The organism is Corallococcus carmarthensis (assembly GCF_003611695.1).
Lineage (GTDB): Bacteria > Myxococcota > Myxococcia > Myxococcales > Myxococcaceae > Corallococcus > Corallococcus carmarthensis.
The window spans coordinates 1-106,804 of sequence record NZ_RAWE01000011.1; the positions used below are offsets into that span (position 1 = coordinate 1).

Here is a 106,804-nt window from a genome sequence, read left to right on the forward strand (position 1 = left end):
ACCTCGGGGGACTCCGGCACCGCCTTCCCGAAGAGCGCCACGCCTCCAATGAGGGTGAGCAACACCTCCACGACGCTGAGGAAGAGGGCGAGTCCCAGCGACGTCACCCCCTGGCCCTCGGGGAAGCTGCGGCGCGGGTCGCTCTGGCCGTAGAGCACCTGGATGCGGTCCCCGGGACGCAGCCGCTTCCACAGGTTCGCGGAGACGTTGCGCTGGTGCTCGCGCCGGATGCCGTCTTGCGGCGTGAAGGCGTAGTGCAGCACGTAGTCGGTGTCGTCATCGGCGGCGAGGAGCTCCTTCTTCACCACCGTGCCTTCCGCGTGCAGCCCCTCCCGCAGGATGACCTTGTCGCGCTGGTACGACCCCCAGGTCATCACCAGCATGAACACGCCCACCCCCACGAACGCCGCTCCCAGGACTCGCGCCGCGATGAGGGCCACGCCATGCCTCCTGCCTCCCCCTTAAGCGGGCACCCGGCGACGCGAAACGGCAATGCCCTCCACGCCCCGCCGTAGGGCCAGGGCGTGGGGCCCTCCCTGGCATCGCGTCCGCCGAAACGCCATGCTCCCGCGCGTCCTGCCGGAGGTACGCACCGTGTCCCTGTTCGATGCCGTCGCCGCGGGTGACCGCGCAGCCCTGAGCGCCCAGCTCGACGCGGGCGCGGACCCCAACCCCTTCGACGACGAAGGCCGCACGCCGCTGATGGCGGCCGCCCGTACGGGCCAGGCCGAGCTGGTGCGCGTGCTGCTGGAGGCCGGCGCGGACCCCACGCTGCCGGACAACGTCGGGGAGACGCCCTTCGTCGCCGCCGCCGCCTACGGCCACGTCTCCGTCTGCGCGCTCCTGTCCTCCCACGCCACCGCCGACGAGAAGGACATGGCGCGCACGCTGCTCAAGAACCAGGGCATCGATGAGATTCCCGCGCGCCCCTCGCGCGCGTCCGAGGTCGCGCCCGACGACTTCCGCCGCAAGCTCGCCTCCGCGGGCGCCTACGTCGCGGGCAAGCTGGGCGACGAAGGCGCCACGAAGCGCCTGGAGCGCGTGCTGCGCTCGGAGGGCAACGCCCCCAAGGGCCCCTTCAAGGGCCGCAAGTAGCCCCCACCCCCGGAAAGGCGAAGGGCCCGGCCGCTCCCACCGTGGGGAGCCACCGGGCCCTCATCACATCCGGAAGCCGGACTCGCGTTACTCCGGCTTGGCGCTCACCACGGGGCTCGGAGACACGGTGCCGCCCTTGTTGGTGGTCTCCATCGAGTCCGCGACCAGCTCGGTGATGTCCTTCACCTGGATCTGCTCACGGCCGGTGTCGTTCTTCGCGTCATTGAGCATGGTGGAGCAGAACGGGCAGGCCACCGCGACGATGCCCTTGCCACCCTGCTCCTTGTAGTCGCCCACCATGCCCGGCTTCTTCTTGTCCGCGGCGTCGGGGAACGGCGTGGTCGGGTCCTCCGCGTGCTTCAGCGTGAGGGCCACCTCGTTCATGCGGTTGTGGTTGATGCGCGTGCCGATGTGCTCTTCCATCCACATCCGGCCGCCACCGGCGCCGCAGCAGAAGCCCTCACGCTGGCTGCGCTGCATCTCCACCACCTCCAGGCCCGGGATGCTCTTGAGCACTTCACGGGGCGCGTCGTACACGCCGTTGTGCCGGCCCAGGTAGCAGGGGTCGTGGTAGGTCAGCTTCGTTCCGGCGTTCATCACCGAGGACAGCCGGATGCGCTTGTCCTTGAGCAACTCGTTGATGAGCTGCGTGTGGTTGATGACGCGGTACTCGCCTCCGAACTCCGGGTACTCGTTCTTGATGGTGTTGAAGCAGTGCGGGCACTGCGTGATGACCGCCTTCACGCCCATCGCGTTCCAGGACTCGACGTTCGTCTTGGCCAGCGTCTGGTACAGGTACTCGTTGCCCATGCGGCGCGCGGAGTCGCCGTTGCACATCTCCTGCTTGGACAGCGTCGCGAAGGACACGCCCGCCTCGCGCATGATCTTCACCAGCGCGCGGCTCACCTTCTTCTGCTTGTCGTCGTAGCTGCCCGCGCAGCCCACGAAGAACAGATACTCGTACTCGCCGCCGTCACCCCAGGTGGGCAGCGCCAGGTCCTCCGCCCACTCGTCGCGCCGGTCCTGGCCGATGCCCCAGGGGTTGCCCTGGCGCTCCATGCCTTCGAACACGCGCTGGATTTCCGGCGGGAACTCCGCCTTCACCTGCACCTGGTAGCGGCGCATGTCGATGAGGCGCGGGACGTTCTCGATGAACACCGGGCAGGCCTGCTCGCACCAGCCGCAGCTCGTGCACGCCCACACCGTCTCCGCCTTCAGCGCGCTGCCGACAATCTCAGGCAGGGGCTCCTTCGCGCCGTGGGGGCCGTAGCCCTCTTCAATCCAGCGCTCGTTGTCCCACATCCAGTGCTTCAGGTCCTGGTTCACGGCCTTGTGCGTGAGCGGCTTGCCCGTGATGTACGTGGGACAGTGCGTCTGGCACCGGCCGCACTCCGTACAGGAGTACAGGTCCAGGCCGTTCTTCCAGGTGAGGTCCTTCACCGTGGCGGCGCCGAACTCCTCCTTCTCCAGGTTGGGCGTGGGCAGCTTGCCGGTGGAGTGCGTGCGCTGGAAGAAGACGTTGGGCAGGCCCGTGATGATGTGGAAGTGCTTGCCCAGCGGCAGGAAGTTCAGGAACGCCAGGATGATGGTCAGGTGGATGAAGAAGCCCGCCACGCCCAGCACGTGCGCCGCCGTGGCGCCCAGGGGCATCATCGCCAGGCCGGTCAGGCTGGTGACGGGCTCCCACCACACCATCGCGGACGGCGCCGCCGGCACCTGCGTGGCGCCCATGGGCACCTGCTGCGCGGCGGCGTGCGCGGCCACCATGTGGCTGCCACCGAACATGAACTCGGTGATCATCAGGCCCGCGATGAAGCCCAGGATGAGGTACGCCTCCCAGGACTGGGACATGCGGTCCGGCTTCACCTTCCAGCGCGTCCAGACGAAGTAGGCCACGCCCGCCAGCGCCAGCGCCGCCACGGTGTCCTTCACCAGCAGGTACACCTTGTAGAGCAGCAGCAGCGGCGGCGCGGCGTCCCAGGCCGGGTGGCTCAGGTCGGTGAGCACGTCCAGCGCGGTGGACGAAAAGCCCATCACGAACATCATGATGGTGCGCAGCGCCAGCACCATGAACGCCGCGTAGATGAAGATGTGGAACAGGCCCGGCGTGAACTCCTCCGGGTCCACCATGCGCTTCTGGCCCAACCCGAAGCGCACCAGCTGCGCCACGCGGTAGGGGATGTGGTCCAGCCGGTTCTCCTTCTTCATCGCGAGCAGCACGCCCACGCGGCCGGACATCGTGATGACGAAGAGGGAGACAGCGCCTGCGAGCAGCAGGCCGGTGATGATGGGGTTCATGGAACCTCGGGACCTCGAGGGCCGCACGGCGGGGCAACGCCGGTTGCTGCGCTGCGGCAATTCTGGAGTGGTTGTCAACCCTAGCAGGGGTGATTCGCGAATCAAGCGCCGTGCGGAAGGCGTGTCCGGCAGCGGTCCCTGCACTGCTTCCAGACCGCCGTCCAGGCCGGTGCCCTTCTAGCCTCCATCCCCGGCCTTCCGTGCGGGAATCAGCCGCGCCTGGTGTGCCGGAAAGCAGGCGGCCGGGCGTGTGCCGCCGGAGCGTTCTGGAACTTTGGTGTCCCGAGGGCTTTACAAAATCCGAGCGGGTTCCCAGAATATCGGTAAATCGGTCAAGATGAACTTGTAAAGGGACCCGCATGGGGCGGGCCCGGGTGACCGACGCAGGGCGTCCAAGGGGACGCGAGCCGTCAAAGGCCGTACACCCCGTGAATGGAGCGCCGAGGAGCCGGACATGAGCCACGACGAGAGCACGTACCTGGACGAGGGCCGCGAGGACCTGGAACTGTCTGCCGAGGGCGAGTCCGGCCGGACGGTGCCGCTGGAGCCCACTGACGACCGGCGCTGGGGCCACCTGGACGAAGAGGCCTGGGGCGGCTGGCACGTGGCGGAGTGAACCGGAGCCCCCGCGGCCGGTGGACTGCGCGGGGGCCCACGTTGGAACGCCGAAGACGTCCGGGGGCGCGCTTGCACTCCTGGAAGCTGATGCAGTGCGCTGAAGGACGGTGCTCCCAGGCCTCCGGGCCGGGTCGAGCCCACGAAGCGCGGTCCCCGGAAATGACCGGTGCCGGACCGTCAAAAAGTAAATCCGTAAAGCGCTGAACGAATCTGCCGAAATCCGCGTGGTTGTGGGTGACGCAAGGCGTCCCGAGGCGCGCCGGGTGGGGTCCGCGCGGGTGATCGCTGGCGTCGGGAGCCGGCTCGGGAGGGCGGGGCCCGGTCGGGCCGGACACGTTGCTTTCGCGACCGGAAACCCGACATCCTCCGGGAGAACAGCGACAGGACCTCCGGGCGGACGCGGGCCAGCGCAGGGGCGTCCGGGGCCAGGGGGGCGTCGCGACGAAATCGCGGCAGAGAGCGGGATGGGGCCCACCCACCATGCGGGAGTGCGGATGAAGCAGACGGCCTGGGCAGTGGAGCGCGACGCGGAAGGCGGCCGCGAAGTGCTGCTGCTGGTGACCCTGGAGGCCGAAGCGGAGACGCCTCGGGCCCCGGTGGCGGTGAACCTGGTCATCGATCGCAGCGCGTCCATGCGGGGTGCGCCGCTGGCGGCGGCGGTGGAGGCGGCGCGCGCGCTGGTGGAGCGGGCGGGGCCCAAGGACTACGTCGGCCTGCTCACCTTCGACGCGGACGCGGAGCAGGTGCTGCCCGTGCGCGCCATGGAGGCGAGCGCGAAGGCCTCCTTCCTGAAGACGCTGTCCCGCCTGGAGTCCGGCGAGGGCACCGCGCTGCACGAGGCCGTGGAGCAGGGCGCGGAGGCCGTGCGGCGCGTGCTGGTGCCGGGCGCCCGGCCGCAGCTGCTCATGCTCACCGACGGCGAGCCCTCCGTGGGCCCCACCGCGCTGGGTGAGTTCAAGGTGCTGGGCCAGCGGGTGCACGACTCCGGCGTGGCGCTGCACGCGCTGGGGCTGGGGCGGCACTACCTGCCGGAGATTCTGGAGGCCCTCACCGGTCCGTCCGGCACGGGCTTCACGCACGTGGACGACGCGGAAGGGCTGCCCCTGGCGGTGGGCGCGCTGGGCGCGGAGCTGTTCGGCGAGGTGGTGGCGGACGCGCGCGTGTACGTGCTGCCCACGGGCTTCGCGGACCTGCGCTGCCGGCACCGCTACCCGTCGCGCGTGGAGGGTGACGCGATGAGCGCCGCGCTGGGGGCGGTGTCGCATGCGTTCCCGCGCCGCGTGCTGTTCGCGGGCGTGCTGGAGAAGGGCGACTGGAACCTCACCGTCACCGCCTCGTACACGGAGAACAACGACACCCGGCGGCTGTCCGTGCCGGTGACGCGCCTGTTGCCGGACAGCGACGAGGGCCGCTTCGTGCGCGCGGTGTCCGCGGAGCTGGAGCTCGTCTCCCACGAGGCCGCCGCCTGGAAGGCCCTGTCCCGCCGTCAGCAGGATGCGGCCGAGCGGGCGCTCGAGGGCGCGGACAAGGGGCTCTACAAGCTGGCCCGCCTGGGCTCCGCGGACATCCCCGCGCAGCGGCACGTGGACCGCATCGCGGACCTGCGCAGGGCGGTGGAGCGCCGCGCGGCCCAGCCGTCCGCCCTGGGGGTGCGCCGCGCCCAGTCGGAGGTGTCGCGCATCACCATGAGCCGCATCGGGCCGGCGCTTCCGGCCGCGGCGCAGGGTGGCCCGCCCCCGGCCCGTGCGGCCCTGCCCGCCGTGGCGAACGGTGGCGCGCCCCCGGCGGGGACGCTGGACGGCGCGGCGCTGCTGCCCTGGAAGACGGGCAACAGCGAGTCGTAACCGCCTGGACTCATTGAGCGTAAGGGAATGGCGCGGGGCCGGGGACGGCCCCTGACGCCGGGCGTGCGGGCGTGCGGAATGCCCGGCTGTCCGGAAGGTTGAGTGCACCCTGTGGGGACGCATCCCAGGTAGCACGGCGTTTCCAGGTGGATTAACGGGAGTCGCATGACGCATCCGTGGAGCAAGAGGTCTGGAAGCCGGCTCGGTGGGCTGGTCACGGTGGGCGCGTTGCTCTTGGCGACGTGGGCCCAGGCCGCGCTGCCGTCCACCGCCGTGGGCAGCACCGCGCCGGACGAGGGTGACCCTCGCCTGGAGGGCGCGCTGCTCCTGGACGCCACGCAGGTGAAGGCGGGCGGCGACTTCCGCGTGGGCGTGCGCCTCAAGCTGGACCCGGAGTGGCACGTCTACTGGAAGAACCCGGGCGACTCCGGCCTGGCCACGGAGGTGTCGTGGGATGTGCCGGGCGTCACGGTGGGGGACCTGCGCTGGCCCTTCCCCAGCACGTTCCGCACGCCGGATGGCTTCATCACCACGCACGGCTACCACGACGAGGTGCTGCTCTTCGCGCCCGCGCACGTGTCGGAGAAGGCCAACGGCACGCTGACGGTGTCGGCGGCGGTGGACGCGCTCGCGTGCAAGGTGCACTGCATCCCCGCGCAGCTGGTGCTGTCGCGCACGCTGCCGGTGGGGCCGGAGACGGTGACGGATCCGGAGTTCGCGCCGCGGTTCGACGCGGCTCAAGCCCAGGTGCCGGCGCCCGTGGGCGCGGAAGGTGCGCCGCGCGTGGCCCTGGCGCTGGACGGCACGTCGCTGACCGCGGGCAAGCCGTTCACCGGCACGCTCAGCGTGACGGCGGCGGACGGCAAGCCGTTCGCGGGCAACGTGGAGGATGACTTCTTCGTGCCCGGCCGCATCGCGGGCGTGGACAGCGTGACGCTGAAGCGGAAGGGACCGGGGACGTTCGCGCTGGAGGGCCATGCGTCGTCGGTGGCGCCCAAGGCGGAGCCCCGGCTCACGGGCGCGCTGCGCCTGGGCACGAAGGCCACGGGCTTCACGGCGGTGGACGTGGACACGGCGCTCGCGCCGGTGGTGGCGGCTGCGCCGGTGGCGGGCGCGGCGCCGCTGAAGGTGCCGTCGGTGAAGGACGCGATGGGCAAGGTGAAGCCCGTGGTGGCGGCGGCGCCGGTGGCGGCCGAGTCGTCCATGGGGCTGGGGCTCGCGCTCCTGTTCGCGTTCCTGGGCGGCGCGCTGCTCAACCTGATGCCGTGCGTGTTCCCGGTGCTGGCCATCAAGGCGTACGGCTTCACGCGGATGGTGCAGGAGGAGAAGGGCAGGGTGGCGCCGCACGCGGCGGCGTACGCGGGCGGCATCCTGGCGACGATGCTGCTGCTGGCGGGCGCGGTGCTGGTGGTGCGCGCGGGCGGCAACAGCGTGGGCTGGGGCTTCCAGTTCCAGGAGCCGCTGTTCGTCGCGGGTGTGAGCGCGGTGGTGGTGGCGTTCGCGCTCAACCTCTTCGGCGTCTACACGCTGGGCACGGACGGCACGGCGCTGGCGGGCAAGGTGGACCAGAGCCACGGCCTGCTGCGCAGCGCGGGCGAAGGTGTGCTCGCGGTGGTGCTGGCGACGCCGTGTTCGGCGCCGCTGTTGGGCACGGCGGTGGGCTTCGCGTTCGCGGCGGGCGCGGCCACGGTGGTGGCGGTGTTCGTGGCGCTGGGGTTGGGCCTGGCGCTGCCCTTCTGCGTGCTGGTGCTGGTGCCGGGGCTGGCGAAGCGGCTGCCCAAGCCGGGCATGTGGATGGAGCGCGGCAAGCAGTTCCTGGGCTTCGCGCTCTTGGGCACCACGGTGTGGCTGGTGTGGGTGATGGGCGGGCTGGCCGGCGTGGACGGCATGGCGCGGCTGCTCGCGTTCCTCATCGCGGTGGGCCTGGGCACGTGGCTGTACGGCCAGTCGCAGGGGCTGGAGGGCGGGCGCCGGGGCGTGACGGTGGCGCTGGCGGTGCTCGTGCTGGTGGGCTCGGGCGCGGTGGCGCTGCGCTTCGAGGAGGCGCAGGCGTCCCTGGAGACGCGCGGCGCGGTGGCGTCGTCGCACGGGGGTTCTCAGCCGTGGGACGAGGCGGCGGTGACGGCGGCGCTGGCGGCGGGGCAGCCGGTGTTCGTGGACTTCACGGCGGACTGGTGCCTCACGTGCAAGTTCAACGAGCGCACCGTGCTGTCGCGCGACGACGTGCGGCAGGCGTTCCTGAAGCACAACGTGGCCTTCTTCGTGGCGGACTGGACGCGGCGGGACGCGCGCATCACCACGAAGCTGGCGGAGCATGGCCGCGCGGGCGTGCCCATGTACCTGGTGTTGAGCCCGGGCGCGCCGGACAAGCCGGAGGTGCTCAACGAGCTGCTCACCGCGGACAGCGTCATCCAGGCGGTGCAGCGCGCGGCGGAATGCGGGTCGCCGTTGAAGGGTGGCTCGGTGGTGTGTGCCCGGCCTTGAGCTGGGATTGAAGTCTGGATTGTGTTGTTCGTTCGTGCGCAGCGTTCAATTCACTGGAGGTTCCGTCATGAAGCAGGTCTTCAAGGCACTCGCTCTCACCGCGGCGTTCGTGTCCGCGCCCGTCTTCGCCGCTGACACCGCGGAGGTGGGCAAGCCCGCTCCGGCGTTCACGCTGAAGGACGAGGCGGGCAAGGCCCATTCGCTGTCCGAGTACAAGGGCAAGGTGGTGGTGCTCGAGTGGACGAACCCGGAGTGCCCGTTCGTGAAGCGGCACTACGAGGCCAAGACGATGCAGACCACGCAGAAGGGCTTCGACGCGAAGAAGGTGGTGTGGCTGACGGTGGACTCGTCCGCCACGCACAACGCGAAGAGCGCGGCGGACTGGAAGAAGAAGGAGGGCTTCAGCCAGCCGGTGTTGCTCGACACGGACGGCGCGGTGGGCAAGAGCTACGCGGCGAAGACGACGCCGCACATGTACGTCATCGACGGTGAGGGCGTGGTCCGCTACGCGGGCGCCATCGACAACGACCCGCGCGGCAAGGAGGCCACCAAGGTGAACTACGTGCAGACGGCGGTGGACGCGCTCCTCAACGGCAAGCAGGTCCCCACGGCGACCTCCGAGCCGTACGGCTGCTCCGTGAAGTACAAGAGCTGAGCCGCGGCTCGCTCCGTGTGTTGAAGGCCCGTGTCCCTGCGAAGGGACGCGGGCCTTTTCATCTACAGCACCTGACGAAAGCAAATGCCAATCTCTGATCTCCAAGACGTTGCGAGGACTGATGCAGAGGCCAGGTTTCTCGAGGCGCTGCTCCAGCTCCAGCCCGAGCTTGATGTGTGGCAGCACGAGACCGCCGAGGGACATCCGTGGCTCATCGTGTCGATGGACTTCGTCGAGGGCGGATCAGTTCGCGACACACTGCGACTCGACTTCGATGGCCGAGCGATTCGGGGTGGCTGGAGTCCAGGTCTTCTAAACTGGGACGATGGGGTCCCGGCGCAAGAAGCAGGCGTTGACGTCGGACCCCCTGATGGAATCGAGATTGAACAGGGGGCCCCTGCGGAGCTGGCAGCAGCTGTAGCTTCCTGGTTCGCACGGCACGCCTCCCAGTGGAAGCGCAGTCCCAGTTGACGCGTGCGCTGAAGCGAGGCGCGTTCGATGCCCGGCGGCCAGGAGAGATGCCTGACCGGTTTGGCAGGCAGCGCACGCGTGAGTGGATCCACGACGCGCTCCGCTCTGCCTCTGCATGACGTTCATTCCGCGTCGCGGTGGGCGTAGTCCGGGCCCAGGCCTTCGATGCGGTAGGTGTTGCCGGGGTAGGTGCGGTTGAGCGACGTCTCCAGGGTCGACGGGTAGCGCTCCAGCGAGACGTGGCGTTTGACGTGCTTGCGCAGCTTGAGGGCGCCCCGGACCAGACCGCCCACCCAGGTGGGTGGGGATTCGAACTGGATGGCGGGCAGCAGGCGCGGCGGCACCAGGCTGAGGCTGATGGGGGACACCAGCGGGCGCAGCGGGCGCGGCACCCAGCCCGCGAGGATGTCCACGGTGGACTGGGCCACACGGTGGCTGGCGGCGTCGGGGACGAACTCGCGCGCTTCGTAGTCGCGGATGAAGGCGTCGTATGCGGGCTTGTCCTCGGGGATGTCCTTCAGGCCCATGCGGCGGCCGATTTCACACCAGTAATGGAACCAGGCCTCGCGCTCGTGCGCGGTGAAGGGACGCCAGCCGAAGTCCTCCATCCATTGGATGGGGAAGTCGATGAACGTCCACAGTACGAAGAGGAAGTCCTCGTTGGGAATGCGGAAGAAGGAGTGGATGTGATTCATCTGCTCCAGCGAGCGGCGCCCGGCTTCTCCGTCCCAGCCGCACTCCATGAACCGCGCGATGAGCAGCCGTGTGTCGTCGTAGCGCTTCTGGCCGCGCTTGTTGAATTCACCCGTGCGGTCCAGCAGGCGTGAGACGGAACGGCTGCCGTAGGTGTGGAAGAGCGCGATCTCCGTGGACCGCACGATGTCGAAGGGGAACTCGTAGTTGGTCAGCAGGTGCACGATGCGCTGGCAGTCACGCCGTGCATCCAGGGAGGCGATCTCCCGGCGCACCTCGGGCAGACGCGCTCGCCAGAAGGGCTTGCGGTAGGTGGGGCCGGGCACGTGGGTATCGGCGTGCTTCCCGCCAGCCGGGAAGGGACAGCCCGCGGGGACGGCGTCCTGCGGGAGACGGGCGTGGGAGGCCGGGTCGGTCATGGCTGGGAGGCTCCGTGAGGCGAGGCGACCGGTGATGCTACCCCGCTCCGTGACGGCACGCCGTGCCCCTGCTGGGCCGTGTGTCGCATGCCGTGGCCTTGTCGGGGGAAGGCACGCGCCGGACCTTGTCCTGGAAGGGCAGGACATCCAGACAGGAGACGCGACCATGGCCAGCAACAAGGGGCCGCCGGTGAAAGGGCCCGAGCGCACGGACACCCACAGCGCTGAGGAACTGGAGCGGGAGGCCAGACACCAGCGTCCGGGCACCGAACGGGGCGACGTGACGGACGAGGACGTGGGCGAGGACCGCATCCTCCAGAAGGGCATTGGCGGCTACGGCGCGCAGAAGGGCACGGAGCCCGCGAGGGAAGCGCCGCCGCTCAGTGACGACGGCGACCGGTAGCGCCGCGCCGCGGAAACCTGTCCGACTGTATGACAGGTTTTGACCGCGCCGCGCGGGAGGTGCACCGCGGGGAGGCCTGGGGCCTAGAGTGCCGCCATGGCCTCTGTCCGCCTCGTGCGTTCCTGCTGTGTCCTGGTGCTGTTGTTCTTCGCGATGCCAGGGGTGGCGCAGGAGGCGCCTGCACCGGATGCGAAGGCGTGGCTCGCGGAGCACAACGCGGAAGCCGTGCGCGTGAACCAGACCGCGATGGGCATCCTGTTCGGCTGGGCGGTGCTGAACATCGGCACGGGCGTGGCGGGACACTTCGCGAGCGAGGGCGAGACGCGGGCCTTCTTCCAGGCGAACGCGGCCTGGAACGTGGTGAACCTCGTCATCGCGGGGCTCGGCTATCACGGACAGGCGACCGCGGATCCAGGTGCTTGGGACCTGGCGCGCAGCCTGTCCGAAGGGCAGCGGATGGAGAAGGTGCTGCTCCTCAACGCAGGCCTGGACGTGGGCTACGTCGCCTTCGGCGGACTCCTGTGGGAGCGCGGGCTGCGCAAGGACTCGGAGCGCTTGAGAGGGTGGGGCAAGAGCGTGCTCATACAGGGCGCGTTCCTGCTCGTGTTCGACGGCGTGCTGACGTTCCTCAACGCGCGGCTCAACGGGGAACTCACGGCCCGGCTGGTGCCCGCTCAGGACGGGGTGGGCCTGATGCTGACGTGGCCGTGAGCCTCAAACGCGTGCGTGCCATTCGAGTCCGCCGGGCAGGGCCTGCGCCGCGAACTCCAGATGGATGACCCGGCGGTGCCCGGGGACGCGTGCCGGTGACGAGGCATGCAGCAGCAGGGGCCGCATCACCAGCAGGCCGCAGCGGGGCACAAGGCAATCCTGTGGCGCGGTTCGTTCGAGCCAGCCCGGGATGCTCGAGGAGGACAGGCGCCCTTCACGGTGCGAGCCCGAGAGGACGCGCACGGGACCGTTGTCCTCTCCGCAGTCGTCCAGGTGCACGCGCACCGCGACCATGCCCTCCAGGATGGACATGGGAGGCTGCACGCAGGGCACGCCGGCCTTCTCCGACCAGGGACCGAAGCCGGGCACGTCGCGGCGCTCGCGCACGGCGATGGTAAGGTCCTGATGCCAGATGACCTTCCAGTTCGCGTCCGGGGTCTTGTCGAACAGCAGGCCTCGCACCGCGAAACAGTGCGGACCCAGGACGGACTCAGCGGCTTCGCGCACCGGACCCGAGCGGGCCAGGTCGCGCACGGCGGGCACGTTCTCCAGCAGGTTGCGCACGCCTCCGCGCCGCTGGGGCGTCGCGGCTTCTTCGCTCATGGGGGCCAGTGCCTGGAGCAGGGCGTCCGCGGTTCCTGGCGTGATTCCCTGCGAGAGGACCGCGAAGCCCTCGCGCTCGATGTGCGCGGTCCTGTCGTGGGTGCTCGATGCGGACGTCACGGAGCGCATCATGACGCATGCAATGCCAGACCGCTGCGACGGGTGCACGGTTCCACGCGGGCATGCACCCGGTGGAACCGGCACCCGGAAGGCTCACGCCGCCACCGGCTCACGGCGATGGCGGGCCCGGGCGGAGACGTCCTTGCGGCGGCCCTTGCGCAGCACGTCCAGGTGCACCTCCTCCTCGGTGGCGAGCGCCATCAGCCGCTGCAGGTCGTCCACGCTGTTGACCGGCCGGCTGTTGATGCCGAGCAGCAGGTCGTCCGGTTGGAGACCGGCGTCGTCGGCGGGCGTGCCCTCCTGCACCTTCAGCACGCGCACGGCGCGGAGCTGGCCGGTGTCCTTCGCGAGCGCGGGCTCCAGGTTCACCGCCGTCGCGGCGATGCCCAGGAACTTCCGGTCCACCCGGCCGCGCTGGATGAGCAGGCTCGCGACCCAGGCCGCGGTGGTGGCGCTCACCGCGAAGCCGATGCCCTGCGCGAACGGCAGCACCAGCGTGTTGAGCCCCACCACGCGCCCGCGCGTGTCCAGCAACGGTCCGCCGGAGTTGCCCGGGTTGATGGCCGCGTCCGTCTGGAGCATTCCCTCCAGGATGACGCCGTCCGGCAGCGTGATGGAGCGGTTGATGGCGCTCACCACGCCCAGCGACACCGACTGCTCCAGGCGGAAGGGATTGCCAATGGCCATCACCAGCTGTCCCACGCGCACCGTCTCCGGATCCGCGAGCGGCAGCGTGGGGAAGTCGTCTCCTTCCGCGCGCACCACGGCGAGGTCGGTGGGCGCATCCCCGCCCACCAGCGTGGCCCGGCGCTCCTCGCCGTTGTGGAGCTGCACGGTGAGGCGCTTCGGCGTGCGCATCACCACGTGCCGGTTGGTGAGCACGTAGCCATCCGGCGTGAGGAACAGGCCGGTGCCGTGGCCGCGCGCGTGCTCCACGCCGACCACCGCCGGGGCCGCGCCGGCCACGAGTCCTTCCAGGTCATCCGAGAGCTGCTGCAACAGTTTCATGGCCGGCTCCTTTCAAGAACGCTTGCCCACGGTGATGGGCACCTCGCGCAGTTCGCCCGCGCGCAACACCTTCGCCGGGATGGACGCGCCCACCTTCTCGCCGCCCAGGTAGCCCAGCAGGTCCTCCACGCCGTGCAGCGACTGGCCGCCCAGACTCACCAGCACGTCGCCCAGCAGCAGCCCTGCCTTCTGCGCGGGCCCGTCCGGATCCACGGAGAGCAGGATGAGCCCCGCCTTCGTGCCGTCGATTTCACGCGGCAGGCGCACCGGATACGCGCCCACGCCCAGGTAGCCACGGCGGATGCCGCCGTGCTCGCGCAACGAATCCGCCACACGCGTCAGCGTGCCGCCGGGGAGCACGACCGCGGCCGTGCGCGAGAAGGCCGCCGTGGGGATGCCGAGGAAGCGGCCCTGTGCATCCACCAGCGCGCCGCCGGAGAAGCCCGGGGGCAGGTCCGCGTCGGTTTCCAGGTAGCGGTCCACCTGGCCGCCCGCGTGCGTGCGCCAGTCGCCGCCGAACGCGCTGACGATGCCCAGCGTGGCCCGCGCGGTGCGCCCCGGCCGGCCGATGGCCAACACGATGTTGCCCACCTTCACGTCATCGAGCGGCGCGGGCGCGAGCGCGGTCAGTCCGGTGGCATCGGCCTTGAGGAGCGCGAGGTCGGTGCTCGGGTCGCGGCCGACGAGCTCGGCGGACACCGAGCGGCCGTCCGCGAGGCCCACCTGGATGGAGCCCTCGTGTTCGACGGCGTGGCTGGTGGTGAGGATGTGGCCGTCAGCATCCCAGACGATGCCGCTGGCGCCCCGGCGACGGCGGGCCTCGACGCGGACGAGGGAGGGAGCGATGCGCTCGACGACGGTGGAGATGGACTGCGAGAGGGACTGGAGGGTGTCGGTGGACATGGCGTGTACCTTTCGAGCCTGAAACTAAAGGGCTCGAAATCGCGCCACATCGGCGGACCGGGCAGGACGGCGACCTACCCGTTCGGGCAGGACGCCTCTCCATCCGGCCAGGACCCTGCTGCTTCGGGCAGGTGGATTCAGCCCACCTTGCGGAAGCGCTCGTAGCGCTCTTCGAGATAGTCCACGTTGGGCCGCAGCTCCCGAGCGCGAGGCGTTTGAAGCGTCTTCCCGACGAAGCCCTTCAGCGCGTGCTCCAGTGTCGGGCCATCCCGGGTCGCGAGCAGGCTCGGCGCCAGTTCGATGATGCCGTCGGGACGGAAGCCCATCAGGTTCGTGTCGAAGGCACCGTGATGGAGACGGCACAGGGCCAGTCCATTGGAGACCTCCGCGTGCCCCCGCTCATCCCGGTCGGGAAGGATGTGGGCCCCGTCCAGCAGCTCCGTGCGAGGGAACGCGCATACGGCACAGCGGTGGTCGTAGGCGCGCAGGACGTGCTGACGGAAGGCGGCCTGATGCAGCCGCTTCTTGGCCTGCACCGTGGTGTAGCGCCGCTCCAGCGGTAGCAGCTTCGCGTCCGCAACGAAGAGCTGCCTCGCCGTTTCGGGCTCGGACACCATGACGTGGAAGGAATGCGAGGCGAGGTCCACGTCGGAGATGTAGACGGGCCACAGCGGCCGGTAGAAGCCGGGCTCGATGCCGTAGAAGTAGATGAGCGGTGCGTCCAATTGCTGCGCGCGCACGAGCCGGCGGTTGTCGCGGCCCTCAACGTCCGTCCCCTGGAACTTGTAGAGGAAGGCCCCGTCCGAGGCCACGTTGTCATCGTCGTACCGCGCCTCCCGTGAGCCGCGTGGCACGGTGGTCTTGATGGACAGCGCGGTCTCCTGCATCTGCCGGGGCCAGAAGATGCCGCGTGTCCGGTTGGCGAAGAGGTGTTGCTCGCCGTGGAGTTGGAAGCCCTCCGCGATGCGGTCCCAGGAAAGGACTTCGCCATGCCGGTCCACCAACGCCTGCAAGGCATTGAAGGCCGCCAGCCGGATGGCCTGGTCGTTGTCGGAGGGCGCGGGCACGGGTCCACGACCAGGTTACCAGGCTCCCCCGCCCGACTGTCACCTCAGGCTCTGTCGAGCAGGGCGCCGCCCGGGCCGAAGCCCAGGGACAGGCACAGCACGCGGCGTCCCTTCACCTGCGGAGCCCGCCGCGCGGATTCGGCCGCCAGCTCCGCGTCGTTGAGCACGAGCACCGGCCCCCCCGTGTCCGGCAGGCCCGCTTGGGCGAGGATGTCCGGGACCAGGGACGCCGTGCCCTCGAAGCCGTACGTGCAGCCTCCGGGCATCAGGTCCTCATCCAGCGGACACGGCAATGCCAGACACAGCGCGTCCGGAGGCACACGGGCGTCCTCCGCGAGGACGGTCCTCAGTGCCCCCTCGATGAACGCCACCGTGTCCCGGATGTGATGGCCGTCCGCGGGACGTGGCTGTCCGATGAACAGCGGAGGCAGCGTGGAGAGGTTCCGTTCGAAGACGCGCGTGGCACCGGAGCGTGCGATCTTGATGCTCGTCTGGCCCACGTCCACGCAGAGCGGACTTCGCGCGCCACGGGCTTCCAGCATGCGCAGCCCCGCGCGCACGGGGGCGAAGCGCGGTGACAGCGCGATGTGCACCGGGCAGCGCAGCGACGCCGTGGCCTCCCTCAACGCGGCGGGAAAGCCGTCCAGCTCCGCCAGGCCTCCACTCAGATACGCCGCATCCGGCGCGTGACGCTTCACCAGCAGGAAGAGCGCCTCCGCCAGCGGAAGCATCACGCGCGCGGAGAGCGTGGCTCCGGGCACTCCCGCGCGCCGGTCATCCTCCACCCACGGCGAGCCCAACACCTCCCACAACTCACGCCCGAACACGGGCAGGTTCCAGACCTCCAGCGGGGTGACCCCTTCGGGGTGATGCCGGCGGGGGACCCACCTGGGCGGGCTCACGTCACGAGCCCGGCGATGCGTTCGGCGGCGGTCTTCGCGCCGTCGTGCGCGCGGTAGGAGCGGGAGATCTCCGCCACGCGGTCACGCATCTTCGACTCCGGCGCGAGCAGCTGAGCGATGGCCTCGCGGCATGACTCCACTGTGAGCGTCCTCGGATCCCTCGCGAGCCCCGCTCCGGCCTTCTCCAGGAAGTGTGCCTGCACGGGCTGGTCGTTGCACACCGGCAGCAGCAGCATCGGCACGCCCGCCGTCATCGCCTCCATCACGGAGTTGGCGCCGCCGTGGGAGATGAACGCCGCCGAGCGCTCCAACAGCTGCCGCTGCGGCGTGTAGCGCACCGCCACCACGTCACCGGGCAGCGTGCTCGGGAAGTCCGTGTCCGCCAGCTCTCCCGCGCACAACACCAGCGTCACGCCGAACGGCTTCGCGGCCTCCGCGATGAGGCGGAACAGCTCCGGCTGATACGAAATCTGACTGCCGAAGGACACGTACAGCACCGGCTTGCCGCCCAGGCGCTCCCAGGGGAAGGGCACTTCATCGCCCCGGGGCTCGGGCGGAATGGACGGGCCCACGAGCAACGTGTTCGGAGGCACTCCCGCGTCCGGGCCCAGGAACGCCTCCGTGGCGAAGATGACGTTGAGCCGGGGCGACAGGCACTCGCAGGTGCGGAAGCTCGCGTCGAAGCCGTGACGGCGGAACAGGGCCTGCCGGTCGTCCTTCAACGCTCGCACGTTGCGCAGCAGGGGGATGTCCGGCCGTGGCTCCAGCAGCGTGAGCGCGGAGGACACGCCCGCCCAGGGGATGCCCTCTGTGTGCGCCGCGAGCACCGCCGCGTACTGCATCCCGTCCAGGGCCATCACGTCAGGACGGAAGGCGCGCACCCCTTCGCGCACGGGCTCCAGGAGCGCGGGGGCCGCGTCCAGCAGCAGGCCCCGGATCCACTTCCCCAACGCCACGTCATCGAGCACCAGCTTCGCCAGCGCTTCGCCTCCCGTCTCGATGCCCGGCGGCGCGGCTTCGACGTGCGGCAGGCGCAGCAACTCCACGCCCAGGGCTTCGAGCTGCGGCGCGGGTTCGGGGATGCACAGCCAGCCGACGGTGTGCCCCAGGCGGCGCAGCCACTGGGCCACGCCGGCCATCGGGTTGAGGTGGCCCTTTTCGGGCGAGGTGGCGATGAGGACACGGGACATTCAGGGGGGCGCCTTGCTGTGAGCCTGGAGCATGGCCAGGGACATGAGGCGCATCAACAACCGATCCATCGGTCCGGCCTGTTCGTCGTCGGGCGACAGGCGGAAGTAGCGCGTCAGCAGTCCCAGCATCGCCTGCGTGTCGATGACCTGGAGGGAGTCCAGGCGCGCGGGAGAGAGCCAGGCGCGATACAGCTCCAGCCAGCGTTCCCGCACCGGGCTGGACAGGGCGGTGTGCCCGTACCGGGGCGTCTTGCGTGCGAGGCGGACCTCATCCGGCACCAGGGACCGCACCGCGTGCCGGAACAGCCACTTGCCGAACCCCTCTCGCATCAGCACGGACTCCGGCAGGGCCAGCGCCACCCGCGCGAAGCCTTCATCCAGATACGGCGTGCGGACCGTGAGCCCATGGGCCCGGGCGCCCCGCAGCTCGGGCGGGAGGATGAGCTCGGTCAGCACCCACTTCGCGTACCGCAGCTCCTCGGAGGGGAGCGCCTCCTCCGAGGGCAGATCCCAAGGCGCGGGCAGCGAGGCCAGCACGGTCCCCAGGTTGTCCACAGGGGGGGCGCGCGAGGCGTGATCGCTGTTCAAGCCCCCGGAAACAGTCCTCAAGTTGTCCACAGGGGTGGAGTCCTCGCGGCGCCCCACGGCTTGATCGCGCCCGCCATCTCCAGAGGGGAAATGCCCCGTGGATGGCTTTGGTTCCTGATCGCCACGCGGCGCCCCATGCAGGGGCCTCCCCGAGTTGTCCACAGCCCCCCGTGCCACTCCAGGGGGCGTTTCATGATCGCGCGAGCCGGCTGGGAACGGCGCCCGCAAGTTGTCCACAAGCCGCATGCCTTCGAATCCCAGGGCCCGCATGGCCAGCGTCCGGTCTTCATCCACGCGAGCCTTCGCGGAGGCGATCGCGCCTGGGGTGCCCTGGAGCACTTCGTCCGCCCCCGCGCCGCTAAGGAGGACAGGGCCCGCGCCCTGCCGCCGGGCCTCCAGATAGAACGCGTAGCTGGCCACGGCCCGGGCGTTGAGGATGACCGTCTGGTTGGCGAGGACCGCGCGCTCGAACAGGTCCGGGAGCACGGCGTCCGGGATGAGCACGTCCACCAGCTCCGCGCCCGTCACCTTCGCCATCCGCCGCGCGTTGCTCCGCTCCACCGCGTCCGCGAAGTGCACGTCCATCGTCCAGGCGCGCACCCTCCCCGGAGCATGCCGGGCGGCCATCGCGCACATGGCCGCGCTGTCCACCCCACCGCTCAGGCTCACCTCATGCGTGCCTGCTTCGACATGCGCCCGCACGGTGTCGGACCAGGCGGACAACAGCCGCGCTGAGAGCCCTTCCTCATCCCGAGCCGCTGGCTCACGGATGACTCTGGGCAGCGGCACGTCGAAGGGAACCGCCTCTGGCCGCAGGCCCGCGTTGGATGCGCGGGCATGGAACAGCAGGTCGCTCACCGCCCGAGGAGACAGGCCGCGCGTGGGAGTCCTTCCCTGGGGTGACGCTTTGGGAGGCCGGGTCGGCATGCGGGCCTCATCATAGGGACTGTGTCCCGCCGTATCAGCGAGAGATATCCTCCAGGCAGACGCTTCGTTTCACGCGAGCAGGGAAGGGCGGGACATGCGGGAGGATGCGGTGGACGTCGTGTTGCGGGAGCGCTTCGGGCTGGAGTCCTTCCGTCCCGGACAGCGCGAGGTGCTCACGACGCTGTTGAAGCCTCACGGGTCCGCGCTCGCGGTGTTCCCCACGGGCGGTGGCAAGTCGCTGTGCTACCAGCTCCCCGCGCTGCTCCTCGACGGGCTCACGGTGGTGGTGTCACCGCTCATCGCGTTGATGAAGGATCAGATCGACGCGCTGGAGCGGCGGGGCATCCGCGCCGCGCGGCTGGATTCGTCGCTGTCGCTGGAGGAGTCCCGCGAGGTGACGGAGTCCCTGCGCGACGGAACGCTGAAGCTCCTCTACGTGGCCCCCGAGCGCTTCAACAACGAGCGCTTCATGGGGCTCTTGAGCGAGCTTCAAATCTCCCTCTTCGCGGTGGATGAAGCGCACTGCGTCTCCGAATGGGGACACAACTTCCGGCCGGACTACCTCAAGCTCGCGCAGGCGGCCCGCACGCTTCAGGCCGAGCGCATCCTGGCGCTCACCGCCACGGCCACACCGCAGGTGGTGCACGACATCTGCGAGGGCTTCAGCATCCCGGAGCAGAACGCGGTCGTCACCGGCTTCTACCGGAACAACCTCACGCTGGAGACCACGCCCACGGGGCCGGAGGTGCGCGATGCCCTGCTGGTGGAGCGGCTCAAGTCGCGCCCGCCCGGCTCCACCATTGTCTACGTCACGCTGCAGAAGACCGCGGAGCGCGTGGCGGCGCTGCTGAGCGCGGAAGGCCTGCCCGCGAGCGCCTACCACGCGGGCCTGGAGTCGGAGGACCGCGAGCGGGTGCAGGAGGCGTGGACCCACTCCGCGAAGGGCATCGTCGTGGCGACCATCGCGTTCGGAATGGGCATCGACAAGGCGGACGTGCGCGCGGTGTATCACTACAACCTGCCCAAGGGCCTGGAGAGCTACAGCCAGGAGATCGGCCGCGCGGGCCGTGACGGCAAGCCGTCCGTGGTGGAGCTGCTCGCGTGCCCGGACGACGTGCCCACGCTGGAGAACTTCGCGCTCGGGGACACGCCGCTGCCGGAGGCGCTGGAGGGGCTGGTGAAGGGGCTGCTGTCCTCGGGCCCGGAGCTGCACCTGGACCTGTACGCGCTGGGCAACCGCCACGACCTGCGGCCCCTGGTGCTGCGCACGGCGCTGACGTACCTGGAGCTGGAGGGCGTGCTGCGCCAGGGCACGCCGTTCTACGCGGGCTACAAGGTGCAGCCGGCGGGCTCGGTCGAAGCGCTCATTGGCAGGTTCCAGGGGGAGCGCGCGCGCTTCGTGAAGGACCTGTTCGCGCACGCGAAGAAGGGACGCACCTGGTACACGTTCGACCCTTCCGAGGTCGCGAAGGCGCTGGACCAGCCGCGAGACCGGGTGGTGAAGGCCATCGACTACTTCCAGGAGCAGGGCTACGCGGAGGTGCAGGTGGCGGAACCGCGCCAGCGCTTCACGCGGCTGCGCGAGCACGAGGACGCGAAGGCGCTCGTGGCCCTGTTGCAGGAGCGCTTCCAGAAGCGCGAGGTCCAGGAGGTGTCACGGGTGCGCGACGTGCTCCGGCTCGTCACGCATGGTGGGTGCCAGAGCAACGCGCTGGTGGCCCACTTCGGTGAGCAGCGCGAAGCCCCGTGCGGCCATTGCACATACTGCCGCACGGGCGTGGCGCGCGTGCTGCCGCCACCGCACCCACGGCCGGACCTGCGCGAACAGCTGGACGTGGCGACGTTCAAGTCGCTCGTGACGAAGCACCCTGAGGCGCTGGGACACCCGAGGCAGGCCACCCGCTTCCTCTGTGGCCTGAGCAGCCCCGCGCTCTCCAAGGCGAAGCTCACCGGGCACAAGCTCTTCGGCACCCTGACCGAGTGGCCGTTCGCCCAGGTGCTGGCGTTCTGTGAAGCGCGCCCGAGCCGCTAGACTCCCACCCCGTGCGCTACGAGCTTCACGACAGCCGCGTCCTCACCTGGTCCCTGGAGACGCACGTCACCACGCACTGCAACCTGCGCTGCGCGCAGTGCTGCCCGCTGTCGCCGCACCTGCCCGCGTGGGCCGTGTCTCCCCAGGCGCTGGGCGAGGACCTGCGCCGGCTGGCGCGCGTGCTCAAGCCCAACGTCTTCAAGCTCACCGGCGGTGAGCCCTTCCTCCATCCGGACCTGCCCGCCGTGCTGGACGTGGTGCGCGCCTCCGGCATCACCGAACAGCTGTCCGTCACCACCAACGGCTTCCTCGCCCAGAGCGCCCCCGACGCCGTGTACGAACGGCTCGACCGGATGACCCTGTCGTTCTACGCGTCCGCGCCGCTGCCCGAGCGGTCCATCACGCGCATCACCGAACGCTGCGACCAGCACGGCGTGCACCTCACGGTGAAGGCCATCGACCGCTTCCAGCGCATCACCCCGGACGCCCCGCTCGCGTCCGACGCGCAGGTGCAGGACGTCTTCGAGAAGTGCTGGCTCAAGCAGCGCTGCCACCTGGTCCACCGGGGCCGCTTCTACACCTGCACCCGGCCGCCCCACGTCGCCACCGTCCTCGCGGCGGAACATCCGCACCTGCCCGCGCTCGCCGAACATGACGGTGTTCCGCTCGATGATCCGGAGCTGCTCACGCGCCTGCTGGCCTACCTGGAACGCGACGCGCCGCTGGCCACCTGCCGCCACTGCCTGGGTTCCAGCGGCCCGTGGGAACCCCACGCGCAGCTGCCTCGCGCCCGCGCCGCTTCCTGATCAGGCGGCCGTCGGTGCTTGCAGCGGCAGCTCCACGGTGAAGACGGAGCCCTCGCCCAGGCGGCTCTCCACTCGCACCGTGCCGCCCATGGCCTCCACCAGCGTGCGGGTGATGTAGAGGCCCAGCCCCAGGCCACCGTAGTGCCGGTCGCTCACCGCGCGCTCGAAGCGGCCGAAGAGGCGCGGCAGGGATTCCTCCGCGATGCCGATGCCCTGGTCCCTCACCGTCAGCGCCGCCTTGCCGTCGCGCGTCTCCAGGCGGATGTGGATGGGGCGCCCCTGGCCGTACTTGATGGCGTTGTCCACCAGGTTCACCACCACCTGCTCCAGGCGCGGCCGGTCCCACACGCCCATCGTCACCGCGTCCTCGCACTCCAACTGGAGCGCGGAGCCGGAGCGCGCGGCGGGACCCTCGTAGCCGGCCACCACGTCGCGCACCAGCTCCACCAGGTCGACGGGCGCGCACTCCAATGACAGCCTTCCGGCCGCGATGCGCGACACGTCCAGCAGGTCGTTCACCAGCTCCGCCAGCTTCTTCAATTGCCGCGAGCCCACGTCCAGGTAGCTCTCCACCAGCTCGCGCCGCACCGGGCCCGGGGTGCGATCCATCTCGCGCCGCAGCGCCTGGAGCTTGAGGTTGAGCGGCGTGAGCGGCGTCTTCAGCTCGTGGCTCGCGATGGACAGGAACTCGTCGCGCAGGCTCACCGCTTCGCGCGCCTCGCGGTACAGCCGGGCGTTCTCCATGGAGAGCGCGGCGCGGTTGGCCAGCTCCTGGAGGTAGGGCAGGTCCGCGGACGTGTAGCCCCGCCCGGAGCGCCACGTGGTGGCGAAGCTGAGGATGCCCAGCGGACGCTCCCCGGCCACCATGGGCACCAGCGCGATGGAGCGCAGGTTCAGCTGGCGGAAGACCTCCAGCCGCCCGGGGTCACTCGTCAGCTTGCGCAGGCCCTCCTCGGTGACGTTCTCGATGAAGAAGGGCTGGCCCTGGAGCAGCAGCGACATGGCTCCCCCCAGCTCGGGGGCGATGGCCTCGTATGGGGCCGGGGCCCACAGCTGCTCCCGGAACTCCGAGGGCTCGCCGGGCGCGTGCGCCACCTCCAGCCGCTGGAAGCCGCCGTCCCCCACTGTCATGTCGACGATGCACCAGTCCGCCAGCGCGGGGACCGCCAGCCGCACCACGTTGCGCAGCGTGGCCTGGTAGTCCAGCGACGTGGCCAGGAAGGAGCTGGCCCCCGCCAGCAGGCGCAGGTGCTCTTCGTTGTGCGACAGCTCGCGCGCCAGCCGCTCCGCCCGGGCGCGGGCGCGCACCACGTCCGTCACGTCGAAGCCGAAGCCCGCGATGCCGTCCACCTGCCCGCGCGTGTCGTGCGTGGGCGTGTACGTGACATCGAAGATGTACTCCCGGAGGGAGCCATCCGGCTGCGGCAGCTTGAGGGACACCTCCCGGCCCTCGAAGGGTTCGCCCGTCGCGTAGACGTGGTCGAGCATCCGCCCCACGCGCTCGGCCTCCTCCTTCGGCCCCACCTCGCGCGCGGGCAGGCCCAGGAGCCGCTCCGGGTTGCCCAGCATCGCGGAGTTGAGGGGGTTGGACAGCTCGAAGACGTGCTGCGGCCCGCGGAAGATGACCAGGTGCGCGGGCGCGTGCATGAACAGCTCGTGCAGGCGCGCGCGTTCGTACTCGGCGGCGGCGCGGGCGGCGCGCTCGCGCTCCAGCAGGTCCGCGCGCTCCGCGTTGGCCCGGCGCAGGCGCACGTTCAGCGTCGTCGCGAACAGCGACAGCGACAGGAAGAAGATCAGCGCGACGACGTTGTCGGGCTCCAGCCGCCACTCGCCCAGCGGCTGGAGGAAGAAGTACTGCACCGCGAGCAGCGACAGCCCGGTGGACACCAGCCCCGGTCCCCAGCCTCCGCGCCAGCTGGAGAACACGACGGCGGCGAAGAAGGCCAGGTACGGGGTGCTGGCCATGATGGGCCACAGCGCCCGTTGAACGAGGAAGGCCACCCCGACGCTCACCACCGCCAGCCCGTAGCGCAGCAACGCGGAGCCCTCCTCCTTCTGGAACGCCTCCGGCGGGTGCGGAGGCAGAGAGGAGGGCGGCACTGGCGGATGGGGCGGAACGGACGGCGCGGGAGCGGTCATGGATGCGCGGGGCGGACGGGCCTGCGAACGTCCGTCAGCGTGTCTCCTTCCGCGTGTGGGTCTGGAGGAGCCCCTGCATGGCGGTGGGGTAGCGCTCGCCCGCGGCCACGCCCGGCGGCGCGATGGCCTCGATGTCCGCCAGGTCCTCCTTCGTGAGCCTCACGTCCAGTGCGCCCAGGTTGTCGTCCAGGTACTTGCGGCGTTTGGTGCCGGGGATGGGGACCAGGTCCTCGCCGCGCGACAGCACCCAGGCGAGCGCGAGCTGCGCGGGCGTGCACTGCTTCTTCTTCGCGAGCCGGTCGATGTGCTCCACCAGCTTGAGGTTCTTCTGGAAGTTCTCCCCCTGGAAGCGGGGCGAGTGGCGGCGGTAGTCGTCCTCGGGCAGGTCCTCGAAGCGCTTGAACTGGCCGGTGAGGAAGCCGCGGCCCAGCGGGCTGTAGGGGACGAAGCCCACGCCCAGTTCACGGCAGGTCTGGAGGACGCCGTCCTCCGGGTCGCGGCTCCACAGCGAGTACTCCGACTGGAGCGCGGTGATGGGATGCACGGCGCACGCGCGGCGCAACGTCTCCGGGTTCACCTCCGACAGCCCCAGGAAGCGCACCTTGCCGGCCTTCACCAGCTCCGCCATCGCGCCCACGGTGTCCTCGATGGGCGTGTTCGGATCCACGCGGTGCAGGTAGTACAGGTCGATGACGTCCATTCCCAGGCGCTTCAGGCTCGCGTCGCACGCCTGCTTCACGTAGTCCGGCCGGCCGTTGACGCCGCGCGCCTGGGGATTCGCGGGGTCGCGCACGAGGCCGAACTTCGTGGCCAGGACCATCTTCTGGCGGTGGGGCCCCAGCACGCGGCCCACCAGCTCCTCGTTGCGGCCGGGGCCATAGGCGTCCGCCGTGTCGAAGAACGTGATGCCCCGCTCCAGCGCGTGGAGCAGCGTGGCCTCCGACTCCGCGTCGTCGCGGCCCGCGTAGAACTCCGACATGCCCATGCAGCCCAGGCCCAGGGCCGAAACGGTGAGGCCTTGCCTGCCCAGCTTCCGAGTCTCCATGTGTCCTCCCAGCGGGTGCGCGTCCCCTTGGAGAATCTTCATGCGGGGCGCGGGAATCCAGGGCAAACAACCGGGCGAAGGCCCGGCTCACGATGGAAGCGCTAGCTCGCAACGGAAGGGGAGCGGCTTGGCGGCCGATGCCAGGGCCTCCACCCCGCGCGCATCCACCACCGGGGCGGCCCAACCCAGGTTGCATAGCGCCGCGGTGAGCCGTTCGCACAGCGCCGCCACGCTTTCCGGCGGCGCGCCCGAAAGCTCCAAAGTGAAGCGCTCGCGAGTCACCTGTGTCAGCCGGAACGCGCGCAGCGGGTGGTGCTTGAACACCCACGCCAGGGACCAGGCGTCCACCGTGCGTCCTTGGGGCGTGTGGAACGCGCAGGCACCGCGTCCTCCGAAGCCCGTCAGCGTCCAGCCATGGAAGCCACAGGCACACGCGTCGCGCCGCACGGTGCCCGTGTCCCCGGGCCGGTAGCGCAACAGGGGCAGCACGCTGGGGCGCAGCCGCGTCACCACCACCTCGTCCCCCTCCGGCTCCAGCCAGACATCCGGCGTGAGCACGTGGAAGCGGCCCCGGTTCGCGTCCTCCAGGCACTCCCACGCGAGCGGCCCCGTCTCCGTGGCGGCGTAGTAGTTGAGGACCGGCACGCCGCGCTCCTGCCGCCACGCATCGCGCAGCGTCCCCGGCAGGTGCTGCGCGGAGGTGAGCACCAGTTGGGGAGAGGGCACCTCCGGGTGGGCCAGCAGCCAGCGCAGCCCTTCCGGATCAGAGAAGACGACCGAGGCCTTCACCCGCCGCAGGCGCGCCACCGTGTCGTCACGCAGCACGGAGACGCGGTGCAGGGCGCCATCGTGGAACAGCGGCAGCCGCACCGAGTACTCCAACCCGCCCGGCAGCGCGTCCAGCAACACCACGCGCGGACGCGGCGGGGGCACCGTGTTGGTGCGTTCGGTGAAGAAGCGCAGCACGGCCCACATGAGCAGGCAGTCGCGCCGGTCGCGCAGCACGTTCACCGGGTCGCCGGTGGTGCCGGAGCTCTTCACCACCACGCACTCGTCGGACGCGGCGGGCAGCGTGGGCACGTCCTCCCAGTGGCGCGCGAGCGTGGCTCGGTCCAGCGCGGGGAAGTGCCGCAGGTCCTCCAGCCGCCGCAGGTCGCCCGGGTGCAGGCCGGACTCGCGCAGCACGCGCACGTAGTAGGGCGAACCCAGGAGCGCGTCGCGGAAGGCCGGCAGGCGCGCTTCCAGCTCCGCGCGTGCGGAGACTTCGTCCACCGTGGCCGCGCCGCGTGCGAGCCCCGCCGCCACGTCCAGCGCCCACGGCAGGTGTGGACGTTGCGTGTGGCTGTCGCGGCGGATGCGCGCCTTGGGGGCGACCCCGAGCGTCACTCGCGCCAGCCCCGGGCCTCGGCGTCCTTGCGCGCTGCTTCCTGGAGCATCTCCTGGCGCCGGTCCGCCTCCTTCTTGCGCGCCTCCTCCACCTTGCGCAGGTCCGTCACGGCCTGGCGGTAGTCCAGTTCCTTGAGGTGGCGCTTCGACTCGGCTTCCGTCTCGCCCTCGATGTCCGCGCCCAGGGCCGACAACCACTTGCGCAGGAACTCCTCCTGACGGAAGGCGTTGGAGCGCACCATCTCCGCCGTGAGGGGGTGCACCTCCTCGAAGAACTGCTGGAGGCGCGCCTGCGGAGTGCGGTCCGCGGTGAGGTAGAGCACCGTCTTCTTGCGCAGGTCCGAGGACACCAGCACGTGCGCGAGCATGCCCACCTGCTCCTGGAACAGGGGGTTCTTCATGCGCTGCTCCAGCTTCGCCCACTCGGCCTGCGAGGGGGGACGCTGGCTGGCCAGACGGAAGGTGTCGCAGACGATGGCCACCGCCAGGTCGTGCGGATACGGCGACACGATGGGCGTGGCCGCCAGCTGCTCACGGAGGTGGGGAATCGAAACCGCCATCATTTCTCCAACAGGGCATCGGCCAGTGCCGCGGCGGCACGGCCAAAGTCAGACATCCATTGCACGGTCGCCAGCCGGAAGCGCGGGCTGCCCAGCACCGGCGCCAGCACCTTCCGGGCGGACGCGTCGTCCGGCAGCGCCAGGAAGGCCACCACCCGGCGCGACCGCTTCATCGCGCGCATCAGCCGCGGCAGCGCGCCCTCCTGCTGCATGTTCGCCAGGAAGTCGCTGTCGGAGATGATGATCCGCAGCGCGTCCGGCCGCTCCTCGGCCAGCGCCTCCATCTGCTCCACGGGGAACCACGTCCCGCCGCCGATGTAGTGGAACAGGAAGTCGCGCGCCGTCTCCTCGTCGTACATCCACGGGGACACGATGGGGTTGTCCGCCGAGTAGACGATGCCGCGCACCGTGGCGCCCTTGCGCAGTGCGGAGGCGGACAGCACCTGCGCGGCCAGCGTCATCGCGTTGAGCTGCTGCTCCGGGTTGGGCATGGAGCCGCTGGTGTCCAGATAGATTTCCAGCGCGGGCACGCCCAGGTCCGACGGGGGCGGCAGGTCCGCCTCCAGCTCGCGGCGCAGCGGGGCCACGGCGGCCAGGGGGCCCTGCGAAATCACCGTGAGCGTCCAGTCGATGGTGGACGGGTCGTCGCCGTACTCCCACGCCTCCGGAATCGTGCGCAGGTAGGGCTCCGGCTTCGCGGGAGAGGCAGGCAGCTTCAGGATGTGCTGATCCACGAGCCGCCGGTAGTACCGCGCCACCAGCGCGCGCCGCAGCCTGCCGCCGTCATTGCCGGGCAGGTGCGCCGTCGCCCGGCGGATGGTGTCCAGCGGATCCGATTCCTTCGTGTCGTGCGAGTCGTCCAGCCAGCCGTTCGCGCGGGCCTCGTTCAGCGCGTCCTCCCACCGGCCGCCGGACTGCACCGCCGCGTCCAGGTCGCCCTCATCCGGGGTGGAGAGGTCTCCGCCCAACGGGATGCAGAAGCGGACCTCGGAGGGCAGGTCGATGAAGCGGATGAACGCGGCGCAGAAGTAGATGAACTGGAGGCGTGCGTCGGGCAGCGCATAGAACGTCTGCACGAACATGCGCGCCTGCGCGCGGAAGCCCGGGTAGGCCTCTTCCAGCTTCTCCAGCTGGTCGGCGGGCACCAGGTCGCCGGGCTTCCGGCGCCACAGCTCCTCGTAGATGGCCAGGTAGAAGCAGAACAGCGGAGACGTCCCGCCCGGGTCCGGGGCCTTCTCCTTCTGCTTCTTCTTCCTGCTCTTGTTCTTGTCGCGCCCGTCGGGCGTGCGCAGGAAGCCCCGGTACACCTCGCACAGCGCTTCCGCGTGGGTGCGCCCCACGAACTCGTTCACCTGGAGGTCGAAGAACAGGTTGGTGAGCGACTGGCCCAGGCCTGGAATCAGCCGCTGCTCCAGCACGCGCAGCTCCGCGTCCCAGCCCAGCGTGTGCGGGAAGCGCACGTGGTGGCCAATCTCATGCGCCAGCACGGCGGTGAGGCTGTCGCGCGCGCCCATGCGGATGAGCATGTCGAAGTGGACGAACACCTGCCGGCGCACCAGGTCGATGTACGCGAGCGGTTCGTTCGCCGCGGCCTCGCCGGGCCGGAAGGGCTGGTGCGGTTCGGGCGGGCTCAGGTGCACGTGCACGTCCCACAGCGCCAGCGCTTCGCGCCAGCACCGCTCCACCTCCTCCGGGGTGAAGGCCGCGCCCGCGCTCATACCGGCAGGATGACCGCCAGCCACTGGGACGTGTGCATCGTGGCCACCGCGCGCCATTCGTTGTGCTGGGTGCTGTACCAGTCACCCGCGCGAGGGTCGCGCTGCGCCAGCGAGGTGAGCGCCTTGGCGGGCTTGCCCGTCGCGGGCTCCAGCCGTTCGTTGCAGCCCATGGACCCCAGGAGCACGGGCTTCTTCACCAGCCATACGCCCTGCGTGGCCGCGTCGCGTCCGCCCGCGGCGGTGGCGCGGTGCCGGTCGTGCACGCAGACGACGGCGGGCGCCAGGAAGTGCATCTCCCCGGGCATGAAGCGCGCGTCCTCCTGCGACAGGTCCACCCACTGCGCGGTGGACGTGTCGCCCAGCGTCTGGGACGGCGGCTCCATCGCCTCGTTGGCGATGGTGTGCAGGTGGCCCTCCAGGTCCTCCAGCGAGGACAGGTTCGAGCCCAGGCGGCAGAACAGCCGCTGCACCCAGGGCGGCGCGGACTCCAGGTTCTCGCTGAGGTTCCACATGCGCGCGAGCGCCGGGGCCTGCTCCTCCTGGCGCAGGTCCGGCAACAGGCGAGGCAGCAGTTCCCGCCACGCGAGCGTGAAGAAGTTCTCCCGCCCGGCGGACCCTGGATACAGGTAGCCCAGCCCGATGCCCTCCGCGCCCAGGCGCAGGTAGGCGCGCAGGAGCTCCTCTCCCGCCGCGGCGTCACCGCCTTCGAGCCCCCGGCCCAGGCGGACCACGGGGCCGTTGAGGAACGCGCTCCACAGCGCGCGGTCCCAGCGCACGAACCGGCCGCGCGCTTGCTTCTCCAGGTCGTCGACGAATTCGCTCATGGCTGCCCCTGACCGCCCGGGTTCTCCTTCAGCCACGTCGCGTAGTTGCGGTAGCGGCTGTAGAGGGACTTCAAGTGGATGAGGTCCTCGTACACCGGGCCGGACAGCTCCTGGCGGGTCATCAATTCATTCATCAGCACGGTGACGGCGGACAGGCGCTTCTCCGTGGTGCGCAGGTCCACGCCGGACAGGCCCAGGTCCAGCTCGGCGCGCAGCGCGACGACCTTCTGGCGCACGGGCGCGTGCGTGCCGTAGCGGGCCATGGCCATGTCGAACATGTTGCGGATCCACGCCACGCGGTCCTGGAGCAGCATCTTGTTGCCCTTCGCCTCGAAGAAGGGGCTGCGCGCGTTGGGCGTGAGCTTCTCGTGCAGCACCCAGGGGATGATCTGCCGGAAGTCCTCCAGCTCCACCACGCGGTGGCCCCGGAAGAACGCGAGCGCCTTCGCGAAGTGGAGGATGGTCTGGTACGCGCGCACGCTGGTGCCGTTCTCCGTCTGCGTGCAGAGGTGCACCTTCTTGTCCAACGGGCACTGTTCGTTGCACACGGCGGACACCGTCTGTCCGGCGAGCTTCAGCGTGTCCTTGTGCTTGAACTCGAAGCGCGGGGACGCCATGCGGCAGAAGTCCAGCTGGCCCAGGAAGAAGGCCACGCGCTCCAGGGCGCCCTTGGGCACCTCCACGGCGAGGATGGCGTTGTAGGCCTTCTCCAGCTCGCCGGGGGTGAAGACGATGTCCTTGGGGAGCAGCTCCTCCGGGGACTTGTCGGACTCGATGCGCTGGAGGAGCGTGTCCACGAAGCCGGAGTTGAAGGGCACGGCGCGCACGACGACGTCGAGCCGGTCCTTGAGGGCTTCGATGACCTGGAAGGTGCCGCCGCCCTGGTCGTCGTTGGCGGTGAGGAACCAGGACGAGCGGCCGGTGTAGACGTACTGGTCCATCATCTCCGCGTAGCCCTCGCCCAGGAGTGACAGCAGGGCGGACTGGGTCTTCGTGGGGATGCGGTTGTACTCGTCGATGATCTTCACGCGCTGGCCAATCCACTTGCGCCAGCTGACCTTCACGGCGGACAGGTCCTCCGCCTTGAGCATGTCGGAGGGCAGCGGGGCGCCGAGCAGGTCCGCGATGGACAGCTGCGGGTGGCCGCGCTGGATGCCCCGGTGGACGTCCTCGCGGCCCATGCCGGAGAGCAGGGCCATGAGGATGGCGGAGGTGGTTTTTCCGCGGCCCGGGCCGCCCACGAGCAGGGCGCGGCGGCAGGTGAACAGGGTGAGCAGCGGGATGAGGACGAAGGAGCTGTAGCTCATGTCCTCCGGGAGGTGGACCTCGTCACCGGCGGCGTTCTTGAGCGCGGCGGTGCCGCCGAACTCGATGTCGTAGTACGGGCAGATGACGGCGTTGTTGGTGATCCACCAATACGCCTGCCGCATCTTGTCGTGGAGGCTGCCGCCGTCGCGTTCGGAGAGATGGACGCTGAGGCCCTTGTCCGCCGACGCACGCCCGGTGAGCAGGCGCGAGACCCAATCCTGGTTGGCCATGGAGGGGCGGGAGTGTAGCAGCGCCGGGGGGCAGGGGGCGGGTGTGAACCGGATGGGTGTCTCCCCTCCATCCAGGCTTCCGAAAGTGGGCGGTGCGGACGGGATGCGCTAAGTGTCGGCGCATGCTCCGAGCGCTTCACCTTCAGGGGGTCGGCCCCGCGCCTCGCCTGGACGTCGAGTTCGCGCCCCGGCTGAACGTCCTGACGGGCGACAATGGGTTGGGCAAGAGCTTCCTGCTCGACGTGGCGTGGTGGAGCCTGACGGGGACGTGGCCCGGATTTCCTGCCTGGCCGCACCGGGGCGTCCGGCGGCGCCGGATCGAGTGGACGCTGACGGGCAAGTCGCGGCGGGCTTCGAACAAGCGCAGCGACTTCGATGCGGGGCGGCAGCTGTGGCCCTGGCCCGAAGGGCGCCCCAGCATGCCTGGCTTGACCGTCTACGCCCGTGTCGATGGAAGCTTCTCTGTCTGGGACCCGGCACGGAACTACTGGCACAAGACGTCGCGTGCGAATCTGGATGGGCCTCACAGGCCAGACGCCTTCCACTTCTCGCCCCAGGATCTCTGGGATGGCCTGAAGTACGAGGGGACGACGGTCTGCAACGGGCTCGTCAGGGACTGGTTGACCTGGCAGCTGCAGGACGATGGTTCCGAGCAGTCACCGTTCCAGATGCTGAAGCGGGCGCTGGAGCAGCTGTCTCCTCGCGACGAACCCCTCCGGCCTGGGAAGCCCATGCGGTTGGCCATCGAAGACGTCCAGAACTATCCGACCCTCGACATGCCGTACGGCACCATTCCGGTGGTACATGCCTCCGCGGGGATGCGCCGCATCCTGGGCCTGGCCTACCTCGTCGTCTGGGCGTGGCATGAACACCTCCAGGCTTCGGAGTTCCTCGGGCAGGCTCCGGATCCCCGGTTCATCTTGTTGGTGGATGAGGTGGAGACCCACCTTCATCCGCTGTGGCAGCGACGCATCGTCGGTTCGCTCATCCAGGTCATCGATGGACTCGCGAGCGAAACGTCCGTCCAGACGTTCCTGACGACCCATTCCCCGTTGGTGCTCGCCTCCCTGGAGCCGTTCTTCGACGAGGAGCAGGACGCGCTCTTCCTCTTCCAGTTGGAGCAGCAGCGGGTGCACTTGAAGCACTTGCCATGGGCGAAGCAGGGAGACGCGAACGACTGGTTGACGTCCCCGGTGATGGGATTGGCCCAGGCGCGCGCCTGGGAGTCGGAGCGGGCCGTGGAGGCGGCCGAGGCATACATGCGCGGTGAGCGCGAGGGGGTAGGGTCGCTGACGGAGATCGACGCGGAGCTGCGGCGCCTGCTTCCCGAACAGGATCCCTTCTGGCCCCGTTGGATTGTCGCTCGGGATGGGGGAGGGGTGCGTGATCCGGTGCGTTCCAAGAAGCGAACCTGAGGACTTCGACCGCCAGGTGCGGATGCCTGGACGCAGGTGGCTGAACCGCAATCGGACCGCGCGCGGCCGTCCCCCCGCGTACTGGTGCCGGTGCAACGCCCAGCTCGAAGCTGCCTTCATGGGGCGCTGCGCCTATACCGCGATGTGGCTGGGCTCGCCGGGGACCGCGGACCACTTCGTCTCCATCGACGAGGACCGGAGCCTTGCGTATGAGTGGACCAACCTCCGCTATTCGGTGGGTTGGCTCAACAGTCGCAAGAAGGCGCTGGTCTCCAAGCGACTGCTGGATCCCTTCGAAGTCCAGGACGGCTGGTTCGCGATCCTCCTGCCTTCACTTCAGCTCCAGGTCACGGACCGCTGTCCGCCGGCACTGCGGGACCGGGCGGGTGAAACGCTGCGACTGCTGGGGTTGGACCACGACGAACGCGTGGTCCGGTACCGGAGGCAATGGCTTCACGAGTACGAGCAACGGCGTGTGTCCTTGGACTTCCTGGAGGACAAGGCGCCGCTCGTGGCCCGTGCGGTACGTGATTGGGAGGCGCGTGAGGGACGCCAGTGGTCGGCGGGCAGCAACCAGGTGACGACCTCCTTCGCGGCAGCGCCCTCCACGGCGCGAACAGGCAAGACTCCAGCGAGGAGCGGTAGGAAGCGGGCACCGGGGGCCAAGGGGCGTGGTTCCCGCCCTGGCTCACGGTAGGCAGGCTGCATCCCGGCACGCGGACGTGCGCGGCGGCGTAGGCTTGCGCAAATGATGCATCTCCGTCTGGTCTGGACCGTGCTGTTCTTCATGGGCGCGGCTTGCAAGCACGCCTCGCCTTCGTTGGAGAGGGAGGGGCGTGCCATCGACGCGCGGCTCCAGGTGGCCGCGGATCAGCTCTGGGCGGGACGGCGCGAGGACGCCCGGGGCGTGCTCGCGAGCGTCCTGAAGGATGCCCCCATGGACCCCGGCGCGCTGCTGCTCCAGACCTGCCTGGCCCTGGAAGACGGCGCCCTGGACGAGGCCTCCCGGAGCGCGGCGCGGCATCCCGAGCTGCCAGAGTTCCGCGTGCTCGCGGAGCTCGTGGAGCAGCGCCGCCAGACGCCCACGCCTGGCTGGACCGAGGCGTTGGTCCAAGCGTGGAAGAGCGCAGGACGCCCGTCCCTGGAAGACGCCATCTCGTTTCCAGAGACTTCCGCCGACGCGAAGGGATTGGCCCAGGACGTCTGGGAGCGGACGGAGTCCGTGGAGCCTCGCTTCGTCGCTGTCCTGGCGGACCACGCTTCGGAGGCGCAGCAGCAGTGGCTCCTGGCGCACCTGCCCGAGCTTCAGGACCCGAGCCTGTTGAGCCCTGCCTACGACTTCTTCAACGTCATTGGCGGCCCCCTGCGGGAGCCCGCACTGGCGGCGCTGAAGCCCCGGCTCGTCACACTCGCGAATGGAGCGGACGAGGCGCGACTTTCATTGCTCCTGATGATGGACGAGACCTCGCCGGATGCCCCGCTCACTCTGGAGGAACTCGCCGGGCTGGAGCGACTCGCCAGCCTTCCGCGCTACCGGGGCGCTGCGCTGTCCAGGCTGTACGCGGACGCGGAGCAGCACCTGAAGGGCGTGGGGGCCACGCCTCGGCCCATTCAATCCTTCATGGCGGCGGTGTGGGGCCTGTCCATGGACGAGACCCTCGTGCTCCGCAAGCGCGCCAAGGCGTCGAAGGACCACCTCTCCTCCGAGGACAGGGTCCGCCTGGGCCGGGCTTTGTTCACGTTGGGAGCGCGCATCGCGGAGGGGACCACGACGTTGGAGCGCGCCGTGGGCTTCCAACAGATGGAGGACGGCGCGGAGTTGATGGAAGAGGAGGGGAAGCGCGCCCGGGCCCGCCGGGACCTGGAACACACGCGGTCCGCCGGGCGGGCCTCACGGCAACTCCAGGTCGAGCACTGGCCCCTGCCCTCGCTCCAGCGGGAATGGATGGCGGCACAGGTGGCCGACGAGTGGACGCTCCTGAGTGGCCTGATCGAGCCGTGATACCAGCGGCGGACGTCATCCCAATGTCCAGGTCCGGGCCCGAGCAAGCAGGGAGCTGGCCAGGTCCGGGCCGCATGCTACGCGTTCGGGTTCGAGCCGATGACGCGCGAGGAGGTACCCGTGGAGTTGCCTCACCTGGAAGTGGTTCACGGCATCATCGGGGGACTCGGTTCCGGTGAACTCCGCATCAAACCCCTGGAGGGCGGAGTCATCACGGTGACCGCCACGGCGGAACAGGTGGAGCGGGCCTCGCGATTGAGGGAAGGCGACAAGGCCGTCTCCGCGATGGTCACCCTGGGACCCAGGCCCCGGCTCATCTGGATCCGGGAGCAAGGCATCGACGCGCCGATTCCGCCCGCCGAGGCGCGTGACGCGCACGCCCTGCGCAAGTGGAGTGAGCTGCTGCGGAGGCTGGCGCAATGAGCGACGCACAGCCGTATGACCGGCTCTGTAGCCTGACCCGGCTCCAGGAACTGCAAGCCAAGGGCATCGCCGCGCATGGCGGACGGATGGGCGTCCGTGATGCCCTGGGCCCCGGAGCCACGTTGGGAGCGGCCTGGACCGCGGAGGAATACAACGCCCGGCCGGGAGCGGTTCCGGGGCTGATGTTCGCCGTCTACCTGCTCTTCTACATCGCGACGAAGCAGTGCTTCGTGGATGGGAACAAGCGGATCGCCTGGCTCGCCATGTGCGAGGCCCTGGCCTGCATGGGCCTGGAGGTGGAGGCCACGGTGGATGAGGCGGAGGCGCTGGTGATGGCCATCTCCGACAACCGCATCAAGGACGCCGAACCGGTGTTCCTCTGGGTCGTCGAACATCTGCGCGAGCTTCGCGTCGGCGGCTAGAGCGTCACCAATCCCATCCGCGCCGCGCGCACCACCGCCTCCGTGCGGCGCTGCACGCCCAGCTTGGCCAGCACCGCGTTGACGTGGAACTTGGCGGTGTGCTCGCTGATGTCCAGCCGGTCCGCGATGGCCTTGTTCGACAGGCCCTCCGCCAACAGCCCCAGCACCTCGCGCTCACGCGGCGTCAGCGTGTCCGGCCCCGGTGCTCCCGACGGCGCCGTGTTCCTTGGCGCGGTGCGCACCTGCGAGAGGCCCGGCTCGAACACCGTGAGGCCTCGCGCGACCGCGTGCAGCGCGGCTCCGAGCATTCCTGGCGCCACGTCGCGGAACAGCAGACCCCGTGCGCCCGCGCCCAGCGCCAGCTCCCCCGCCGCCTCGTCCGCCACCAGCGCCAGCACCGGCGCGCCCAGGTCCGGCGCCGCGCCTTCCTCCAACCGCAGGCCCGTGTCCCAGAGCACCACGTCGGGCGGCTCGCCCCGCGTCGCCTCCAGCTCCACCTGCGTGCCCGCGGCCACCACCGTCCAGGCTTCCGCCTGGTCGCTCAGCACCCGTGCGAGCGCACCCCGGGCCAGGGGGTCCTCGGAGACGAGCGCGAGCCTGGGCGATGACGAGGGCGCATCCAACATGGGCCCCTCATCCCTAACCGCGCCCGCCCCGTTCGCCACACCGCAGGGCGCCAGGACGCCTTTCCTTCCCTCTGGGACGCCCCCCTGTGAAGAATCGTGAAGTCCTCCCGGGAGGGGCGCGCATGGCGGTCCGGACAACGCGGTGGTGGGTGGTCGGGCTGCTCCTCGCGGGCAGCGTCCAGGCAGCGACGGCCCCCTACGCGAAGCGCGGCGACGAAATCGTCACCCTCGTGCGCACCCGCTTCCTCGACCCGGCCAGGGGCGCCGCCTGGGCCGACGCGCACCAGGGCTACGCCGCCGACGCGAAGGACGTGGAGGACTTCACCCGGCGCACGAACACGGCGCTCGCGGAGCTGAAGACCTCCCACACGGCCTACTACCCGAAGGAGAGCCCCGGCCACGCGGAGGTGTCCGCCATCTTCCAGGCCTTCCTCCAGCAGAAGAAGGTGGAGGCCACCGGCATCGGCGTGGACGTCGTGGAGACCCCGGACGGCTTCTTCGTCCGCCACGTCTTCGCGGACGGTCCCGGCGCGAAGGCGGGCCTCCTGCGAGGCGACCGGCTCGTCACCGCGGAGGGCAAGCCCTTCCACCCCTGGCACGCCTTCACGAACCGCGCGGGCAAGGCCACGCGCCTCACCGTGGAGCGTGTGAAGGGCGCTGAACCCCTGTCGCTCACCGTCACGCCCCACCGCGTGAACCCGCGCCAGGAATGGCTCGCGTTCCAGAAGGCCAGCTCGCAGGTCGTGGAGCGTCAGGGCCGCCGCGTCGCCTACCAGCACGTCTATGCGTGCACCGGCGAGGAGTACCAGCAGGCCTTGGAGGAATCCCTCCAGGACGCCTTCGCGGAAGCGGACGCGCTCGTCGTCGACTTCCGCGATGGCTGGGGCGGATGCAATCCGGCCTTCGTCAACCTCTTCAACCCCCAGGTCCCCGTCCTCATCAACACCGGCCGCGATGGCAAGACACGGCCCTACGCACCGTCGTGGCGCAAGCCGGTGGTGCTGCTCGTCAATGGCAACTCACGCAGCGGCAAGGAGCTGGTGGCCTTCGCGATGAAGCGCCACCAGCTTGCGACGCTCGTGGGACAGCGCACGGCGGGCGCGGTGCTGGGCGGTGGACCGCAGAAGCTGTCCAACGGGGACCTGCTCTACCTCGCCGTCATGGACGTGACGGTGGACGGCGAGCGCATCGAAGGCGTGGGCGTCCCGGTGGACGTGGAGGTCCCGGACGCGCTGCCGTACGCGGCCGGCGCGGATCCGCAGAGGGAGAAGGCGCTCGACGTGGCCGCCTCCCAGGTGAAGGGCTGAAGCGTCAGCGCAGCGTGACGCCGTGCCCCGGCGCGTCCGCGTCCAGCGTCAGCCGCGAGCCCGCGTACTGTGCGCCGCCCTGGAACGGATGGCTCGCGATGAACAGCGGCGTGTCCAGGTCCGCGTAGGTGAAGCCGCCCAGCCCCGCCGCCAGGTGCGCGGACGCGCTCATCGCGAGCACGCTCTCCACCATGCCGCCCACCATCAGCTCCAGCCCCGCCGCACGGGCAAGGCTCCACATGCTCACCGCCTCCACCATCCCGCACTTCATCGTCTTGATGTTGATGCCGTGGCACGCGTTCTCACGGATGAGCCGCAGCACGTCCTTCACCGAGCGCGCCGACTCGTCCGCGCACACCGGCACCTTCGAGCGGCGCGTCACCTCCGCGAGCCCCGCGAAGTCGGACGGCGGCACCGGCTGTTCGAACAGCGAGAGCGGCACCTCCGCGCGCTCCAGCTCCTTGAGGAACGCCAGCGCCTCCGCGACGTCGTAGCCCCCGTTCGCGTCCGCGAAGAGCCGCGCCTTCGGGGCCTCCTGGTGGATGGCGACGAGCCGCGCCGCGTCCGCGTCCGGATCCAACGCGCCGACCTTCACCTTCAACGTGTCGATGCCCCGCCCCAGGATGGCCCGCGTCGACGCCACCGCGTGCGCCACGTCCCCGGCGGTGACCGTCATGTCGATGTCCAGCGCCGTCCCCGCTCCGCCGAAGAAGGCATGCAGCGGGATGCGGTGGTGCCGCGTGAGCGCATCCAGCAGCGCCATCTCCACGCCACATCGCGCGGACGGCGCCAGCGCGAGCGCATCCCCCAGCGCCTCCGACGCCGGCCGCCACGCCCGGACGTCGCGGCCCACGAGCAGCTCCCGCACCGGCTCCAGCGCGGCGAGCGTGCTGGTCTGCGTCTCCCCGCTCACGGCGGTGAAGGGGGCCGCCTCGCCCAACCCCACCGTGCCGTCCGCGAGCGTGACACGCACGAGCACGTTCTCCGCCGCGTGCTGCGCGCCGGTCGCGATGGCGAACGGCTCCGTCAGGGGCAGGTGCAGGGCTTCGAACGCGAGGTGCGTGATGAGGGTAGGGCGCATGGGCGGGGGCGAGTGTGGCCGACGTCCCCGCCCGAGCGGGAGCACTTCCTTACAGCAAGCGGGTGAAGGTCAACGTCGTGGAGCCCGCCAGGCTCGTCAGCCCCTGGGGCGTCGCGCAGGCCGCGAACGCCGTCGAAAGGAAGCTGTTGATGAGCACCACCTGGTCCCCCGCGAACCGGCCGCTCTGGACCTGCCCCAGCGAGACGAAGACCTGCGCGTTGCCCACCACGTTCACGCCCACGCCCTGGAAGGTGAAGGTCGAGGCCGAACCATCATTCCACTGAAGGGTGGCCTGGGACGGGCCCACGTTGGCGAGGCAGCTGTTGTTGAAGCTGGCGCTCACGTGGATGGATCCGGAGGTCAGGGTGGGAACGCTTGTGTTGCATTGGTCGTAGTGGGACGTGTTGGTGTAGGCGACCATGCGCGGAAGCAATTGGAGGCCGGGCTTCCACGTCTGGTTGACGGTGCCGCTGCATTGCACGTCGGCCTGGGCCTGCGAGGGCGTGGCGTACAGCGACAGCAGGACGGCACCGAAGACGGCGAGTTTCGCGAAGCAGTGCATGGGAGGACCTCGTGCGTGACGCGCGGGAAGCGCCCCCATCACGGTAGGAACACGCCCCCTCGCGCCCCATCCGCTCGGGAGGCAGCCCTCCCGGGACTCCGAGGCACTGGCGGCGCTTGCGCCGCGTTGGGTCCTGATTCCTTGCAATTCTAGAAGGTTAAGAAAGATACGAAGGTTGGGGCTGGCTTGAGCGGCCGTGCGATTCGTGGCGACATGCGGGCTCCCCGGGGGGTGGGCAGTGCCGGGGCCGCGAGGAGGCGGATGTCCGCGACCGATACGACCGTGGCCCTTCCGCTCCCGGATGCGCTCCTGGCCGCGCTGGAAGAGGCCGAGCGGGAACATCCCGAGGCGTGCATGGTGCTGCGCGCCGTGCGCTCGCCTGGCGGCGCCATCCTGGACTTCGAGTGGCTGTGGGCGAACCCCGCCGCGGCGCGCGCGCTGGGCCGGGGGGCGGAGTACCTCCGTGGCCGGCGCCTGGGCGAGGTGTCCTCGAAGGGCGGCATCGCCGGCCGCATGGACGTGCTGCGCCAGGTGGTGGAGTCCGGCCGGCCGCACGCGGACAACTTCACGGAAGGGGACGTCCTGATGCAGGGCACCGCGGTGCCCCTGCGTGACGGGGTGCTGTTGCGCCTGCGTGACATCACCAGCGCCCAACGGGTGGAGGAGGGGCTGCGCGAGACGCTGGACTGGGTGCGCGACGTGCTGGAGAGCATGCCGGACGCCTTCTTCACCGTGGATACGGACTGGCGCATCACCTACGTGAACCGCAACGCCGCCGCGCTCACCGGCCGCTCGCAGGAGACCCTCTTCCGCCGCGTGCTGTGGGACGCGTGCCCGGAGCTGTGCGGCACCCCGTTCGAGCGCTCGCTGCGCGAGGTGGCCGCCGAGGAGAGCTACCGCCTCTTCGAGGTGCGCACCGGGCGGGACCGCTGGCACGAGGTGCATGCCTGGTCCAGCGGCCGGAACATCTCCACCTACGCGCGAGACATCACCGACAAGAAGCGCGTGCAGGCGGAGCGCGACGCGCTGCTCGCCCGCGAGCACTCCGGCCGCCTGGAGGCGGAGGCGCTCGCCCAGCGCCGCACGCACGAGCTGATGGCCGCGCGCGAGCGGCTGGTGCAGTCGGAGAAGCTGGCCATGGCGGGCCAGCTGGCCGCGGGCGTGGGCCACGAAATCAACAACCCCCTGTCCTACGTCACCGGCAACCTCCAGTTCGCGGTGGAGCAGCTCACGCCGCTCGCCCGCCGCCCTGGCGCGAGCGCCAGCCTCCAGGAAGGCCTGAACGAGGCGCTGGATGCGCTGCGCGAGGCGCGCGAAGGGGCGGAGCGGATCCGCGTCATCGTGCGCGACCTGCAGACCTTCGCCCGCGCGGACGAGCTGCGCCTGGGGCCCGTGGACGTGCACGCGGCGCTGGAGTTCGGCGTCTCCATGGCGATGACCCACCTGCGCAGCCGCGCCCAGGTGGAGCGCAACTTCGGCCAGGTGCCGCCCGCGCTGGCGCACGAGGCGCGCCTGGGCCAGGTGTTCCTCCACCTGCTCATCAACGCCGCGCACGCCATCCCCTCTGGCGCCTTTGAGCGCCACCGGGTGACGCTCACCACCCGCCGCGAGGGCGCGTGGGTGCTGGCGGAGGTGTCCGACACCGGCCTGGGTATGACCCCGGAGGTGCTTCAGCGCGCCTTCGAGCCGTTCTTCACCACGCGTCCCATGGGGGAGGGCAGCGGCCTGGGGCTGTCCATCTGCCTGGGGCTCGTGCGCAGCATGCACGGCGAGCTGACGGCCACCAGCATCCCCGGCCTGGGCAGCACCTTCCAGTTGCGGCTGCCCGTCGCGGAGCGGGCCGTGCACCCGGGCGTCCCCGCGGTGCGCGCGGAGGAAGGGTCTTCACGCAAGCGCGTGCTGGTGGTGGACGACGAGCCGCAGCTCACCTCGGTGCTCCGGCGCATCCTCGGCCGGCAGCATGACGTGGTGGTGGCGCACAGCGGCCGGGAGGCGCTGACGCTGCTGGAGCAGGATGACGCCTTCGACCGCGTCTTCTGCGACCTGATGATGGCGGACCTCACCGGCATGGACGTGCACGCGGAGCTGTCGCGGCGCCGGCCGGAGCTGCTGTCGCGCTTCGTGTTCATGACGGGCGGCAGCTTCACGGAGCGCGCCCGCGCCTTCCTCCAGGCCGTGCCCCTGCCGCGCATCGAAAAGCCCTTCGAGCCGGGCCTGCTGCACGCGCTGGTGGAGTCCTCGCCGCCGCGCACCGGAGCGCGCGGCGGCCAGGCGGTGTGACTACAGCTTCACCTCGTCGCGCTCCGGCCGCGTGATGTACGCGGTGCTCGGGTTCGCGGGGTCGGCCAGCCGCTTCATCAGGCTGTCCATGCCGTTGGAGCGCGCGAAGGCCATCTCGTTCTTCGTCACGCCCACCAGCGTGAGCAGCTCCACCTGGCCGCTGGGCAGGGTGAAGTGGCTGGGGCGGTTGGCGTCCTTCACGAACACGAAGCCCGCGAGCTTCGTCTCACCGCCGGTGAGGGTGCCGTCCACCGGGTAGCGGTGGCCCATGGCGAACAGCCGCGCGCACACGAGGTTGTAGGCCATCATGTCCATGAGGCGCAGTACGGGCCAGCGCTCCTCCTCGGGCGTGTGGATGACCATCTCGTAGCCCAGGCCGCTGCGGGCGTCGTCCGCCAGGTCCTCGCCGGGGGCCACCGTGAAGGGGTTGGACAGGCCGCTCGTCACGTAGGTCCAGTACGGGTACTGCTCACTGGGGGGCGCCACGCGGACACCCATGGGGAGCCAGTTCGGATCCATCTCCGTGCCCTGGGCCAGCTCGCTCTCCAGCCACCCCTCCAGCACGCCCGTGCCCTCCAGGAGGTCCACGTCCTCGCGGATGGTGCCGAACAGCTTCGGGTACTCCACCTCGTCGCGGTCCGCCCAGCAGTCTTCGTACCACTGGATGAAGTCTTCCTCTGTCTCCGGGACTTTCATGGGGGCGGACTCTAGAGGTTCACCCCGATTTCACAACTTGAACCGAGCGCGGACGTCTTCCGGCCGGTGGGCTGGCGGACAGACGTTCAGGTTTTTCAGGTGCCGGTGGCCCCACCGGCTCCGGTTGACCCAGGGGCAGGGGCCCACGGCTTGAGGCCGCAGATGCGCTCCGCCTCCTCCACGGCGGGTGCCAGCCGCGAGTGCTCCATGCGCAGGAAGCTCCGCACCGCCTTGTCCAGGCGCTTGTCGAAAATCAGGTGGGCGCTGTGGACGGCGGTGGGCTCGAAGCCGCGCGACACCTTGTGTTCACCCCCCGCGCCGGGTTCGAACACCTTGCGGCCCGCGCGGATGCAGTCGTCCACGGAGTGATACAGGCAGACGTTGAAGTGCAGGAAGGGGTGCTCTTCCGTGCACCCCCAGTAGCGGCCGTAGAGCCGCTCCGGCGTGGCCAGGTTGAAGGCCCCCGCGATGACCTGCCCGTCCTTCACCGCCTCCACCATCTCCACCGCGTGGGGCAGGTCGCGGAAGACGCGCTCGAAGAAGCCCGGGGTGAGCTGCACCTGGCCCCAGGCGTGGCGCTCGCAGGTGGACGTGTAGAAGGTGTACGCGCGCCGGGCGTGCTCCTGCGTCAGGTCCGCGCCGCGCACGGTGCGCAGCTGGATGCCCTGCGTGGCCGCGGCGCCGCGCTCGCGCTTGAGCTGGTTGCGGCGCTTGGAGTCGAAGCGGGCCAGGTAGTCGTCGTAGCTCCCGTAGCCCGGGTTCTTCCAATGGAACTGGAGCGTGATGCGGCGCGCGAGCCCGGCCTCCTCCAGGAGGTCCGCCTCTTCGTCGGTGGGGTAGAGCACGTGCACGCCGGAGCAGCCCTGCTCCTGGGCGCTCTCCACGGCGGCCTGGAGGAGCGCGCGGCGCAGGGGAGCGGCGTCCTCGCCCGGGGCGGTGAGGAAGCGCGGCACGGTGGCGGGGGACAGGGGGCCGCCCACGAGCAGCTTCGGGTAGTACTCCACGCCCAGCTGGGCGGCGGCGTTGGCCCAGCCGAAGTCGTAGATGTACTCGCCCATGCTGTGGAACTTGAGGTAGGCGGGCGCGGCGGCGACCAGCTTCTTGCCCCGCCACAGCGTCAGGTGGTGCGGGGCCCAGCCGGTGTCCTCGGTGGCGCTGCCGCTCTCCTCCATGGCGGACAGCCACGCGTGGCGCACGAAGGGGGGCGCGCCGGGCGCGACCAGGGCATCCCATTGGGCGGCCGGGACATCGCGGATGGCATCGAGAATGCGGACCTGGAGCGGGGTGTCGGCGGGCACGGGGGCAGTCTTAACGCGGGCCTGTCTCCTGCGCTCCCGTTCGTCCCGCCGGAGGGCACCCGGGCGAGCGGGCCCAGGGTCCGAGGTTCGGCACCCTACGAGGCCTTCTTGCGGGCCGGAGCCTTGGTCCGGGCGGTCATCACCCGGGGCAGGTTGTCTTCAATCCAGGTGGTCAGTGCCTCCACGTGGACGGCCACCTCTTCCCCCAGGGGCGTGAGGGTGTAGTCCACGTGGGGGGGAATCACCGGGTGGGCTTCCCGGTGCACGAAGCCGTCCTGTTCCAGCGCCTGGAGCGTCTGGGCGAGCATCTTCTCGCTCACCCCGCCCACCTTGCGGCGCAGTTCGCTGAAGCGGTGGGTGCCCTCTTCCTTGAGCGCGACCAGCACCAGCACGCCCCACTGGCTGGTGACGTGCTCCAGGACGCCGCGCGAGGGACACATCGCCGCGTACAGGTCCCCGCGCTGCTTCACCTTCTCCAGCAGCGGACTGCCCTTGCTTGCCTTCATGACGTGACACTTACCATGAGGTGCGTACTTACGAAAAGAGAGTACCCCCGTTACGGTAAGCCCAGTTCGATTTCGCGCCTGGAGCGCGGGAAGGAAAGGGCGAAGCCATGTTTGTCGTCACGGGAGCCACGGGGAAGCTGGGTCGGTTCGTCATCGAGGGCCTGCTGAAGAAGGTGCCGGCGAACCAGGTGGCGGTGGCGGTGCGCGATCCGGACAAGGCGAAGGACTGGGCGGCGCGCGGGGTGCAGGTGCGCAAGGTGGACTACGACCGGCCGGAGACCCTGAACGGGGCGTTCGGGAAGGGGGACACGGTGCTGCTCATCTCCGGGAACGAGGTGGGCAAGCGCTTCCCGCAGCACTCGGTGGTGATTGAGGCGGCGAAGAAGGCGGGCGTGAAGCTGCTGGCCTACACGAGCATCCTGTTCGCGGACAAAAGCGGCCTGTCGCTGGCGGGGGAGCACAAGGCGACGGAGGAGGCCATCCGCGCGTCGGGCATCCCGTACGTGTTCCTGCGCAACGGCTGGTACGTGGAGAACTACACGGAGCACGCGGGGCCGGCGCTCCAGTACGGCGTGGTGCAGGGCAGCGCGAAGGAGGGCAGGGTGGCCACGGCCACGCGCCAGGAGTACGCGGACGCGGCGGTCGCGGTGCTGACGGGCACGGGCCACGAGAACCAGGTGTACGAGCTGGCGGGGGATGCGAGCTTCACGCTGCCGGAGTACGTGGCGGAGCTGTCGCGCCAGTCCGGCAAGCCGGTGAAGTACGTGGACCTGCCGGTGCCGGAGTTCTCCGCGGCGCTCCAGCAGGTGGGGGTGCCCAAGCCCTTTGCGGAGGTGCTGGCGGACGCGGACGCGGGGCTTGCGCGCGGGGAGCTGAATGATGCGAGCCGCACGCTGAGCCGCCTCATCGGCCGGCCCACGGCGCCGTTCGCGAATGCGATTGGCGCGGCGTTGAAGCAGGGCTGAGTTCCGGGGGGCGTCCCCCTTCAACGGCCCGCGGGGGAGCCTCGCGGGTCAGGCTTCCTCGTCGGGGAGGAGCGTCCGGAGAAGCTCGTCATCGGGACCGAGCGGTTGCCAGCCGGGCGGTGGCGGATGGGCAAGGAGCGCATCGCTGGCCCGGTCAACGCGCTCTTTGTGAATCTCTGGGGTGTGGGCAAACCAATGACCGAGCGCGATGGCAACCTCTAGCCGAGCGTCGTCATCCAGTACGGACGGCCAGCCGGTGGGGAGACACGCGTACAGTTCGCGCACGAACTGTCCGCGCACCAGTCGTGTGAGCTGCTTGCTGCGCTCCGCCTCCGCCACCAACCCGCCGAATACCTGCACCCCGGCGATATCGTCCCGTCCAAGCTCCTCGGCCAGTGCCACCAGCGATGCGGTAGGGCGTGCTTCGGCGAAGGCGGTCAGCGAGTCGTAGCCGCGCTCACGGACGCGCTCGTATAGGCGGGCCTTCCAGTTTCCCTTCCAGGATCGTCCGTCGGTCATCGTCCTCTCCCTGGAATGAAGTTCATCGGGATGTCGTACTCCTTCAAATACGCCGCGACGATCCGCAGGATTGTGTTCCGCGTCAACATCCGGCCGGCCCTCGCCTCAGCTTTGAACAGCGCATCCATGATCATCCGGTTCCACTCACCGGGCCACATGCGCCCCAGCTGCCAGTTCCCCCCACCGTGAATCGCTTCGTGGTGGGCCTGCTCCAACCGGACGCAGAACTGGTCGATGTCCATTGCTCCCTTGAAGCCGCGCTGCTCGAACCACTCGCGGTGCTCTTGCGGCAGCACATGGTGCTTCGGAGCGTCCGACATACCCGCCCCCGCTCTGCCGGTTTCGTGCATGCCGCGCACCTCGGGACCGTCTCCCAGCGCGTCGCGCACGCCCTTGGGTAGGTCCTGATACGCCTGGGCCATCATGACCTGTCCGCCCTGAATGAGGACGGCCGCGCTGACGGCAGGAACGGAGATGACGCCCGCCTGCACGAGCCTTCGCATCATCTCCACCCACTCAGCGGAGACCGCAATCCGCGAGCCCACCATCACTCCACCCGAACTCATCACGAGCCCCACGCCAAGCGTCGCGGGGGCCGAGGGCGGCACGCGGGGCAGCGACATCTTCAGCGTGGAAATCATCGTGACCATCTCCACCGCCTGCATCGCCGCGATGATCTGCCCGCCGAGCTTCATGGTCGCGCGGGTTTCCCGCTGGAGCGTGTCGAACTCACGCGTCAGCTTTCCCATCAGCTCGGGCATCGCGGTCGTCGCGGCCTCGACCCGCTCCGGGTCCAGTGAGGCGAGGTCCGTCAGCGTGGGCTCCATCATTCCCTGCACGCGATGAAGGTCGGTGAAGAGCTTCTCGACGCTGCACATCGGGCAGTTGCGAAGCACGGCGTCCGCGAGGTGCAGGAAGTCCACCCAGGTGGCCAGCAGGTGGGTCCCGAACCAGGCCGCCTGGAGCTTCGGCCCCGTCATGCGCAAGAGACCCAGCTCCATGTCCGTGTCGCCGACTTCCGAGGCCGCATCCGTCAACGCGGTGGCGCTCCCAAGCGCGCCATGAAGCCACGTCACCTGCTTGGAGCCCTGGTCGAGGTAGCGCGTGAAGACGCCAGTGAGGCCCCACTCCCCGAGAGCAGGAGGACGGGCCGCCAATTTGGAGAACGCGGCTTCGACGCGGGTCAGGGAACCCTTCACCTCGTCCGTGGCTTCGACGACTGCCTGACGCGTCGATGCAGCGCTTCGGGCCCCGCCCCCAACAGCTCCCTCCACGCTGCCGTCTCCCACTGCCGTCACGTCGTCACGCGGCTGCTGGCGGCGCAGGAGCCGTTGCTCGGACCCGGAGAAGGCGCGTGGGAGGAGGTCCCCGGCGCGCGAGGGCTCATCGCTCGGAGTTTCCACCCACGCGGGCGAAGAGGCCTCACGCGGCGCGTAGCTCAAGCTTCGGCCACGCCCGGGCGCTTGCGACACGGAGGCGCATCCCGTGGCCAGCAACACCACGGCCAACAGCAGGGCGTCAGCGCGCATTGTCCACCCCCAGGCCCACTGACGCGAAAGCACCCGGACGCAGCATCCCTTCCATCGTAGGGAACAGCAGCGTGCCGGTGAGAAAGCCTCCCGCTGGGTGGTAGTCGGGATTGAGGCGGTTGGAGTAGCGACGCACCAGATGCGCGGCCAGCAGGCTGTAGGACTCCAGCGCGCCGAACCAGACGCCCACGGGCGCGTTGTTCGAGCCGAGCTTGAAGCCGCGCACCACCTGCCCCCAGTCCGAGAGGCTGTCCCAGTCCTCCCTCCTCACGAGGCCCGTGCCTTCCCCTGCCCCCCACAGATGTAGCCGCACCGGAGCGCCCAGGTTGAGGCCGAACTCCGCGCCTCCGTCGAGAATGAGGGTCGGCTCCACCTGCACGAACCCTTCATCCGTGCCTGCGCCCGCGCGCGGCTGAAACGTCAGCGTCGCCACCTCCAGCCGTGCCAGCGAAGACCCGGCGCGGGGCGGCTCCTCGGGGACAGAAGCCTCGGAGTCGGGCGAAGCCGTGGCCGCTCCTCGCATGGCAAGGAGCCCCAACCACAGCACCGCCCACCAGCGGTTGCCCATCGCTCGTGTCTCCTGACTGCACTTCAGTGCGGCGTGCAGAGCCCGGTCATAAACGCCGAGTCCGACACGTCGGCTGAACCAGGCGATGCATGCCCCAGCAGGCATGGAGGGAGGCGAGGGCGCCGCGTCTTCCCCCGAGCAGGTCTGGAGGATTGGCGCGAGAAGAGCCGGTTGGGTAGGGTCCAGGTTCGATGCGGAACGCCCTACCTGGCTGGTTCGTTGTCTTGTTCACCCTTGTAGCCACGCCTGCCCTGGCGGGGCCACGAGAGAAGGCGCAGGTCCGGACCCTGGTGCTGTCGGAGCATCCGGACGATGCGGCCCATCGCATCCACGTGGCGGGGCAGATCGTGACGGTGCTCCGGTTCGAGCAGCCCTGCGACCCGCTGAAGACGAAGCTGCTCGGCTGGGAGGGGCGCTTCGAGCCGCTGGTGGTCGAGGGGAAGCGGGTGGTGGTCGAGCCCCTCCGAGCCCTGGCGGCGGATGAGAGTATTCCCCTGCTCGTGACGCTCGCGGATGGGACGGAGTTGTCGTTCCTGCTCCGGCCGCCCGTGGAGGAGTGGGGCAGGGCGGATCAGCAGGTGGATGTCTTCAAGGACCGCGAGAGCTATCAGGCCCTGGTCTCCGTGCTGGCGCGCACGCTGAAGGCGAAGAATGCGTTGGAGGAGGAGAACGCGCGGCTGCGTGAGGAAGAGACCTCCGCGGACCATGCACTTGCCTCGCTGCTGGTTTCAGGGGCTGAGGCGCAGACGCCGTTCCGGCTGATCAAGTCCTGGGAAGCAGTGGACGCGGACTCAGAGCTTTCGATGAAGCTCTACTCGGGCAAGGGCAAGGCCGCGGTCACCATCGCCGTGAGGAATCAAAGCGAGGATCGCCCGTGGCGGACGGTCCGAGCGAAGCTGTCCTCGCTGAAGAGCCAGGATCCGCGAACGGTGGCTGTCCGTTCCGAACACGCTTTGCTTACAGCGGGGCAGTCGGGCACCTTTGCCTTCGTGGTGGATCGGAGCGCCTTCCTTGATGCCAAAGGGCATCTGGAGACCCTGATGCTGGAGATCTACCGGTATGACGGCCTTCGCCATGGCTATGTGGTCCTGGACCCTCGCCTTGTGCGTGAGTAAGAGCTGCGGGATGGTCCCCAGGACGCTTGAGTTCGCGTGCAGTCTCATCCTCGTCGCCCTGATCGCGGGTTGCGCTGGTTCCGCGACAGGGAGGGTGAGCCTGCGGCCCGATGGAACCCCTGGGCCCGAGAAGTGCCCGGAAGAAGCGCTCAAGGCGATGCGCTATCTGCGATTGGGCGTGGGGGATGGTGCGACCGCCGAGCTCGACGCGAACCAGATGGATGCCCGCCCCATCACCCTGTACGCGGGGCGTGTTGAGAGCGTGCTGCTCGACGACCTGGGAACGCTGGAGTCACCGACGCGCCTCTATGGGTACATCTGGACGAGCGGACCTCAGGCGGTCATCCGTTATTACGAGGCACTTCCGCCGGGTGCAGCACAGCGGGTACCCATCTGCGCGGTGGCGCGGACGGCGATGAACCAGCTCCGGAAGCGCCCTGAGTCGTTGCCTGGAACCGCCGTCCTTGAGTTCTCCATCGGGGGCGTCTTCATCGTGGACGAGTTCCTCTAAGAGCCTATTTCGGTGGGGAAAAGATCGGTCACTCGCGGCCGTGGAGTTGTTGGGCGGGAGCGTCTTGTCCCACGTCGTCGCCGTAACGGCGTACCTGCTCGCCGGGCACCGCGGCATCTACCCCTCGCGGCGCATCGCACGCCTCAAGCACGGCGGGCCTCTTTGGGAGTGGCTGGTTGCTCTGCCTGAGCATCCTTGACCAGCTCCTGGAAGCCGTCCTCTCCAAAGACGCTTTGGCAGGTCATTGCGGCGACATCCAACAGCATAGGAAAGCCCTGCTCCGGAAGGAGGATGCTGTCCGCCATGGCCACGCGTACCGCGAAATGGACGTGCTCCTGGTGCGCGTAGAACAGCTGCGGCGGGGAGTTGTTCGACGCACGGTACAGCCCCATGACGACCTGGGGACAATACCTTTCAACGAACGCTCGTGCCTTCTGGAGGCCCTCGTTGTCGTAGTGCCAGCCGTCCAGGATCTCCTCGCCGTACGCTTCCAGCGTTTCGAGGATGGCGTACTCGCCCGTGTTCAACGAATGCCCCAGCGAGAGGAACCCCCGGTGCTCGAGCTTGTCCGTGACGAAGACGAACTTCTGGTGCCGCTCGATGAGGTTCCCAAGCATCTCCAAGGAGGCATCCATCAGTCCCCGGTAGCCGAAGCCGGTGATCAGCTCATAGGCGAGCGGATTGCCCAGGCCCATGCGCCATTCCGCCTGGAGCCGCTCCACCAGGATGGCCCGCTCCGCGTAGGTGCGGATGCCCCGCTTGGCCTGCCTCGGAAGGCCGTCCTTGCTCCAGAGCACTTGGCATGAGTGGGGCTCCCGTCGGTCGATGTGCTCATGGGCCTGTTTGAAGGGGACATCCATCTGGAGCGTGACGTCCTTGCGGAACAGCCGCTGGGAAAATGTCCCCGACGAGCCGCCGTAGCCCACCGCCGCGATGCCCAGCTGAGTGATGCCCAGCGCCTGCGTGCCGTGCGAGACCGCGCTGCCGTACACCGCCTCCACGTTGCCTCGGAAGAGGTGGCCCTCGTGGACGGCCTTCAGCTGCGCCTCCGTGGCGTGATAGACGCCAGCGCCCTTGGAGGCTTGCGAACGGGTCTTCAGCAGGGGCAGCAATTCCTGGCGGATGGTGGCGCGGAGCTTGTCCTCCTTGCGCATGGAGCCGCCAATCTGCTCCCGGAAGGCGCGCATGATGGCTTCCAACTCCAACCCGTTCGCCCAGCGCTCCATGTCGAGCGTCTGGGGCAGGGATTCCTCGAAGGACGCGAGGTAGTCACCGTCGCCCGCGCGGTCGTTGGCGTCCGGTGGTTTTCTTCCCTCCGTGGGTACTTCGGGTTCTTCCATATCGCGCAAGAGTCGGGAGAGCTTGAAGGCATCGATTTCGAAACGCTCCGCGATCTGATTCACCTGCTCGGAGAACGCCGCGCCCTTGGGCTTGCGACACAGGGACACCCAGTGGAGCGTTTCCACGGTGCAGCCCAGCTTCCGGGCGAGCCCTTCGACGGAGAGCTTCTCCAGGTCCCGGTACCATGCCAACGCGGAGCCCAACATTTCCGGTACCCGCAAACTGCGTTCGAACGCGGCTTCCAGCCAGTCAGGATTCGTCATGGGAGTCCTCCTTTCCGAGTCGTCTCAGTTGCTTGAGGACACGGTCGCGGTTCTGCTTCACCTCTCGCTTGAGTTCGCGCTCGGGCAATTCCTCCAGGCCCAAGGGTCGGGCCAGCGTGAGGGTGGAGCTTTCGCCCTGGAGGATGAGCTCGAGCAGCCCCAGGTCGCGAGGCTTCATCTTGCGGCGCTCAAGTTTTTTCAGGGCCAGGGCGGTTTCCACGGCTGCCTCCATTTCTTCGTTCGGAGGCCTCGCCCGGAGTTCGACCACGTCCGCGAATTTTTGTTCGCGCACGATGCGCGCCTTCTCGGAGCGACGTGAATCCAACACGTTTCTCCTGGCTGCGAGCGTCAGGAAACTGCGCAAGAGCGACTGGTGGCGGTCGTAGCGCTCGGGCTGCTCCAGGTAGTCGAAGACCGCCCGGAGCGCGCAGTCGGTGGCTTCTTCCTCTTTGCAGCCCATCTCCAGGCGGAGCGTCGTCAACACGAAGGGCATGAAGCGTTCGAAGACCTCCGTGTTGGCGACCGGCATCCCTCGCAGCACCCGGTCGTGAAGCGCGCTCTCCTCTTTTCTTGATGGGAAACTCATCTCCCACATTCCACTGGCATGCGGCCACCCGCTTTCAGGTTTGGCTCCGGTCCGTCTGGACTTTCGCTACGGCCCCGTAGAGTTCGACGGCGGTGCGTCTGGACCCGAGCCGGGAGGTTGGCGAAGACGAGAGTGTCCCGGGGGGAGGTCTAGGCCCGCCCTTCCCTCCACCTACCCTTGGGCTCCTTCCTCCCGCACACGTCGGCGACGTGCTGGGCGCCCGGTCAAAGTCCGGCGCGAGGGCAGTTGGCTCGACTGTCGGCGCGCGCCGCAGCTGAACGAGCGCTGCGGTGCCAGGTGCAGGGCCTCGTCGCCGCTTTCGACTGGAGAGAGACGCTCACTCACGTAGTGAGGAGACTCCTCAAGTCGTGCCGGCCCAGGCGCCCAGAGGTGTGCTGGCCCCGCCTGCGATTCCAGCTCGGGGTGGAGGCCGCCACGACATGGCCAGCTTCCAAGACTCGGCCGCGCGAGCAGTTGGCGGACGCGGACGCGAGGCTGTCGTGCGGGAGCTGAATGACACGGGCCGCACGCTGAGCCGCCTCATCGGCCGGCCCACGGCGCCGTTCGCGAACGCCATCAGCGCTGCGTTCAATCAGGGATGATTGCGGAGCGTCCTCCCGCGCTGATTCACTCAGGGCGGGAGGACGCCAATGATCATCGTCACGGGAGCCACAGGCCGGTTGGGCCGTTTCGTCATCGAAGGCCTGTTGAAGAAGGTCGCCGCGAACCAGGTCGCGGTCGCGGTGCGCAATCCAGACAAGGCCACGGATTGGGCCTCGCGCGGCGTGCAGGTGCGCAAGGCGGACTACAGCCACCCGGAGACGTGGGACGGCGTGTTCTCGAAGGGAGACACGGTGCTGTTCATCTCCTCCAGCGAAGTGGGCCAGCGCCGCAAGCAGCACCAGGCGGTGGTGGACGCGGCGAGGAAGGCCGAGGTGAAGCTCGTGGCCTACACGAGCATCCTCCACGCGGACACGTCGCGGGTCGTGCTGGCGCCGGAGCACCTGGACACGGAGAAGGCCCTCCGTGCGTCGGGGCTCCCGTTCGTGTTCCTGCGCCACGGCTGGTACCTGGAGAACTACACGGAGGCCGCGAAGCGGACGCTGGAGCAGGGCGTGCTCCGGGGCTGCGCGAGGGACGGCCGTGTCGCTCCCGCCACCCGCCAGGACTACGCGGACGCCGCCATCGCGGTGGTCACCGGAACCGGCCACGAGAACCAGGTGTACGAACTCGCCGGTGACACGGCGTTCACGCTGGCGGAGTACGCGGCGGAGTTGTCACGCCAGTCCGCCAGGACGGTGCCGTACCAGGACCTGCTGCCCGCGGAGTTCTCCACCGCGCTCCAGCAGGCGGGCCTGCCCAAGGGCTACGCTGACGTGCTGGCGAACGCGGACGAGGGCATCGCCCGGGGCGACCTGAACGACACCGGCCGCGCGCTGAGCCGCCTCATCGGCCGGCCCACCACGACGCTGGTGGAGGCATTGCGCACCATGCTCCCGCAGGACTGAAGCCTACGAATTCACTCGTCCTGATGCCGAGACGTCACAAGCCACTTCTCATCATCGGAGCGAGGGGGCGGCAGGTCCGCGAGTACTTTCAAGAGCTTGCCTTCAATCTCCGTGAGGGAGCCGGACAGTGCCTCGGGTGCGAGCCGGGCCACATCCTCGAGCTCCGTCGCAAGATGGATGGCGTGACGGAGTTCAGGGTGTACCTCCATCGCTTCGAGGCGGGACAGCAGCGCCGGTCCAAGAAGCCGGCTGCATGCATAGGCAGGAGACAGGGTACCCAGGGCCATTGCTCGGCACATGCCCAGGGCCGTGACTGCCACGAAGCGTTGCATCTCCTCGAACCCTGCGGTCGCAAGTGTTACGGCCTCTGTCGGAGTCTCTGGAGGCAGTTCGAAGGATGCCGCCATGACGCCCGCTCAGATGACAACAGCGCTGCCGCTCGAATTCGCGAATGTCCGCAAGGCCTCCCGATGGCCTTCGTCTTGCGGCACGAACGCAAGCACTGGGGCCAACTCGGGCTGGGTGCGCGGAATGTCAGTGGTGTCGCAGAGCACATCAAGAAAATGCGACGAGGCTGTGGAGAATCGAATGACCCCAATGTACCGGGGAAGAAGCAGAGTCGAGACAAGGGTCGCGGTTCGCGCGGACGAAAGCCCTAGCCCATAGGCTTCGCTCAAGTACCGCCCATTCAGCACAAACCGCAGGTCGACCAAGAGCGATTCGCGACGCTCTGCGCCCGCGAGGTGACGGACCATCGGGAGCAGCTGGCTCGCCAGAAGCGTCAGGTCCGTCGCACTCATCCGCAGCTTCGGATAGAGCGGAACGTAAGCCTCGTAGACTTTGACTGGATCGAGGAAATTCTTGAACGCGTCCCTGTTCCCATAGGGATCGAAGCTCAAATGCGGCAGCTCTTTGACCTTGTCATCCGTGTCGCCGTCGCTATCCGTGTCGCCATTCGTAGGAAGGACCCAGGTCATTCGCGCATAGGGGCCAAACCGGTCGTCGTGGACGAACAGACGGGCTAAACCCCGAGAGCGAAGCCCAAAGCTCAACCCCTTTTGGTTGTAACGAATCTCGGTGGTCGCGGAGTCGCTCAGGTCTTCGCGATAGCCGACGACCGTGACTGCATGGTTCTCCTGCCATTGGGTGCTGGCCAGATTCAGGATGACGGGAATCCCTGAACGCACGTAGCACTTCAATGCGAGCTGGAAGAGGGTGGGAGCCCCGAAGGAGTTGAGGATCTCGGGCGCGTATCCAACGTGCCGGATGGCTTCGAGGATTTGTGAGCGATCCAGTCCTTTGTTCGCCGGAAAAGCCCTGCCCAGTGCCAGCGTGCGAGTTGCCGCGAGTGTCACCGCAAGCGGGGTGACGGCACGCGCACCATCTGCGCGTGCCACACGCGCCAACGCAGACCATAGGGCTGTCGTAGCGCAGGCTCCGACGCCTTGATCCTGTTGCTGGAAGGGGAGCCCAGGGACCCGGAGCGTCAGACCGAGCAGATGAACGTCATGCTGCGTATTCGCGGGCTCGAAACAACGAGGCTTGTCGGGATTGCGATAGGGCCTCAGGACAGTCCGCCCGATGGGAGCACTCGGTAGCGGGCGAACGACGATGAAGCCCAGATAGTCATCCCTCAAACTCGAGGAGGTCTGCTCAGGACCTTCTCGGGAGAGTTGATCCAGCAAGGCTTCCGTGGCGGACGTTCCCCATTCCTTTCGGAAAAAATGGAGACGGACGGCATGGGATGGAGGGGCGCGCAGGGCGCTCGCGTAATACCCCGTGAACTCCTCCAGATAGTGGCGATCGATATAGGGGGCTTCAATCAGGATGGTCCTGGCGCCCGCTTCAGGATTCTTGAGATACGACGCGAGATAACGCGCTTGATCCGCAGGAGCTTCTACGGGAGCCCCACTGGCTTTCGCGATCTCCGAAAGAAAGGCCTCCTCGGAAAAGGCGACCGAACGGAAAGTCAGCGGCGTATACGCCATCGTTGCTGTTGCTAGCGAAAGCGAATCTGGACGTCCGTCGGTGCTGGCCGTGGAGCGCGTGAAATGCGCTCTTCAAGCTCACGACGTAGCTGAAGCCCCTCGCTCGCCAGTCGCCGGGCATCCTCAGGGGTCATGGATGCCGGCTTCTCAGCGGAGGTCCGCTGGTCAGCGCTCTTTTGCTCAAGAGTTTCGGACATGGTGACCTCCTACTACCTCAAGCGGAAAAGGTATCCACTCATTCAGGGCTGGCAACCGCAGCACCGCGCAGCCTACATGGCCGCCCCGCATGCCGCCAGCCCCACCTGGACCGGCGCTCAGGCCGTCTGCGCTCCACCGCTGCTCTGACGGGCCACTTCGCGCGGCTCCGGGTACACGGCGCGCTGGGGCGTGGTGATGCGGATGACGCCCAGCTTCGACAGCACGCGCATCACCTGCCACGTGGGGTCGATTTCAAACGCGCGCGCCGCGAAGTTCGGGCTGCTGCCGTACTTGTGGTGGTTGTTCTGGAACAGCTCACCCATGCACAGCACGTCCACCGGCAGCGTGTTGCGCGACTTGTCGCTGCCCTTGAAGTTCCGGTAGCCGTACTTGTGCCCGCACCAGTTCACGATGGCGCCGTGCACCGGCCCCATCACGAAGTGCACCGGCAACAGCAGGAACTGCCAGGGCGACGTCGCGAACGTCACGTAGAACGCCGTGTACAGCGCCACCCACCCCAGCACCGCCCACCAGGACTGGCCCAGCGTCTCGTCCACGAGCTTCCACTCCGGGTAGCCACCCTCGAAGCGCGGCTCCGGCTGGATCCGGCGCGACACGATGCCCGTGTAGCGCTCCTTCGTGTGCCACATCATCCGCATCACGTCCTTGAAGTAGTGCGGCGAGTGCGGGTCGTTCTCCGTGTCGGAGTACGCGTGGTGCTCGCGGTGCAGGATGGCGTACGCCCGCGGCGACAGGTACGACGAGCCCTGCACCAGATAGGTGAGCAGGTGCATCGCCTTCTCCGTGCGCGGACCCATGCTGTACATGCGGTGCGCCGCGTAACGGTGCTGGAAGAAGCTCTGGAAGAAGACGCAGAGCAGCCAGTGACTGATGAAGAAGATGACGATGGCCATGACTCTCCCGTGCTGACAGACCCAGGGCTAACACCCCCGCTGTCATGGCAATGTCAGCGCTCCCCACGTCACCTGCACCGGCCCGGCCCCACCGTCCCGTCCCGGACGCACGCCATTGAGCGTCCCCGTCCGCCCCCTGTCCGCTGGTGGATAAGGCCCGGTGCGGCCACCCATTCGCGCCCGTCCCACCCGTCGCACCGCGACGTTGCGGGCCGTCCCCGGGGAGGGCAGAAGGGCACGCGGCGCGTCACCCCGGGCTTCACGCCCCTTGCTCCCAGGAGCCTCCACCGTGGATCGGGCAACCCTCGTCGGACTGGACAAGCAGCACGTCTGGCACCCCTACACCGCCATGGAGCAGTACATCGCGAAGACGGATCCGCTGGTCATCGTCCGCGCGGAGGGCGTCTGGCTGCATGACGCGGACGGCCAGCGCTACCTGGACGCCAACGGCTCCTGGTGGGTGTCCACCCTGGGACACCGCCACCCGCGCCTCGTGCACGCACTCACCGAGCAGCTGGGCAGCCTGGCGCACGTCTCGCTCGCGGGCATCACCCACGGCCCCGCGGCCCGGCTGGGCGCGGAGCTGACCGCGCTGGCCCCGGGCGCGGACCGGGCGGACGTGACCGCCGGACAGAAGCTGTCGCGCGTCTTCTATTCGGACAACGGCAGCACCGCGGTGGAGGTGGCCATCAAGATGGCCGCGCAGTACTGGGCGCAGAACGGCCGGCCCCGCCGCACCCGCTTCATCACCCTGACCGGTGCCTTCCACGGCGAAACCCTTGGCGCCACCAGCGTGGGCGGCGTGCACGAGTTCCGCGACGTGTTCGGCCCGCTCCTCTTCGACGTGGTGCACGTGCCGTCCCCGGCGGAACCCGACGGCCACGCGCGCGCCCTGGAGCAGGTGAAGGCCGCGCTCGCGGCGGACCCGGACGGCATCGCGGGCGTCATCCTGGAGCCTGTCCTCCAGGGGGCCGCGGGCATGTGGATGTCGTCACCGGACTTCGTGCGCGAGGTGCGCGAGGCCACCCGCGCGGTGGACACCTTCCTCATCGCCGACGAGGTCTTCACCGGCATGGGCCGCACCGGCGCGCGCTTCGCGGTGGACCTGGCGGGCGTGGTGCCGGACCTGCTGTGCCTGGCCAAGGCGCTCAGCGGGGGCCTGATGCCCTTCGCCGCCACGCTCGCGTCGGAGCGCATCTTCCAGGGCTTCCTGGGGGCGAAGGACCGGGCGCTGTATTACGGGCACTCGTACTGCGGCAACCCGCTGGGCGCGGCCGTGGCGCGCGAGGTGCTGGCCGTGTACCGCGACGAGGACGTGCTGGGGCAGGTGCAGCGCAAGGCCCCGCGCGTGAAGGCCGCCTTCGAGCGCATGGCCGCCACCCTCCCCGGGCTCGTGCGCCCGCGCGCGGTGGGCATGGTGGGCGCGGTGGACCTGGGCGGCGGAGGCTACTTCGCCGACAGCGGCTGGCGCGTGTACGAGGCCGCCCGCCGCCGCGGCCTGTACCTGCGCCCCATGGGCAACACGGTCTACATCGCCCCCGCGCTCACCATCCCTGACGCGGACCTGGACCTGCTGCTCGCCGGCGTGGAGGACAGCCTGCGCGAGGTGGCCGCGGGCTGACGCTCCCCCCTGAAGGGGACGGAGTGGCGGAGCGCTGCGTCCGCTCCCGCCGGTCGGCGCGTGCCGGGAAGCCCCCTCCTGACTCCTGGTGCTGCGCGGCCGTCCCCGTGCGCATCGGTTGAGTCAGGCGCCGCTCCGGCGCCTTCTCTGAGGAGGGAAGCGCCGTGACACTCGAAACCCACCGTCCGCAGGCTGGCCCCAGCCTGCCCGCCGGTTTGACGCCGGACAGCGTGGAGCTGTTCCGGGCGCAGCTTCGCGGCGCGCTCATCCAGCCCGGTGACGTTGACTACGCGGAGGCATGCCAGCTGTACAACGCGATGATCCACAAGCGCCCGGCCATGGTGGCCCGGTGCGCGGACGTGGCGGACGTCATCGCCGCGGTGGCGCTGGCCCGCGAACGCAAGCTCCCCCTGGCCGTGCGCGGCGGCGGCCACAACGGCGGCGGCCTGGGGCTGGTGGACAACGGGCTGGTCATCGACCTGTCGCGCATGCGCGGCGTGCGCGTGGACCCCGAGGCCCGCACGGTGCGCGTCGCGGGCGGCGCCGTCTGGGGGGACGTGGACCACGCCACCCACGCCTTCGGGCTCGCGGTGCCCTCCGGCATCATCTCCACCACGGGCGTGGCCGGGCTCACGCTGGGCGGCGGCCTGGGATACCTCACGCGCCGCTTCGGTCTCACCATCGACAACCTGCTCGCCGTGGACATGGTGCTCGCGGACGGCCGCTTCGTCACCGCGAACGAGGAGAAGTTCCCGGACCTGTTCTGGGCGGTGCGCGGCGGGGGTGGCAACTTCGGCGTGGTGACGTCGTTCCTCTTCCGGGCCAACCCCGTGGACACCATCCTCGGAGGCCCCACGCTCTGGCCCCTGGACCGCGCGGCGGAGGTGATGCGCTGGTACCGCGAGTTCCTGCCGAACGCGCCGGAGGACCTCAGCGGCTTCTTCGCCTTCCTCACCGTGCCGCCCGCGCCGCCCTTCCCGGAGGCGCTCCACCTCCAGAAGATGTGCGGCGTCGTCTGGTGCTACACGGGCGACCCCGCGAAGGCGGACGAACTGTTCGCGCCCGTGCTGGCGCTCAAGCCCGCGCTGCACGGCGTGATGCCCATGCCCTTCCCCATGCTGCAGAGCGCCTTCGACGCGCTCTACCCGCCGGGGCACCAGTGGTACTGGCGCGCGGACTTCGTGCGCGAGCTGCCGGACGCGGCCATCGAGCGCCACGTGTCCTTCGCCGAGCGCCTGCCGTCCATGCAATCCACCATGCACCTGTACCCCATCGACGGGGCGACGCACCGCGTGGGGCCGCATGACACGGCCTTCCGCTTCCGCGACGCGCGCTGGTCGGAGGTCATCGTGGGGGTGGACCCTGCGCCGGAGCGGGCGGAGGCCATCTCCACCTGGGCGAAGGACTACTGGACCGCGCTGCACCCGTACTCGGCGGGCGGCGCCTACGTGAACTTCATGATGGAGGAGGGCCAGGAGCGCGTGCAGGCCACCTACGGCGACAACTACGCGCGGCTGGTGGAGGTGAAGCGGACCTACGACCCCGGCAACCTCTTCCATGTGAACCAGAACATCCTGCCCGGCCCGGTCAAGCCCCCGAGCGTCGCGCACTGAGGCGCGCGCTCAGGCCTGGGCCCGGGGAGGGAGCGGCAGGTCGATGAAGAAGGTGGAGCCCTGGCCGGCGGCGCTCTGCAGGACCAGCTTGCCGTCGTGACCCTGGACGATTTGATGGGCGATGAAGAGGCCCAGCCCCAGTCCGTGCACGGAGCGGGGCGGGCCGCCGCGCTCGAAGCGTTCGAAGACACGGGACTGGTGCTCGGGCGGGATGCCCGGGCCGCCGTCCGACACGTAGAGGATGAGCCGGTCACCGCGCCTGGCGAACCCGATGCGCAGCGGCGTGCCCGGCGCGTACTTGATGGCGTTGGACACCAGGTTCGTCAGCACCTGCAGCATGCGCGAGCGGTCCCACCTCACGCGCAGGTTCAGCTCCGACCGCAGCTCCAGGGTGCAGCGGGCCTGCTCCATCTGCTCGCGGAAGATGTCGAGGACCTCGTGCACCAGCTCCATCGGGTCGCTCTCCTCCATGTGGAAGTCCAGCTTTCCCGCGCGAATGCGGGAGACGTCCAGCAGCTCGTCCACCAGCCGTGACATCCGCTCCACCTGCCGCTGCGCGGACTCCATCGCCGACGTGAGCTTCTCCAGCGAGGGCGGCTCGCCGCGCGAGGGCGACAGGCGGCGGCGCGTCATCTCCAGGTGCAGCATCAGCGCGGTGACGGGCGTCTTCAATTCGTGGGACGCCACGCCCAGGAAGGTGTCGCGCGCGGCGAGCGCGTGCTGGAGGTCGTGCGTGAGGGCCTCCAGTTGCTGGCGCGCGCGGGTCCGCTCGCTCACCTCCTGCACCGCGACGAGCAGCCCCAGGATGCGGCCCTCGCCGTCGCGCTGGGCGTGGATGTCCACGTCCACCATCAGCTCCTTGAGGCCTCCCTGGCCGTCCGGCTGGCGCGCCGGCACCTCGCGGCCCACGAAGGGTTTGCCCGTGCGGTAGACGCCCTCCAGGTGCTGGAGCAGCACGCCGTGGCCGCCTTCCGGCTGCGCGTCGCGCGCGGGCTTGCCCAGCATGTCCCTGCCCATCAGGTTCGCGAACAGCGGGTTGATGACCGTGAAGATGAGGTCCGGCCCCGTCATCACACACATGGCCGTGGGCGCCTGCATGAAGAAGTCGGAGAGCTGCTGGCGGGCCCGTCCCAGCTGGAGCTGGCTGTCCACGCGCGCCTGCAGCTCGCGCGCGGAGAAGGGCTTCACCAGGTAGTCGTCCGCGCCGGCCTGGAGCCCCTCGATGCGGGCCTCCTCGCCGGCGCGCGCGGACAGCATGATGAAGGGGATGCCGCGCGTGCGCACGTCGGCGCGCAGCTTCTGGAGCAGCCCGAAGCCGTCCAGCCGGGGCATCATCACGTCGCTGAGGATGAGGTCCGGCTTCAGCGCGAGCGCCGCCTCGAAGGCCGCCTCGCCGTCCGCCACCGCGCGCACGTTCCAGTGCGTCGCCAGCAGGCCGCTCACGTACCCGCGCATGTCCGCGTTGTCGTCCGCGACGAGGATGCGCCCACGCCCCGGCGGAAGCACGAGCCCCGCGCCCAGCTCCCCCAGCGCGTTGGCGCGGGGAGCGGGCGTCACCGGCTCCGGCACCGACAGCGGAACGGACTCGGGCGTGTCTGGCAGCCAGCGCAGCGCCTCCTCACTGAAGGCGGACCCCAGCTTGCCCGCGTGCGCCGATCCTTCGTCCTGCTGGACCTGCTCGGCGGGCAGGTGCGCGCTGCCCAGCGGCAGCTCCACGGTGAAGGTGCTGCCCTCGCCCTCCACGCTCCGGGCGCCCAGGGTGCCGCCGTGCAGCTTCACCAGCTCCTGGATGAGCGCCAGCCCGATGCCGGTGCCTTCATGCGTGCGTCCGTGCGAGGTCTCCACGCGGTGGAAGCGCTCGAACACGCGCGGCAGCTCCGCCTCCGGGATGCCGGTGCCGGTGTCCTGCACGGTGAGCCGCGCCCGCGTCCCTTCGCGCGTGAGCCGCACCGCGACGCTGCCATGGAGCGTGAACTTGAACGCGTTGGAGAGCAGGTTGAGGACAACCTTCTCCCACATGTCCCGGTCCACGTAGATGGGCTCGCCCAGGTCCTGCGTCTCCACGGTGTACTGGAGCCCCGCCTTCTCCATCGCGGAGCGGAAGACGCTGGCCAGGTCCTCGGTGAGCCGCGCCAGGTCCGTGGGGTGGAAGCTCGCCTTCACGCGGCCCGCTTCGATGCGTGAGAAGTCCAGGAGCGAGTTGACCAGCTTCAAGAGGCGCAGCGCGTTCCGGTGGGTGAGCTCCTGGCGCGCGCGCTGGGCCGGCGGCAGGGGCGCGGACGTGTCCGCGAGCGACTCCTCCAGCGGGCCCAGGATGAGCGTGAGCGGCGTGCGGAACTCGTGCGACACGTTGGAGAAGAACGCCGTCTTCGCCCGGTCGATGGCGGCCAGCGCCTCCGCGCGCTGGGCCTCCGCCTCGTAGGCGCGCACACTGACCACGGCGTTGGTGACCGTGGCCTGGAGCTGCTCGTAGAAGTTGCGGTAGGCGTCATCCAGCGCGCGGTGGGGACTCACGCCGGCCACCAGGTAGCCGAAGGGCTCCGCCATGCCGGCCGGGTGGATGGGCAGCACGCGCGCGTGCACGGGGGGCACCTCGTACGGCCCCAGCGCCGTGCCCGCGTCCAGCGGCGCGCGCGGCACGTCCACGGTGTCCGCGCCCGCGGTGGTGAAGGGCCACGGCCCGTCCAGCCCCGCTGCCTCCGGGCTCCATGCGGTGCCCGGGGGCAGGCCCATGCCGGCCACCCAGCGGACGCGCGGGGCGGATTCGTCGCGGCGGTAGAAGAGGAGGAAGGGCACGTCGAGCGCGGCGTCCGGCTGCAGCTGCGTCAGCGCGGTGCCAATGTCCTCCACCGTCTTCACCTTGCCCAGCAGGGCGGACAGCTCGCGCAGGGTCTGCGTGCGCCGCGCGCTGAGCATCTTCTCCGTCACCTCCGTGATGGGGTGGAAGAGGCCGCCCACGCGCCCGGATTCGTCGCGGATGGGGCTGAAGGAGAAGGTCATGAAGGCCTCCTCCAGGTAGCCGTACCGGTCCAGGAACATGCGCTGGTTCTCGATGTAGGAACCCATGCCCGTGCCCGCCTTCTCGAACACGCCGCCCACCACCGGCAGCGCCGTGGCCCAGCAGTCGCGGAAGCGCTGGCCCATGGACTCCGGGTGCTTCGCGCCGCAGATGGGCCGGTAGCTGTCGTTGTAGATCTGCACGCGCTCCGGCCCCCACGCGATGAGGATGGGGAAGGTGGAGGACAGGCACAGGCTGACGGTCGTGCGCAGGCTCTGCGGCCACGTCTCCACCGGACCGAGCGGCGTCTTCGACCAGTCCATCGAGCGGATCAACCGCCCCATCTCCCCGCCGCCGGACAGCCAGTCCATTCCTGTTTCCGCGGAGGGCACCACCGTGGAAGTGGCATGGGAAGGACTGGGGTGTTTCATGAGGCCTCGGGAGGGGCGCCGGACTTCACCGCGAGGGGTGCGTGCTGTCCGGCGGACTCGGATGTTCGTTCAAGAGAACCGTCCGGTTGATAGCGGATTCGCACGGCGCGTGCCGTGAAGCCTCGCGGAAGTGTGAGGTTGCTTGCTTCTCCCCCGGGGGGGGTGACGGGGACCGCCGCCCAGGGACTTCAGGCGGACGGGCGGGGCTGGCGCCGCTCCCGGGCATGCCGCACCGCGAGCGCGACGAGCAGCGCGGCCACCCCGGCCAGCGCGGCGAAGTGCTCCACGCGGCCCACGCCCTTCGCCACGCGGTCCACGCTCGCGGACCCCAGGTAGCCCAGCGTCACCACCAGCGGCGAGCTCAGGCACAGCGCCAGCCCGTCCCACAGGAGGAAGCGGCGCAGCGGCATGCCCTCTGTCGCGGCCATGGCGAACACCGGCACGCGCAGCACGGACATGAACCGGCCGAGGAAGACGACCCGGGAGCCGTGCTTCGCGTACAGGCCCTGGATGCGCTCGCGGCGCTCGGGCGGGAACAGGCGGCGGGTGCGCCGGTGCGTGTACACGGCCTGCCCCAGCCGCCGCGCCGTGAGGAAGAGGACGGTGTCCCCGCACAGCACGCCCGCGAAGCACAGCGCGATGGCGGCGGGCAACGGCATCGCTCCCCGGTGCGAGAGCACGCCCGCCGCCAGCTGCACGATGTCCTCCGGGAACGGCAGCCCCAACCCACCCGCCACGAGCACGAGGAAGACGAGCGGGCCGGAGCCGTGCGTCAGCAGGAGCTGGAGGGGGGAGTCGGCCATCAGGACTCAGGCAGGACCGCCGCGGCGCGGCGCTCCTGGCGGAAGAGGAGGACCTCGCGGACGATGATCTGCACGGTAGCGGCCACGGGCACGGCCACCACCGCGCCCACGATGCCCGCCAGCTCCACGCAGAAGAGGACGGCGAGCAGGGTGACGAGCGGGTTGACGTGCACGGTGCGCTTGAACACGAGCGGCGCCATCACGTTGCCCTCCATCTGACCGTAGAGGAGGAAGTAGATGAACACCGCCAATGCCTTCCACAGGCCGCCGGTGGCCAGCGTGAGCAGCGTGATGATGCCGCCCGCGATGATGGGGCCCGCGTAGGGCACCAGGCTGGAGAAGCCGCTGGCCACGCCCAGGGGCAGGTAGAAGGGCATGCCCACCACGGCCAGCATGGTGGTGGTGAGCGTGGCGTTGATGGCGCAGATGAGGGTGATGCCGGACAGGTAGCCGCCCGTCGCGCTGTACACGTTGCGCAGCACGCGCACGTAGCGCAGGCGGTGGTCCGGCTCGGACAGTTCCAGCAGGCGCTTGAGCACGCCGCCGCCGAACACCAGCATGAACACCACCAGGAAGAAGACGGTGAGGATGCCGCCCAAGAGGCCCACCACGCCGCCAATGGCGCTCATGAGCAGCGCGGGCAGGGGGCCGGCGAGCGCGGGCGTGGCCTCCTCCAGCCGCTCGCTCCAGCCCAGGCTGTGCAGCCGCTGATTGAGCGCGCGCAGGATGCCGGTGGCGCGGATCTGCTTCCACAGCTGCGGCCACTGCGTCACCAGCGCGTCCACCTGCGCCACCAGGTCCGGAATCACCAGCAGGCCCAGCGCCGCGACGGCGATGAACAGCGCGAACAGCACCAGCGTGATGGCCAGCCAGCGCTTCAGGCCGCGCTGCTGCAGCCGCGACACGCCGTGCTCCAGCGACAGCGCGATGAGCGCCGCGATGCCGGTGAGCGTGAGCGCCACGCGCGTCTTGGCGACGAGGATCACCAGCACCATCACGGCCAGGACCCCGAAGCACACGGTGAACACCGTGCGGGGCGACACCTGGGACTTCGGCTGTGGACGGACTTCGGGCTCGGGCACCAGTGGAGCTCCCCGGGGCGGGCCACCGGCTTCGGGCCCCATGCCCTGCGGATGCGACATCCCGCGCCCGGCGGCAACCACCGTCGTCCTCCAAGTGTGCGCACCGGAGCCGGGCTCCACCCAAGCGTCCTGCGGGTGACACCCGGCGCCGCGAAAGGCCCGCCGCCGGACGCAATCACCGGCCGTGTGGTTCGTCACCCGGACAGCCGCAAAATGCCCGGCCTGGCCGCTGGCCCGTCCGTCCCCCCAAGGCCAATGCGCGTCCGCAACGCGACGGCGCCGCGCTGGGGCGTCCAGCACCTGACGCGCCAGGACGTCGCGGAAAAAGGGGACAGCACGGTTTGCCGGGCCCGCGCGTCAGACGGGGATGGGAACCTTCGTGGGAAGGGGCCTTTTCGCGGGCCGGGAGAGGACACCATGAAAAAGATGGGTGAGCAGGAGCTGGACGGGGTGCGGCGGGAAGCCCTGGAGACGGAGGCCCGGTGGCGCGGGCTGGCGGCGAAGCTGGCGGAGCTGGGCGGCGAGGAGATGGACGCGCAGCTGTTGGTGACGTTCCGGAGCGCGCGGGACGCGGGCGCGGTGCCGCCGGACGCGGGCTTCTTCCTCGTCGCGCACATCCTGACGGCGATGGCGGACGAGGCCATCGCGGAGGATCCGCGCGTGCGGATGCGGGCCAGCGAGCTGGACGCGATGGAGCGCGACTACGGCCTCACCGGCGAGGGCTGGCCGGAGGGGGACCTTCCGCCGGAGGAATGGGAGGCGCTGTGCGTGGAGTACGAGCGGGCGTGTGACGAGGCGCGCGCCGCGTTCTTCCGCGCGTACGGAGAAGAGGAGATGGCGCGGCTGTACCAGCATCAGCGCGTCACCTTCCACCACCGCTTCGAGAGCGGGCGGCGCTTCTTCCACGGCCTGCCCATGTTGCCCGCGCAGCTGCACTGAGCGGGAGGTCCGCTAGACTCCGCCTCCTGTGTTTTTCGGGAGGCGGCGGATGCGAGCGGCAAGCCTGGCTGTGGCGGTGGGTTGTTGGGTGTGGGGCGCGCTGGCGTCCGGGGCGGTGCCCGCGCCGGCGCCGGTGCGTCTGGATGCGAGCGCGGCGTACGACGCGCTCCAGCGCATGGTGCGCATCCGGGAGGTGTCGCTGTCGCCGGATGGCACGCGCGTGGCCTGGGCGGAGTCGGTGCCGGGGACCGCGGAGGCCGTGCGGCTCCAGGTGCGGGAGCTCGCGCATCCGGAGCGGGCGCCGGTGCGCATCACCGCGTCGAAGGACGGCGCGCCGTGCGCGGAAGGGTCGCTGGCGTGGAGCCTGGACGGCCGTCAGCTCGCGTTCCTCTCCACGGCGGGGGAGGGCCGCTCGCGGCAGCTCTACGTGGCGGATGCGTCGGGGGCGGGTGGACCCGCGCGCAGGCTCACCACGGTGAAGGGCGTGCTGGCGGCGCCGAAGTGGTCACCGGACGGGAAGGCCGTGGGGCTGCTGGTCATCGAGGGCTCGGAGGACGCGCTGGGGCCCCGCGGGCCGGCGGCGCGGGAGACGGGCGTGGTGCAGACGTCCTCGCCGGTGAAGCGCTTCGCGGTGGTGACGGTGGAGGACGCGCGGCTGCGGCTCGTGTCGCCCGCGGGGCTGTTCATCCATGAGTACGCGTGGAGTCCGGATGGCGCGCGCGTGGCGGTGACGGCCTCGCCGCCGCCGGGGGATGCGAACTGGTGGAACGCGCGGGTGTACGCGGTGGAGGCGGGGACGGGGGAGACGTCGCTGTTGCACGCGCCCCGGTGGCAGGTGGCGGAGCCCGCGTGGAGTCCGGATGGCCGGCAGCTCGCGTTCATCGAGGGCCTGATGAGCGACGAGGGCAACACGGGCGGAGACGTGCTCGTGGTGTCGGTGCCGGAGCGGCTGGCGGCCAAGGTGCGGTTCGGGGAGAAGGCGGTGCTGCCTGCAAAGGTGCCGCCCGCGCTCGATGTGACGGAGGGGTTGAAGGCGACGGCCACGGACCTCTTCTGGCCCCAGGCGGAGCGGCTGGTGTTCGTGGCGCAGGCGCAGGGCGAGGCCGCGGTGATGGCGGTGGCGCCGGGCGGCGGGGAGGTGGCGACGCTGTGGCGGGGACCGGAGCACGTGATGGTGTCGCTGGGGAGGGACGGCGTGACGAGCGCGGTGGTGCGCGACTCCGTCACCCAGGCGCCGGAGGTGTGGACGGGGCCGTTGGGGAAGTGGAAGCAGGTGACGCGCCTCAACGCGGATGTGCGCGTGGCGGTGGGCGACGTGCGCAGCGTGACGTGGACGAGCGACGGGCAGTCCGTGCAGGGCTGGCTGGTGCTGCCGGTGCCGGACGCGTCTGGACGCAAGGCGCCCATGGTGACGGTGGTGCACGGGGGCCCCGCGGCGGGCGTGTTGCCGGCGTTCAGCGCGCAGACGGTGCTGTTGGTGGCGAGGGGCTACGCGGTGTTCATGCCCAACCCGCGCGGCAGCTACGGCCAGGGCGAGGCGTTCGTGCAGGCGAACCGCCGCGACTTCGGCTTCGGGGACTTCAACGATGTGCTGGCGGGGCTGGACGCGGTGCTGGCGTCGGCGCCGGTGGATCCGGCGCGGCAGGGCATCACGGGGTGGAGCTACGGCGGCTTCCTGACGATGTGGGCGGTGACGCGGACGCAGCGCTTCCAGGCGGCGGTGGCGGGCGCGGGCATCGCGAACTGGCAGAGCTACTACGGCACGAACCACATCGATTCCTGGATGCTGCCGTACTTCGGAGCGTCGGTGTACGACGAGCCGGAGGTGTACACGCGCTCCTCGCCCATCAACGGGGTGAAGCAGGTGCGCGCGCCCACGCTGGTGCTGCACGGCGAGCGGGACATGGAAGTGCCCGCGTCGCAGGGCTACGAATTCCACAAGGCGCTGAAGACGCTGGGGGTGAAGACCCAGCTGGTCATCTACGCGGATGAAGGCCACAGCCTGCGCAAGCCGGAGCACGTGAAGGACCGGCTCTTGCGCACGCTGGACTGGTTCGACGCGAACCTGCCGGCGGTGCCGGAGTCGAAGCCGAAGGTGCGGGCGCCCGCGCGCTGAGGTTGTTGCGGGGTTCAGAGTTCAGCGAACAGGTCGACCGCCGCCTGGGCCAGAAGGGCCTGCTCGTCTGGATCAAGGCTCGCTGCGTAGCGGATGACGTCGCGGGGTCCTGGCGCATCCGTGTTCCAGAAGAGATTGAGCAACCTGTCTCGGAGCGCCCGCCCTTCCTCTCCTGCCTGCTGTAGCGAAGCACGCACGGCCTGGGGGCCCACCAGCTTGACGTAGGCGAACATGTCGAAGCTGTCCTTGGTCTTGTCAGGCCGCACCTCACGCCTGGCGCGTTCCTTCATCGTCAGGAAACCCATGGCAGCCGGCAGGAGGATCCGAAGAGGCTTTCCTTCGACAAGGACCACGGCGTGACTTCGGCGGAGCGCCAGCCGTGCATCCGGCAGCGGCGTCATGCGGGTGGGCAGCTCGTCGGGATCGACGTCCTTGGGGGCGAAGAGGTCCACGTCCATCTGCCCACCCGGCAAGGTCTTGGACCAGCGGAACTCCCGGGTCTTCGCATAGCCCTCTGCCTGAGAACCTCGGGAAGGCGCTCGGCCATGAAGTCCGCGCCGTCCAGGTCGAACAGCAGGTCGGGCTCGAATGAGAAGCCTCGCTCGACCACGATGCCGGTATCGGTCTCGATGGCGATGACCCCGGTTCCACCCCGCTGCCTGGACTCCAACGCGAGGACCTGCCCGCCAATGAGCATGATGCGGCTGGAAAGGTCCCCCAGGTCGAGCATCAGCTCTCCCAACTCACCGAGGATCTCGTCGAAGCGCTCTTCGTCCGTCATCGAGGCTCATCCGAAAGAGGAAGGGTCCGCGCGAAGCGCCGCACCAGTTCCTCCGCCTGTTCGGTTCCCCTGCCGCCACTCTGGTGGAAGTCCACGGCCAGCTGGGGCAGCGCGACTCCAGGACCGTGCGGTAGCAGTCTCTGTGCGTGGTACACGCCACCCGCTTCGGTTTCGGCGGCAGGCTCCGGACGAAGCACGAAGAAGTTGTGCGGGGTCATCCGGCGCAGTCCGAAGGCCGTGAGGGCTGCTTCCAGCGATCCCGACAAGTAGATGCCGTGGGGGATTCCGGAGACGGAGCGTTCGTCGGGTCGCAGGGCGCTCGCCAACGTGAAGGTGGAGCGGATGCCCTGGGAGGTCAGCAAGCCATGGGCCTTGTGGAGCAGGTCCGGCGTCGTGGAGGGAGCGTTGAACCCTTCCCGGGTGACGGCCGTCGGCTTGTCGCTCGTCAGCCATGCCCTCAGCAGTGCCACCGGATCCCGAAGCCGGAAGCCGACGCTGCGGCCTCCTTCGACGAAGCCTTCCTTCAGGAGTCTCGTCGTGACCCCATGTGCATAGGAGTAGCTCGTCTGGGTCTGCTCGGAGAGCGCGCGAATGGTCCAGCGTTGGTCGGGGGACTGGAGCAGGACGCGCACGAGCCGGCATCCCTTGCCATGGAACAGGGGCTCGCGAGGAGTTCGCTCCAGGGGCCGATGCCCTTGCACCCGGATGAAGGTGCTGCCCGTGCGCAGGAAGAACGTTCCTCGCATGTCGATCAGACCCAACTCTTCACGCTCGCAGAGGTCGATGACGTTGGCGGAGGCCGAGTCCGTGACGAGCATCGGAAGTCGGAGGGCGGGCAGCGATCGCGGCTCCGCGTCCCTGCGCTGAAGCTGCTCGCGCAAGCTGAGTAGCTTTTCGCGTTGGTTCAGCACATCCGCTGGGAACAGGGGGCGCGATACCCCACCAACACAGGGACACGAACCTCCGGGAGCTGGACCTCCGCGAGGTCGTAGAGGGATTCCCCCCCGGGGCCCACCCGGGACACCACGACTGCTTCCTGGTGCACCAGCTTGACGCCACGCGGGAGCGGCGGCGGATTCCGCCAGAACTCGTCACGGAAGTGGGAAAGCCCGGGTCTCATTAAATTTTGTCGATATTGGGGCTCAAACCCCGAACGTGGTGCATCTAAAGCCACATATCGGCCGATATCGACAAAATTGATAGAAGCCCTGGATACCTGCGGACGCGTCAGTGGCCGCCGCGGATGCCGGGTTCGGCGGGGGCCACGAGCGAGGTGAGCACGTGGTCGCGCCACTGGCCGTTGATGAGGAGGAAGTCGCGCGCGTAACCCTCGGGGATGAAGCCCAGGCGGCGGAGGACGGCGGCGCTGCGCAGGTTCTCCGGCAGGTGGTTGGCCTGGAGCCGGTGCAGGCCCATGGCGCCGAAGGCGAAGTCACAGAAGGCGCGGAGGGCCTCGGTCATGAGGCCCTTGCCTTCGTGGCGGTGGTCCAGGCCATAGCCCAGGTCCGCGGCCTGGAGCGGCCCCCGGCGGATGTGGGCGAGCGTGGCGTTGCCGATGACGGGCGCGAGCGCGAGGGGCTGGCCCTTGAGGAGGAGGAACACGCGCAGGGACACGTCGTAGCGGAAGTCCTCGCGGTCCTGGGCGAGCCGTGTGCGCCAGTAGGCGGTGGAGAAGAAGGTCGCCGGGCGGGCCGGTGACACCGGGCCCAGGTGGTCCTTGTTGGCCACGTGGTACGCGAGCACCCGCTCCGCCGAGTCGGGCGGCAGCAGCATCAGGTGCAGGCGCTCGGTGGTGAGCAGGACGGGCGACTTGTCGGTCATGGCGGAGCCGGACTTCAAGGGTAACGCGCTCCCATGGGACGTGCGCGCATGAAGCGCGGATGAAGAAAAAGGTCCTCACCCGCATGGAGTGAGGACCTTCATGCGCCGGGGTCGCGCGCGTGCGTTTACTGCCCGTGGTCCATGGGCTGCTGCGGCACCTGTTGCTGCGCTCCGCTGCCACCCGTACCCTGATCCGGCTGCGGGCTCTGATGGTCGATGCCCGCGCCGTGCGGCTCGGGCGCCGCGCCGCTGCCAGTGCCACCCGGCTGCGCGTTCTGGCCCTGTTCATGGTTGCCCTGGGGAGGCTGCTGCTCCGCTCCGCTGCCTCCCACGCCGCCGCTGCGCGACGGCTGCGCTCCGGCCACGTTGCGCTCCACCACGATCTCCACGCGGCGGTTGTTCGCGCGGCCCTCCGCCGTGCCGTTCGACGCCACCGGGCGCTCCTCACCCAGGCCGCGGATCTGGATGCGCTCCGCCGGCACGCCCTGGTTCACCAGGAAGTTCCGCACGCTCTCCGCACGGCGCTCCGACAGCTGCTCGTTGTAGCCCTCCGTGCCTCGCGAGTCCGTGTGGCCCTCGATGAGGAGCGGGTTCTTCGCCTCCTTCAACGCCGTGGCCACTTCCGACAGCCGGTCGCGCGCCGCCGGCAACAGCTCCGTCGCGTTCGTCGCGAAGAGCACGCTGCCCGACAACGTCACCACCGTGCCGCGCGCCTCCTCGCGCACCTTCACGTTCTCGTCCTGCAACCGCGTCAGCGCCTGCGACGCGCGCTGCTCCGCCTGGAGCCGCGCCTGACGCTCCTGCTCCAGCTCCTGCGTGCGCTGCTGGAGCTGCTGGTTGAGCTCCGCCAGCCGCTGCGCCTCGGCCTGCTGCTGCGCCTGGCGCCGCTGCATCTCCGCTTCCAACTGCTGACGCTGCTGCGCATCCGCCGTGCGCAGACGCTCGGCCTCCTGCGCGCGCTGGGCGTCGTACTGCTGGCGCTGCTGCTCATACAGCTGACGCTGCTGCTCGTACCTCGCGCGCTCCTCCTCCTGCTGACGCGTGAGCGTCTGCGCGCGCGCCTCCTGCTGCTGACGCAGGGACGCTTCCGCCTGGGCCCGCTGCTGCGCCGCCAGGTCCGCCTCGCCGCGCGCTTCGGCGATCTCCGCCTTGCGCAGGGCCACGTACGCCAGCGAGCGCGTCTTCACCGAGCCCTTGCTCTCCACGTACTCGTTCTCCGCTTCCTGCAAGGCCGCCCGGGCCGCCGCCACGTCCGCGGGGCGCTCGCGGCCCACGGGGCTCGTGGACACCTCGTGGTAGGCCTGACGCGCCGCCGTCAATTCACTGGGCGGAGGACCGTGGGCACACCCCACCGAGAGCGCCGAGGCTCCCGCGACCGCCAACCATCCAAGTTTCCAACGCTGCATGACACGCTCCTCACAAGGCTAGAGGTGGGGGACTCACTGACCGTTGCGGATGGACTCGGCCTGCTCGGAAGCCCGCCGCGCCTCGTTCTTCAACGGCACCGCGCGAGCCAACGCCGACGCGAGATCCGCGTCCGCGGCCGCCTGGCGGAACCGCAGCTCCGCGGCCTCCTGTTCTCCCTCTTCAATCAGCCGCTCACCGTCGGCGATCTGCTGCCGCGCGAACGCCAGATGCCGGGCGGCCTCGGGTACGTTCGGCGCCTGCGAGTTCTCCGCCGAGCGGAGCGCCGCCTCCGCCTGGACGCGCTGCTGATGGGTGGACGTGGGAATCACCTGCTTGCTGGCACAGCCAAGGGCCGCGACGGACAGCAGGGCGGCGGCGAACAGCTTCGGGCGCATGGATCACCTCATGCCGGTGGAAATGCTGGGACGCTCCGGCGCGGCCCAGGGGGAGTCGGTCAGAAAATGGGCGGTGTGCCTCCAGTCGGCATCGGCGAGCTGTCTCCGCCATGCACGCTGGCCAAGGGGGTTGACAGGCATCGTGTAGGGAACGAGGCGCACAGGCGGGAGATGCCGCGCAGGCCTGCTCCCGGCCCCGCCCGCGCACAGGCTGCTGGCCGTACGGCGGGAGGGACGCTAGAGGGGGAACATGCGCCTGCACCTCGTGGACGGCACGTATGAGCTGTACCGGGCCCACTACTCGCCCCGGCCGGGCACCACCGCGCCAGACGGGCGGGACGTGAAGGCCACGGCGGGCGTGATGGATTCCCTGCTCGCCCTCCTGCACGACGAGCAAGAGGCCGTGACGCACGTGGCGGTGGCGTTCGACAACCCCATCCGCTCGTTCCGCAACGCGCTGTTCGCTGGTTACAAGGGAGACGAGGGCGTGCCGCCGGAGCTGCGCGCGCAGTTCGACCTGGTGGAAGAGGCGGTGGCGGCGCTGGGCGTGCGCGTCTGGTCCATGAAGGACCAGGAGGCGGACGATGCGCTGGCCACGGCGGCGGCGCGCTGGGCGGGCGAGGTGGAGCAGGTGCGGCTGCTCACGCCGGACAAGGACCTGGGCCAGTGCGTGCGCGGCCAGCGCGTGGTGCAGGTGGACCGGCGGCAGCAGAAGGTGATGGACGCGGAAGGCGTGAAGGCGAAGCTGGGCGTGGAACCCCAGAGCGTGCCGGACCTGCTGGCGCTGATGGGCGACGACGCGGACGGCATCCCCGGGCTGGCGGGCTTCGGAGCGAAGGGCGCTTCCGCGGTGCTCCAGGCGTATGGGCACCTGGAAGCCATCCCGGACAGCGCGGCGGAGTGGACGGTGAAGGTGCGGGGCGCGGACAAGCTGGCGGCGACATTGAAGGCCCACCGTGACGACGCGCGGCTGTACCGCACGCTGGCCACGTTGGTGGAGGACGCGCCGCTGCCGGGCACGGCGTCGCTCGCCGACCTGGAGTGGAAGGGCGTGCCGGAAGCGCGCTTCAAGGCGTTCTGTGAAGGATTGGGATTGAAAAGCCTCCAGCGCCGGCCGAAGCGCTGGGCGGCATCATGAGGAAGTCATGAGCATGGAATTGAAGCCCCCACCGTCGGACGGCTGGGTCCCCACGCTGGACGACACCCCCTTCACCCGCATGGGCGGCGAGGCGCCCGTCCACGCGCTGGCGGAGGCCTTCTACGACGTGATGGACGCGGAGGAGCCCGCGCTCGCCGCCATCCACGAACTGGACGCCGAGGGGAAGGTGAACCGGGGCACGCGCCAGCGCTTCGGCATGTTCCTGGTGGGCTGGCTGGGCGGGCCGCAGCACTACAGCGCGACGCACGGCCACCCCCGGCTGCGCATGCGCCACGGACACCTGCCGGTGGACACGTCGATGCGGGACGCGTGGCTGCGCTGCATGCAGAAGGCCATGGACAAGCAAGGCATCACCGGTGGCCTGCGCGGCTTCTTGAACGACCGCTTCGCCCAGGTGGCGGACTTCCTCCGCAACACGGAAGGATGAGGTTCACCGAGTCCATTCGCATCACCTGTCCGCGCGAGCGCGTCTTCGCGTACACGCAGGACTACGGGCAGCGGCTCGTCTGGGACACGTTCCTGCGCGAGGCGGTGTTGATGGACGGCGCGACCGAGGCCGGGCCGGGCGTGAAGGCCTGGTGCGTGTCATGGCACGGGCTGGGGATGGAGACGCAGTACGTGTCCTTCCAGCCGCCCGCCGTCACGGCGGTGAAGATGACGCGGGGCCCGCGCCTGTTCGAAAGCTTCGCGGGCTCATGGCGGTTCGACGAGGACGCCCCCGGTGGGACGCTCGTCACCTTCACGTATGCCTTTGAGTTGCGCCGTCCCTTCGGCTGGCTCACGCCGCTCATGAAGCGGGTCCTGGTCCGCGAGGTCCGGGGACGGCTGCGCGACTTGAAGCAGCGGCTGGACACGGAAGTCACCCGCCCGGCATAGACTCGCGGCATGAGCACGCAGCTACAGCCGTCTCTCGTCACGCCGTCTGTCGATGAGCTGGTGCCGCTGTTCGAGGAGGCATTGAGGACGAAGAGCTCCTCGCGCGCCCTGAAGGCCGGGTACCTCAACGCTGTCATCGCGCGGCTCGCCAAGACGGAAGACCCCGGGATGCTCGCGCCCTCGTTGCAGGCCTTGATGGCGATGGAGGGCGCGAAGCAATTGGTGGATGAACAGGGCACTCCGGTCAGCGTCGCCGCGACCCGGGCACTGGTGAGCCTGTCCTATCCGCACCCGCTGGAAGTCCTCCCAGAGCACCTGGAGGCCCTGCGCAAGCAATCCGAGCCCTCCGTGCCCCCCGCGCCCAAGGGGTGGATGCTCACGGGGCTGATCATCGCGACCGTGGTCCAGGCCATCTGCTTCGTCCTGGCGGACGAAGTGCCGCACTTGTTCCATGGACTCTCCGCCGACGTGCTGGCGGGAGAAGCCCCCCTGCAACCCCCGCCTTCGGGCTCCTACTTGCCCCCGCTGGTGAAGGAGGTGTGGTGGTCCCTGCGGCCCCTGGTGCCCTGGGGGCAGGTCGTTATCGCCACGGTCCTCTATTACTTCTCCACGGCCCTCGCGACGACGGCGTGGGAGCGCACCCTGTCCCGCCGCGCCTTCCTGACGCTGGGCGCCGTGGGCCTCGTGGCGGGCCTGCTCCCCACGCACGAGTACAAGCACTGGGGGACACTGGCCGCCGCGGTGGGCGCGCTGTTCGCGGGCCTGCTGCTCCGCGTGCCCAAGGCCGCGCCGTCCGTCCCCCCGGCCGCCTGAGCGCCCGCTCGCCCGGCGGTGGTCCGACGGGCGCCGCGTCCCCACCCTCCAGTTTTCACCACCCGGATTGGGGGGATGGGATCCATGCGAACGAACAATGATCTCTGGACGGCGGCGGGCTTCGGCGTCCTCGCCGGGATGCGGAGCATGACGGCGCCCGCGTTCCTCACGCGGGAGCTGTCGCGCAAGCCGACGCGCGCGTTGAAGCGGGCCCTGCCAGGCCTCACGTCGAAGAAGGTGTCACAGCGCCTGGGCCTCCTGGCACTCGGTGAGCTGGTGGGGGACAAGGCGCCCACGACCCCGCCGCGCATCAAGCTCCCGCCCCTGACCGGCCGCATCCTCTCCGGGGCCATCACCGGCGCCGCCGTGTCGCGCGACCGCAAGGGCGCGAAGCTGGGCTTCGCCCTCATTGGCGCCGCCGCCGCCATCGCCTCCAGCTACGCCTTCTACGGCATCCGCCGCTTCGTCACGCACCGGCTGCGCGTGCCCGACCTGGCCGCCGGCCTCATCGAGGACGGCGCCGCGCTGTTCCTGGGCGCACGCCTCACCCGGGCGCTGCGGTAGGCCTCGTGCGGCGGCTCACCCCGGCGTCTTGCCGGCGGTGAGCCGCGCCTCCAGCCGCGTCAGCACCGCATGCTCCGCCCGCGCCCGCTCCGCCAGGGGCGCGAAGAGCAGCCGCGAGCGCAGGCCCATGCCTTCCGTCAATTCGAACTGGCGCAGGTCCTCCGGCAGCGCGAGCAGCACCTCGCCCAGGGGCCGCACCCGGTGCAGCTGGTACGACCCCGCCGCCTCCAGCGCGCGCACCACGTCCGCCTCGGGCTCCGCGCGGGCCAGCGCCTTGCGCGACTGTTCCTCGTACCGCAAGCCCGCCTCCACCCGCTCCTCCAGGTCCGCGAGCACCGCCGCCGACGTGCGCTGCGCCTCCTTCACGAGCCGCAGCGGATCCAACGCCCGCTCCACCCGCCTGCGCACCGCCGGGGACAGCGCGCGCGCCCGCCCCTCCACGCGCGACAGCACCGCGTCCCGGTAGCTGGCCGCGAAGCAGACCGCGAACAATGCCTCCTCCAGCGGTGCCCGCTCCCGCGCGGCCAGGCCTTCCGCCAGCGAGCACAGCCCCTCGCCGGTGAGCACGTACCGGCGGCCCCGGGGCAGCCCCTTCGTCGCCGCGCCGGTGCTCGCCTCCGCGTGGCCCGCACGCACCAGCCGCTCCAGCGTCCGCCGTACCTGCGTCAGGTCGATGTCCTGCGAGGGCCGGGTGACGTCGTGCTCCACCCAATTGGTGAACAGCAGGAAGAAGAAGCGCACGTCCGACACGCGGAAGCCGCCCGCGCGAGCGCCCGCCCCGTGTGCCGCGAGCAGGGCCGCCTGCACGAAGGTGGCCTGCGTGTCGATGTAACCCAACCGCGCCGTCAGGGTGCTGTTCCGAGCCATGCCCGCGAGAATGCCAGCCCCCGCCCATCCCGTCCCATTCCTCCCAGGTGACAGTGTCCGCCCGGACGAAAAGACATCGGCGGGCAAGTCATTCGTAGAAGGGCCAGTCTGCATTCACGGAAGGATTTCCATGCTGCCCTGGCTCGTCCTCATCGCGGGTGTCTGTTGTCTCATCGAGCGGCTGTCCCTGGGGTGGAAGCTGCCCCGGGTGCGCGGCTGGCACGTGCGCGTGGTGCTCATCAACCTGGCGCAGGTGGGCGTGGTGGTGCTGGGCGGGTACACCTGGGACCGGTGGTTCTCCGCGTACTCGCTCTTCCACCTGTCCCGGCATGTGGGCCCGGTGGTGGGCGGGGTGGTGGCCTACCTCATCGCCACGTTCGTCTTCTATTGGTGGCACCGCGCCCGGCACGAGAGCGACGTGCTCTGGCGGCTGTTCCATCAAATCCATCACAGCCCGCGGCGGCTGGAGGTCATCACCAGCTTCTACAAGCACCCGCTGGAGATGACGGCCAACAGCCTCATTGGCGGGCTGCTCGTCTACACGGTGCTGGGGTTGAGTCCGGCGGCGGGCGCCATCTACACGGCCTGCTGCGCGCTGGGCGAATACTTCTACCACACCAACATCCGCACCCCGCGCTGGGTGGGCTGGTTCTTCCAGCGGCCGGAGATGCACCGCATCCATCACGAGCACGGCAAGCACAAGAACAACTACGGCGACCTTCCCATCTGGGACATGGTGTTCGGCACCTACGAAAACCCCGCCACCTGGGATGCCACGTGTGGCTTCGATGACGCGCGGGAACAACGGCTGGGCGCCATGCTCGCCTTCCGCGACGTGCACCGCTCATAGGAGGTGGCACACTGGCGCCCCTTCGCTTCATCCGTGAGGTTCACGCCATGGCCAGCTCGCGTCGGCAGTTCCTGACCCACACCGTGATTGGACTCGCGAGCACCGCTGTCTCCGCGGCGCCGGACGCGGGCACGTCCGCACCGCCCGCGGGAGCGCCGCCCACCTTCGGCGCGGGCCCCACGGTGGGACCGGAGGTCAGCCCCACCACCTTCGCGGAGGCCGAAAAGCTGATGCAGGTGCGGCTCACGCCCGCCGAGCGCACCCAGGCCGCCAGCAACTGGCGCGTGTCCCTGGCCCCGCTGCACGAGCGCCGCACCGGTCCGCGCAAGCTCGCGCTGGAGCCCACGCTGTCGCCCGCCTCGCAGTGGAACCCGTCGCTGCCGGGCCTCAAGCCCACCGCCCCCGCGAAGGACCGCTTCGTGCGCAGCCGCGATACGAAGACGCCCCTGCCCGCGAAGGAGGAGGACATCGCCTTCGCGCCGCTCACGCAGCTGTCGCGTTGGGTGGAGTCGCGCGCCATCACGTCGGAGCGGCTCACGCAGCTCTACCTGGAGCGGCTGAGGCGGCATGACCCGAAGCTCCAGTGCGTCATCACCCTGACGCCGGAGCTGGCGCTCCAGCAGGCCCGCCAGGCGGACCGGGACATCGCCTCGGGCCGCTACAAGGGGCCGCTGCACGGCATCCCCTGGGGAGCGAAGGACCTGGTGGACACCGCGGGCATCCGCACCACCTACGGCGCCGAGCCGTTCCGCGACCGCGTCCCCACCGCGGACGCCACCGCGGTGGACAGGCTGCACCGCGCTGGCGCGGTGTTGGTGGCCAAGCTCAGCCTGGGCGCGCTCGCGCTCAACGACATCTGGTTTGGCGGCGAGACGAAGAACCCGTGGCTTCCGGAAGAGGGCTCCTCCGGAAGCAGCGCGGGACCGGGCGCGGCGACAGCGGCGGGGCTGGTGGGCTTCTCCCTGGGCAGCGAGACGGGTGGCAGCATCGTGTCGCCGTCCATGCGCTGCGGCATCACCGGCCTGCGCCCCACCTACGGCCGCGTGCCGCGCACGGGCGCGATGACGCTGTGCTGGTCGCTGGACAAGCTGGGGCCCATGACGCGCGGGGTGGAGGACTCGCTGCTGGTGCTGGCCGCGCTCAATGGACCGGACGCGGGCGACGTGGCCAGCGTGCCCGCGAAGCTGGACTTCGACGCGAACGCGAGCGTGAAGGGCCTGCGCGTGGGCTACGTGCCCGCGTGGATGAAGGAGAGCCCCGCCACGGACGTGGACCGCGCGGCGCTGGAGATGCTCAAGAAGCTGGGCCTGAGGCCGGTGGAGGTCCAGTTCCCCGACTGGCCGTACTCCGCCCTCAACGTCATCCTCTTCGCGGAGGCCGCCGCCGCCTTCGAGGAGCTCACGCTCAGCCACGGCGTGGACGCGCTGAAGATGCAGACGCCCGACGCGTGGCCCAACCTCTTCCGCCAGTCCCGCTTCCTGTCCGCGGTGGACTTCGTCCAGGCGGACCGGCTGCGCCGCAAGGTGGCCCAGGAGATGGCGCGCATCATGTCCCAGGTGGACGTGCTGCTCGTGCCCTCGCTGCGCGACGAAGCCCTCACCATCACCAACCACACGGGCCACCCGTCCCTCACGCTGCGCACCGGCTTCGTGGAGGTGTCCAAGGCCCGCAGCGACTGGGCCCCGGACCCCAAGCGCCCCGTGCCCACCTTCGCCACCCCGCGCCGCGTCCCCCACGGCGTGACGCTCATCGGACAGCTCTTCGACGAAGGCACCCTGGGCCGCGTGGGCATCGCCCTGGAGCGGGCCTCCGGCGTCGCCGGGGAGCGCCCGCCCGGCTTCTAGCCGCCAGAAAGCCCCGGACCGATTGTTTTGACAGGTCAGTCCAGAATCATTACGTAGGGGGCATGGCACGCACGAAGGAGTTCGACCGCGACGAGGCGGTGCGCCGGGCGATGCAGGTCTTCTGGGAGCAGGGCTATGAAGCCACCTCCACGGACGACCTGCTGCGCGCCATGGGCATCGGGCGGCAGAGCATGTACGACACCTTCGGGGACAAGCACGGCCTCTACCTGGAGGCCCTGCGTGCCTACCAGGCGGAGTACAGCGCCAACCTGATGGAGTGCCTGCGCTCGCACCCGTCCCCCCTGGGCGCCATCCGCGAGTTCCTCCTCTCCATCCCCAATGGCACCCAGAAGGCCCGTGCCCGGGGCTGCCTCTCCGTGAACGCCACCACGGAGCTGGCGCACGCGGATGCGGAGGTCGCCACGCTGCTCAAGACCGGCGGCGCGGTGGGCCATGGGGCGCTGGAGCGCGTCGTGAAGGAGGCCCAGCGCAAGGGCGAGCTCAACCCGAAGCTGGACGCCCGCGTCGCCGCTGGCTTCCTCCTGTCCACCATCGGCGGGCTGCGCCTGAGCGCCAAGGCCGGCACCCCGCCCGAAGCCCTGCGCGACGTCGTGGACTTCGCCCTCGCGGGCCTCAAGGCCCAGTAACGCCCCCCTTGCCGCGGGAGGCACCTCGCGCCGTCTTCGCACGCCTGTATCTGGATTGTTCAGTCCAAATAAGCCACTGGAAGGGAAGCACACCATGTCGATGGATCGCTACTACCTGCTGGGCCGTTCGGGGCTGCGCGTCAGCCCGCTGTCCTTGGGCACGATGACGTTCGGGAAGGAGGGGACGTACGGCGGCCCCTGGGGCTCCACGGAGGACGTGTCCCGGACGCTGTTCAACCGCTACCTGGACGCGGGCGGCAACTTCGTGGACACCGCCGACCTCTACACCCACGGCACCAGCGAGACGCTCATCGGGAAGTTCCTGGAGGAGCGCGGCGACCGGGACCGCGTCGTCCTCGCCACCAAGTACACCTACAACGCCACCCGCCCGGGGGACCCGAACGCGGGCGGCAACAGCCGCAAGAACATGCTGCGCGCGGTGGAGGCGTCACTGAAGCGGCTGCGCACGGACTACATCGACCTGTACCTGCTGCACACCTGGGACCGCCTCACTCCGGCGGAGGAGGTGGTCCGCACGTTCGACGACCTCGTGCGCGCGGGGAAGATCCGCTACGCGGGCCTGTCCGACGTGCCGTCCTGGTACGCGGCACGCGCGCAGACCTGGGCGGAGGCGCACGCGCTCACGCCGCTCATCAACCTGCAGCTCCAGTACTCGCTGGTGGAGCGCAGCCTGGAGCACGAATACGTGCCGCTGGCGCAGACGCTGGGCCTGGGCATCACCACCTGGAGCCCGCTGGGCATGGGACTGCTCTCCGGCAAGTACCGGCCGAGCGAAGCCGGTGCCCACGGTGACGGCCGTCTCAACTCCGCTGTGGGCGGCCACCAGCTGGGCATGTTCACGGAGCGCAACTGGCGCATCGTCGCCACGCTGGAGCAGGTGTCCAGGGAGCTGGGCCGCGACATGTCCCAGGTGGCGCTGAACTGGGTGGCCACGCAGCCCGGGGTGGGGTCGGTCATCATCGGCGCCACGAATCCCAAGCAACTGGACGGCAACCTCGCCGCGCTGGACTTCACGATTCCGGACGGGCTGCGCCGCCAGCTGGACGAGGCCAGCGCTCCGCCCGTGCCCTTCCCCCACGGCATGTTCTCCAATCCCTATCAGCTGAACCTGCACGGCAACGCCGCCGTGGGTGACAAGCCCGCCGGCTACACGCAGCCCGTGTTCACCGGAAGCGCACCCCGGGTCGGGTAGGGCACATCCCGTCCCTCCGCGAGGGTGGGGGGGACGGCCCGCTTGCGACCCCGGGGCCGCTGGTCCCCGGGGTGGCACACCGGCACCTTCCGCGCTTGTCAGACAGGGGAGGGTGTATGGGATTGTCCAAGCCGGGAGTAAAGCTGTGGTGGATGTTGGCGCTGCTGGTGGCGCCAGTAGCGAATGCCTTCACGGATTCGGACGCGGTGCGGGTCTTCACGTTCGCCCGCTCGCAGCTGGCTGACACGATTCTGGAGTTGCCCAGCGTGAACCGGTCGCCCAAGGCGTCCCAGTCCAACGGGACGTGGACCACGGTGGCCAACACGGACCGCGTCGCGTGGACCCAGGGCTTCTTCCCCGGGAGCATGTGGTACATGTTCCAGGTCGCCAACGAGCCCTACTGGCGCGACCGCGCGGACATGTGGACGCGTCCCCTGGAGGTCCAGAAGACCAACACGGAGACGCACGACCTGGGCTTCAAGATGTACAACAGCTACGGCAATGCCTGGCGGCTCACCGGCGACCCCTACTACCGCGACGTGCTGCTCACCTCCGCCGCGTCGCTGGCCACGCGCTACAACAGCACCGTCGGCATCATCGACTGTTGTGATTGGAACCCGAACTGGAACATCCCGCTCGTCACCGACACGATGATGGACATCGAGCTGCTGCTCTGGGGCGCCCAGAACGGCGGCCCCGCGGTGTGGCGCACCATGGCGGTGAACCATGCGCTGCGCACGCTCCAGGACGCGGTGCGCGCCAATGGCAGCTCGTTCCACTACGTGGACTACAACAACAACGGCACCATCCGGTCCCGAGGCACCTTCCAGGGCTACTCCGCCAGCTCCACCTGGGCGCGCGGACAGGCGTGGCTCATCTACGGCTACACCATGGTGTACCGCTACACGCAGGACGCGCGCTTCCTCACCGCGGCGCGCCGGGTGACGGACTACTACCTGGCGAACCTGCCCGCGGACCGCGTGCCCAACTGGGACTTCAACGCCCCCAGCCAGTCCAAGGACTCCTCCGCCGCGGCCGTTGTCGCGTCCGCCCTGCTGGAGTTGAGCACCCTGGAGACGGACGCCACCCGGCGCACCACCTACCGCAACGCCGCGCTGGCCATGCTCGACTCGCTGGCGTCGCCCGCGTACCTGGCGCAGGGCACCAACAGCCCGGGCCTGCTGCTGCACGGCGTGGGCAACTACCCGGCGGGCCAGGAGATCAACGTCAGCCTCATCTACGGCGACTACTACTTCATCGAGGCGCTGCTGCGCTTCAACCCGCGCCCCAACTACCCCTGGTACTCGAAGCTGACCCTCCCGCGCGGCCAGCACCTGCTGGGCACCAGCAACACGGGCACGCGCATCGTCGAGTTCGACCTCACGCCGCTCCGGGACAACCTGGGCGGCGGCGTGGTGGGCTGGACGGACAGCTCCACGGAGGTGACGGCCTTCAACCGGCTGAACATGTTGCTGCGCATGAGCGAGGACGGCATCTTCCAGGTGCGCAACGGCGCGGGCTACTCGTGGATCCGCCGGGTGCCGTACGTGCGCGGCCAGACGTACCACTTCCGCATGAACGTGGACCTGCTCGCCCAGCGCTACACCGTCTGGGTGACGCCGCCCGGCTCCGCGGAGCTGCTGCTCGTGGACCGCGTCGCGTTCCGCTCGGACGGGCCACCCATCAACGACCTGGGCCGCGTCGCGGTCATCGCCACCGTGGAGGACAGCGACTTCCGGGTGAACAACCACCGCGTCTACGCACCCACCGCGAGCGTGGCGGCCGCGCTGGACACCCCGGCCCCCTTGCCTGAAGCCCTGTGGCGGGAGCTGGACACCCCGGAGCGCGTCTCCCACGGTCCCGTCGTTCCGTCCGAGCGCTGACACCCGGCCCCTGCCCGGTGGCCCGCCTGTCGTCAGGGTGGGCCGCCGCGGGTGCATGAGAGGCGGAACGCGGTTACATCCGCCGGGTGACGAACCTGGACCTCTTCCTCCCGGAACCCGCCCCGCGCCCGCCCGCCGTCCCGTCAGGCCCTGGCCCGCTCGACCGGCTGCTGAAGGTGTCGCGCATCTACCTGGAGCCCGCCGTGCGGGAGCACGCGCGTGGGAGGGAGATATTGGCGCGATATCCGGACGCGGAGCGGGTGGAGGTGGCCTCGCACCAGCGCATCCCCGGCCTCTTCGGCAACGAAGGCAATGTGGAGGCCTGGAACCGCATCAAGGGCAGCACCCTGGTGCTGGGCGTGAAGAAGACGCTGTCCTTCATCGCCAATGACAGAAGCTCGGACTTCATCGCGCCCTCCACGGCGAACGGCTGCGTGATGGCGTGCGCGTACTGCTACGTCCCGCGCAACAAGGGCTATGCGAACCCCGTGACGGTGTTCGTGAACATCGACCGCATCCAGGAGGCCGTGCGCAGGCACGCGCACAAGCGCGGGCCCAAGCTGGAGCCCAACACCGTGGACCCGCATGCGTGGGTCTACGACATCGGGTGCAACAGCGACTGCGCGGCGGACGCGGCCATCAGCGACAACGTGCGGGACCTGGTGCGGCTGTTCACCTCGCTGCCCCACGCGAAGGCCAGCTTCGCTACGAAGCTCGTCAACCGCGAGCTGCTCACCTACGAGCCCAAGGGCCGGACGCGCATCCGCTTCAGCCTGATGCCGCACGCGCCGGCGAAGCTGCTGGACGTGCGCACCAGCCCCATCGCGGAGCGCATCGCCGCCATCGACGACTTCGTGGCCGCGGGCTACGAGGTGCACCTCAACTTCTCCCCCGTCATCCTCCACGAGGGCTGGCAGGACGCCTACGTGGAGCTGTTCCAGCAGGTGGACGCCGGCATCGGCGAACGGGCGAAGGCGCAGCTCGCGTGCGAAATCATCTTCCTCACGCACAACGCGGGCCTGCACGAGGTGAACCTGGGCTGGCACCCGAAGGCGGAGGAGCTGCTGTGGCGGCCTGAAATCCAGGAGACGAAGGTGTCCCAGGGCGGCGGCGTCAACGTGCGCTACCGCACCGGGTTCAAGGGGCGCCACGTGGCGGAGTTCCAGGCCCTGCTCGCGGAGCACCTGCCGTACTGCCGCGTCCGGTACGCCTTCTAGGCCCCGGGAGTCAGAGCCGCTCCAGGATGATGGGCTTGCGGTTCTTGATGAGCCCCTTCTGCTTGCCCAGCTCCACGACCCGCCACCGGACGGAAGCCCACATGAAGATGTCGCCCTGGCCGATGTCGTCCGGCAGCGGGGTCTTCACGCCCTGGTTCGTGTGCAGGTCGTCGAGCATGCCCTTGAGCTGGCCTCCCCGGGGAACCCCGGGGAAGCGGGCGAAGTGGAAGGGCTCCTGTTCCGGGGGTTTGCCCTTCTTCTTGGGGGCCGTCTGGAGGTTGGCCGCCAGGCAATCACTCGCGGCCGCCGCGGCGGTGTCGCACCGGACGTGAACCATGGGGAAGGTCGCGTGCGCCGCGACCCACTTCCAGAATGGAACGTGCGCGTCCAGGTCATCCCGCCACACCGGCGCGACGCGGTCGAAGGCCGGGCTGGACGCGGCGCTGGCTGACGCCGCCGGTGCGGGCGTGAGGGACTTGCACAGGCGGCCGATGCACGCGGCCGGCATCTGCTGCCAGGGCGTGTTGTCGTAGGCCATCCAGAGGATGTCGCGCAGCAGGTTGGGGCCGGTCAGGTCGAGCGTCGCGCGCGTGATGTTGTTCGTCCAGTAGGCTTCCAGCTTGCGCTGGGGATCCAGCTCGAACGTGGCCTTGGGGGCGCGCCACCCGATGAGCTGGTAGGCCAGATGGATGGTCTGCCTCAGCGCGTCGATGACCGGGCTGTGAGGCGCCGCGGCCACGATGCAGTTGCTGAGATACAGGCTCTTGTTCGCGTAGTCCGGCGTGCAGGCGATGTGCTTGCGCCCGGGGTAGTCCGCCGCGGAGGCGGCTCCCTTGCGGTCGGGGGTGATGCCCACGAGCGCGCCCTGGCTGTCGACCGTGAGGTCGCCCAGGTCGGTGAGCAGGTCGATGTCCACGTCCATGTAGACGCCGCCAAAGTTGTAGAGCACCTCGTAGCGGAGGATGTCGGAGGCGGCGGCGGCGAACATCCCGCGCAGGGTCAACTCCTGGTCGTAGGCCTCCATGTTGAGGAAGTGCATCCCCGTCAGCATCTCGTGCGAGCGGAGGTTGCAGAGCTTGAGGCGCCCGTTGGACGCCGCCGCCAGCGCCCGCAGGGGCTGCAGGTCGGAGAAGGACTCGTGGATGAGCGCCTTGCTGACCGCGAGCTTCTCATCCGGGCTCATGCCCTGCGTGAGGACCCGCAGGTTGTGAAGGTCGCGTCCTGGCTTCACGGTCTGGCGGACGCCATGGTCGTCGCCGTTGGCGCTGAGGTCGTATTGCGCACGCGTCTTGGGGAAGGTGCTGAGGACCTTGCGCACGTGCATGTTGTAGAGGTGCGCGTCGTCCCACCAGATCCACACCTCGTAGTCCGAAGTGCCTTCCGTCTTTTCAAGCCAGCTGGTGATGCCCTGCAGCGTCTTGACGGCCGCGATGGAACCCCCACCGGCCCAGGTGCCATGGATGATCTTGGGGATGCGGCCAGGCCTGGCCGACGCGGTGGGTGGACCCGAAGGCAGTGGAGGCGGGCCCGAAGGCCGCGAGGGCGGGCCGGGAGGCGGCGAGTGCCGTGCGCTCGGCGGTGGTGGACTCGGGGGCCGGTACACGACGGGGGGCCGTGGGGCCCTGGCTCCATCAAGGCGCTGGAGCTCCGCATCGATGCGCTCCACGTAGTCCCGGTCGTCCTCGAGGGGATGGCCGCACCAGCACTTCGTCCCCGCGTTGCTCTGGGTATAGGAGGTTTCGCACTTCGAGCAATACGCCGACAGGGGTTCGCGGCACATTGGGCAGTTGTGGATCGGGTTGTCCCTGCCGTTATTGAGCCCGCATCTCCGGCATTGGTAGCCGCTCATGGTCGTGGTGACCGCCAGGGCCGCGTTCGAGGACGAGGCCGCGTCAGGGTGGGAGCGACGCGTGGGCCCGGAGTTCGGGGCGCGTCATGGAGCAGCGTGGGAAGGTATCACCCCGGAGTGACGGCGCGCGAGGCGCGGCGCGCCGCCAACCCCCGCGGCTCAGTACTCGTGCGCTACCGCACCGGGTTCAAGGGTTCGCGCTGCGGCTGCAACGTCCAGGAGAAGTTGATGCCCTCGTGCACGAACTGCCCGGACAGCTCTCCCGTGGGCGACACGACCGGCTTGGTCCCTCCGTCATCCGTCAAGAGGATGTTCCCGGGCACGTCCAGCTCGGGGCCACGGCAGTCGGGGCCACCGGTGACGCTGACGCTCACGAGGCGCGCATCGCCGAGCGCCGCCGTGTACGCGCGCGAGGGATGGGACAGCCAGTCCTGGATGTCTGGATCCGGTGACTGCAATTCATTGAAGGGGTTCATCAACAGCATCCCTCCCGCGTCCACCAGCGGGTACGTCGCGGGCCCGTGCGTGTACCTGCACCCTCCGGACCCGTAGTCGATGTCGAGCGTGAAGTCGCCCTTGGGCGGCATGAGCATGAAGCCTCCCACCCGCTTCGTGTGGGGGAAGCTCGGGTCGTCGTAGTCCGGGATCGCGAAGCCGCCCGGCACCGTGAACTCCACGTTCGCGTCGAGGGTCTTCCCCCGGCCCGACCAGCCCGTCCCCTTCAGGACGGACCGCGTCGTGCCCTTGTACTTCCAGCAGCCCACGTTGCTGCGCTTGAGGGAGGGCGTCTCCGCCGCCTTCAAGGTCCCGCCGCCGCCGGGCGCGAACTTCGCGTTGCTGACCACGACGACGACGTCCTGGGCCCGCTGGGCCTGCATGTCACGGCAGAAGCCCACGTACTCGTATTCGCTCCAGTCCTCGTCGTGCCAGGCCCCCGCCTCGTCCTTCCAGAACGCGAACACCTTCACGGGGTCCTTCGACTCGGTGATGTTCTTGAACCACCCGTTATGGAAGAGCACGGAGCGTGTGCCCGGGTCGCTGAACCGGATGAGGTAGTAGCGGTTGGACAGGTTGTACAGCTCGTCGTGAAGCTCGTCCGAGGCTTCAGGCCAGCCCGACAGGTCGGCGTTGAGGTCGCTGTGCCGCGAGACCTCCTTGAGGTTGTCCCACGCCTTGAAGGACTCCGCCCGGGTGCTGATGGGCGTCCCGTTCCAGAGGACCTTCGAGAACTCCGGCCAGACCTTCTCCAGGTTGCCCGGGACGACGGAGTCCACCGCGGTGAGGCTGGAGGTCTCCGTGGTCAGCTTCGCCAGCGCGGCCACCACGACCGACGGGCCGTACTTCTTCGCCAGGAATTGGAAGAACAGGTAGGCGCCGTAATCGCGCCCGGCCTCTTTGGCCCCGCTGCTTGTGCAGTAGCCCGTGTTCTGGCTCTCCAGCGGCAGGTCCGGGGAGTTCATGAAACAACCGGCGAACATGTGTTCGAACTGCTGCTGCTGGTTCGGTCCGACCAGGAGCGTTCCATACACATGGTCGATGGCCCAGTTCGCGGTCGCGTCGCGGATCCACCCGTAGTCGGCCTGTCGTCCCCTCGTCTTGTAGGACCACTGGATGGCGTGCATCAGTTCGTGAGTCGCCGCCCCCTTGAGGGCGTTCTCGTCGGCATTGTCCGGCAGCAGGATGTAGGTGGCGGCTTGCGTGCGGTCCCAGCCTTCCGGGACCGTCAGTCCACGGTCGGCCATGTTGCGGACCAGGTAGAGGTCGAGCTGGGAGCTTCCCCCGTTGCAGGGAGCGGCCTCGTCGGTGAGCGGCTCCTTGAGCCCCAGCGCCATCAGCTTGGGCCAGATGTCCTTCGCGATCGCCTCGTCGAGCTTCAAGGCCCGGTCGCGCTGGCCCGGGACGTTGACCTGGTACCAGACGCGGACCTTCGAGGAGGCGGGATCCTTGACGTAGCTCCAGCCGCCGGAGAAGGGGCGGCAGCGCGGCTCCTCCATGCTGCTCAACCGGGCATCGGGCGTGGGCGCGTTGAGCCAGCTCCCCGGGTCCGCCGGGCGCAGCAGGTACATCCCGAGCGCCGCCTGCATGGGCGCGGAGAGGTCGTTGAAGCGCTGACGCAGGTCTTCGAGCGAGGTGGCGTCGAACCCGGGGTCGACCCGGGCCTTGTACTGGAGGGGCAGCCGGGGATCGCCGAACGCCGCATACACCCGGTAGGCCAGCAGCTCCTCGTCGTTGATGAGCCCGGCCTCATGCGCGGACGTCAGCACCTCCGCGCTGGACGGACTGGATTCGTCGGAGGGCATCACGAGCACGTTCAGGGTCGCGCTCGCGCTGCCGACCCTGGCGGTGATGACCGAGAAGCCAACGGCCATGCCCTCGATCCGGCCGCCGGTCACCGTGACGGCGCCGGGCGGAGAGGCGGACCAGTCCACCTGGACGTCCTCGAGCACCTCGCCAGCGTCGTCGACCGCCAGGGCGGCCAGGGTCAGTGATTCGCCCACCAGCAGCGTCGCCCCATCCGGTGAGAGGGTGAGGGCGGCGGCCTTGCCGTTGTCGCCGCCCCCTCCCGGGGACGGGTCGGGTTCGGTGGTGGAGCCGCAGGCGAGGACGAACGTGAGCAGGCACACCGCGAGCCGTCTAGCTCCAGGAACCACGGGCATCTCCAGACCTCGGCGCAAGGGTGACGAGGCCTGGGTGTTACGACGAGCCATTTCGATATTCACTCCAAGTGGTTCGGGCCGCCGGTTGAGGTCCGGCGTCCCGTCCGTCCACCACGGTGGGCTCGCGGCGACTCAGGAGGCTTCCCATCGAGTCGATGCGGCCCTATCTGTCCGATGCTTCTCACGGAGGACCGCCCGGAATGCCGCTCCCTTCGCCCTTGCGCCGCTGCCTCTCCGTGCTCACGCGGTGCCTCGCGGTCTGTGGCCTCACGCTGGGGGTGGCGTGCGCATCCAATCCGCCCAAGCCCGTCGTGGACGCGCGGGCCATCATCGCGGACGCACGGAAGATCGCGACGCGTGAGGGCGTGGAGGAGCTGCTCAAGATTCCGGTGGGCGGGACGGAGCAGTGGATCTCCGTCCGGGGACGCGACCGGAACAATCCCATCCTGCTGATGATCCACGGCGGGCCTGCCTCACCGGAGCTGCCGACGAGCTGGGCCTTCCAGGGGGGTTGGGAGGACTTCTTCACCGTGGTGCAGTGGGACCAACGCGGCAGTGGCAAGACGTACAACGCGAACGACCCCGCCCGCATCGGGCCCACGTTGTCGCTCGACCGCATCACCGAGGACTCCGGGGAGGTCGTCCAGTACCTCCGCGGCCGCTATGGCAAGGAGAAGGTCTTCGTCCTGGGGCACTCCTGGGGGAGCCTCGTCGGTCTGGGGCTCGCCCACCGCCATCCCGAGCTGCTGTTCGCCTACGTGGGGATGGGTCAGGTCATCAGCGGCCAGGAGAACGAGCGCGTCGGCTATGCCCTCACGCTCGCCGCGGCGGAGGCCGCGCACAACGCGGAGGCCCTCCAGGAGTTGAAGGCCATCGCGCCCTATCCGGAGCAGGATGGGTCGCTCCCAATCCAGAAGCTCGGCATCGAGCGCAAGTGGTCCAACGCGTTCGGAGGCCTGGTGCATGGCCGCGACGGCATCGGTCACTACTTGAATCTGGCCGAGCTCTCCCCCGACTACACCGCCAAGGACGTGGAGGCGATGGACCTGGGCTCCCAGCTGTCGTTGCCGCACCTGCTGCCGGACCTGGCGCGGTTCGACTTCATGCAGGTCACGGACTTCGGCTGCCCGGTCATCCTCTTCGCGGGGCGGCACGACACGACCACGCCTTCGCAGGTCGCGGCCGGCTGGCTTCAGCGGGTGAGTGCTCCGAGCAAGCAGCTCGTCTGGTTCGAGCACTCCGCCCACATGATGATGGTGGAGGAGCCCGGACGCGTGCTCCTCCACCTGGTGCAGGACGTGCTGCCGCTGGCGGCGCGCGGCCCGGCTCAGGCTCAGTACTCGTGCTGGATGAGCCAGAACACCGCCGTGCGGTGCGACACGGGGAAGTAGACGATGTAGAGGTTGTGGAAGTCGTGCGCGCCCGGGGCCACCACCGGGTTGTCATAGAAGTGCGCCACCTGCGGCACCTCCGTGCCGTTGCCCAGCTCCTGGGGCAGCACCTGCGCCAGGTCCGGGAAGGCCCAGCCGATGCGGCCCGCGAAGTCCGCGTACGTCAGGTTCGGCTGCCGCGCGAACTGCACGCGCGGGTTCGAGGACAGCTCCGGCAGCGCGGCGAAGGCGCCCTCCACCACCCAGTCCAGCTGCGTGGCCTGTGTGTCCGCCACGGAGGGCACGTTGAACGTCCAGAGGGACTCGTCGCAGTAGTTCTCGCCTGTCTTGCACCACGTGTGGCCCGTGGCCCGGGCCTCGTTGATGGCGTCGTTGTCCTCCAGCTCCGTGAGGGGCAGCGGGCCCGCGCCGTAGTAGCGCTGGTAGAAGTCCTTGCACACCGGCCACATCCGCGACGTGAAGGCCGCCTCGCCGTTGGCGCACCAGGGCTTCTGGCCGGAGGACACCACGCACTGCGACACCCAGGCGTCGTGCGCGTCCTGCGCGTCCGTGCACTGGGGCAGCGCCTGCGCGGGCGTCACATGCTGCGTCTCCACCACGCTCTCGTCACACACCTCGATGCGCGTGGCCACGTCCAGGTCGCACGCGGTGAACAAGTCATCCTGCGCACAGGCGCCGTTGAGACAGCCCAACGCCAGGCGGAACTTCTTGCCCGCGCCCGTGCCGGTGCTCACCACCGCCAGGTACTCGCCGCCCTGGGCCAGCGTCAGGCTGGCCACCTTGGACAGCTGGCCATAGCCCGCGTCGTCGTCCTGCGCGCGCAGCGTGGTGCCGTAGCTGCCGTTCGCGTTCTTCGGGCCGTAGATGAACAGGCCCGTGTCCAGGTACATGCTGCTGCCCAGGTGCGTCACCTCCAGGCTCACCTGCGCGCCCGCGGACACGGTGAAGCTGAAGGACAGGTACTGCGGGTTCGTCGTGAACTGCGTCTGCACCGCGTCGTTCAGCCCCACCGGGCCCAGGTACGCCGTGCTGTCCACAATGTCGCCGCTCGTGGGCACGGGCGGCGCATACAGCACGGACCGAGTGCTCTCACCGACCTCACCGGGAGCCTCCGGGGACGCCACCGGCTCCTGCGACGGACCACACGCCGCCACGAGCAACGACGGCACCAGCCACCACAGCCGATTCCAGGCGTGACGCATGAAGCACTTCCTTGTCTTGGGGGGAATACAGCTTTGAGACAGGAAGCGTGTTCCACACCCGGAGGTAGGCGTTCAAGTCACAACCGGTTCACGGGACCGGAGGCAGGTCCTGGAACCAGGCGGCGTAGGGCGTGTGGTGCACGCGCCGCCGGTTGAGGTCCGGCGTCCCGTCCGTCCACCAGGGCGGGCCGCGTTCCCCCAGGCCCACCTTGGCGCGGTGCACGCGCTGACGGGCGCGGCGCTCCAGGGCCGCGTCCTTCGCGCGCTTCGCCCGTCCCACGTCGGCGCGGGCCCGCATCAGCGCGGCCACCAGCAGCTCCCGCTGCCGGGGCCCGAGCGCCGGGTTGGAGCGGCGCCACAGCCGCCCATCCACCACCAGGTAGCGTCCATCCGGGGTGGTGGGGGGCGGCGGCTTCGTCACGGCACCGCGGGGTACAGGAAGCGCAGGATGTCCCCGAAGCGCGCGCTCCACGCGGCCTCGTTGTGCTGGCCTCCCTCCACCACCGTGTACTTGAGGTCGGTGCCCGGCACCCAGCCCTTGGCCACCAGCGCGTCGCGCAGCGCCTGGGCATCCGCCACCGTCTCCGCCTGGCTGCCGGAGCCCTCGTGGGTGCCGATGTCCTCCCAGATGCGCAGCGCGGGCTTCGCGGTCAGCGCGTTCACCTCCGAGATGATTTCCCGGTCCGCCCACCACACCGATGGGGACACCACGCCCAGGCGGCTGAAGACGTCCGGGTGCTTGAGCCCCAGCGACATGGACACCAGCCCACCCAGCGACGAGCCCGCGAGCCCCGTGAACTCCGCCCCCGGCTTCGTGCGGAACTCCGCGTCGATGCGCGGCTTCAGCTCCTGGATGAGGAACTGGCCGTACACGTCCGCGCGGCCCGCGTTCGGGTACTCCGGCGGGAAGGGCACGGGCGTGTACTCCGCGATGCGGTCGCTGGTGTTGTAGATGCCCACGATGATGAGCGGCTCCACCTGGCCGGACTCCACCAGCGCCTGCGCCGTCTCATCCACGTTCCACTCGCCGGCGAACGCCGTGCTGACGTCCATCAGGTTCTGGCCGTCGTGCATGTAGAGCACCGGGTAGCGGCGCGCGGTGTCCGCTTCATAGCCGGGCGGCAGCCAGATGATGACGTCGCGCGGCTTGAGCGTGGAGTCCGTGGGCGTGACGGTGCGCAGGTAGCGCACGTCGCCGGTGAGCGGCGGAGGCGGCGGGGGCGTGGTGAGGTCCGCCCAGCCCTTCACCACCACGGGCACGCGCTCGAAGCCGCCGCCCGTGGTGAAGGTGTGGTTGGCCACCTCCGCGCCCGTGTCGCTCTTCTCCACCGTCTCCCACGAGCCGCGCGTCACCTTGAACTCCAGGCCCGTGGCGGCAGCGAAGGTGACGGTGCCCGCGTAGGTGTTGTCCACGGCCTTGTAGAGCTCCACCTCCGCGCCATTCCAGTTCCCCAGTTCCGGCTGGTTGCCGGACAGCCACACCTTGGCTTCCGCCGGTGTGATGTCCGGAACCTGGACGATGAACACGGTCCTCGCGCCTGTCTGCCCCCCCTCCGCGCCGAAGCGCTCCACCGTCAGGGCGACACTCTCCTCGTTCTCATGGACGGTGACGGTGTGGTCCGCTTCCGGTACCCCCTGGGCGTCCAGCGCCACCTGGGCCGTGGGCGCCGTCATCCGCACCGCGTAGGTGAAGGCGGTGTCCTTGGGCAGCCGGGCCTTCAGGCTGAACACCCGGCCGCCCTGGTAGACCAGCTCCAGGCCGCGCCCGTCCGTGCCGCCGAACGTGGCGCTGGGGCCGGTGAGGAAGAGCTCCGCGCCGACCGGCGTCTCCGGCGGCACGGTGAGGTCGAACTGCACGTCGGAGAAGAGCTGTTCGACGGGCTTCGGGTCGTCGGACCTACAGCCCCAGAGGGCCGTCAGCGCCAGGACGAGCAGCAGGGTGGGCCGCGAGGGCCGGGAGAGCGACATGGATGGGTGGGCCTCCGGGGGCGAAGGGCACAAGCCCCCTGGTGAAGGCGCACCCTAGCAGCGCGCACCGACACCTTCAGGGGGCCCGGAAGCCCAGGCGAGCCCATCCCGGGGGGCTGACCCCTTGGCAGTTGGTGGACAGTGCCTACCTTGCGCCGCGCACGGGGAAAGGCGGGACGCATGCCGCCACCCCCCTCAAGCGAAGGAGTCACACCGCATGAAGAAACTGACGCTGCTGGCCTTGACGCTGGGCGCCCTGTCCGTGGGCGCGGGCTGCCACCGCAACACCCGCGAGTCCGCCAAGGACGACATGGAGGAGGCGGGCGACAAGGCGAAGGACAAGGCCGAGGACGCCGCCGACGCCACGGGCGACGCCGTGGAGAAGGCCGGCGACAAGGTCGAGGACGCGACCGACAAGTAGTCCGCCGCTTCCGCGCGCGGAAGAAGCAAGACGCAAGCACCCCGGACGCCGGACCCTTCGCGGTGCCGGCCTCCGGGGTGTTGTCATTCACGGGGGATCCGCCGCGCGCTACGGAGGGAAGCTCGCCGCGAAGCTCAGGACGCTCCAGTACAGGCTGAACAGGTGGGGCGTGCCCTGCGTCGTGCCGTAATCCGAGACGGTCCTGCCAGCCAGCGCGGGAATCTGCGGGCAGGTCAGCTGGCCGTGGATGGCCTGGGCGTAGCCGTTGGTGGTGATGGCGCTCGCGAAGCTGGACGTGGAGGGCACCGTCACCTGGCCCGACGTGCTGACCGTGTTGTAGGCGCCGGTGTTCGAGTAGGAGACGGCGGTCGCGCCCGTGTCGAAGGCGTTGTTCTGGGTGATGAGCTGGTTGATGTACGGCGAGCCGCCGTTCACGCGCCAGGTGCCCGCCTCACGCGCGGTGGCCACGCCGCTGATGGTCGTCCGGCCGGTGACGCGGCCCATGTGGTCGAAGCGGGCCTGGCACGGCGAGGTGCAGGGCACGCTGACGGGGAAGGGGAAGGGCACCGGGAACAGCCCGCCCGGCCGGTGGATGATGATGTCCCACCAGTAGTAGTAGATCCGGCGCGAGCACCGCAGGTTCAGCGACAGCTGGCTGGTGCCGGTGACGGTCCGGTTGAGGGTCACCGGGTACGTGGTGAGCGCGTTGGCGCTCAGCGTGTGCTTCGCGCCCGGCCCGTTCCAGCCGTAGAGGCTGCGGTTCGGGTACGAAACGAGGATGGACTGGGTGGTGGTGGGCGTGCGCGTCGTCGTGGTCGTCCAGCCGCAGGTGCAGGGACCGATGATGGGATACCACCAGTACCACTGCTGGACGTAGACCAGGGCCTCGCCGCGCAGGTGCGGGAAGTTCTTGGTGACCTCCTGCACCAGGTCGTACTCGCCCTGGCCGTACTTCGCGTCGAGCTCCGTGAGGACGGCGTCCAGCTGGCCGCTCACGTGGATGACGTCCTTGTCCGACGTGACGCCCGCGGACACGGTGAGGCTGCACTCCTTGTCGTCCGCGCAGTCCAGGTTCACGTCATAGGGCTGGGTGAACAGCGGTTCGCCCTTCGGGTCCTCCAGCACCAGCTTCTGCGCCCAGCCCGTGTCCCAGGGCTTGTCCAGCGCGCCAAACACCTTCACCTGCGAGATTTCGCCCGCCTTCGGCGTCACCTCCGCGCCCGCGGTGGCGGTGTCCTTGCCGTCATAGGAGACGAGCTTCGAGGACTGGGGCAGGTCCTCCTGCCGGTCCGTCCACAGGATGCGCGCGGTCAGCTCCCCGTCCTCCAGCGCCACGTCGAGGAGGGTGGCGATGGGCGGGTGCTCCTCCTCCTTCGGATCCGCGGCGTGGGCCGGCGCGGCCAGCAGCAGGCCTCCGAGCGCGAAGGAGGAGACGGTCAGCGAGCGAAGCCAGGACGGAACGAGGCCTGACAGGCCTCGCGCGGAGTGATGGGGCATGTGGCAATCCCTTACGGAGAATGGGGTCCGCCCTCCGGCGTGGGGCTCCGGAGGGCGGTTTCCTGTCAGAGCATGGGCCGTGCCAGGGATTGCGTCATGTCTGTCATTGATGCGGATTTCGGAGGGAATGCGTGGATTTCCACTATGTTTCCGAAATCGTTTCTTGCGCTGGGAATGTATCCCTTTGCGTTACGGAAACCCCACCGGGTGTAGCGCGGAGGGCTACAGGCTGTCGAAGAAGAGGGTGACGCCGTCGTTCAGGAAGGTTTCGTTGCCCATGGTGGTGGCGATGTCCCAGGCGCGGCCGATGGGGTACAGGCCTCCGCCCGGGCACGCCACGGTCCCCTGGACGGCCATGAGGTAGCCCCCCTGGGCGCGACCGCGCGGCACTCCCATGGAGCTGTTGCCGTTGTAGTTGTACGAGGCCTCACCGGAGGTCTGGACGAAGCCGGAGCCGGAGCCCACGTTGTACGCGGTGGTCGCCTGGATGAAGGTGTTGTCGTTGGGGGCGGATTCGGTCCAGTTCAGGAGCGGGCTCAGGCCATTGCCCAGGTGGTACTTGCTCTGCTCCGTGGCGGAGCCGTCGAGGAAGGGATTGTTCGTGCTGACCGCGGACACGGCGCCAGTGATGCGCGCGAAGTGGGTGAACCGGCCGCTGCACGTCCCGGCGCAGGTGCTGTAGACGGGTTGGGGCAGCAGCACGGGCTTCACCACGCCACCGGGCTGCTTGATGCCCACGAGCTGGAGGCGGGGCCAGTCCAGCGACGCGCAGCGCAGGCTGAGGGTCATCTGGCTGGTGCCCTGCGCGGTCAGGCGGGTCTTTGACGGGCGGTTGGTGGCCAAGGGACGCGCGAACACGTCGTGCGCCGCGCCCAGGCCCGTCCCCTGGGTGTTGGAGCGCGCATAGGACGCCTCCCAGGTGCAGCCGCAGCCCTCGGCGGCGCCGTACTTGACCAGGCCCTGGGCGTGGGTCAGTGCCTCGCCGAACAGCGAGGGATCGCGCCGGGCCACTTCGTGCACCAGGTCGAACGCCTTGCCGTCCTGTTCCTTCTCGATGACGGCGAGGGTCTCCTGCAGGGCGTTGCTCGCGTGCAGGACCTCCCGGCTGGCGGAGATGCCGGGGGCGGCCGTCAGCTCGCAGGTCTTCTCATCCTCGCAGGCCAGGCTGACGTCATAGGGCTGTCGGGTCAGCTCCCGGCCCTTCGCCTCCCGCACGACGAGCCGCTGGGCCCAGCCCGTCTCCCACGGCTCCTGCACCGCGCCGGACAGCTTCACCTCTGTCTCCTCGCCAGCCTTCGGCGTCACCCGCTCGCCCGCGGTGAGCGTGTCCGTGCCGTCATAGGAGAGGACCTCCACCTCCTCGGGCAGGTCCTCCGGCTCGGCGGACCAGCGGATGCGCGCGGTCAGCTCGCCGTCCTGCATGGACACGTCGAGGAGGGTGGCGGGCGCCTCGCTCGCTTCCGCGGCGTGGGCGGGCGTGGCCACGAGCAGGCCACCCAGGGCGAACGAGGAGAGGGTCAGGGGGCGAAGCCAGGAGGGGGCCAGGCTTCGAAGAGAACGACGGTGCATGGTGCAGTCCCTTGGGAAGAGGGTTCCGCCATATCTGACACGTGATGTCAGGATTGGCGGGCCGCCCCAAGAGCAGGTTGTGTGCCACGCATTGCCACGGCGGTGCCGGGGAAACCGCTCTGGTGCTTGTAGCGCGGAGCGCTACGCGGACCTGCACCGAGGGCGGATCCGCCCGCGACCCGGAGGCAGTGCTGGTGCGTCAGGGCCGGGTGCATCTGGAGGGCATGCGAAATCCCATCCCTCGAATCGATGCGAAGTGGGCCCTGCTGTTGGGGGCCTTCCTCTTGCTGGGCACCTCCGCGCGAGCGGAGTCCACCCTCATCACCTGCCCCCTGGGCACGGAGGCCACGCACTACTCGCCCGGCATCACCAACACCCCCCAGCAGGTGACGGTCACCGCCGACGCCGTGCTGGGGCCCTGCGTGAGCCTGACCCCGGGCATCGTCTCCGCGAAGGTGCACACCACCGTGAAGGCACCGCTGAGCTGCTCGCTGAACCTGGGAGTCCCGTCCCAACTGGACATCACGTGGAGTGATGGCACGAAGAGCGTGGCCAGTGGCCAGACGCTGGTCAACGTGAAGGCCACGGGGCAGCTGGTCCTCGTCCTGACCGGGAACATCACCGGAGGCCGGTTCAAGGGCGCGGCCATCGAGCGCACGCTGACGCTGCTGCAGACGGACCTCCTGGCCTGCTCCACGCCCCAGGGCGTGACCGACGTCGCGGGCGAGGCGATGCTCACGGTGGTGGGGGGCTCGTGAGGTCCGGGCCTCCTGCCACACCGTGTTAGAAGGGGAGGGTGATTTCCACCCTTCCCGGCTCGGAGCGCGCGGGCGTCGCGCGGCTCGCGTTCGAGCGCTCCGGTCCCCGCACCGTGGTGCGCACCGCGCTGGCGCACAGCCCCTTGCGGCTGCTCACCCCGCGCAACCACGGCCACGCGGCGTGGGCCTATACCAGCTCCTTTGGGGGTGGACTGGTGGACGGGGACCACCTGCGGCTGGAGGTGGACGTGGCGGACGGCGCTACGGCGCTGCTCGCGACGCAGGGGGCCAACCGCGTCTACCGCTCGCCCCATGGCTGCCGCAGCGACCTGCTGGCGCGCGTGGGCCGGGACGCGCTGCTGGCGTGGGTGCCGGACCCCACCGTCTGCTTCACCGGCGCCCGCTATTCACAGACCTTGGACGTGACGCTTTCGCCGGGGGCGTCGCTGGTGCTGGCGGACGTGGTGACGGCGGGGCGGAGCGCCCGGGGCGAGCGCTGGGCCTTCCTGCACTACGCCTCGCGCCTGCGGGTCGCGCGGGAAGGGCGCGCGCTGGTGGATGAGCGCTGGGTGCTGGACCCCGCACATGGCGCGCTGCCGGAGCGGCTGGGCCGCTTCGACGCGCTGGCGTCGGTGTTGCTGGTGGGGCCCGCGCTGAAGGACGCGCGAGAGGCGCTGGCCGCGCGCATGGCGGCCCTGCCGGTGAAGCCGCGAGCCCGGGAGGTCCTCTCCGCCAGCCCCCTGGGCGAGGACGGACTGCTGCTGCGCGTGGCGGCCGTGTCGCTGGAGACGCTGCTGTCCACCACGCGCGACTGGCTGTCCTTCCTGCCGGGTCTGCTGGGAGATGATCCGTGGGCCCGGCGCGTGTGAGCCCTGGGACGCAGGCCGCCAGGGTGAGGGCGGTGGCTCCCCGGGGCCATCGCGCGCGACGCGGCGCGGAGCCACCTCTGGCTCATGAAAACAAACCTCCTGCGAAACAATGGAACGTGGGCCCTGCTCCTCGGGGTCCTCATGCTGTGGGGCGGTGCCGCGCGCGCGGAGCTGGCGGCGGTCGCGTGCGTGGGGACGACGGACACGAAGTACGAACCCGGCCTCAAGAACACCCAGCAGTTGGTGAAGTTCTCCGGGGATGCCAGCCTGCTGTGCACCGGCGTGCCCTTCCTCCTCCCCACCGCCGTGAGCATCCACACGGAAGGTCAGGCGCCGTTGAGCTGTGACCTGAGCCTCTTCTCCCCGGTCCGCTCCCGCTTCGTCATCCAGTGGGGCGACGGGACGACGAGCACCGCCGAAGCCGAGCCCGTGGTGAACGAGAAGCAGAACGGCCAGTTCGTCCTGGTCGTGAAGGGGAAGGTGGTGGAGGGCCGGTTCCCCGGCGCGCTCGTCACCCGCACGCTGATCAGCCCCACCCTGGACCTCAACGTCTGCGATTCACCCCAGGGGGTGAATCGCGCGGAGGGCCTCGCGTCGCTCGAGGTGGTGTCGCTGCCGTGACGCTGGTCCGCCGGCCCCACGCACCGTGGGGCCGGCGGGTGTGACTAATAGCGGGTGATGTCGAACGTGCTGTAGTCCTTGTACAGCTGGTCGACGTGATCCGCCGTCAGGTTGACCGCGTCCTTGTGGTTGTTCGTCTTCCACTCGGCGGTGTTCGCGTCCAGCAGGCGGTTCGGGCCGTCCGTCTTGTGCAGGCCCAGCACGTGGCCCTCCGCGGACTCGCCCGACTTGCGCAGGCCGATGCGATAGTGGCCGTTGTCCTTCGTGCCGTCGAACAGCTTCTGCGCGAAGGTGTCGGGGGTGATGGGCTCGAAGTCCTGCACCTTCACGCCCGGGTGTCCGCCGCCACGGCCCGTGCGGAAGTCGTCCACCAGATGGGAGATGGACTCCTGCTTCTGGGCGATGGCGTCCTTGTCCTGGTTGAGCTGGGCCATCCCGGCCTTGATGTCCTGGGTCAGCTCGCTGCGCTGCGCCTTCAACCCCTGGCGCTGCTCCGGCGTGAGGTCCGGGTTGGTGAGCAGCTCGTTGATCTCCTTGCGCTGCGCGCTCTTGCCCTGGAGCTGCTCCACGCGGCCCTGGAGCTTCCCGATGTCGTCCAGGTGCGCGCCGTTCAGCTTCGTGAGGGAGTCGCTCTGCAGGTGCTCGGCGTGCTGCTTGTCGATGAGCTTGCCGAAGTGGTTGTCCGTCAGCTTGCCGAACGCCTGCGAGCCCTTCATCGGGTCACCGCCCGCCTCGATGCCGGTGCGGATCCACTCGGAGGTCATCGCGCTGCACACGCCCGCGTCCGTGCCGGCGGGCAGTCCCGGCTGCTTCAGCATCGGGTGGCCGCCCTGGTCCGTGTAGCGCAGCACGTCCGCGCCCGGATTCTCCAGCTTCATCTCCTCGACGATCTTCTGGATTTCAGGGCGCGGCGTCATGGCCTTGCCCTTGCCCGGCGTGCGGCCCATGGCCAGGTCCGCGATATCGCTCTCGGAGCGGTTGGGCGACTGCATCTGCGGGCCCTGGAGCGAGTGCGCGTCGATGTTCGGGCGCGACGACGAGGCCTGGGGGCTGCCGGTCGGCTTGAACGCGTCGCCCTGGGGCGTCGTCCCGGTGGGAGTTGTCGGCCGGGAGACGTTCGGCGAGCCCGTGGGCGTCCCGGTAGGCGTGGCCGTGGGCGTCGCGGTGGCCGACGGCGGCTTCGCGGCGGGCGTGCCCGGCTTCGAGAAGGTCGGGTTCTGGGCCACCGTGTTCGTCGCCTTCGGAGGGGCGGGAGGGGCCTTGGGCGTCTTGGGGAAGCCGGCCTTGAAGCTCTTCATGGGGGACTCCAGGAGGGGGAGGACAGCGCTGGACGTCCGCCCATCCTGGCCCAGGCTGACGCGTCGCGCTAGGGTCCGGCGGGTCGGCGCATCCAGCACCCCGAAGAACCGAGGGAGTCGGACCCCATGCATCTGTCCCCCCGTGACGTGGACAAGCTGCTGCTGCACCAGGCGGGCGTCGTCGCCCAGAAGCGGCTGGCGCGAGGCCTGCGCCTCAACTACCCGGAGACGGTGGCGCTCATCGCCACGCAGTTGCTGGAGTTCATCCGCGACGGCCGCAGCGTGGCGGAGCTGATGGACCTGGGGCGCCGGTTCCTGGGGCGCGCGCAGGTGATGGACGGCGTGCCGGAGATGCTGGCGGAGGTGCAGGTGGAGGGCACCTTCCCGGACGGCACCAAGCTGGTCACCGTGCACCACCCGGTGGTGGCGGAGCACGGAGACCTGTCGCTGGCCCTCTACGGCAGCTTCCTGCCGGTGCCGCCACTGGAGCGCTTCACCGTGCCCGCCGCGTCGCCGGAAGGGCCGCCCGGACAGGTGCGCGCGGCGGAGGGTGCGCTGGAACTCAACGCGGGCCGCAAGGCCATCACCCTGCGCGTCACGCACCAGGGCGACCGGCCCGTGCAGGTGGGCAGCCACTACGCGTTCGCGGAAGTAAACCGCGCGCTGGTGTTCGACCGGGGCCGCGCCTACGGCCACCGGCTGGACATCCCCGCGGGCACGGCGGTGCGCTTCGAGCCGGGCGAGGTGAAGACGGTGTCCCTGGTCCCCATCGCGGGGGAACAGGTGGTGCGCGGAGGCAACGCGCTGGGCAGCGGCAAGGTGTCCGACGAAGGCCGCGAGCGCTTGTTGGAGGCCGTGCGCACGCAGGGCTTCGGTCACGAGGCAGGGAACGACGAGGAGGGTCGCTCATGAGCCGCACCATGGACAGACGCCACTACGCGGACATGTTCGGCCCCACCACGGGAGACCGGGTGCGGCTGGGGGACACCGGCCTGTGGCTCCAGGTGGAGCGCGACGCCACCGTGTATGGCGACGAGTGCAAGTTCGGCGGCGGCAAGGTGCTGCGTGAAGGCATGGGCCAGCGCGCGGGCGCGGGCGACGCGGACGCGCTCGACTGCGTCATCACCAACGCGCTCGTGGTGGACTGGACGGGCATCTTCAAGGCGGACGTGGGCCTCAAGGCGGGGCGCATCGCCGCCATTGGCAAGGCGGGCAACCCGGACGTCATGGCGGGCGTCACGCCGGGCATGGTGGTGGGCGTCACCACGGAGGTCATCGCGGGGGAAGGGCTCATCCTCACCGCGGGCGGCCTGGATACGCACATCCACTTCATCAGCCCGCAGCAGGCGGATGAGGCCATCGCCAGCGGCATCACCACCTGGGTGGGCGGCGGCACCGGCCCCGCCACCGGCACCAACGCCACCACCTGCACGCCGGGCGCGTGGAACCTGGCGCGCATGCTGGAGGCCACGGACACGATTCCCCTGAACATCGGCCTCACCGGCAAGGGCAACACGTCCCTGCCGGAAGGCCTGTTGGATCAGGTCCGCGCGGGCGCCATCGGCCTCAAGCTGCACGAGGACTGGGGCACCACGCCCGCCGCCATCGACACCTGCCTCACGCTGGCGGACGCGGAGGACGTGCAGGTCACCATCCACACGGACACGCTCAACGAGTCCGGCTACGTGGATGATTCGCTGGCGGCGTTCAAGGGCCGCACCATCCACACGTACCACTCGGAAGGGGCGGGCGGCGGCCACGCGCCGGACATCATCCGCGTGTGCGGCGCGCCCAACGTGCTGCCCAGCTCCACCAACCCCACGCGGCCGTACACGGTGAACACGCTGGATGAGCACCTGGACATGCTCATGGTGTGTCACCACCTGGACCGCGAGATTCCGGAGGACGTGGCCTTCGCGGAGAGCCGCATCCGCGGAGAGACCATCGCCGCGGAGGACATCCTCCACGACCTGGGCGCCATCAGCATGATGGCCTCCGACAGCCAGGCCATGGGCCGCGTGGGCGAGGTCATCACCCGCACGTGGCAGACGGCGCACAAGATGCGCGAGCAGCGCGGGCGGCTCGCCGGCGAGCAGGGTGACAACGACAACCTGCGCATCCGCCGCTACGTGGCGAAGTACACCATCAACCCGGCCATCGCCCACGGGCTGTCCCACGAGGTGGGCTCCGTGGAGGTGGGGAAGCTGGCGGACCTGGTGCTATGGCGGCCCGCCTTCTTCGGCGCGAAGCCGGAGCTGGTGCTCAAGGGCGGCTTCATCGCGTGGGGGCAGATGGGCGACGCGAACGCGTCCATCCCCACGCCGCAGCCGTACATGATGCGCCCCATGTTCGGCGCGCGAGGGCGGGCGCGGGGCTCCACCAGCATCGCGTTCGTGTCCGGGCGCGCGCTCAGGGAAGGCACCGTGCAGGGGCTGGGGCTCACCAAGCGGCTGTCCGCGGTGGTGAACTGCCGCAAGCTGGGCAAGAAGGACATGCGCCTCAACGACGCGCTGCCGGTCATCACGGTGGATCCGGAGACCTACGAGGTCCGCGCGGACGGAGCGCTCTTGCGCTGCGAGCCCGCCACCTGGCTGCCCCTGGCCCAGCGCTACTCGCTGTTCTGAAGAGGCACGCCATGGCTTCCAGCTGGAGGGTGTTGCAGCTGGCGGACTCGGGCTTTCCCACCGGGGGCTTCGCGCACTCGGGGGGGCTGGAGGCCGCGGTGCAGGCGGGCGAGGTGCGCGGCGCGGCCGACGTGCGGCGCTTCGTGGAGGCGCTGGTGTGGCAGGCGGGCCTGGGCGGGCTGCCGCTGGTGGGCGCGGCGTGGCGCGAGCCTGGCTCCCTGCCCGCGTTGGATGCGCGCGCGGACGCGTTCCTCACCAACCACGTCGCCCACCGGGCCAGCCGCACGCAGGGGCGGGCCTTCCTGGACACCTGCGCGCGCATCTTCCCGGAGGCCGTGGGGCCGGTGCGCGAGGCGGCCCGCGCGGCCGGCGTGAAGTTCCACCACGCGCCCGTGTTCGGCGCGGTGCTGCGCGCGCTGGAGGTGGAGCAGGAGGACGCGCAGCGGCTCTTCCTGTCGCTCACCCTGCGGGGCGCCCTGTCCGCGGGCGTGCGCATGGGCGTCATCGGCACGCATGAATCCCACCAGGTGCAGCACGCGGCCACGCCGCTGCTGGATGCCGTCCTGGCGCAATGCAAGACATCGGGCGTGGAGGACCTGTCGCAGCCCGCGCCGTTCTGGGACCTGGTGGGTGCCACGCACGACCGGCTGTATTCCAGGCTGTTCCTGTCCTGAAACAAGAGACGAAAGGAAACGCGACATGCACGACGACGACCACCGCGGCCATGGGCAGGACGGGCACGAGCACACGCACGAGGACTGGGACCACCCGGGCCACTTCGACGCGCGCGACAAGCCGCACCGGCGCGACTACTCGCGGCGCGCCTTCACGATTGGCATTGGCGGCCCGGTGGGCAGCGGCAAGACGGCGCTGGTGCTGGCCCTGTGCAAGAAGCTGCGCGACCAGTACCGCCTGGGCGTGGTGACCAACGACATCTTCACCAAGGAGGACGCGGAGTTCCTGGTGCGCAACCAGGCCCTGTCCCCGGAGCGCATCAAGGCGGTGGAGACGGGCGGCTGCCCCCACGCCGCCATCCGCGAGGACATCAGCCACAACCTGCTCGCGCTGGAGCAGCTGATGGAGGAGCTGCACCCGGAGCTGCTCATCGTGGAGAGCGGCGGCGACAACCTGGCCGCGCAGTACAGCCGCGAGCTGGCGGACTACACCGTCTACGTCATCGACGTGGCGGGCGGGGACAAGGTGCCTCGCAAGGGCGGGCCCGGGATTACGCAGTCTGACCTGTTGATCATCAACAAGACGGACCTCGCACCGCACGTGGGAGCGGACCTGGGCGTGATGGAGCGCGACGCCCGGAAGATGCGCGGCGAGGGGCCCTTCGTCTTCACGCAGGTCACACGGGATGTCGGTGTGGACGCGGTGGTGGGCCACCTGCTGGACGCCTGGCGCCGAAGATAGCCACCGGACGAACGGTCCTTTCATCAGACACCCGTCCGGCACATCCGGGCGGGTTGTGTCACGGTGCCCGCCGTGGAACTCCTGGAGCGGGCACGTGTGGAGTGGGCGGCGGCGGCGGTCGGCCTCGTCGTGGGCACCTCGATGGTGTTCGTCCCCTACGAGTTCGGCTCCGTCCTCTTTCAATACATCTATCCGCACATCCGGCTGCTGGGGAGCCTGTTCCTCGCCGGCGCGGGGATGATGCTCGTCGCGCTCATGTACCCGGCCTGGCCCGCCTTCGTGGGACGGGTGGGGCGTGTGTTCGTGCTGGCCGCGGTCGCGATCTACTGGTGGGTGGTCTGCGTCCTGCCCGTCAGCCTCACCGGCACCGTCCTCTACCTGCTCCTGATGGTCCTGCTCGTCATGGAGCGGCGCACCCTGCGCCGGGGACAGGGCCTGCTGGCGGTGTTCCTGGCCAGCGTGGCGCTGTGCTTCGGGGCGCTCCTGGTCTGGGCGCCCCGGGGCTTCGTGCGCTTCGCCCTGGCGTCGCTGGGCCCCTACGCGCGGTGGGTGGGGCTGCTCTTCTTCCTGATGGGGGTGCTGCTCGCCGTGGGGCTGTGGCGCCGCAAGCCGCTCCTGTGCCGGCTGGCCCTGGGAGGCCTGGCCCTCCTGTTCCTGAACATGACGGCCGGGGTGGCGTCGTGGCGCGCGTGGTCGGGCATGAGCGTGTACGCCGTGCTGACGCTGGCGTGCGCGCTGCTGGCGGGGGGGCGCCGGTGGCCGGTGCTGGCGGGGGTGCGCTGGCGGCTGTTCCGCGGCATGGCGCTGGCGTCGGTGCTGCCCATCGTGACCGTGGGCGCGGTGGCGTCGTTCCTCGCGCAGAAGGCCCTGGAGGCGGAACTGCACGGCAAGGCCCAGCAGGCGGTGGCCGCGGAGACGGCGTGGCTGGAGCAGACGGCCACCATGGCGCGCTCGCTGCTGCGCGTGTACAGCCGGGGGCCGGGCTTCATCTCCCTGGTGCGCGCGGGCAACCGCGAGGGCATGCGGGAGCGGCTGGCGCTGCTGGAGGGCGAGTCCGGGCTGTTCGACGCGGCCTGGCTGCTGGATGAGGCCGGCGACACGCTGATGCCCTCCGTGCGGCTGAACCGGGCGAACGGCAACTTCGCGCACCGCACCTACTTCCAGGAGGCGCTGAAGGGCGGCGCCGAGGTGCAGCTGTCGCGGCCCTTCGTCACCCGGTCGGGCGAGCCCTACATCGTCTTCACCATGCCCATGGACCTGGGCGCTGGCCGGCGCGCCTTCCTGGTGGGCGGGCTGTCCCTGCGGCGGTTGGCGTTGCAGCCGATGCTCGCCTCGCGCGGCTACCACGTGGAGATCTTCGACCGCCGCGATGGCAGCCTCCTGCGCGAGACGGAGCGGGGGGACGTGCTCACGCGGGCGCCGGTGCTGGAGTTGGTGGGCGCGGAGGCGCTGACGCGGCCGGACGGGCTCCTGGAGACGTTCGACGACACGGGGCGGCGGCTGCTGGTGGCGCACGCGCGGGTGGAGGGCACGCCCTGGACGGTGGTGGTGACGGCGCGGCTGCGCGAGGCGTTCGCGCCGGTGACGCGCATGGGCGCGTGGGTGGTGGCCATCGCGGTGCTGGCGGGGGCCATCGCGCTCGTGCTGTCGCAGTGGGTGGGGCGGGACGTGGCGCAGCGGCTGGAGACGCTGCGGGACGGCTTCGCCGCGCTGGGCACGCCCGCGCCGGAGCTGCGCGTGCAGGCCCAGGGAGACGACGAGGTCGCGCATCTGGCGCAGGGCTTCAACGACATGGCGGCGCGCATCGACCGCACGCAGAAGGAGCTGCGCGAAGCCATCGCCATCCGGGACCAGTTCCTGTCCATGGCGAGCCACGAATTGCGCACGCCGCTGACGCCGCTGAAGGCGACGCTGGAGCTGCTCATCCGCCAGTCCGGATCCGCCCAGGGGATGAGCCCGGAGCGGCAGCGGGAGACCTTCGCGCGGCTGAACCGGCAGGTGGACCGGCTGACGCGGCTGATTGGCGACATGCTGGACGTGTCGCGGCTGCAGTCCGGGCGCTTCACGTTGACGGAGGCGCCCATGGACCTGGTGGCGCTGGCGCGCGAGGTACTGGAGCGCATCCAGTCCACGCGGCCGGAGCGCCAGGGCCTGGTGTCCCTGGAGGCCCCGGCCGAGTCGCTGGTGGGCCGGTGGGACGAGCAGCGGTTGGATCAGCTGCTCACGAACCTGGTGGAGAACGCCCTGCGCTATTCACCGCCGGGGACACCGGTGGTCATGCGGGTGCGCGAGGAGGACGGGCAGGTGCGGGTGGAGGTGGAGGACCGGGGCATCGGCATTCCGGCGGACAGCCTGCCGCAGCTCTTCACGCCCTTCTTCCGTGCGCGCAACGCGGCCGAGCACTACGCCGGGGGACTGGGATTGGGGCTGGCCATCTGCCGCGAAATCGTGGAGCGCCACGGAGGCCGCATCAGCGCGAAGAGTGACGGGCCGGGGCAGGGCACCTGCTTCACGGTGTGGCTGCCGCGCGCGGCCGTCGCGGACGCGGCCTGATGCGCTACGTGGAGGCGAGTCCCTGCGCGGCGCTGGCGCCGTACGTCCAGTGCTACTGGGCGCTGGAGCTGTCGGGGGAGGCGCCGGTGGGCGTGCACCGGGTGATGCCGGACGGGTGCCTGGACATCCTGGTGGACCTGACGGACGGGGTGGGGCTGCACGTGGTGGGGGCGATGCGGACGGCGGAGGTGGTGCCGTTGTCCGCGCGTGCGGCCTTCGTCGCGGTGCGCTTCCGGCCCGGCGGCGCGCAGCCGTTCCTGCGGTTGCCCCTGCTGGAGCTGACGGACGCGAAGGTGGCGCTGGGGGACCTCTGGCCGCGCGAGGCGCGCGAGTGGCGCGAGCGGCTGGGCGCGGTGGAGGGCACGGCGGCGCGCTTCGCCCTGCTGGAGCGGCTGCTGCTGGGCCGGCTGCCCGGGCAGGAGGGGGACGCGGGGGTGCGGCACGCCGTGGACCTCATCCTGGAAGCGAGGGGCCAGGTGCCGGTGCGTTCGCTGGAGGGGG

At 69.8% G+C, this 106,804-nt stretch carries 95 protein-coding genes and 1 pseudogene; 47 read left to right on the top strand and 49 right to left on the bottom strand.

Annotated elements, in window-relative coordinates:
* Nucleotides 1-440: DUF3592 domain-containing protein (locus D7X32_RS05065; protein ID WP_147450037.1), on the bottom strand; the 440-nt coding region annotated here is incomplete at its 3' end.
* Between the two features lie 154 nt (nucleotides 441-594).
* On the opposite strand from D7X32_RS05065, the gene D7X32_RS05070 reads away from it, so the two are divergent.
* Nucleotides 595-1,095, top strand: a complete 501-nt coding sequence (locus D7X32_RS05070) for an ankyrin repeat domain-containing protein (protein ID WP_208752320.1) — start codon at nucleotides 595-597, stop codon at nucleotides 1,093-1,095.
* An 87-nt stretch (nucleotides 1,096-1,182) separates the two neighbouring features.
* Here D7X32_RS05070 and D7X32_RS05075 read toward each other — a convergent pair whose 3' ends face one another.
* Nucleotides 1,183-3,393: a (Fe-S)-binding protein gene (locus tag D7X32_RS05075; protein ID WP_120601369.1), complete on the bottom strand. Its 2,211-nt coding sequence runs from the start codon at nucleotides 3,391-3,393 to the stop codon at nucleotides 1,183-1,185.
* Between the two features lie 454 nt (nucleotides 3,394-3,847).
* On the opposite strand from D7X32_RS05075, the gene D7X32_RS45335 reads away from it, so the two are divergent.
* From D7X32_RS45335 to D7X32_RS05090, 4 genes are all read left to right on the top strand, one after another.
* Nucleotides 3,848-4,009 (top strand): hypothetical protein, encoded by a 162-nt coding sequence (locus tag D7X32_RS45335; RefSeq protein ID WP_158625614.1) that lies wholly within the window; start codon nucleotides 3,848-3,850, stop codon nucleotides 4,007-4,009.
* Nucleotides 4,010-4,505: 496 nt separating this feature from the next.
* Complete coding sequence (locus D7X32_RS05080; protein WP_120601370.1) at nucleotides 4,506-5,855, top strand: vWA domain-containing protein; 1,350 nt, start codon at nucleotides 4,506-4,508, stop codon at nucleotides 5,853-5,855.
* A 165-nt stretch (nucleotides 5,856-6,020) separates the two neighbouring features.
* Nucleotides 6,021-8,339 carry a protein-disulfide reductase DsbD family protein gene (locus D7X32_RS05085; protein ID WP_120601371.1) on the top strand — a complete coding sequence of 773 codons (2,319 nt, stop codon included), beginning with the start codon at nucleotides 6,021-6,023 and terminating at the stop codon, nucleotides 8,337-8,339.
* A 67-nt stretch (nucleotides 8,340-8,406) separates the two neighbouring features.
* On the top strand, nucleotides 8,407-8,994 hold the full coding sequence (locus D7X32_RS05090) for a redoxin domain-containing protein (protein WP_120601372.1): 588 nt from the start codon (nucleotides 8,407-8,409) through the stop codon (nucleotides 8,992-8,994).
* 593 nt (nucleotides 8,995-9,587) lie between these two features.
* Here D7X32_RS05090 and D7X32_RS05095 read toward each other — a convergent pair.
* Nucleotides 9,588-10,577, bottom strand: a complete 990-nt coding sequence (locus tag D7X32_RS05095) for an oxygenase MpaB family protein (RefSeq protein ID WP_158625615.1) — start codon at nucleotides 10,575-10,577, stop codon at nucleotides 9,588-9,590.
* 166 nt (nucleotides 10,578-10,743) lie between these two features.
* Here D7X32_RS05095 and D7X32_RS05100 point away from each other — a divergent pair, with 166 nt between their 5' ends.
* Together D7X32_RS05100 and D7X32_RS05105 are read left to right on the top strand one after the other, a co-directional pair.
* The gene (locus D7X32_RS05100; RefSeq protein ID WP_120558114.1) at nucleotides 10,744-10,980 is read left to right on the top strand and encodes a hypothetical protein; all 237 of its coding nucleotides are present in this window, start codon (nucleotides 10,744-10,746) and stop codon (nucleotides 10,978-10,980) included.
* Between the two features lie 96 nt (nucleotides 10,981-11,076).
* Nucleotides 11,077-11,691 carry a DUF6992 family protein gene (locus D7X32_RS05105; protein WP_120601374.1) on the top strand — a complete coding sequence of 205 codons (615 nt, stop codon included), beginning with the start codon at nucleotides 11,077-11,079 and terminating at the stop codon, nucleotides 11,689-11,691.
* Nucleotides 11,692-11,694: 3 nt separating this feature from the next.
* Here the strand turns inward: D7X32_RS05105 and D7X32_RS05110 are convergent, their stop codons facing one another.
* The 7 genes from D7X32_RS05110 to D7X32_RS05140 all read right to left on the bottom strand — a co-directional run bounded on the left by D7X32_RS05110 (nucleotide 11,695) and on the right by D7X32_RS05140 (nucleotide 18,999).
* A complete protein-coding gene (locus D7X32_RS05110; protein WP_244238853.1) occupies nucleotides 11,695-12,414 on the bottom strand; it encodes a phytanoyl-CoA dioxygenase family protein in 720 nt (239 codons plus the stop codon).
* 93 nt (nucleotides 12,415-12,507) lie between these two features.
* Nucleotides 12,508-13,422 carry a S1C family serine protease gene (locus D7X32_RS05115; protein ID WP_120601375.1) on the bottom strand — a complete coding sequence of 305 codons (915 nt, stop codon included), beginning with the start codon at nucleotides 13,420-13,422 and terminating at the stop codon, nucleotides 12,508-12,510.
* A gap of 12 nt (nucleotides 13,423-13,434) precedes the next feature.
* The gene (locus D7X32_RS05120; protein ID WP_120601376.1) at nucleotides 13,435-14,325 is read right to left on the bottom strand and encodes a S1C family serine protease; all 891 of its coding nucleotides are present in this window, start codon (nucleotides 14,323-14,325) and stop codon (nucleotides 13,435-13,437) included.
* A gap of 137 nt (nucleotides 14,326-14,462) precedes the next feature.
* Nucleotides 14,463-15,392, bottom strand: coding sequence for an HNH endonuclease (locus D7X32_RS05125; RefSeq protein ID WP_120601377.1), 930 nt, complete (start codon nucleotides 15,390-15,392; stop codon nucleotides 14,463-14,465).
* A gap of 44 nt (nucleotides 15,393-15,436) precedes the next feature.
* Nucleotides 15,437-16,294, bottom strand: coding sequence for an ROK family protein (locus D7X32_RS05130; protein ID WP_167506438.1), 858 nt, complete (start codon nucleotides 16,292-16,294; stop codon nucleotides 15,437-15,439).
* Nucleotides 16,291-17,484, bottom strand: a complete 1,194-nt coding sequence (locus D7X32_RS05135; RefSeq protein WP_120601378.1) for a glycosyltransferase — start codon at nucleotides 17,482-17,484, stop codon at nucleotides 16,291-16,293. The genes D7X32_RS05130 and D7X32_RS05135 overlap by 4 nt, the downstream gene beginning before the upstream one ends.
* Complete coding sequence (locus D7X32_RS05140) at nucleotides 17,485-18,999, bottom strand: asparagine synthase-related protein (RefSeq protein ID WP_120601379.1); 1,515 nt, start codon at nucleotides 18,997-18,999, stop codon at nucleotides 17,485-17,487.
* A 94-nt stretch (nucleotides 19,000-19,093) separates the two neighbouring features.
* On the opposite strand from D7X32_RS05140, the gene D7X32_RS05145 reads away from it, so the two are divergent.
* Nucleotides 19,094-21,031, top strand: a complete 1,938-nt coding sequence (locus tag D7X32_RS05145; protein WP_120601380.1) for a RecQ family ATP-dependent DNA helicase — start codon at nucleotides 19,094-19,096, stop codon at nucleotides 21,029-21,031.
* 11 nt (nucleotides 21,032-21,042) lie between these two features.
* Nucleotides 21,043-21,837, top strand: coding sequence for a radical SAM protein (locus D7X32_RS05150; protein ID WP_120601381.1), 795 nt, complete (start codon nucleotides 21,043-21,045; stop codon nucleotides 21,835-21,837).
* Here D7X32_RS05150 and D7X32_RS05155 read toward each other — a convergent pair whose 3' ends face one another.
* The 7 genes from D7X32_RS05155 to D7X32_RS05185 all read right to left on the bottom strand — a co-directional run bounded on the left by D7X32_RS05155 (nucleotide 21,838) and on the right by D7X32_RS05185 (nucleotide 31,047).
* Entirely contained in the window at nucleotides 21,838-23,937 is a 2,100-nt protein-coding gene (locus tag D7X32_RS05155) for a sensor histidine kinase (protein WP_244238854.1), read from the bottom strand.
* A gap of 73 nt (nucleotides 23,938-24,010) precedes the next feature.
* Entirely contained in the window at nucleotides 24,011-25,021 is a 1,011-nt protein-coding gene (locus D7X32_RS05160) for an aldo/keto reductase (protein WP_120601451.1), read from the bottom strand.
* 87 nt (nucleotides 25,022-25,108) lie between these two features.
* Nucleotides 25,109-26,407, bottom strand: coding sequence for an AMP-binding protein (locus D7X32_RS05165; RefSeq protein WP_120601383.1), 1,299 nt, complete (start codon nucleotides 26,405-26,407; stop codon nucleotides 25,109-25,111).
* Nucleotides 26,404-26,970: a hypothetical protein gene (locus tag D7X32_RS05170; protein WP_244238855.1), complete on the bottom strand. Its 567-nt coding sequence runs from the start codon at nucleotides 26,968-26,970 to the stop codon at nucleotides 26,404-26,406. Before D7X32_RS05170 ends, D7X32_RS05165 begins: the two co-directional genes overlap by 4 nt.
* The gene (locus tag D7X32_RS05175) at nucleotides 26,967-28,685 is read right to left on the bottom strand and encodes a hypothetical protein (RefSeq protein WP_120601385.1); all 1,719 of its coding nucleotides are present in this window, start codon (nucleotides 28,683-28,685) and stop codon (nucleotides 26,967-26,969) included. The genes D7X32_RS05170 and D7X32_RS05175 overlap by 4 nt, the downstream gene beginning before the upstream one ends.
* Nucleotides 28,682-29,509: a hypothetical protein gene (locus D7X32_RS05180; RefSeq protein WP_120601386.1), complete on the bottom strand. Its 828-nt coding sequence runs from the start codon at nucleotides 29,507-29,509 to the stop codon at nucleotides 28,682-28,684. Before D7X32_RS05180 ends, D7X32_RS05175 begins: the two co-directional genes overlap by 4 nt.
* Nucleotides 29,506-31,047 carry a MoxR family ATPase gene (locus tag D7X32_RS05185; RefSeq protein WP_120601387.1) on the bottom strand — a complete coding sequence of 514 codons (1,542 nt, stop codon included), beginning with the start codon at nucleotides 31,045-31,047 and terminating at the stop codon, nucleotides 29,506-29,508. The genes D7X32_RS05180 and D7X32_RS05185 overlap by 4 nt, the downstream gene beginning before the upstream one ends.
* Nucleotides 31,048-31,169: 122 nt before the next feature.
* Here D7X32_RS05185 and D7X32_RS05190 point away from each other — a divergent pair, with 122 nt between their 5' ends.
* The 5 genes from D7X32_RS05190 (at nucleotide 31,170) to D7X32_RS05210 (ending at nucleotide 35,309) form a co-directional block, all read left to right on the top strand.
* Nucleotides 31,170-32,462 carry an AAA family ATPase gene (locus D7X32_RS05190; protein ID WP_120601388.1) on the top strand — a complete coding sequence of 431 codons (1,293 nt, stop codon included), beginning with the start codon at nucleotides 31,170-31,172 and terminating at the stop codon, nucleotides 32,460-32,462.
* Between the two features lie 22 nt (nucleotides 32,463-32,484).
* Nucleotides 32,485-33,159, top strand: coding sequence for a hypothetical protein (locus D7X32_RS05195; protein WP_208752322.1), 675 nt, complete (start codon nucleotides 32,485-32,487; stop codon nucleotides 33,157-33,159).
* A 51-nt stretch (nucleotides 33,160-33,210) separates the two neighbouring features.
* Nucleotides 33,211-34,464 carry a hypothetical protein gene (locus D7X32_RS05200; RefSeq protein WP_120601389.1) on the top strand — a complete coding sequence of 418 codons (1,254 nt, stop codon included), beginning with the start codon at nucleotides 33,211-33,213 and terminating at the stop codon, nucleotides 34,462-34,464.
* A gap of 120 nt (nucleotides 34,465-34,584) precedes the next feature.
* Nucleotides 34,585-34,887, top strand: a complete 303-nt coding sequence (locus D7X32_RS05205; protein ID WP_120601390.1) for a hypothetical protein — start codon at nucleotides 34,585-34,587, stop codon at nucleotides 34,885-34,887.
* Nucleotides 34,884-35,309 (top strand): type II toxin-antitoxin system death-on-curing family toxin, encoded by a 426-nt coding sequence (locus D7X32_RS05210; RefSeq protein WP_120601391.1) that lies wholly within the window; start codon nucleotides 34,884-34,886, stop codon nucleotides 35,307-35,309. Before D7X32_RS05205 ends, D7X32_RS05210 begins: the two co-directional genes overlap by 4 nt.
* On the opposite strand, the gene D7X32_RS05215 is transcribed toward D7X32_RS05210, so the two are convergent.
* Nucleotides 35,306-35,935, bottom strand: coding sequence for a response regulator transcription factor (locus D7X32_RS05215; protein ID WP_120601392.1), 630 nt, complete (start codon nucleotides 35,933-35,935; stop codon nucleotides 35,306-35,308). The two genes, D7X32_RS05210 and D7X32_RS05215, sit on opposite strands and share 4 nt — an antisense overlap.
* Before the next feature lie 122 nt (nucleotides 35,936-36,057).
* Here D7X32_RS05215 and D7X32_RS05220 point away from each other — a divergent pair, with 122 nt between their 5' ends.
* A complete protein-coding gene (locus D7X32_RS05220; protein ID WP_120601393.1) occupies nucleotides 36,058-37,242 on the top strand; it encodes a S41 family peptidase in 1,185 nt (394 codons plus the stop codon).
* A 4-nt stretch (nucleotides 37,243-37,246) separates the two neighbouring features.
* Here D7X32_RS05220 and D7X32_RS05225 read toward each other — a convergent pair whose 3' ends face one another.
* Together D7X32_RS05225 and D7X32_RS05230 are read right to left on the bottom strand one after the other, a co-directional pair.
* The gene (locus D7X32_RS05225; RefSeq protein WP_120601394.1) at nucleotides 37,247-38,323 is read right to left on the bottom strand and encodes a dipeptide epimerase; all 1,077 of its coding nucleotides are present in this window, start codon (nucleotides 38,321-38,323) and stop codon (nucleotides 37,247-37,249) included.
* 49 nt (nucleotides 38,324-38,372) lie between these two features.
* On the bottom strand, nucleotides 38,373-38,885 hold the full coding sequence (locus D7X32_RS05230) for a hypothetical protein (RefSeq protein ID WP_120601395.1): 513 nt from the start codon (nucleotides 38,883-38,885) through the stop codon (nucleotides 38,373-38,375).
* Nucleotides 38,886-39,146: 261 nt separating this feature from the next.
* On the opposite strand from D7X32_RS05230, the gene D7X32_RS05235 reads away from it, so the two are divergent.
* The gene (locus D7X32_RS05235; protein ID WP_120601396.1) at nucleotides 39,147-41,165 is read left to right on the top strand and encodes an ATP-binding protein; all 2,019 of its coding nucleotides are present in this window, start codon (nucleotides 39,147-39,149) and stop codon (nucleotides 41,163-41,165) included.
* Here D7X32_RS05235 and D7X32_RS05240 read toward each other — a convergent pair whose 3' ends face one another.
* The 3 genes from D7X32_RS05240 to D7X32_RS05250 all read right to left on the bottom strand — a co-directional run bounded on the left by D7X32_RS05240 (nucleotide 41,166) and on the right by D7X32_RS05250 (nucleotide 43,665).
* Nucleotides 41,166-41,861 (bottom strand): suppressor of fused domain protein, encoded by a 696-nt coding sequence (locus D7X32_RS05240; protein WP_120601397.1) that lies wholly within the window; start codon nucleotides 41,859-41,861, stop codon nucleotides 41,166-41,168.
* Between the two features lie 95 nt (nucleotides 41,862-41,956).
* Entirely contained in the window at nucleotides 41,957-43,159 is a 1,203-nt protein-coding gene (locus D7X32_RS05245; protein ID WP_120601398.1) for a GNAT family N-acetyltransferase, read from the bottom strand.
* A gap of 95 nt (nucleotides 43,160-43,254) precedes the next feature.
* Nucleotides 43,255-43,665 (bottom strand): winged helix-turn-helix transcriptional regulator, encoded by a 411-nt coding sequence (locus D7X32_RS05250; protein WP_120601399.1) that lies wholly within the window; start codon nucleotides 43,663-43,665, stop codon nucleotides 43,255-43,257.
* A gap of 107 nt (nucleotides 43,666-43,772) precedes the next feature.
* On the opposite strand from D7X32_RS05250, the gene D7X32_RS05255 reads away from it, so the two are divergent.
* Nucleotides 43,773-44,630, top strand: a complete 858-nt coding sequence (locus tag D7X32_RS05255; RefSeq protein ID WP_120601400.1) for an SDR family oxidoreductase — start codon at nucleotides 43,773-43,775, stop codon at nucleotides 44,628-44,630.
* Between the two features lie 48 nt (nucleotides 44,631-44,678).
* Here the strand turns inward: D7X32_RS05255 and D7X32_RS05260 are convergent, their stop codons facing one another.
* From D7X32_RS05260 to D7X32_RS05270, 3 genes and pseudogenes are all read right to left on the bottom strand, one after another.
* A complete protein-coding gene (locus D7X32_RS05260) occupies nucleotides 44,679-45,149 on the bottom strand; it encodes an NUDIX hydrolase (protein WP_120601401.1) in 471 nt (156 codons plus the stop codon).
* Nucleotides 45,146-46,348 carry a DUF2380 domain-containing protein gene (locus D7X32_RS05265; RefSeq protein ID WP_439328982.1) on the bottom strand — a complete coding sequence of 401 codons (1,203 nt, stop codon included), beginning with the start codon at nucleotides 46,346-46,348 and terminating at the stop codon, nucleotides 45,146-45,148. Before D7X32_RS05265 ends, D7X32_RS05260 begins: the two co-directional genes overlap by 4 nt.
* A 337-nt stretch (nucleotides 46,349-46,685) precedes the next feature.
* Nucleotides 46,686-47,201 (bottom strand): annotated as a pseudogene (locus D7X32_RS05270) (hypothetical protein); the annotation flags it as partial.
* A 269-nt stretch (nucleotides 47,202-47,470) separates the two neighbouring features.
* Between D7X32_RS05270 and D7X32_RS05275 the strand changes: the two are divergent.
* Entirely contained in the window at nucleotides 47,471-48,361 is an 891-nt protein-coding gene (locus D7X32_RS05275) for a DUF2381 family protein (RefSeq protein ID WP_244238856.1), read from the top strand.
* A 10-nt stretch (nucleotides 48,362-48,371) separates the two neighbouring features.
* Entirely contained in the window at nucleotides 48,372-48,872 is a 501-nt protein-coding gene (locus D7X32_RS05280; RefSeq protein WP_120601452.1) for a serine/threonine protein kinase, read from the top strand.
* A gap of 143 nt (nucleotides 48,873-49,015) precedes the next feature.
* On the opposite strand, the gene D7X32_RS05290 is transcribed toward D7X32_RS05280, so the two are convergent.
* Both D7X32_RS05290 and D7X32_RS05295 read right to left on the bottom strand, forming a co-directional pair.
* Nucleotides 49,016-50,476, bottom strand: a complete 1,461-nt coding sequence (locus D7X32_RS05290; protein ID WP_244238857.1) for a hypothetical protein — start codon at nucleotides 50,474-50,476, stop codon at nucleotides 49,016-49,018.
* Nucleotides 50,463-51,005, bottom strand: a complete 543-nt coding sequence (locus D7X32_RS05295; RefSeq protein WP_120601404.1) for a sigma-70 family RNA polymerase sigma factor — start codon at nucleotides 51,003-51,005, stop codon at nucleotides 50,463-50,465. Before D7X32_RS05295 ends, D7X32_RS05290 begins: the two co-directional genes overlap by 14 nt.
* A gap of 497 nt (nucleotides 51,006-51,502) precedes the next feature.
* Here D7X32_RS05295 and D7X32_RS46155 point away from each other — a divergent pair, with 497 nt between their 5' ends.
* Nucleotides 51,503-51,664, top strand: a complete 162-nt coding sequence (locus D7X32_RS46155) for a hypothetical protein (protein WP_208752324.1) — start codon at nucleotides 51,503-51,505, stop codon at nucleotides 51,662-51,664.
* Between the two features lie 48 nt (nucleotides 51,665-51,712).
* Nucleotides 51,713-52,570 carry an SDR family oxidoreductase gene (locus tag D7X32_RS05305; protein ID WP_120601405.1) on the top strand — a complete coding sequence of 286 codons (858 nt, stop codon included), beginning with the start codon at nucleotides 51,713-51,715 and terminating at the stop codon, nucleotides 52,568-52,570.
* An 11-nt stretch (nucleotides 52,571-52,581) separates the two neighbouring features.
* Here the strand turns inward: D7X32_RS05305 and D7X32_RS05310 are convergent, their stop codons facing one another.
* From D7X32_RS05310 to D7X32_RS05320, 3 genes are all read right to left on the bottom strand, one after another.
* Entirely contained in the window at nucleotides 52,582-52,977 is a 396-nt protein-coding gene (locus D7X32_RS05310) for a DUF3969 family protein (RefSeq protein ID WP_120601406.1), read from the bottom strand.
* Nucleotides 52,978-52,986: 9 nt separating this feature from the next.
* Nucleotides 52,987-54,558 (bottom strand): hypothetical protein, encoded by a 1,572-nt coding sequence (locus D7X32_RS44855; RefSeq protein ID WP_147450038.1) that lies wholly within the window; start codon nucleotides 54,556-54,558, stop codon nucleotides 52,987-52,989.
* A 314-nt stretch (nucleotides 54,559-54,872) separates the two neighbouring features.
* Nucleotides 54,873-55,670, bottom strand: a complete 798-nt coding sequence (locus D7X32_RS05320) for an acyl-CoA desaturase (protein ID WP_120601408.1) — start codon at nucleotides 55,668-55,670, stop codon at nucleotides 54,873-54,875.
* 289 nt (nucleotides 55,671-55,959) lie between these two features.
* Between D7X32_RS05320 and bioA the strand changes: the two genes are divergently transcribed.
* Nucleotides 55,960-57,291, top strand: a complete 1,332-nt coding sequence (bioA, locus tag D7X32_RS05325; protein ID WP_120601409.1) for an adenosylmethionine--8-amino-7-oxononanoate transaminase — start codon at nucleotides 55,960-55,962, stop codon at nucleotides 57,289-57,291.
* Nucleotides 57,292-57,455: 164 nt separating this feature from the next.
* The gene (locus D7X32_RS05330) at nucleotides 57,456-58,904 is read left to right on the top strand and encodes an FAD-binding oxidoreductase (RefSeq protein ID WP_120601410.1); all 1,449 of its coding nucleotides are present in this window, start codon (nucleotides 57,456-57,458) and stop codon (nucleotides 58,902-58,904) included.
* 9 nt (nucleotides 58,905-58,913) lie between these two features.
* Here the strand turns inward: D7X32_RS05330 and D7X32_RS05335 are convergent, their stop codons facing one another.
* The 3 genes from D7X32_RS05335 to D7X32_RS05345 form a co-directional block, all read right to left on the bottom strand.
* Nucleotides 58,914-62,273: an ATP-binding response regulator gene (locus D7X32_RS05335; protein ID WP_244238858.1), complete on the bottom strand. Its 3,360-nt coding sequence runs from the start codon at nucleotides 62,271-62,273 to the stop codon at nucleotides 58,914-58,916.
* Between the two features lie 248 nt (nucleotides 62,274-62,521).
* Nucleotides 62,522-63,136, bottom strand: coding sequence for a DedA family protein (locus D7X32_RS05340; protein WP_120601412.1), 615 nt, complete (start codon nucleotides 63,134-63,136; stop codon nucleotides 62,522-62,524).
* A complete protein-coding gene (locus D7X32_RS05345) occupies nucleotides 63,136-64,218 on the bottom strand; it encodes an AI-2E family transporter (protein ID WP_120601413.1) in 1,083 nt (360 codons plus the stop codon). Before D7X32_RS05345 ends, D7X32_RS05340 begins: the two co-directional genes overlap by 1 nt.
* 417 nt (nucleotides 64,219-64,635) lie before the next feature.
* On the opposite strand from D7X32_RS05345, the gene D7X32_RS05350 reads away from it, so the two are divergent.
* Complete coding sequence (locus tag D7X32_RS05350; RefSeq protein WP_120601414.1) at nucleotides 64,636-65,157, top strand: hypothetical protein; 522 nt, start codon at nucleotides 64,636-64,638, stop codon at nucleotides 65,155-65,157.
* Nucleotides 65,158-65,206: 49 nt separating this feature from the next.
* A complete protein-coding gene (locus D7X32_RS47460) occupies nucleotides 65,207-67,273 on the top strand; it encodes a S9 family peptidase (RefSeq protein ID WP_120601415.1) in 2,067 nt (688 codons plus the stop codon).
* Between the two features lie 14 nt (nucleotides 67,274-67,287).
* On the opposite strand, the gene D7X32_RS46550 is transcribed toward D7X32_RS47460, so the two are convergent.
* The 6 genes from D7X32_RS46550 to D7X32_RS05385 all read right to left on the bottom strand — a co-directional run bounded on the left by D7X32_RS46550 (nucleotide 67,288) and on the right by D7X32_RS05385 (nucleotide 71,677).
* Complete coding sequence (locus D7X32_RS46550) at nucleotides 67,288-67,731, bottom strand: hypothetical protein (protein WP_244238859.1); 444 nt, start codon at nucleotides 67,729-67,731, stop codon at nucleotides 67,288-67,290.
* Nucleotides 67,671-68,054: a hypothetical protein gene (locus tag D7X32_RS46555; RefSeq protein WP_120601416.1), complete on the bottom strand. Its 384-nt coding sequence runs from the start codon at nucleotides 68,052-68,054 to the stop codon at nucleotides 67,671-67,673. Before D7X32_RS46555 ends, D7X32_RS46550 begins: the two co-directional genes overlap by 61 nt.
* A complete protein-coding gene (locus D7X32_RS05370; RefSeq protein ID WP_244238860.1) occupies nucleotides 68,051-68,935 on the bottom strand; it encodes a hypothetical protein in 885 nt (294 codons plus the stop codon). Before D7X32_RS05370 ends, D7X32_RS46555 begins: the two co-directional genes overlap by 4 nt.
* Nucleotides 68,936-69,281: 346 nt before the next feature.
* Entirely contained in the window at nucleotides 69,282-69,875 is a 594-nt protein-coding gene (locus D7X32_RS05375) for a GNAT family N-acetyltransferase (RefSeq protein WP_120601417.1), read from the bottom strand.
* A 125-nt stretch (nucleotides 69,876-70,000) separates the two neighbouring features.
* The gene (locus D7X32_RS05380) at nucleotides 70,001-71,281 is read right to left on the bottom strand and encodes an OmpA family protein (protein ID WP_120601418.1); all 1,281 of its coding nucleotides are present in this window, start codon (nucleotides 71,279-71,281) and stop codon (nucleotides 70,001-70,003) included.
* A gap of 33 nt (nucleotides 71,282-71,314) precedes the next feature.
* On the bottom strand, nucleotides 71,315-71,677 hold the full coding sequence (locus D7X32_RS05385; RefSeq protein WP_120601419.1) for a DUF4398 domain-containing protein: 363 nt from the start codon (nucleotides 71,675-71,677) through the stop codon (nucleotides 71,315-71,317).
* A 250-nt stretch (nucleotides 71,678-71,927) separates the two neighbouring features.
* Here D7X32_RS05385 and D7X32_RS05390 point away from each other — a divergent pair, with 250 nt between their 5' ends.
* The 5 genes from D7X32_RS05390 to D7X32_RS05410 all read left to right on the top strand — a co-directional run bounded on the left by D7X32_RS05390 (nucleotide 71,928) and on the right by D7X32_RS05410 (nucleotide 75,089).
* Nucleotides 71,928-72,815: a 5'-3' exonuclease gene (locus D7X32_RS05390; RefSeq protein ID WP_120601420.1), complete on the top strand. Its 888-nt coding sequence runs from the start codon at nucleotides 71,928-71,930 to the stop codon at nucleotides 72,813-72,815.
* Nucleotides 72,816-72,822: 7 nt separating this feature from the next.
* Complete coding sequence (locus tag D7X32_RS05395) at nucleotides 72,823-73,263, top strand: group II truncated hemoglobin (RefSeq protein ID WP_120601421.1); 441 nt, start codon at nucleotides 72,823-72,825, stop codon at nucleotides 73,261-73,263.
* Nucleotides 73,260-73,712: a type II toxin-antitoxin system RatA family toxin gene (locus tag D7X32_RS05400; protein ID WP_120601422.1), complete on the top strand. Its 453-nt coding sequence runs from the start codon at nucleotides 73,260-73,262 to the stop codon at nucleotides 73,710-73,712. Before D7X32_RS05395 ends, D7X32_RS05400 begins: the two co-directional genes overlap by 4 nt.
* 9 nt (nucleotides 73,713-73,721) lie before the next feature.
* Nucleotides 73,722-74,525, top strand: coding sequence for a hypothetical protein (locus tag D7X32_RS05405; RefSeq protein ID WP_120601423.1), 804 nt, complete (start codon nucleotides 73,722-73,724; stop codon nucleotides 74,523-74,525).
* Nucleotides 74,526-74,609: 84 nt separating this feature from the next.
* Nucleotides 74,610-75,089 carry a DUF4126 family protein gene (locus D7X32_RS05410; RefSeq protein WP_147450039.1) on the top strand — a complete coding sequence of 160 codons (480 nt, stop codon included), beginning with the start codon at nucleotides 74,610-74,612 and terminating at the stop codon, nucleotides 75,087-75,089.
* Between the two features lie 15 nt (nucleotides 75,090-75,104).
* Here D7X32_RS05410 and D7X32_RS05415 read toward each other — a convergent pair whose 3' ends face one another.
* The gene (locus D7X32_RS05415; protein WP_120601425.1) at nucleotides 75,105-75,956 is read right to left on the bottom strand and encodes a hypothetical protein; all 852 of its coding nucleotides are present in this window, start codon (nucleotides 75,954-75,956) and stop codon (nucleotides 75,105-75,107) included.
* Nucleotides 75,957-76,086: 130 nt separating this feature from the next.
* Between D7X32_RS05415 and D7X32_RS05420 the strand changes: the two genes are divergently transcribed.
* The 6 genes from D7X32_RS05420 (at nucleotide 76,087) to D7X32_RS05445 (ending at nucleotide 83,610) form a co-directional block, all read left to right on the top strand.
* Complete coding sequence (locus D7X32_RS05420; protein WP_120601426.1) at nucleotides 76,087-76,806, top strand: sterol desaturase family protein; 720 nt, start codon at nucleotides 76,087-76,089, stop codon at nucleotides 76,804-76,806.
* Between the two features lie 47 nt (nucleotides 76,807-76,853).
* Entirely contained in the window at nucleotides 76,854-78,650 is a 1,797-nt protein-coding gene (locus D7X32_RS05425) for an amidase (RefSeq protein WP_120601427.1), read from the top strand.
* 62 nt (nucleotides 78,651-78,712) lie between these two features.
* Nucleotides 78,713-79,297, top strand: a complete 585-nt coding sequence (locus D7X32_RS05430; RefSeq protein WP_120601428.1) for a TetR/AcrR family transcriptional regulator — start codon at nucleotides 78,713-78,715, stop codon at nucleotides 79,295-79,297.
* 94 nt (nucleotides 79,298-79,391) lie between these two features.
* Nucleotides 79,392-80,510 (top strand): aldo/keto reductase, encoded by a 1,119-nt coding sequence (locus D7X32_RS05435; RefSeq protein ID WP_120601429.1) that lies wholly within the window; start codon nucleotides 79,392-79,394, stop codon nucleotides 80,508-80,510.
* Between the two features lie 116 nt (nucleotides 80,511-80,626).
* Entirely contained in the window at nucleotides 80,627-82,393 is a 1,767-nt protein-coding gene (locus D7X32_RS05440) for a glycoside hydrolase family protein (RefSeq protein ID WP_120601430.1), read from the top strand.
* Nucleotides 82,394-82,479: 86 nt separating this feature from the next.
* Nucleotides 82,480-83,610, top strand: a complete 1,131-nt coding sequence (locus tag D7X32_RS05445; protein ID WP_208752325.1) for a spore photoproduct lyase family protein — start codon at nucleotides 82,480-82,482, stop codon at nucleotides 83,608-83,610.
* A 10-nt stretch (nucleotides 83,611-83,620) separates the two neighbouring features.
* On the opposite strand, the gene D7X32_RS05450 is transcribed toward D7X32_RS05445, so the two are convergent.
* Both D7X32_RS05450 and D7X32_RS05455 read right to left on the bottom strand, forming a co-directional pair.
* The gene (locus tag D7X32_RS05450; protein ID WP_147450040.1) at nucleotides 83,621-85,390 is read right to left on the bottom strand and encodes a TcdA/TcdB catalytic glycosyltransferase domain-containing protein; all 1,770 of its coding nucleotides are present in this window, start codon (nucleotides 85,388-85,390) and stop codon (nucleotides 83,621-83,623) included.
* A gap of 242 nt (nucleotides 85,391-85,632) precedes the next feature.
* Nucleotides 85,633-88,167, bottom strand: coding sequence for an Ig-like domain-containing protein (locus D7X32_RS05455; RefSeq protein WP_147450041.1), 2,535 nt, complete (start codon nucleotides 88,165-88,167; stop codon nucleotides 85,633-85,635).
* A 149-nt stretch (nucleotides 88,168-88,316) separates the two neighbouring features.
* Here D7X32_RS05455 and D7X32_RS05460 point away from each other — a divergent pair, with 149 nt between their 5' ends.
* Entirely contained in the window at nucleotides 88,317-89,507 is a 1,191-nt protein-coding gene (locus tag D7X32_RS05460; RefSeq protein ID WP_158625616.1) for an alpha/beta fold hydrolase, read from the top strand.
* Here the strand turns inward: D7X32_RS05460 and D7X32_RS05465 are convergent.
* The 3 genes from D7X32_RS05465 to D7X32_RS05475 form a co-directional block, all read right to left on the bottom strand.
* Nucleotides 89,450-90,709 carry a PPC domain-containing protein gene (locus D7X32_RS05465; protein ID WP_120601434.1) on the bottom strand — a complete coding sequence of 420 codons (1,260 nt, stop codon included), beginning with the start codon at nucleotides 90,707-90,709 and terminating at the stop codon, nucleotides 89,450-89,452. The genes D7X32_RS05460 and D7X32_RS05465 overlap by 58 nt on opposite strands.
* Nucleotides 90,710-90,797: 88 nt before the next feature.
* Nucleotides 90,798-91,130: a hypothetical protein gene (locus D7X32_RS05470; protein ID WP_120601435.1), complete on the bottom strand. Its 333-nt coding sequence runs from the start codon at nucleotides 91,128-91,130 to the stop codon at nucleotides 90,798-90,800.
* The gene (locus D7X32_RS05475; RefSeq protein WP_120601436.1) at nucleotides 91,127-92,677 is read right to left on the bottom strand and encodes an alpha/beta hydrolase-fold protein; all 1,551 of its coding nucleotides are present in this window, start codon (nucleotides 92,675-92,677) and stop codon (nucleotides 91,127-91,129) included. Before D7X32_RS05475 ends, D7X32_RS05470 begins: the two co-directional genes overlap by 4 nt.
* Nucleotides 92,678-92,894: 217 nt before the next feature.
* Here D7X32_RS05475 and D7X32_RS05480 point away from each other — a divergent pair, with 217 nt between their 5' ends.
* On the top strand, nucleotides 92,895-93,098 hold the full coding sequence (locus D7X32_RS05480) for a YtxH domain-containing protein (protein WP_120601437.1): 204 nt from the start codon (nucleotides 92,895-92,897) through the stop codon (nucleotides 93,096-93,098).
* Nucleotides 93,099-93,206: 108 nt separating this feature from the next.
* On the opposite strand, the gene D7X32_RS05485 is transcribed toward D7X32_RS05480, so the two are convergent.
* Complete coding sequence (locus D7X32_RS05485; RefSeq protein ID WP_120601438.1) at nucleotides 93,207-94,595, bottom strand: hypothetical protein; 1,389 nt, start codon at nucleotides 94,593-94,595, stop codon at nucleotides 93,207-93,209.
* Nucleotides 94,596-94,817: 222 nt separating this feature from the next.
* Nucleotides 94,818-96,164 (bottom strand): hypothetical protein, encoded by a 1,347-nt coding sequence (locus D7X32_RS05490; RefSeq protein WP_147450042.1) that lies wholly within the window; start codon nucleotides 96,162-96,164, stop codon nucleotides 94,818-94,820.
* Between the two features lie 224 nt (nucleotides 96,165-96,388).
* On the opposite strand from D7X32_RS05490, the gene D7X32_RS05495 reads away from it, so the two are divergent.
* The 3 genes from D7X32_RS05495 to D7X32_RS05505 all read left to right on the top strand — a co-directional run bounded on the left by D7X32_RS05495 (nucleotide 96,389) and on the right by D7X32_RS05505 (nucleotide 98,412).
* A complete protein-coding gene (locus tag D7X32_RS05495; RefSeq protein ID WP_147450043.1) occupies nucleotides 96,389-96,922 on the top strand; it encodes a hypothetical protein in 534 nt (177 codons plus the stop codon).
* Nucleotides 96,923-96,960: 38 nt separating this feature from the next.
* On the top strand, nucleotides 96,961-97,791 hold the full coding sequence (locus D7X32_RS05500) for an urease accessory protein UreD (RefSeq protein ID WP_120601441.1): 831 nt from the start codon (nucleotides 96,961-96,963) through the stop codon (nucleotides 97,789-97,791).
* An 84-nt stretch (nucleotides 97,792-97,875) separates the two neighbouring features.
* Nucleotides 97,876-98,412 carry a hypothetical protein gene (locus D7X32_RS05505; RefSeq protein WP_147450044.1) on the top strand — a complete coding sequence of 179 codons (537 nt, stop codon included), beginning with the start codon at nucleotides 97,876-97,878 and terminating at the stop codon, nucleotides 98,410-98,412.
* 44 nt (nucleotides 98,413-98,456) lie between these two features.
* On the opposite strand, the gene D7X32_RS05510 is transcribed toward D7X32_RS05505, so the two are convergent.
* Nucleotides 98,457-99,710: a cell division protein ZapB gene (locus tag D7X32_RS05510; protein WP_120601443.1), complete on the bottom strand. Its 1,254-nt coding sequence runs from the start codon at nucleotides 99,708-99,710 to the stop codon at nucleotides 98,457-98,459.
* A 126-nt stretch (nucleotides 99,711-99,836) separates the two neighbouring features.
* Between D7X32_RS05510 and ureA the strand changes: the two genes are divergently transcribed.
* The 6 genes from ureA to D7X32_RS05540 form a co-directional block, all read left to right on the top strand.
* Nucleotides 99,837-100,622 (top strand): urease subunit gamma, encoded by a 786-nt coding sequence (ureA, locus tag D7X32_RS05515; protein ID WP_120601444.1) that lies wholly within the window; start codon nucleotides 99,837-99,839, stop codon nucleotides 100,620-100,622.
* On the top strand, nucleotides 100,619-102,334 hold the full coding sequence (gene ureC / locus D7X32_RS05520; RefSeq protein WP_120601445.1) for an urease subunit alpha: 1,716 nt from the start codon (nucleotides 100,619-100,621) through the stop codon (nucleotides 102,332-102,334). The genes ureA and ureC overlap by 4 nt, the downstream gene beginning before the upstream one ends.
* Before the next feature lie 11 nt (nucleotides 102,335-102,345).
* Nucleotides 102,346-103,008 (top strand): urease accessory protein UreF, encoded by a 663-nt coding sequence (locus tag D7X32_RS05525; RefSeq protein WP_120601446.1) that lies wholly within the window; start codon nucleotides 102,346-102,348, stop codon nucleotides 103,006-103,008.
* Between the two features lie 25 nt (nucleotides 103,009-103,033).
* Nucleotides 103,034-103,750 carry an urease accessory protein UreG gene (gene ureG, locus D7X32_RS05530; RefSeq protein WP_120601447.1) on the top strand — a complete coding sequence of 239 codons (717 nt, stop codon included), beginning with the start codon at nucleotides 103,034-103,036 and terminating at the stop codon, nucleotides 103,748-103,750.
* 63 nt (nucleotides 103,751-103,813) lie between these two features.
* On the top strand, nucleotides 103,814-106,303 hold the full coding sequence (locus tag D7X32_RS05535) for a sensor histidine kinase (protein WP_244238861.1): 2,490 nt from the start codon (nucleotides 103,814-103,816) through the stop codon (nucleotides 106,301-106,303).
* Nucleotides 106,303-106,804, top strand: a 502-nt coding sequence (locus tag D7X32_RS05540) for a DUF6597 domain-containing transcriptional factor (RefSeq protein WP_341868118.1), incomplete at its 3' end; no start/stop codon positions are given. The genes D7X32_RS05535 and D7X32_RS05540, both read left to right, overlap by 1 nt.

Excerpts from the sequence above, each read along its gene's own strand:
- D7X32_RS05100 (WP_120558114.1), top strand. The coding sequence starts at position 10,744 with ATGGCCAGCAACAAGGGGCCGCCGGTGAAAGGGCCCGAGCGCACGGAC.
- D7X32_RS05105 (WP_120601374.1), top strand. The coding sequence starts at position 11,077 with ATGGCCTCTGTCCGCCTCGTGCGTTCCTGCTGTGTCCTGGTGCTGTTG.
- D7X32_RS05415 (WP_120601425.1), bottom strand. The coding sequence starts at position 75,956 with ATGGCTCGGAACAGCACCCTGACGGCGCGGTTGGGTTACATCGACACG.
- D7X32_RS46155 (WP_208752324.1), top strand. The coding sequence starts at position 51,503 with ATGGCCAGCTTCCAAGACTCGGCCGCGCGAGCAGTTGGCGGACGCGGA.
- D7X32_RS45335 (WP_158625614.1), top strand. The coding sequence starts at position 3,848 with ATGAGCCACGACGAGAGCACGTACCTGGACGAGGGCCGCGAGGACCTG.
- D7X32_RS05390 (WP_120601420.1), top strand. The coding sequence starts at position 71,928 with ATGCGCCTGCACCTCGTGGACGGCACGTATGAGCTGTACCGGGCCCAC.
- D7X32_RS05525 (WP_120601446.1), top strand. The coding sequence starts at position 102,346 with ATGGCTTCCAGCTGGAGGGTGTTGCAGCTGGCGGACTCGGGCTTTCCC.
- D7X32_RS05510 (WP_120601443.1), bottom strand. The coding sequence starts at position 99,710 with ATGAAGAGCTTCAAGGCCGGCTTCCCCAAGACGCCCAAGGCCCCTCCC.
- D7X32_RS05235 (WP_120601396.1), top strand. The coding sequence starts at position 39,147 with ATGTCCGCGACCGATACGACCGTGGCCCTTCCGCTCCCGGATGCGCTC.
- D7X32_RS05185 (WP_120601387.1), bottom strand. The coding sequence starts at position 31,047 with ATGGCCAACCAGGATTGGGTCTCGCGCCTGCTCACCGGGCGTGCGTCG.
- D7X32_RS05340 (WP_120601412.1), bottom strand. The coding sequence starts at position 63,136 with ATGGCCGACTCCCCCCTCCAGCTCCTGCTGACGCACGGCTCCGGCCCG.
- D7X32_RS05090 (WP_120601372.1), top strand. The coding sequence starts at position 8,407 with ATGAAGCAGGTCTTCAAGGCACTCGCTCTCACCGCGGCGTTCGTGTCC.
- ureG (WP_120601447.1), top strand. The coding sequence starts at position 103,034 with ATGCACGACGACGACCACCGCGGCCATGGGCAGGACGGGCACGAGCAC.
- D7X32_RS05220 (WP_120601393.1), top strand. The coding sequence starts at position 36,058 with ATGGCGGTCCGGACAACGCGGTGGTGGGTGGTCGGGCTGCTCCTCGCG.
- ureA (WP_120601444.1), top strand. The coding sequence starts at position 99,837 with ATGCATCTGTCCCCCCGTGACGTGGACAAGCTGCTGCTGCACCAGGCG.
- D7X32_RS47460 (WP_120601415.1), top strand. The coding sequence starts at position 65,207 with ATGCGAGCGGCAAGCCTGGCTGTGGCGGTGGGTTGTTGGGTGTGGGGC.
- D7X32_RS05375 (WP_120601417.1), bottom strand. The coding sequence starts at position 69,875 with ATGACCGACAAGTCGCCCGTCCTGCTCACCACCGAGCGCCTGCACCTG.
- D7X32_RS05305 (WP_120601405.1), top strand. The coding sequence starts at position 51,713 with ATGATCATCGTCACGGGAGCCACAGGCCGGTTGGGCCGTTTCGTCATC.
- D7X32_RS05405 (WP_120601423.1), top strand. The coding sequence starts at position 73,722 with ATGAGCACGCAGCTACAGCCGTCTCTCGTCACGCCGTCTGTCGATGAG.
- D7X32_RS05075 (WP_120601369.1), bottom strand. The coding sequence starts at position 3,393 with ATGAACCCCATCATCACCGGCCTGCTGCTCGCAGGCGCTGTCTCCCTC.
- D7X32_RS05295 (WP_120601404.1), bottom strand. The coding sequence starts at position 51,005 with ATGCCGGTCGCCAACACGGAGGTCTTCGAACGCTTCATGCCCTTCGTG.
- D7X32_RS05320 (WP_120601408.1), bottom strand. The coding sequence starts at position 55,670 with ATGGCCATCGTCATCTTCTTCATCAGTCACTGGCTGCTCTGCGTCTTC.
- D7X32_RS05485 (WP_120601438.1), bottom strand. The coding sequence starts at position 94,595 with ATGCCCCATCACTCCGCGCGAGGCCTGTCAGGCCTCGTTCCGTCCTGG.
- D7X32_RS05160 (WP_120601451.1), bottom strand. The coding sequence starts at position 25,021 with ATGGAGACTCGGAAGCTGGGCAGGCAAGGCCTCACCGTTTCGGCCCTG.
- D7X32_RS05140 (WP_120601379.1), bottom strand. The coding sequence starts at position 18,999 with ATGCCGACCCGGCCTCCCAAAGCGTCACCCCAGGGAAGGACTCCCACG.
- D7X32_RS05385 (WP_120601419.1), bottom strand. The coding sequence starts at position 71,677 with ATGCGCCCGAAGCTGTTCGCCGCCGCCCTGCTGTCCGTCGCGGCCCTT.
- D7X32_RS05175 (WP_120601385.1), bottom strand. The coding sequence starts at position 28,685 with ATGAGCGCGGGCGCGGCCTTCACCCCGGAGGAGGTGGAGCGGTGCTGG.
- D7X32_RS05480 (WP_120601437.1), top strand. The coding sequence starts at position 92,895 with ATGAAGAAACTGACGCTGCTGGCCTTGACGCTGGGCGCCCTGTCCGTG.
- D7X32_RS05455 (WP_147450041.1), bottom strand. The coding sequence starts at position 88,167 with ATGGCTCGTCGTAACACCCAGGCCTCGTCACCCTTGCGCCGAGGTCTG.
- D7X32_RS05450 (WP_147450040.1), bottom strand. The coding sequence starts at position 85,390 with ATGTGCCGCGAACCCCTGTCGGCGTATTGCTCGAAGTGCGAAACCTCC.
- D7X32_RS05195 (WP_208752322.1), top strand. The coding sequence starts at position 32,485 with ATGCCTGGACGCAGGTGGCTGAACCGCAATCGGACCGCGCGCGGCCGT.
- D7X32_RS05505 (WP_147450044.1), top strand. The coding sequence starts at position 97,876 with ATGAAAACAAACCTCCTGCGAAACAATGGAACGTGGGCCCTGCTCCTC.
- D7X32_RS05080 (WP_120601370.1), top strand. The coding sequence starts at position 4,506 with ATGAAGCAGACGGCCTGGGCAGTGGAGCGCGACGCGGAAGGCGGCCGC.
- D7X32_RS05215 (WP_120601392.1), bottom strand. The coding sequence starts at position 35,935 with ATGTTGGATGCGCCCTCGTCATCGCCCAGGCTCGCGCTCGTCTCCGAG.
- D7X32_RS05250 (WP_120601399.1), bottom strand. The coding sequence starts at position 43,665 with ATGAAGGCAAGCAAGGGCAGTCCGCTGCTGGAGAAGGTGAAGCAGCGC.
- D7X32_RS05145 (WP_120601380.1), top strand. The coding sequence starts at position 19,094 with ATGCGGGAGGATGCGGTGGACGTCGTGTTGCGGGAGCGCTTCGGGCTG.
- D7X32_RS05290 (WP_244238857.1), bottom strand. The coding sequence starts at position 50,476 with ATGACGAATCCTGACTGGCTGGAAGCCGCGTTCGAACGCAGTTTGCGG.
- D7X32_RS05210 (WP_120601391.1), top strand. The coding sequence starts at position 34,884 with ATGAGCGACGCACAGCCGTATGACCGGCTCTGTAGCCTGACCCGGCTC.
- D7X32_RS05490 (WP_147450042.1), bottom strand. The coding sequence starts at position 96,164 with ATGCACCGTCGTTCTCTTCGAAGCCTGGCCCCCTCCTGGCTTCGCCCC.
- D7X32_RS05260 (WP_120601401.1), bottom strand. The coding sequence starts at position 45,149 with ATGACCGACGGACGATCCTGGAAGGGAAACTGGAAGGCCCGCCTATAC.
- ureC (WP_120601445.1), top strand. The coding sequence starts at position 100,619 with ATGAGCCGCACCATGGACAGACGCCACTACGCGGACATGTTCGGCCCC.
- D7X32_RS05430 (WP_120601428.1), top strand. The coding sequence starts at position 78,713 with ATGGCACGCACGAAGGAGTTCGACCGCGACGAGGCGGTGCGCCGGGCG.
- D7X32_RS05120 (WP_120601376.1), bottom strand. The coding sequence starts at position 14,325 with ATGTCCACCGACACCCTCCAGTCCCTCTCGCAGTCCATCTCCACCGTC.
- D7X32_RS05425 (WP_120601427.1), top strand. The coding sequence starts at position 76,854 with ATGGCCAGCTCGCGTCGGCAGTTCCTGACCCACACCGTGATTGGACTC.
- D7X32_RS05180 (WP_120601386.1), bottom strand. The coding sequence starts at position 29,509 with ATGAGCGAATTCGTCGACGACCTGGAGAAGCAAGCGCGCGGCCGGTTC.
- D7X32_RS05465 (WP_120601434.1), bottom strand. The coding sequence starts at position 90,709 with ATGCGTCACGCCTGGAATCGGCTGTGGTGGCTGGTGCCGTCGTTGCTC.
- D7X32_RS05240 (WP_120601397.1), bottom strand. The coding sequence starts at position 41,861 with ATGAAAGTCCCGGAGACAGAGGAAGACTTCATCCAGTGGTACGAAGAC.
- D7X32_RS05135 (WP_120601378.1), bottom strand. The coding sequence starts at position 17,484 with ATGTCCCGTGTCCTCATCGCCACCTCGCCCGAAAAGGGCCACCTCAAC.
- D7X32_RS05255 (WP_120601400.1), top strand. The coding sequence starts at position 43,773 with ATGTTTGTCGTCACGGGAGCCACGGGGAAGCTGGGTCGGTTCGTCATC.
- D7X32_RS05280 (WP_120601452.1), top strand. The coding sequence starts at position 48,372 with ATGGTCCCCAGGACGCTTGAGTTCGCGTGCAGTCTCATCCTCGTCGCC.
- D7X32_RS05410 (WP_147450039.1), top strand. The coding sequence starts at position 74,610 with ATGCGAACGAACAATGATCTCTGGACGGCGGCGGGCTTCGGCGTCCTC.
- D7X32_RS05225 (WP_120601394.1), bottom strand. The coding sequence starts at position 38,323 with ATGCGCCCTACCCTCATCACGCACCTCGCGTTCGAAGCCCTGCACCTG.
- D7X32_RS46550 (WP_244238859.1), bottom strand. The coding sequence starts at position 67,731 with ATGGACGTGGACCTCTTCGCCCCCAAGGACGTCGATCCCGACGAGCTG.
- D7X32_RS05335 (WP_244238858.1), bottom strand. The coding sequence starts at position 62,273 with ATGGACTGGCTGTCCGGCGGCGGGGAGATGGGGCGGTTGATCCGCTCG.
- D7X32_RS05200 (WP_120601389.1), top strand. The coding sequence starts at position 33,211 with ATGATGCATCTCCGTCTGGTCTGGACCGTGCTGTTCTTCATGGGCGCG.
- D7X32_RS05395 (WP_120601421.1), top strand. The coding sequence starts at position 72,823 with ATGAGCATGGAATTGAAGCCCCCACCGTCGGACGGCTGGGTCCCCACG.
- D7X32_RS05495 (WP_147450043.1), top strand. The coding sequence starts at position 96,389 with ATGCGAAATCCCATCCCTCGAATCGATGCGAAGTGGGCCCTGCTGTTG.
- D7X32_RS05190 (WP_120601388.1), top strand. The coding sequence starts at position 31,170 with ATGCTCCGAGCGCTTCACCTTCAGGGGGTCGGCCCCGCGCCTCGCCTG.
- D7X32_RS05420 (WP_120601426.1), top strand. The coding sequence starts at position 76,087 with ATGCTGCCCTGGCTCGTCCTCATCGCGGGTGTCTGTTGTCTCATCGAG.
- D7X32_RS44855 (WP_147450038.1), bottom strand. The coding sequence starts at position 54,558 with ATGGCGTATACGCCGCTGACTTTCCGTTCGGTCGCCTTTTCCGAGGAG.
- D7X32_RS05115 (WP_120601375.1), bottom strand. The coding sequence starts at position 13,422 with ATGAAACTGTTGCAGCAGCTCTCGGATGACCTGGAAGGACTCGTGGCC.
- D7X32_RS05095 (WP_158625615.1), bottom strand. The coding sequence starts at position 10,577 with ATGACCGACCCGGCCTCCCACGCCCGTCTCCCGCAGGACGCCGTCCCC.
- D7X32_RS05475 (WP_120601436.1), bottom strand. The coding sequence starts at position 92,677 with ATGTCGCTCTCCCGGCCCTCGCGGCCCACCCTGCTGCTCGTCCTGGCG.
- D7X32_RS46555 (WP_120601416.1), bottom strand. The coding sequence starts at position 68,054 with ATGACGGACGAAGAGCGCTTCGACGAGATCCTCGGTGAGTTGGGAGAG.
- D7X32_RS05230 (WP_120601395.1), bottom strand. The coding sequence starts at position 38,885 with ATGCACTGCTTCGCGAAACTCGCCGTCTTCGGTGCCGTCCTGCTGTCG.
- D7X32_RS05435 (WP_120601429.1), top strand. The coding sequence starts at position 79,392 with ATGTCGATGGATCGCTACTACCTGCTGGGCCGTTCGGGGCTGCGCGTC.
- D7X32_RS05350 (WP_120601414.1), top strand. The coding sequence starts at position 64,636 with ATGAAAAAGATGGGTGAGCAGGAGCTGGACGGGGTGCGGCGGGAAGCC.
- D7X32_RS05380 (WP_120601418.1), bottom strand. The coding sequence starts at position 71,281 with ATGCAGCGTTGGAAACTTGGATGGTTGGCGGTCGCGGGAGCCTCGGCG.
- D7X32_RS05310 (WP_120601406.1), bottom strand. The coding sequence starts at position 52,977 with ATGGCGGCATCCTTCGAACTGCCTCCAGAGACTCCGACAGAGGCCGTA.
- D7X32_RS05085 (WP_120601371.1), top strand. The coding sequence starts at position 6,021 with ATGACGCATCCGTGGAGCAAGAGGTCTGGAAGCCGGCTCGGTGGGCTG.
- D7X32_RS05440 (WP_120601430.1), top strand. The coding sequence starts at position 80,627 with ATGGGATTGTCCAAGCCGGGAGTAAAGCTGTGGTGGATGTTGGCGCTG.
- D7X32_RS05170 (WP_244238855.1), bottom strand. The coding sequence starts at position 26,970 with ATGATGGCGGTTTCGATTCCCCACCTCCGTGAGCAGCTGGCGGCCACG.
- D7X32_RS05400 (WP_120601422.1), top strand. The coding sequence starts at position 73,260 with ATGAGGTTCACCGAGTCCATTCGCATCACCTGTCCGCGCGAGCGCGTC.
- D7X32_RS05460 (WP_158625616.1), top strand. The coding sequence starts at position 88,317 with ATGCCGCTCCCTTCGCCCTTGCGCCGCTGCCTCTCCGTGCTCACGCGG.